The sequence below is a fragment of the Kitasatospora sp. NPDC048407 genome (assembly GCF_043200475.1).
Classification (GTDB): Bacteria; Actinomycetota; Actinomycetes; order Streptomycetales; family Streptomycetaceae; genus Kitasatospora.
The window spans coordinates 169,457-280,022 of sequence record NZ_JBICXW010000004.1; the positions used below are offsets into that span (position 1 = coordinate 169,457).

General features: G+C 72.9%; 108 protein-coding genes and 1 other RNA gene (2 of these 109 cut by a window edge). 47 read left to right on the top strand and 62 right to left on the bottom strand.

Features of this window, described 5'->3' with window-relative positions:
* Positions 1-251 carry the end of an APC family permease gene (locus ACGFWJ_RS10875; RefSeq protein ID WP_392947536.1) on the top strand. The gene continues 1,315 nt to the left of window position 1, outside the view, so 251 of the gene's 1,566 nt are visible here — the last part of the coding sequence; its start codon lies beyond the left edge, outside the window; its stop codon occupies positions 249-251.
* A 163-nt stretch (positions 252-414) separates the two neighbouring features.
* Here the strand turns inward: ACGFWJ_RS10875 and ACGFWJ_RS10880 are convergent, their stop codons facing one another.
* The 3 genes from ACGFWJ_RS10880 to ACGFWJ_RS10890 form a co-directional block, all read right to left on the bottom strand.
* Entirely contained in the window at positions 415-1,065 is a 651-nt protein-coding gene (locus ACGFWJ_RS10880) for an NAD(P)-dependent oxidoreductase (protein WP_392947539.1), read from the bottom strand.
* Between the two features lie 121 nt (positions 1,066-1,186).
* Positions 1,187-1,450 carry a DUF4190 domain-containing protein gene (locus ACGFWJ_RS10885; RefSeq protein WP_392947542.1) on the bottom strand — a complete coding sequence of 88 codons (264 nt, stop codon included), beginning with the start codon at positions 1,448-1,450 and terminating at the stop codon, positions 1,187-1,189.
* A gap of 16 nt (positions 1,451-1,466) precedes the next feature.
* On the bottom strand, positions 1,467-1,619 hold the full coding sequence (locus tag ACGFWJ_RS10890; RefSeq protein WP_387643258.1) for a hypothetical protein: 153 nt from the start codon (positions 1,617-1,619) through the stop codon (positions 1,467-1,469).
* Positions 1,620-1,782: 163 nt separating this feature from the next.
* Between ACGFWJ_RS10890 and ACGFWJ_RS10895 the strand changes: the two genes are divergently transcribed.
* Together ACGFWJ_RS10895 and ACGFWJ_RS10900 are read left to right on the top strand one after the other, a co-directional pair.
* Positions 1,783-2,409 (top strand): TetR family transcriptional regulator, encoded by a 627-nt coding sequence (locus ACGFWJ_RS10895; RefSeq protein ID WP_392947545.1) that lies wholly within the window; start codon positions 1,783-1,785, stop codon positions 2,407-2,409.
* 131 nt (positions 2,410-2,540) lie between these two features.
* Positions 2,541-3,356, top strand: coding sequence for a serine protease (locus ACGFWJ_RS10900; protein WP_392947548.1), 816 nt, complete (start codon positions 2,541-2,543; stop codon positions 3,354-3,356).
* 66 nt (positions 3,357-3,422) lie between these two features.
* Here the strand turns inward: ACGFWJ_RS10900 and ACGFWJ_RS10905 are convergent, their stop codons facing one another.
* Positions 3,423-4,841: an aldehyde dehydrogenase family protein gene (locus tag ACGFWJ_RS10905; protein WP_392947550.1), complete on the bottom strand. Its 1,419-nt coding sequence runs from the start codon at positions 4,839-4,841 to the stop codon at positions 3,423-3,425.
* Between the two features lie 66 nt (positions 4,842-4,907).
* Between ACGFWJ_RS10905 and ACGFWJ_RS10910 the strand changes: the two genes are divergently transcribed.
* On the top strand, positions 4,908-5,534 hold the full coding sequence (locus ACGFWJ_RS10910) for a TetR/AcrR family transcriptional regulator (protein WP_392947553.1): 627 nt from the start codon (positions 4,908-4,910) through the stop codon (positions 5,532-5,534).
* Between the two features lie 85 nt (positions 5,535-5,619).
* On the opposite strand, the gene ACGFWJ_RS10915 is transcribed toward ACGFWJ_RS10910, so the two are convergent.
* On the bottom strand, positions 5,620-6,561 hold the full coding sequence (locus ACGFWJ_RS10915) for a TIGR01777 family oxidoreductase (RefSeq protein ID WP_392947555.1): 942 nt from the start codon (positions 6,559-6,561) through the stop codon (positions 5,620-5,622).
* A gap of 118 nt (positions 6,562-6,679) precedes the next feature.
* On the opposite strand from ACGFWJ_RS10915, the gene ACGFWJ_RS10920 reads away from it, so the two are divergent.
* The 3 genes from ACGFWJ_RS10920 (at position 6,680) to ACGFWJ_RS10930 (ending at position 9,490) form a co-directional block, all read left to right on the top strand.
* The gene (locus ACGFWJ_RS10920) at positions 6,680-7,276 is read left to right on the top strand and encodes a TetR/AcrR family transcriptional regulator (protein ID WP_392947558.1); all 597 of its coding nucleotides are present in this window, start codon (positions 6,680-6,682) and stop codon (positions 7,274-7,276) included.
* Positions 7,276-8,916, top strand: coding sequence for an isovaleryl-CoA dehydrogenase (locus ACGFWJ_RS10925; protein WP_392947561.1), 1,641 nt, complete (start codon positions 7,276-7,278; stop codon positions 8,914-8,916). The genes ACGFWJ_RS10920 and ACGFWJ_RS10925 overlap by 1 nt, the downstream gene beginning before the upstream one ends.
* An 88-nt stretch (positions 8,917-9,004) precedes the next feature.
* Positions 9,005-9,490 carry a hypothetical protein gene (locus tag ACGFWJ_RS10930; protein ID WP_387643269.1) on the top strand — a complete coding sequence of 162 codons (486 nt, stop codon included), beginning with the start codon at positions 9,005-9,007 and terminating at the stop codon, positions 9,488-9,490.
* Here the strand turns inward: ACGFWJ_RS10930 and ACGFWJ_RS10935 are convergent.
* The 3 genes from ACGFWJ_RS10935 to ACGFWJ_RS10945 all read right to left on the bottom strand — a co-directional run bounded on the left by ACGFWJ_RS10935 (position 9,459) and on the right by ACGFWJ_RS10945 (position 10,671).
* Positions 9,459-9,695, bottom strand: a complete 237-nt coding sequence (locus ACGFWJ_RS10935; RefSeq protein WP_392947564.1) for a DUF2277 domain-containing protein — start codon at positions 9,693-9,695, stop codon at positions 9,459-9,461. The genes ACGFWJ_RS10930 and ACGFWJ_RS10935 overlap by 32 nt on opposite strands.
* A gap of 29 nt (positions 9,696-9,724) precedes the next feature.
* Positions 9,725-9,904 carry a hypothetical protein gene (locus tag ACGFWJ_RS10940; RefSeq protein WP_392947566.1) on the bottom strand — a complete coding sequence of 60 codons (180 nt, stop codon included), beginning with the start codon at positions 9,902-9,904 and terminating at the stop codon, positions 9,725-9,727.
* 107 nt (positions 9,905-10,011) lie between these two features.
* Positions 10,012-10,671, bottom strand: coding sequence for a 4'-phosphopantetheinyl transferase family protein (locus ACGFWJ_RS10945; protein ID WP_392947569.1), 660 nt, complete (start codon positions 10,669-10,671; stop codon positions 10,012-10,014).
* A 168-nt stretch (positions 10,672-10,839) separates the two neighbouring features.
* Here ACGFWJ_RS10945 and ACGFWJ_RS10950 point away from each other — a divergent pair, with 168 nt between their 5' ends.
* The gene (locus ACGFWJ_RS10950) at positions 10,840-12,189 is read left to right on the top strand and encodes a choice-of-anchor A family protein (RefSeq protein WP_392947572.1); all 1,350 of its coding nucleotides are present in this window, start codon (positions 10,840-10,842) and stop codon (positions 12,187-12,189) included.
* Positions 12,190-12,269: 80 nt separating this feature from the next.
* Here ACGFWJ_RS10950 and kynU read toward each other — a convergent pair whose 3' ends face one another.
* Both kynU and ACGFWJ_RS10960 read right to left on the bottom strand, forming a co-directional pair.
* On the bottom strand, positions 12,270-13,499 hold the full coding sequence (gene kynU, locus ACGFWJ_RS10955) for a kynureninase (RefSeq protein WP_387861393.1): 1,230 nt from the start codon (positions 13,497-13,499) through the stop codon (positions 12,270-12,272).
* 11 nt (positions 13,500-13,510) lie between these two features.
* Positions 13,511-14,338: a tryptophan 2,3-dioxygenase gene (locus ACGFWJ_RS10960; RefSeq protein WP_392947574.1), complete on the bottom strand. Its 828-nt coding sequence runs from the start codon at positions 14,336-14,338 to the stop codon at positions 13,511-13,513.
* Positions 14,339-14,503: 165 nt separating this feature from the next.
* On the opposite strand from ACGFWJ_RS10960, the gene ACGFWJ_RS10965 reads away from it, so the two are divergent.
* On the top strand, positions 14,504-14,938 hold the full coding sequence (locus tag ACGFWJ_RS10965; RefSeq protein WP_387643282.1) for an Lrp/AsnC family transcriptional regulator: 435 nt from the start codon (positions 14,504-14,506) through the stop codon (positions 14,936-14,938).
* Between the two features lie 9 nt (positions 14,939-14,947).
* Here ACGFWJ_RS10965 and ACGFWJ_RS10970 read toward each other — a convergent pair whose 3' ends face one another.
* Positions 14,948-15,586, bottom strand: a complete 639-nt coding sequence (locus ACGFWJ_RS10970) for a MarC family protein (protein WP_392947577.1) — start codon at positions 15,584-15,586, stop codon at positions 14,948-14,950.
* A gap of 17 nt (positions 15,587-15,603) precedes the next feature.
* A complete protein-coding gene (locus ACGFWJ_RS10975) occupies positions 15,604-15,921 on the bottom strand; it encodes a barstar family protein (RefSeq protein WP_392947580.1) in 318 nt (105 codons plus the stop codon).
* A gap of 118 nt (positions 15,922-16,039) precedes the next feature.
* Between ACGFWJ_RS10975 and ACGFWJ_RS10980 the strand changes: the two genes are divergently transcribed.
* The 3 genes from ACGFWJ_RS10980 (at position 16,040) to ACGFWJ_RS10990 (ending at position 19,235) form a co-directional block, all read left to right on the top strand.
* Positions 16,040-16,603: a DoxX family protein gene (locus tag ACGFWJ_RS10980; RefSeq protein WP_392947583.1), complete on the top strand. Its 564-nt coding sequence runs from the start codon at positions 16,040-16,042 to the stop codon at positions 16,601-16,603.
* A gap of 29 nt (positions 16,604-16,632) precedes the next feature.
* Positions 16,633-17,172: an FxLYD domain-containing protein gene (locus tag ACGFWJ_RS10985; protein ID WP_392947586.1), complete on the top strand. Its 540-nt coding sequence runs from the start codon at positions 16,633-16,635 to the stop codon at positions 17,170-17,172.
* A 269-nt stretch (positions 17,173-17,441) separates the two neighbouring features.
* Positions 17,442-19,235, top strand: a complete 1,794-nt coding sequence (locus tag ACGFWJ_RS10990; protein WP_392947590.1) for a glycosyl hydrolase family 18 protein — start codon at positions 17,442-17,444, stop codon at positions 19,233-19,235.
* 99 nt (positions 19,236-19,334) lie between these two features.
* Here ACGFWJ_RS10990 and ACGFWJ_RS10995 read toward each other — a convergent pair whose 3' ends face one another.
* Positions 19,335-19,898, bottom strand: coding sequence for a MarR family winged helix-turn-helix transcriptional regulator (locus ACGFWJ_RS10995; RefSeq protein ID WP_392947593.1), 564 nt, complete (start codon positions 19,896-19,898; stop codon positions 19,335-19,337).
* 140 nt (positions 19,899-20,038) lie between these two features.
* On the opposite strand from ACGFWJ_RS10995, the gene ACGFWJ_RS11000 reads away from it, so the two are divergent.
* Positions 20,039-21,310: an MFS transporter gene (locus ACGFWJ_RS11000; protein ID WP_392947596.1), complete on the top strand. Its 1,272-nt coding sequence runs from the start codon at positions 20,039-20,041 to the stop codon at positions 21,308-21,310.
* 64 nt (positions 21,311-21,374) lie between these two features.
* Here ACGFWJ_RS11000 and ACGFWJ_RS11005 read toward each other — a convergent pair whose 3' ends face one another.
* A complete protein-coding gene (locus ACGFWJ_RS11005; protein ID WP_392947599.1) occupies positions 21,375-22,430 on the bottom strand; it encodes a MerR family transcriptional regulator in 1,056 nt (351 codons plus the stop codon).
* 213 nt (positions 22,431-22,643) lie between these two features.
* Between ACGFWJ_RS11005 and ACGFWJ_RS11010 the strand changes: the two genes are divergently transcribed.
* The 3 genes from ACGFWJ_RS11010 (at position 22,644) to ACGFWJ_RS11020 (ending at position 25,833) form a co-directional block, all read left to right on the top strand.
* On the top strand, positions 22,644-24,227 hold the full coding sequence (locus ACGFWJ_RS11010) for a dolichyl-phosphate-mannose--protein mannosyltransferase (protein ID WP_392947602.1): 1,584 nt from the start codon (positions 22,644-22,646) through the stop codon (positions 24,225-24,227).
* 1 nt (position 24,228) lies between these two features.
* Entirely contained in the window at positions 24,229-25,026 is a 798-nt protein-coding gene (locus ACGFWJ_RS11015; protein WP_392947605.1) for an ABC transporter permease, read from the top strand.
* Between the two features lie 219 nt (positions 25,027-25,245).
* Positions 25,246-25,833 carry a TMEM165/GDT1 family protein gene (locus ACGFWJ_RS11020; protein WP_387643300.1) on the top strand — a complete coding sequence of 196 codons (588 nt, stop codon included), beginning with the start codon at positions 25,246-25,248 and terminating at the stop codon, positions 25,831-25,833.
* Positions 25,834-25,854: 21 nt separating this feature from the next.
* Here the strand turns inward: ACGFWJ_RS11020 and ACGFWJ_RS11025 are convergent, their stop codons facing one another.
* Positions 25,855-27,237 carry a hypothetical protein gene (locus ACGFWJ_RS11025; RefSeq protein WP_392947608.1) on the bottom strand — a complete coding sequence of 461 codons (1,383 nt, stop codon included), beginning with the start codon at positions 27,235-27,237 and terminating at the stop codon, positions 25,855-25,857.
* 119 nt (positions 27,238-27,356) lie between these two features.
* Positions 27,357-28,304: an AraC family transcriptional regulator gene (locus ACGFWJ_RS11030; protein ID WP_392947611.1), complete on the bottom strand. Its 948-nt coding sequence runs from the start codon at positions 28,302-28,304 to the stop codon at positions 27,357-27,359.
* A 132-nt stretch (positions 28,305-28,436) separates the two neighbouring features.
* Between ACGFWJ_RS11030 and ACGFWJ_RS11035 the strand changes: the two genes are divergently transcribed.
* Positions 28,437-28,934, top strand: a complete 498-nt coding sequence (locus tag ACGFWJ_RS11035) for a DUF1772 domain-containing protein (protein WP_392947614.1) — start codon at positions 28,437-28,439, stop codon at positions 28,932-28,934.
* A gap of 7 nt (positions 28,935-28,941) precedes the next feature.
* Here the strand turns inward: ACGFWJ_RS11035 and ACGFWJ_RS11040 are convergent, their stop codons facing one another.
* The 4 genes from ACGFWJ_RS11040 to ACGFWJ_RS11055 form a co-directional block, all read right to left on the bottom strand.
* On the bottom strand, positions 28,942-30,090 hold the full coding sequence (locus tag ACGFWJ_RS11040; RefSeq protein WP_392947617.1) for a methyltransferase domain-containing protein: 1,149 nt from the start codon (positions 30,088-30,090) through the stop codon (positions 28,942-28,944).
* Positions 30,091-30,094: 4 nt separating this feature from the next.
* Entirely contained in the window at positions 30,095-30,250 is a 156-nt protein-coding gene (locus tag ACGFWJ_RS11045) for a hypothetical protein (RefSeq protein ID WP_392947620.1), read from the bottom strand.
* 142 nt (positions 30,251-30,392) lie between these two features.
* Complete coding sequence (locus tag ACGFWJ_RS11050; RefSeq protein ID WP_392947622.1) at positions 30,393-31,235, bottom strand: helix-turn-helix domain-containing protein; 843 nt, start codon at positions 31,233-31,235, stop codon at positions 30,393-30,395.
* Positions 31,232-31,984, bottom strand: coding sequence for a DUF6879 family protein (locus ACGFWJ_RS11055; RefSeq protein WP_392947624.1), 753 nt, complete (start codon positions 31,982-31,984; stop codon positions 31,232-31,234). The genes ACGFWJ_RS11050 and ACGFWJ_RS11055 overlap by 4 nt, the downstream gene beginning before the upstream one ends.
* Positions 31,985-32,143: 159 nt before the next feature.
* Between ACGFWJ_RS11055 and ACGFWJ_RS11060 the strand changes: the two genes are divergently transcribed.
* The 4 genes from ACGFWJ_RS11060 to ACGFWJ_RS11075 all read left to right on the top strand — a co-directional run bounded on the left by ACGFWJ_RS11060 (position 32,144) and on the right by ACGFWJ_RS11075 (position 34,898).
* Positions 32,144-32,776: an RNA polymerase sigma factor gene (locus ACGFWJ_RS11060; protein ID WP_392947627.1), complete on the top strand. Its 633-nt coding sequence runs from the start codon at positions 32,144-32,146 to the stop codon at positions 32,774-32,776.
* Positions 32,773-33,822 carry a CU044_5270 family protein gene (locus tag ACGFWJ_RS11065; RefSeq protein ID WP_392947630.1) on the top strand — a complete coding sequence of 350 codons (1,050 nt, stop codon included), beginning with the start codon at positions 32,773-32,775 and terminating at the stop codon, positions 33,820-33,822. Before ACGFWJ_RS11060 ends, ACGFWJ_RS11065 begins: the two co-directional genes overlap by 4 nt.
* 295 nt (positions 33,823-34,117) lie before the next feature.
* Positions 34,118-34,633 carry a GNAT family N-acetyltransferase gene (locus ACGFWJ_RS11070; RefSeq protein WP_392947633.1) on the top strand — a complete coding sequence of 172 codons (516 nt, stop codon included), beginning with the start codon at positions 34,118-34,120 and terminating at the stop codon, positions 34,631-34,633.
* Between the two features lie 19 nt (positions 34,634-34,652).
* Positions 34,653-34,898 (top strand): hypothetical protein, encoded by a 246-nt coding sequence (locus ACGFWJ_RS11075; RefSeq protein ID WP_392947636.1) that lies wholly within the window; start codon positions 34,653-34,655, stop codon positions 34,896-34,898.
* A gap of 147 nt (positions 34,899-35,045) precedes the next feature.
* Here the strand turns inward: ACGFWJ_RS11075 and ACGFWJ_RS11080 are convergent, their stop codons facing one another.
* Together ACGFWJ_RS11080 and ACGFWJ_RS11085 are read right to left on the bottom strand one after the other, a co-directional pair.
* Entirely contained in the window at positions 35,046-35,255 is a 210-nt protein-coding gene (locus ACGFWJ_RS11080) for a DUF397 domain-containing protein (protein WP_392947639.1), read from the bottom strand.
* The gene (locus tag ACGFWJ_RS11085; protein WP_387643325.1) at positions 35,248-36,078 is read right to left on the bottom strand and encodes a Scr1 family TA system antitoxin-like transcriptional regulator; all 831 of its coding nucleotides are present in this window, start codon (positions 36,076-36,078) and stop codon (positions 35,248-35,250) included. Before ACGFWJ_RS11085 ends, ACGFWJ_RS11080 begins: the two co-directional genes overlap by 8 nt.
* A gap of 1,067 nt (positions 36,079-37,145) precedes the next feature.
* Here ACGFWJ_RS11085 and ACGFWJ_RS11090 point away from each other — a divergent pair.
* Positions 37,146-37,463 (top strand): antibiotic biosynthesis monooxygenase family protein, encoded by a 318-nt coding sequence (locus ACGFWJ_RS11090; protein WP_392947642.1) that lies wholly within the window; start codon positions 37,146-37,148, stop codon positions 37,461-37,463.
* A 37-nt stretch (positions 37,464-37,500) separates the two neighbouring features.
* Here the strand turns inward: ACGFWJ_RS11090 and ACGFWJ_RS11095 are convergent, their stop codons facing one another.
* Positions 37,501-38,316: a MerR family transcriptional regulator gene (locus tag ACGFWJ_RS11095; RefSeq protein WP_392947645.1), complete on the bottom strand. Its 816-nt coding sequence runs from the start codon at positions 38,314-38,316 to the stop codon at positions 37,501-37,503.
* 193 nt (positions 38,317-38,509) lie between these two features.
* On the opposite strand from ACGFWJ_RS11095, the gene ACGFWJ_RS11100 reads away from it, so the two are divergent.
* Complete coding sequence (locus tag ACGFWJ_RS11100; RefSeq protein ID WP_392947648.1) at positions 38,510-39,967, top strand: alpha/beta hydrolase; 1,458 nt, start codon at positions 38,510-38,512, stop codon at positions 39,965-39,967.
* On the opposite strand, the gene ACGFWJ_RS11105 is transcribed toward ACGFWJ_RS11100, so the two are convergent.
* The 6 genes from ACGFWJ_RS11105 to ACGFWJ_RS11130 all read right to left on the bottom strand — a co-directional run bounded on the left by ACGFWJ_RS11105 (position 39,961) and on the right by ACGFWJ_RS11130 (position 46,791).
* Complete coding sequence (locus tag ACGFWJ_RS11105; RefSeq protein ID WP_392947651.1) at positions 39,961-40,776, bottom strand: ECF transporter S component; 816 nt, start codon at positions 40,774-40,776, stop codon at positions 39,961-39,963. The two genes, ACGFWJ_RS11100 and ACGFWJ_RS11105, sit on opposite strands and share 7 nt — an antisense overlap.
* On the bottom strand, positions 40,773-42,377 hold the full coding sequence (locus tag ACGFWJ_RS11110; RefSeq protein WP_392947654.1) for an ABC transporter ATP-binding protein: 1,605 nt from the start codon (positions 42,375-42,377) through the stop codon (positions 40,773-40,775). Before ACGFWJ_RS11110 ends, ACGFWJ_RS11105 begins: the two co-directional genes overlap by 4 nt.
* On the bottom strand, positions 42,374-43,522 hold the full coding sequence (locus ACGFWJ_RS11115; protein ID WP_392947656.1) for an energy-coupling factor transporter transmembrane component T: 1,149 nt from the start codon (positions 43,520-43,522) through the stop codon (positions 42,374-42,376). The genes ACGFWJ_RS11110 and ACGFWJ_RS11115 overlap by 4 nt, the downstream gene beginning before the upstream one ends.
* 2 nt (positions 43,523-43,524) lie before the next feature.
* Positions 43,525-44,382 carry an SCO2322 family protein gene (locus ACGFWJ_RS11120; protein WP_392947659.1) on the bottom strand — a complete coding sequence of 286 codons (858 nt, stop codon included), beginning with the start codon at positions 44,380-44,382 and terminating at the stop codon, positions 43,525-43,527.
* Positions 44,379-45,890, bottom strand: a complete 1,512-nt coding sequence (locus ACGFWJ_RS11125; protein WP_392947662.1) for a prenyltransferase/squalene oxidase repeat-containing protein — start codon at positions 45,888-45,890, stop codon at positions 44,379-44,381. Before ACGFWJ_RS11125 ends, ACGFWJ_RS11120 begins: the two co-directional genes overlap by 4 nt.
* Before the next feature lie 235 nt (positions 45,891-46,125).
* Positions 46,126-46,791, bottom strand: coding sequence for a TetR family transcriptional regulator (locus ACGFWJ_RS11130; protein ID WP_387861351.1), 666 nt, complete (start codon positions 46,789-46,791; stop codon positions 46,126-46,128).
* A gap of 233 nt (positions 46,792-47,024) precedes the next feature.
* Here ACGFWJ_RS11130 and ACGFWJ_RS11135 point away from each other — a divergent pair, with 233 nt between their 5' ends.
* The 3 genes from ACGFWJ_RS11135 to ACGFWJ_RS11145 all read left to right on the top strand — a co-directional run bounded on the left by ACGFWJ_RS11135 (position 47,025) and on the right by ACGFWJ_RS11145 (position 50,225).
* Entirely contained in the window at positions 47,025-48,344 is a 1,320-nt protein-coding gene (locus tag ACGFWJ_RS11135) for a glycosyltransferase family 4 protein (RefSeq protein ID WP_392947665.1), read from the top strand.
* A 64-nt stretch (positions 48,345-48,408) separates the two neighbouring features.
* On the top strand, positions 48,409-49,149 hold the full coding sequence (locus tag ACGFWJ_RS11140) for a class I SAM-dependent methyltransferase (RefSeq protein ID WP_387643345.1): 741 nt from the start codon (positions 48,409-48,411) through the stop codon (positions 49,147-49,149).
* Positions 49,146-50,225 carry a prenyltransferase gene (locus ACGFWJ_RS11145; RefSeq protein ID WP_387643347.1) on the top strand — a complete coding sequence of 360 codons (1,080 nt, stop codon included), beginning with the start codon at positions 49,146-49,148 and terminating at the stop codon, positions 50,223-50,225. Before ACGFWJ_RS11140 ends, ACGFWJ_RS11145 begins: the two co-directional genes overlap by 4 nt.
* A gap of 112 nt (positions 50,226-50,337) precedes the next feature.
* Here the strand turns inward: ACGFWJ_RS11145 and ACGFWJ_RS11150 are convergent, their stop codons facing one another.
* From ACGFWJ_RS11150 to ACGFWJ_RS11170, 5 genes are all read right to left on the bottom strand, one after another.
* Positions 50,338-51,342 (bottom strand): hypothetical protein, encoded by a 1,005-nt coding sequence (locus tag ACGFWJ_RS11150; RefSeq protein ID WP_392947669.1) that lies wholly within the window; start codon positions 51,340-51,342, stop codon positions 50,338-50,340.
* 205 nt (positions 51,343-51,547) lie between these two features.
* Positions 51,548-52,546, bottom strand: coding sequence for an N-acetylmuramoyl-L-alanine amidase (locus ACGFWJ_RS11155; RefSeq protein WP_392947672.1), 999 nt, complete (start codon positions 52,544-52,546; stop codon positions 51,548-51,550).
* A gap of 7 nt (positions 52,547-52,553) precedes the next feature.
* On the bottom strand, positions 52,554-53,996 hold the full coding sequence (locus ACGFWJ_RS11160) for a hypothetical protein (protein WP_392947675.1): 1,443 nt from the start codon (positions 53,994-53,996) through the stop codon (positions 52,554-52,556).
* Between the two features lie 229 nt (positions 53,997-54,225).
* Positions 54,226-54,885, bottom strand: a complete 660-nt coding sequence (locus ACGFWJ_RS11165; protein ID WP_392947678.1) for a class I SAM-dependent methyltransferase — start codon at positions 54,883-54,885, stop codon at positions 54,226-54,228.
* Between the two features lie 79 nt (positions 54,886-54,964).
* Positions 54,965-56,314, bottom strand: a complete 1,350-nt coding sequence (locus ACGFWJ_RS11170) for a M48 family metalloprotease (RefSeq protein WP_392947681.1) — start codon at positions 56,312-56,314, stop codon at positions 54,965-54,967.
* A 198-nt stretch (positions 56,315-56,512) separates the two neighbouring features.
* Between ACGFWJ_RS11170 and ACGFWJ_RS11175 the strand changes: the two genes are divergently transcribed.
* On the top strand, positions 56,513-57,592 hold the full coding sequence (locus ACGFWJ_RS11175; RefSeq protein ID WP_392947684.1) for an alcohol dehydrogenase catalytic domain-containing protein: 1,080 nt from the start codon (positions 56,513-56,515) through the stop codon (positions 57,590-57,592).
* Between the two features lie 118 nt (positions 57,593-57,710).
* On the opposite strand, the gene ACGFWJ_RS11180 is transcribed toward ACGFWJ_RS11175, so the two are convergent.
* From ACGFWJ_RS11180 to lanL, 5 genes are all read right to left on the bottom strand, one after another.
* On the bottom strand, positions 57,711-57,863 hold the full coding sequence (locus tag ACGFWJ_RS11180; RefSeq protein ID WP_387643360.1) for a hypothetical protein: 153 nt from the start codon (positions 57,861-57,863) through the stop codon (positions 57,711-57,713).
* Positions 57,864-58,073: 210 nt separating this feature from the next.
* A complete protein-coding gene (locus ACGFWJ_RS11185) occupies positions 58,074-58,604 on the bottom strand; it encodes a hypothetical protein (protein WP_392947687.1) in 531 nt (176 codons plus the stop codon).
* A gap of 196 nt (positions 58,605-58,800) precedes the next feature.
* On the bottom strand, positions 58,801-58,944 hold the full coding sequence (locus ACGFWJ_RS11190; protein ID WP_387643362.1) for a VenA family class IV lanthipeptide: 144 nt from the start codon (positions 58,942-58,944) through the stop codon (positions 58,801-58,803).
* 162 nt (positions 58,945-59,106) lie between these two features.
* Entirely contained in the window at positions 59,107-60,960 is a 1,854-nt protein-coding gene (locus ACGFWJ_RS11195) for an alpha/beta hydrolase family protein (protein WP_392947690.1), read from the bottom strand.
* A gap of 103 nt (positions 60,961-61,063) precedes the next feature.
* Complete coding sequence (gene lanL, locus ACGFWJ_RS11200; protein ID WP_392947693.1) at positions 61,064-63,913, bottom strand: class IV lanthionine synthetase LanL; 2,850 nt, start codon at positions 63,911-63,913, stop codon at positions 61,064-61,066.
* A gap of 429 nt (positions 63,914-64,342) precedes the next feature.
* On the opposite strand from lanL, the gene ACGFWJ_RS11205 reads away from it, so the two are divergent.
* Genes ACGFWJ_RS11205 through ACGFWJ_RS11215 form a run of 3 tightly spaced genes read left to right on the top strand, consistent with a single transcriptional unit; the run spans position 64,343 to position 67,108 of the window.
* The gene (locus ACGFWJ_RS11205; RefSeq protein WP_392947695.1) at positions 64,343-65,179 is read left to right on the top strand and encodes a Nif3-like dinuclear metal center hexameric protein; all 837 of its coding nucleotides are present in this window, start codon (positions 64,343-64,345) and stop codon (positions 65,177-65,179) included.
* A gap of 34 nt (positions 65,180-65,213) precedes the next feature.
* Complete coding sequence (locus ACGFWJ_RS11210) at positions 65,214-65,957, top strand: zinc ribbon domain-containing protein (protein WP_392947699.1); 744 nt, start codon at positions 65,214-65,216, stop codon at positions 65,955-65,957.
* A 5-nt stretch (positions 65,958-65,962) separates the two neighbouring features.
* Positions 65,963-67,108, top strand: coding sequence for a bifunctional RNase H/acid phosphatase (locus ACGFWJ_RS11215; protein ID WP_392947702.1), 1,146 nt, complete (start codon positions 65,963-65,965; stop codon positions 67,106-67,108).
* A 21-nt stretch (positions 67,109-67,129) separates the two neighbouring features.
* Here ACGFWJ_RS11215 and yaaA read toward each other — a convergent pair whose 3' ends face one another.
* Both yaaA and ACGFWJ_RS11225 read right to left on the bottom strand, forming a co-directional pair.
* Positions 67,130-67,930 carry a peroxide stress protein YaaA gene (yaaA, locus tag ACGFWJ_RS11220; protein ID WP_392947705.1) on the bottom strand — a complete coding sequence of 267 codons (801 nt, stop codon included), beginning with the start codon at positions 67,928-67,930 and terminating at the stop codon, positions 67,130-67,132.
* Positions 67,931-68,051: 121 nt separating this feature from the next.
* Positions 68,052-68,471, bottom strand: a complete 420-nt coding sequence (locus ACGFWJ_RS11225; RefSeq protein ID WP_392947708.1) for a DUF3995 domain-containing protein — start codon at positions 68,469-68,471, stop codon at positions 68,052-68,054.
* 194 nt (positions 68,472-68,665) lie between these two features.
* Between ACGFWJ_RS11225 and ACGFWJ_RS11230 the strand changes: the two genes are divergently transcribed.
* From ACGFWJ_RS11230 to rnpB, 3 genes are all read left to right on the top strand, one after another.
* Positions 68,666-70,165: an RNB domain-containing ribonuclease gene (locus ACGFWJ_RS11230; protein ID WP_392947711.1), complete on the top strand. Its 1,500-nt coding sequence runs from the start codon at positions 68,666-68,668 to the stop codon at positions 70,163-70,165.
* Complete coding sequence (locus ACGFWJ_RS11235) at positions 70,162-71,628, top strand: MFS transporter (RefSeq protein ID WP_392947714.1); 1,467 nt, start codon at positions 70,162-70,164, stop codon at positions 71,626-71,628. The genes ACGFWJ_RS11230 and ACGFWJ_RS11235 overlap by 4 nt, the downstream gene beginning before the upstream one ends.
* A gap of 13 nt (positions 71,629-71,641) precedes the next feature.
* Positions 71,642-72,044, top strand: an RNA gene (gene rnpB, locus ACGFWJ_RS11240) — RNase P RNA component class A.
* A 258-nt stretch (positions 72,045-72,302) separates the two neighbouring features.
* Here the strand turns inward: rnpB and ACGFWJ_RS11245 are convergent.
* The 6 genes from ACGFWJ_RS11245 to ACGFWJ_RS11270 form a co-directional block, all read right to left on the bottom strand.
* On the bottom strand, positions 72,303-73,274 hold the full coding sequence (locus ACGFWJ_RS11245; protein WP_392947716.1) for a hypothetical protein: 972 nt from the start codon (positions 73,272-73,274) through the stop codon (positions 72,303-72,305).
* Between the two features lie 202 nt (positions 73,275-73,476).
* On the bottom strand, positions 73,477-74,862 hold the full coding sequence (locus ACGFWJ_RS11250; protein WP_392947719.1) for an ABC transporter substrate-binding protein: 1,386 nt from the start codon (positions 74,860-74,862) through the stop codon (positions 73,477-73,479).
* A gap of 68 nt (positions 74,863-74,930) precedes the next feature.
* Positions 74,931-75,815: a carbohydrate ABC transporter permease gene (locus ACGFWJ_RS11255; protein WP_387643384.1), complete on the bottom strand. Its 885-nt coding sequence runs from the start codon at positions 75,813-75,815 to the stop codon at positions 74,931-74,933.
* A complete protein-coding gene (locus ACGFWJ_RS11260; protein WP_392947722.1) occupies positions 75,812-76,723 on the bottom strand; it encodes a carbohydrate ABC transporter permease in 912 nt (303 codons plus the stop codon). Before ACGFWJ_RS11260 ends, ACGFWJ_RS11255 begins: the two co-directional genes overlap by 4 nt.
* 298 nt (positions 76,724-77,021) lie before the next feature.
* On the bottom strand, positions 77,022-77,657 hold the full coding sequence (locus tag ACGFWJ_RS11265; protein ID WP_392947725.1) for a response regulator: 636 nt from the start codon (positions 77,655-77,657) through the stop codon (positions 77,022-77,024).
* A gap of 45 nt (positions 77,658-77,702) precedes the next feature.
* Complete coding sequence (locus ACGFWJ_RS11270; RefSeq protein WP_392947727.1) at positions 77,703-79,007, bottom strand: sensor histidine kinase; 1,305 nt, start codon at positions 79,005-79,007, stop codon at positions 77,703-77,705.
* A 235-nt stretch (positions 79,008-79,242) separates the two neighbouring features.
* Here ACGFWJ_RS11270 and ACGFWJ_RS11275 point away from each other — a divergent pair, with 235 nt between their 5' ends.
* The gene (locus ACGFWJ_RS11275) at positions 79,243-79,800 is read left to right on the top strand and encodes a heme-binding protein (RefSeq protein WP_387643391.1); all 558 of its coding nucleotides are present in this window, start codon (positions 79,243-79,245) and stop codon (positions 79,798-79,800) included.
* A 76-nt stretch (positions 79,801-79,876) separates the two neighbouring features.
* On the opposite strand, the gene ACGFWJ_RS11280 is transcribed toward ACGFWJ_RS11275, so the two are convergent.
* Positions 79,877-80,278 carry a hypothetical protein gene (locus ACGFWJ_RS11280; RefSeq protein WP_392947730.1) on the bottom strand — a complete coding sequence of 134 codons (402 nt, stop codon included), beginning with the start codon at positions 80,276-80,278 and terminating at the stop codon, positions 79,877-79,879.
* A gap of 289 nt (positions 80,279-80,567) precedes the next feature.
* On the opposite strand from ACGFWJ_RS11280, the gene ACGFWJ_RS11285 reads away from it, so the two are divergent.
* The gene (locus ACGFWJ_RS11285; RefSeq protein WP_392947733.1) at positions 80,568-82,316 is read left to right on the top strand and encodes a SpoIIE family protein phosphatase; all 1,749 of its coding nucleotides are present in this window, start codon (positions 80,568-80,570) and stop codon (positions 82,314-82,316) included.
* Positions 82,317-82,323: 7 nt separating this feature from the next.
* Here ACGFWJ_RS11285 and ACGFWJ_RS11290 read toward each other — a convergent pair whose 3' ends face one another.
* The 4 genes from ACGFWJ_RS11290 to ACGFWJ_RS11305 form a co-directional block, all read right to left on the bottom strand.
* Positions 82,324-83,343 (bottom strand): serine hydrolase domain-containing protein, encoded by a 1,020-nt coding sequence (locus ACGFWJ_RS11290; protein ID WP_392947736.1) that lies wholly within the window; start codon positions 83,341-83,343, stop codon positions 82,324-82,326.
* 71 nt (positions 83,344-83,414) lie between these two features.
* Positions 83,415-83,813, bottom strand: a complete 399-nt coding sequence (locus ACGFWJ_RS11295; protein WP_387643399.1) for an ACT domain-containing protein — start codon at positions 83,811-83,813, stop codon at positions 83,415-83,417.
* A gap of 58 nt (positions 83,814-83,871) precedes the next feature.
* Complete coding sequence (locus ACGFWJ_RS11300) at positions 83,872-84,393, bottom strand: hypothetical protein (protein WP_392947740.1); 522 nt, start codon at positions 84,391-84,393, stop codon at positions 83,872-83,874.
* A gap of 114 nt (positions 84,394-84,507) precedes the next feature.
* Positions 84,508-85,092, bottom strand: coding sequence for an SMI1/KNR4 family protein (locus ACGFWJ_RS11305; protein WP_392947742.1), 585 nt, complete (start codon positions 85,090-85,092; stop codon positions 84,508-84,510).
* Positions 85,093-85,415: 323 nt separating this feature from the next.
* On the opposite strand from ACGFWJ_RS11305, the gene ACGFWJ_RS11310 reads away from it, so the two are divergent.
* Entirely contained in the window at positions 85,416-86,072 is a 657-nt protein-coding gene (locus ACGFWJ_RS11310) for a PadR family transcriptional regulator (RefSeq protein WP_387643403.1), read from the top strand.
* A 16-nt stretch (positions 86,073-86,088) separates the two neighbouring features.
* Here ACGFWJ_RS11310 and ACGFWJ_RS11315 read toward each other — a convergent pair whose 3' ends face one another.
* Complete coding sequence (locus ACGFWJ_RS11315; RefSeq protein WP_380481373.1) at positions 86,089-86,310, bottom strand: hypothetical protein; 222 nt, start codon at positions 86,308-86,310, stop codon at positions 86,089-86,091.
* Between the two features lie 405 nt (positions 86,311-86,715).
* Between ACGFWJ_RS11315 and ACGFWJ_RS11320 the strand changes: the two genes are divergently transcribed.
* Positions 86,716-87,411, top strand: a complete 696-nt coding sequence (locus ACGFWJ_RS11320) for a bifunctional DNA primase/polymerase (RefSeq protein WP_392947746.1) — start codon at positions 86,716-86,718, stop codon at positions 87,409-87,411.
* 90 nt (positions 87,412-87,501) lie between these two features.
* Here ACGFWJ_RS11320 and map read toward each other — a convergent pair whose 3' ends face one another.
* The gene (gene map / locus ACGFWJ_RS11325) at positions 87,502-88,347 is read right to left on the bottom strand and encodes a type I methionyl aminopeptidase (RefSeq protein ID WP_387643407.1); all 846 of its coding nucleotides are present in this window, start codon (positions 88,345-88,347) and stop codon (positions 87,502-87,504) included.
* Positions 88,348-88,472: 125 nt separating this feature from the next.
* Here map and ACGFWJ_RS11330 point away from each other — a divergent pair, with 125 nt between their 5' ends.
* Positions 88,473-88,700, top strand: coding sequence for a hypothetical protein (locus ACGFWJ_RS11330; protein WP_392947980.1), 228 nt, complete (start codon positions 88,473-88,475; stop codon positions 88,698-88,700).
* Positions 88,701-88,707: 7 nt separating this feature from the next.
* Here ACGFWJ_RS11330 and ACGFWJ_RS11335 read toward each other — a convergent pair whose 3' ends face one another.
* Both ACGFWJ_RS11335 and ACGFWJ_RS11340 read right to left on the bottom strand, forming a co-directional pair.
* On the bottom strand, positions 88,708-90,033 hold the full coding sequence (locus ACGFWJ_RS11335; RefSeq protein ID WP_392947749.1) for an MFS transporter: 1,326 nt from the start codon (positions 90,031-90,033) through the stop codon (positions 88,708-88,710).
* A gap of 57 nt (positions 90,034-90,090) precedes the next feature.
* Positions 90,091-90,669: a hypothetical protein gene (locus ACGFWJ_RS11340; protein WP_392947752.1), complete on the bottom strand. Its 579-nt coding sequence runs from the start codon at positions 90,667-90,669 to the stop codon at positions 90,091-90,093.
* A 47-nt stretch (positions 90,670-90,716) separates the two neighbouring features.
* On the opposite strand from ACGFWJ_RS11340, the gene npdG reads away from it, so the two are divergent.
* Positions 90,717-91,418, top strand: a complete 702-nt coding sequence (gene npdG, locus ACGFWJ_RS11345; protein WP_392947754.1) for an NADPH-dependent F420 reductase — start codon at positions 90,717-90,719, stop codon at positions 91,416-91,418.
* 129 nt (positions 91,419-91,547) lie between these two features.
* Complete coding sequence (locus ACGFWJ_RS11350; RefSeq protein ID WP_387861285.1) at positions 91,548-91,736, top strand: hypothetical protein; 189 nt, start codon at positions 91,548-91,550, stop codon at positions 91,734-91,736.
* 1 nt (position 91,737) lies between these two features.
* On the opposite strand, the gene ACGFWJ_RS11355 is transcribed toward ACGFWJ_RS11350, so the two are convergent.
* Positions 91,738-92,547 (bottom strand): site-2 protease family protein, encoded by an 810-nt coding sequence (locus ACGFWJ_RS11355; protein WP_392947756.1) that lies wholly within the window; start codon positions 92,545-92,547, stop codon positions 91,738-91,740.
* A 158-nt stretch (positions 92,548-92,705) separates the two neighbouring features.
* Here ACGFWJ_RS11355 and ACGFWJ_RS11360 point away from each other — a divergent pair, with 158 nt between their 5' ends.
* The gene (locus ACGFWJ_RS11360) at positions 92,706-96,008 is read left to right on the top strand and encodes an ATP-binding protein (RefSeq protein WP_392947759.1); all 3,303 of its coding nucleotides are present in this window, start codon (positions 92,706-92,708) and stop codon (positions 96,006-96,008) included.
* Between the two features lie 23 nt (positions 96,009-96,031).
* Here ACGFWJ_RS11360 and ACGFWJ_RS11365 read toward each other — a convergent pair whose 3' ends face one another.
* The 3 genes from ACGFWJ_RS11365 to panB form a co-directional block, all read right to left on the bottom strand.
* Positions 96,032-96,862: an ABC transporter permease gene (locus tag ACGFWJ_RS11365; RefSeq protein WP_392947762.1), complete on the bottom strand. Its 831-nt coding sequence runs from the start codon at positions 96,860-96,862 to the stop codon at positions 96,032-96,034.
* Entirely contained in the window at positions 96,859-97,839 is a 981-nt protein-coding gene (locus tag ACGFWJ_RS11370) for an ATP-binding cassette domain-containing protein (protein WP_392947764.1), read from the bottom strand. The genes ACGFWJ_RS11365 and ACGFWJ_RS11370 overlap by 4 nt, the downstream gene beginning before the upstream one ends.
* A gap of 233 nt (positions 97,840-98,072) precedes the next feature.
* The gene (gene panB / locus ACGFWJ_RS11375; protein WP_387643424.1) at positions 98,073-98,942 is read right to left on the bottom strand and encodes a 3-methyl-2-oxobutanoate hydroxymethyltransferase; all 870 of its coding nucleotides are present in this window, start codon (positions 98,940-98,942) and stop codon (positions 98,073-98,075) included.
* A 213-nt stretch (positions 98,943-99,155) separates the two neighbouring features.
* On the opposite strand from panB, the gene ACGFWJ_RS11380 reads away from it, so the two are divergent.
* The 3 genes from ACGFWJ_RS11380 (at position 99,156) to ACGFWJ_RS11390 (ending at position 102,563) form a co-directional block, all read left to right on the top strand.
* Entirely contained in the window at positions 99,156-100,769 is a 1,614-nt protein-coding gene (locus tag ACGFWJ_RS11380) for an MFS transporter (RefSeq protein ID WP_392947767.1), read from the top strand.
* 23 nt (positions 100,770-100,792) lie between these two features.
* Positions 100,793-101,434, top strand: coding sequence for a TetR/AcrR family transcriptional regulator (locus tag ACGFWJ_RS11385; RefSeq protein WP_387643428.1), 642 nt, complete (start codon positions 100,793-100,795; stop codon positions 101,432-101,434).
* 130 nt (positions 101,435-101,564) lie between these two features.
* Positions 101,565-102,563, top strand: a complete 999-nt coding sequence (locus ACGFWJ_RS11390; RefSeq protein ID WP_392947769.1) for an endonuclease/exonuclease/phosphatase family protein — start codon at positions 101,565-101,567, stop codon at positions 102,561-102,563.
* Here the strand turns inward: ACGFWJ_RS11390 and ACGFWJ_RS11395 are convergent.
* Together ACGFWJ_RS11395 and ACGFWJ_RS11400 are read right to left on the bottom strand one after the other, a co-directional pair.
* Complete coding sequence (locus ACGFWJ_RS11395) at positions 102,560-103,363, bottom strand: putative protein N(5)-glutamine methyltransferase (protein WP_392947771.1); 804 nt, start codon at positions 103,361-103,363, stop codon at positions 102,560-102,562. The two genes, ACGFWJ_RS11390 and ACGFWJ_RS11395, sit on opposite strands and share 4 nt — an antisense overlap.
* Before the next feature lie 183 nt (positions 103,364-103,546).
* On the bottom strand, positions 103,547-105,292 hold the full coding sequence (locus ACGFWJ_RS11400) for an NAD+ synthase (RefSeq protein WP_392947774.1): 1,746 nt from the start codon (positions 105,290-105,292) through the stop codon (positions 103,547-103,549).
* Between the two features lie 214 nt (positions 105,293-105,506).
* Here ACGFWJ_RS11400 and glnA point away from each other — a divergent pair, with 214 nt between their 5' ends.
* The 3 genes from glnA to ACGFWJ_RS11415 all read left to right on the top strand — a co-directional run.
* On the top strand, positions 105,507-106,868 hold the full coding sequence (gene glnA / locus ACGFWJ_RS11405) for a type I glutamate--ammonia ligase (protein ID WP_392947777.1): 1,362 nt from the start codon (positions 105,507-105,509) through the stop codon (positions 106,866-106,868).
* Between the two features lie 108 nt (positions 106,869-106,976).
* On the top strand, positions 106,977-107,186 hold the full coding sequence (locus ACGFWJ_RS11410; protein WP_392947780.1) for a dehydrogenase: 210 nt from the start codon (positions 106,977-106,979) through the stop codon (positions 107,184-107,186).
* A 204-nt stretch (positions 107,187-107,390) separates the two neighbouring features.
* A protein-coding gene (locus tag ACGFWJ_RS11415; RefSeq protein ID WP_392947783.1) for a tetratricopeptide repeat protein crosses the window boundary here: on the top strand, positions 107,391-110,566 show its 5' portion. It continues 499 nt past the right edge of the window; only the first 3,176 of its 3,675 coding nucleotides appear in the window; its start codon is at positions 107,391-107,393; the stop codon falls past the right edge of the window.

A 110,566-nucleotide genomic window follows, 5' to 3' on the forward strand; every position in this document is an offset into this window, starting at 1 on the left:
TCAAGGTGGTCTTCCCGCTGATCGGTGGCCTCACCCTGGCCGCGATCTTCAGCAAGTCGCTGGTCGACATGATCGACCCGTCCTACGGCAGCGGCAGCTCGGTGTTCGGCATCGGCAGCGTCTTCGTGGTCGGCGCGGGCCTGCTGGCGCTCGGCCTGGTCGTGATGGCCGTGATGACGCGGCGCAGCCCCGCGTTCTTCCGCGGCGAGGTGCTTACGCGTGACACTCCGGCGCTGGTGATCCCGGAGTGAGCTGAGGGAGAGCTGCGCGACAAGCGCCGGCCCGTCCGCAAGGTCGCGATCAAGTGCAGGTCATTGTCCTGCGTCGCGATCTTGCGGTCGGGCCCTTCCGTTTCGCGCAGCTCCGCCCCCTCGCTTCGCTGGGGGTACCCCCAGCGCCCCCGGTTTGCCACCCTCAGTACGCGACGGTGAAGCGCTCGCCGATGTGCTTCGGCCGCTCGATCTCGTCCACCAGGGCCACCGCGTAGTCCTCGGTGGAGATGCGGCTCTCGCCGTCGGTGCCGATCAGCAGGTCCTCCAGGCCCTCGCGGTAGGTGCCGGTGCGCTCGCCGGGGGCGATGGTGGCGGCGGGGGAGAGGCTGGTCCAGCGCAGGTCGGTGACGGTGCGGAGGAAGTCCAGCGCGTCGCCGTGGGCGTGCATGATCTGGAGCAGGAACTCGGGCAGGCCCTCGGTGTCCCAGACCTGCTTGCCGTCGGGGGTGCGGAGCGAGCCGGCGCCGCCCACCGCGATCAGTCGCGGGGTGTCGGTGCCCAGCGTGCGCAGGCCCGCCACCAGGGATTCGGCGGACGGGGCGATCAGGGCCTGGTGGCCCGGCCCGTCGCCGCCGCCGACCGCGCTGACCACCACGGCCGACCCCTTGGCGTGCTCGGCGACCGAGGCCGGGTCCAGCACGTCTCCGGTCGCCACCGTCAGCGCCGGGTGGGTGACCGTCAGCTTTGCCGGGTCGCGGACCACGGCGGTGACGGTGTGGCCGCGGCGCAGCGCCTCGGCCAGTACGCGGGAGCCGATGGTGCCGGTGGCGCCGTACAGGGTGATGGTGCTCATGGGGGGTGTCTCCTCGTTGCCGTTTTCGGTCTGCTTCTCGACCGTACGGCGGGCCGTCGCCGGTCGGCGAGGTACCGGGCCGACAGGCCGTGGTGAAAAACGGACACCCCCGCTGCGCTGCTCAGCCCAGGCGGAACAGGGTGCCGTGGCCGGTGGCCAGGGTGGCGGCGAGGACGGCCAGGTCGGCGAGGCCGAGGACCAGGCCGAGGCGGGCCCGGTGGGGGCGGGCGGTGCCGCGGTGGAGGGCGAGGGCGGCGAGGGTGACGGCGATCGGGCCGAGGACCAGGTTGAACAGCAGCAGTCCGAGCAGGCCGAGCACGAACGAGGCGACGGCCAGCTGGTCGGCTTCCGGGGCGGCGGGGCGGGTGATGTGCTGGGCGGACATGGCGGGCGCTCCGGGGTCAGTGGCGGCGGGTGCGGGTGAGCTGCTCGCGGGCGCCGAACAGCAGCAGCCAGGTGGCGACGGCGCCGGCCGCGGCGAGGGCGACCGGCCCGGGCAGGTGGGCGGCGGCCCCGGCGAGCAGGCCGAGGGCGAGCAGGGCGAGGAGCAGCATGGCGGCCTCTCCGGTTCGGGTGCTTCGGTGCATCGACACTGCGACGATGCGACGACGCGACGACGGGACGGGGCGGCGTTTCGGCTAACAACTGTTCGCTGAAACCCTGTCAGCACTGTAGCGGGGCTGGAGATTTTCGGCAAACAGTTGTTTACTGAGCGCCGTGACCACGACCCCCGCCCCCGGCGTCCGCCAGGCCCAGAAGCAGGCCAGCCGCCGCGCCCTGCTGGATGCGGCCCTCGCCCTGCTGGAGGGGCAGAACCTGAGCGGCCTCGGCGTGCGCGAGGTGACGCGGGCGGCCGGGCTCTCCCCGGCGGGCTTCTACCGGCACTTCGCCGACCTGGCCGAACTGGGCGTGGTGCTGGTGCGGGAGTCGCTGGCCAACCTGCACGAGATGGTCCGCGCGGTGTTCGTGGGCAGTGGCGATCCGGAGCAGTTGATCGACCGTTCGGTCGAGGTGATCGACGCGCACGTGGCCGAGCATGCCACGTACATCCGTTTCCTGGCCCGCGAGCGGCACGGCGGGGTGAAGCCGGTGCGGGACGCGGTCGGTGCCGAACTGCGGCACTTCGCGGAGGAGTTGGCCGAGCTGCTGGCGCCGCGGCCGGAGCTCGCGGACTGGTCGCCGAGTGAGCGCCGGATGCTGGCCGAGCTGTACGTGGACCGGATGGTCAGCACGGCGCTGGCGCTGGTCGAGGCCGATCCCGCCGAGCGGGTCGCGATCGCGGACACGGTGCGCACCCAGCTGCGGCTGATCACGCTGGGAAGCCGTCATTGGAAGGCGAGTTGAAGGTGAGTTGACGGCGGGTTGGCGCCGTCTTGAGGGAAATCCGGGGGTGCGGTCACTCTTGACATAGTGTCATGGGCGCGCCAATTTAAGGGAACCCCAGTGGGACCCCGCATCCCTGAGAGGCAACCCCCATGAAGAAGCCGCTCATCGGCGCGCTCGGCACCGTTCTGCTCGCCGGGACCGCCCTGGTCACCGCCACCCCCGCGTCCGCCGTCACCGTCAACCTGGCCGGGACGGTCGCGCTCAGCAACTGTTCCGGCTCGCTGATCCGGATGCCCAACTCCGTGGACACCGACCCCGGACTGATCCTGACCAACGGCCACTGCCTGGAATCCGGCATGCCGGCCCCCGGCCAGGTGATCACCAACAAGGCGTCCACCCGCAGCTTCACCTTGCTCAGCGGCAGCGGCAGCAGCCTCGGCACGGTGCGCGCCAACCGGGTCGTCTACTCGACGATGACCGACACCGACGTCACCATCTACCGGCTGACCACCAGTTACGCGAGCATCAAGAACACCTACGGGATCTCGCCGCTGACCATGTCCAACACCCATCCGGTGGCAGGCAGTGCGATCAAGGTGCCCTCCGGCTACTGGAAGACCATCTACTCCTGCAACGTGGACGGCTTCGCCTACCGCCTCAAGGAGAGCAGCTGGACCTTCCAGGACTCGCTGCGCTACACCTCCGGCTGCAACATCATCGGCGGCACCTCCGGTTCCCCGGTGGTCGACGTCAACACCGGCCAGGTCGTCGGAGTGAACAACACCAGCAACGAGGACGGCCAGACCTGCACGCTCAACAACCCGTGCGAGGTGGACCAGAACGGCGCGGTGACCATACACCCCGGCATCGGCTACGCCCAGGAGACCTACACCATCCCGAACTGCTTCGCCCCGGGCAATCTGCTCGACCTGACCCGGGCAGGCTGCGTGCTGCCCCGCCCGTAGCCGGGCCCGAACGCGCGCAGCCACCCGGCTCCCCTCCGCGGGTGGCTGCGCGCGTTCCGCGGCGTTCTACAGGAAGCGGCGCAGCAGCCGGGACTTCGCGGCGGTGAACGGCGGGTAGGCGAGCCGCAGGGTGTCCAGCGCCAGCGGCTTGGACAGCACCGCCTTGGTGTGGCTGAACGTCTCGATCGAGTACCGGCCGTGGTACCCGCCCTGGCCGCTCTCGCCGACGCCGCCGAACGGCAGCCCGGGGACGGACAGATGGGCGTTCGGGACGCCGAAGGCCAGCGCCCCCGAGGACGTTTCGGCGGTCAGCCGGCGCCGGGTGTGCGCGGAGGCGGTGAAGGCGTACAGCGCCAGCGGCTTGTCCCGGGCGGTGATGAACGCGATCGCGGCGTCCAGGTCGGGCACCCGGACGATCGGCAGGACGGGGCCGAAGATCTCCTCGCGCATCACCGGCGCGTCCGGGTCGACGTCGGCCAGCACGGTCGGGGCGAGGTAGCGGGTGGCGCGGTCGTGCTCGCCGCCGGTGACGGTCCGGCCGTCGGCCAGCAGCGCCGTCAGCCGCTCGAAGTGGCGCTCGTTGACGATCCGTCCGTAGTCCGCGCTGCCGGCCGGGTCCTCGCCGTACATCTCCGTCACGGCGGCGGCCAGTTCGGTCTCCAGCGCGGGCGCGGCGTCGCCGATCGCGAGGACGTAGTCGGGGGCGACGCAGGTCTGGCCGGCGTTCATGAACTTGCCCCAGGCGATCCGGCGGGCCGCCGCGGCCAGATCGGCGCCGGGCTCGACGACCGCCGGGCTCTTGCCGCCCAACTCCAGCGTGACCGGGGTGAGATGGCGGGCGGCGGCGGCCATCACGATCCGTCCGACCGCGCCGTTGCCGGTGTAGAAGATGTGGTCGAAGCGCTGCTCCAGCAGAGCGGTCGTCTCCGGTACGCCGCCCTCGACCACGGCCACGGCCTGCGGGTCGAGGACCTGCGGCAGCCAGTGCGCGAGCGCCGCGGAGGTCGCCGGGGCGAGCTCGGAGGGCTTGACCACCACGCAGTTGCCCGCCGCGATCGCGCCGACCAGCGGGGCCAGCGCCAGCTGCAGCGGGTAGTTCCACGGGCTGATCACCAGCACCGTACCCAGCGGCTCGCGCACCGTCCGGGCCCGGGCGGGCGCCAGCGCGAGCGGCACCGCGACCCGGCGCGGGCGCAGCCAGCGGCCGAGATGGCGCAGCGTGTGGTCGATCTCCTTGACGGTGAACCCGATCTCGGTGACGTACGCCTCGGTCGGGCTCTTGCCGAGATCGGCCTTGAGAGCGGCCGCGAACGTCTCCTCCTGCTCGACCAACAGGTCGCGCAGCGCCCGGAGTTGGGCCTTGCGCCAGGCGAGCGGCCTGGTCCGGCCGGTGGCGAAAGTGGCGTTCAGGCGGGAGACGGTCGCTGCCGCGTCGGCCTGCTGGGCGGTGTCGGTGGGCGTGGAAACGCCGGTGGGAGCGTTCATGCTGCCGAGCATAAACGAAACGAAGTGTTTTCGTTTCGTTTTGGGTTCACCCGTAGGCTGGGGCGCATGACCCGCATCGCACCCCCCGCCACCCAGGACGGCCCGCGCCGGGGCCGCCCCCGCGACGCCGCACGCGACCGGGCCATCCTGGACGCCACCTTGGCCGTCCTCGCCGAGAACGGCTACGGCGCGCTGACCACCGCCGCGGTGGCCGCCCGCGCGGGGGTCTCCACTGCCACGCTCTACCGGCGCTGGTCCTCCAAGGACGAGTTGGTGATCGCCGCCGCCGCGACCCACGTCGAGGACATCCACGCCCAGCCCGACACCGGCACCCTGGAGGGTGACCTGCGGGTCCTGCTGCGCGACAAGGCCGCCGCGCTCACCGGCGAGGCCGGGCGCCTGATGCAGGCGCTGGTGGGCGAGGCGGCGCAGAACGTCGCGTTGGCGGACGCGCTCACCACCGCGTTCCTGGAGCCGGTGCACCGGCGGGTTGCCGAGGCGGTTCGGCGGGCGGCGGAGCGAGGTGAGATCGCGGCTGTCGCGGAAGTGGACCTGCTCGGGGCGGTGGTGGTGGGGCCGCTGATGAGCCGCTTTCTGCTGATGCCGCGGCCGGATCAGGTGGATGCGGCGACGGCGCAGGCGGCGGCTGACCGTTTCCTGCCGTTCGCGTTGCGGGCCGTCGGGGGGCGGTGAAAGGCGGGGACCGGAAACGGCGGAACGCTCAGCGCCCTGTTGGCCATCCGCAGGCACGGCCCCGCCGTTCCCCGGGCCCCTGATTTCACGCTCTGCGGATGCATCGGACCAGGTCGGCGGCGGCTTCGGGCCAGTGGGTGTGGTCGAAGTCGAAGCCGGCCTCCAGGAGGCGGCCGGGGACGACTCGGCGACTTTTGAGGAGCAGCTCGGTGTCCGAGCGGGCGGCGAAGGCGCCGATCTCGGCCATCCAGCGGGTGGCCGGGAGGCCGATCGGGATGCCCCGGGCGGTGCGGACGGCGTGCATGAAGTCGCGGTGGGGGACGGGGTTGGGGGCGGCGAGGTTCACCGGGCCGGTGAGGTCTTCGCGGATGGTCAGGAAGTCGAGGGCGCGGACGAGGTCGTGGCCGTGGATCCAGGACATGTACTGCTTGCCGCCCGCTACGGGGCCGCCGAGTCCGAGTCGGGCCAGGCGGAGGAGGAGGTCGAAGGCGCCGCCCCGGCCGGGGCTCATCACCATGGCGGTGCGCAGTGCGACCTTGCGGGTGTGCGGGGTGTTCGACTCTTCCTGGGCGCGTTCCCAGGCTTTGGCGATCTCGACGCTGTAGGCCCAGTACGGCGGGACGTCCGGTTCGTTGCCGCCGAGCAGGCCGGTGGTTTCGTCGTTGGCGGCGTCGAAGCGGTGGGCGTAGATGGTGGCGGTGCTCATCTGGAGCCAGACGCGGGGTGGGCGGGTGGCTGCCGCGATGGCCTTGCCGACCGCGCGGGTGGAGTCCACGCGTGAGTCCATCATCGAGCGGATGTTGGCGGGTGTGTAGCGGCAGTTGACGGTCCGCCCGGCGAGGTTGACCACCAGGTCGCTGCCGTCGATCGCCTCGGTCCAGGGGCCGGGGGTGCGGCCGTCCCAGTGGATCTCCCGGTCGCGGGTCGGCTGTCTGGTGAGGATCACCACCTGGTGGCCGGCGGCGGTCCATTCGCGTTCCAGGAGTCTGCCCACGTTCCCGGTGCCTCCGGGCAGCACGATCTTCATCAAAGCCCTCCCCATTGCTGCTGATGGGGCGAGCGTAGCGAAAAGTGAACGCGTTCAAAATGCCGGGGCCCCGCCCGAGTCCTTCCTGAAGCACTGAATCGGTGCTTCAATTCTTTGCGTGGCCTACCGACGCACCGCCGCCGTCCAGGCCCGGCTCGACGGTCAGCGCGAGGCCGTCCTGCGGGCCGCCGTCGCTCTGCTCGCCGAACGCGGGTACACCGGGTGTTCGATGGCGGCCGTCGCCGATCGGGCCGGCATCGCGACCGGCAGCATGTACCAGCACTTCGACGGCAAGGCCGACCTCGCCGTCACCCTGTTCCGCACCGTCTGCGGCCGGGAGATCGCCGCCGTCACCGAGGCCGCCGAACGGGCCGACGACCCGCTGGACGGTGTCGCCGCGGTGGTCGCCACCTTCGCCGCCCGTGCTCTGAAGTCGCCCCGGCTGGCGTACGCGCTGCTCGCCGAACCCGCGGACCGGGTGGTCGAGGCCGAACGCCTGGTGTTCCGGCGGGCGTTCCGGGACCTGATCGCCGGACGCATCGATCAGGCCGTGGCGAACGGTCAACTCCCCGCCCAGCGCGCCGAACTGACCGCCGCCGCGATCGTCGGCGCGGTCGGCGAGGCACTGGTCGGCCCGCTCACCGACGGACAGCCGCCGGAGACCGTACTGCCCGAGCTCGTCACCTTCACCCTGCGCGCCCTGGGAGGGCACTGATGGCAAGCACTCACGAGGTCACCAACCAGGTCCCCGACCCGTTCGGCCACGACGTCGCCGAGGACCCCACCCTGCTGGCCGCCCTGCACCGGGCCGGCGCCGGCTGGGCCACCGGCGAACTGCATGCCCTCGGCCGCCTGGCCGGCACCGAGCAGGCCGCCGACTGGGCCCGGCTCGCCAACGACAACCCGCCGGTGCTGCGCACCCACGACCGCCACGGCCACCGCATCGACGAGGTCGAATTCCACCCGTACTGGCACGAGTTGATGCGCACCGCGGTCGAGCACGGCCTGCACGCCGCGCCCTGGCAGGACGAGCGGCCCGGCGCGCACACCGCCCGCGCCGCCAAGTTCTACGTCTGGGGCCAGGTCGAGGCCGGACACACCTGCCCGATCTCGATGACGTACGCCTCCGTCCCCGCCCTGCGCACCAGCCCCGAACTCGCCGCCGCCTACGAGCCGTTGCTGGCCGCCCGCGAGTACGACTTCGGGCTGCGCGAGCCGCACGGCAAGCGCGGGCTGATCGCCGGCATGTCGATGACCGAGAAGCAGGGCGGCTCCGACGTCCGCACCAACACCACCCGTGCCGTCCCCGTCGGCGACGGCACGTACCGGCTGGTCGGCCACAAGTGGTTCACCTCCGCCCCGATGTCCGACCTGTTCCTGACGCTCGCCCAGGCCCCCGGCGGACTCTCCTGCTTCGTGCTGCCGCGCGTCCTGCCCGACGGCAGCCGCAACGCGCTGCGCCTGCAGCGGCTCAAGGACAAGCTCGGCAACAAGTCCAACGCCTCCTCCGAGATCGAGTACGAGGACGCGGTGGGCTGGCTGGTCGGCGAGGAGGGCCGCGGCGTGCGGACCATCATCGAGATGGTCAACATGACCCGGCTGGACTGCACCATCGGCGCCGCCTCCGCGATGCGCTACGGCGCGCTGCGCGCCCTGCACCACGCGAGCCACCGGCACGCGTTCGGCAAGCCGCTGGTCGAGCAGCCGCTGATGCGCAACGTCCTCGCCGACCTGGTCGTCGAGTCGGAGGCCGCCACCGCGATCGCCATGCGCCTCGCCGAGGCCACCGACCGCGCCCTGGCCGGCGACCAGCAGGAGGCCCGGTTCCGCCGCCTCGGCCTGGCCGTCGCCAAGTACTGGGTGTGCAAGCGCGGCCCCGGGCACGCCGCCGAGGCCCTCGAATGCCTGGGCGGCAACGGCTACGTCGAGGAGTCCGGCATGCCCCGGCTCTACCGCGAGGCCCCGCTGGTGTCGATCTGGGAGGGCTCCGGCAACGTCGCCGCCCTCGACGCGCTGCGCGCGATGGCCCGCCAGCCCGAATCGGTGGCCGCCGTGTTCGACGAGCTCGACGCCGCGAGCGGACTCGACCCGCACTTCGACACCGCCGTCGCCGACCTCCGCAAGGACCTCGCCGACCCCGAGCACCTCGAGTACCGCACCCGCCACCTGGTCGAACGCCTCGCCCTCACCCTCCAGGCCTCCGCGCTGCTCCGCCACGGCGACCCCGCGGTGGCCGAGGCCTTCACCACCACCCGCCTCGCCGGCCACTCCGGCCTGGCCTACGGCACCCTGCCCACCGGCGTCGACACGGCGGCGATCCTCGCCCGGATCCCGTCGCTCCCCACCGGCTCGTGATTCCGGTCCGGGGCCCGGAAGGGCCCCGGATAAGCGCTGCTAGCGTGGCGGACGATCTCGTTCCGTGGGTTGAAGGGTTGCGCCGGCGATGGCCAAGTTCCTGCTGAGTCTGCATCTGATAGTCGCCGTGCTGGCCGTCGGTCCGGTCGCGGTGGCGGTGAGCATGTTCCCGCGGAAGGCGAAGGCGGCGCTGGCGGCGGGCCCGGAGCAGGTGAACGCGCAGGCCTCGGTGCGGCTGCTGCACCGGATCAGCAACGTGTACGCGCTGATCGGAATCGCGGTGCCCCTGCTGGGCGTCGGTACGGCGCAGGCCATGGGCGTGCTGGGCAACGCCTGGCTGATCGCCTCGATCGTGCTGACGGCCGTCGCCGCGGGTGTGCTGCTGCTGTTCGTGCTGCCCGGTCAGCAGGCCACCGTGGACGCGCTGGACGCGACCGAGAACCAGGAGGCGGAGACCACCCGGGCCACCGGCATGCTGAAGATGCTCCCGATGACCGCGGGCCTGTTCAACCTGCTGTGGATGGTCGTCCTGGTGCTGATGGTCATCCGGCCGGGGTCGACGAACGGGGCGTGACGCCGCGCACCTCGAGACCGGCCAGCAGTTCGGCGGTGGCGGCCGTGACGGCGGCCACCGCCGCGTCGAACACCTCCCGGTTGTGCGCGGCGGGAGCACGGAACCCGGAGATCTTCCGGACGTACTGGAGCGCCGCCGCGTGCACGTCCTCGGGAGTGGCGTCGGGCGTCATCGGCGGGCGGAGCGTCTTGATGCTTCGGCACATGCCTCCAGTCTGCTCCGACCCACCGACACTCAGCCGGGGAGCCGGCGCAGGCGCACCCCGGCCCGTTCGACGGCCCGCGCCACGATCGCCGCCCCGGCGCGGCGCACCCCGAGCGGGCCCAGCACCTCGGTGTGGAAGCGGTACAGCGCCGCGTGCTCCGGGCAGAACACCGCGCACATCGGATTCGTCGGCCCGCCGGTGGCCAGCACTCCGCGTGCACCTGCGGGTGCCGGGCCAGTGCCTCGCCCGCCGCAGCGAGCCGCCCGGGCGTGCACGCCGGACTCCTGGACGTGCTGCGGCAGGTGTGACCGCTGGGTCAGAGCGTGCCCAGGGCCGGCTGGAGGGTGGCGGCGGCGGTGAACACCACCTGGTCGGTGGTGACTTCGAGGTAGTGCAGGTCGCCGTGCCGGTGCTGGAGGGGCGGGTCGAGGGGAAGGGCGGACAGGTCGAGGTCGGGCAGGCTGTCGAGGGTGGCCAGGCCGAGCTTGATCAGCGCCTCCTTGCGCACCCACTGGCGGAGGAAGGCCCGGGTCGGGTCGGGGTGCTTGGCGACGAGTTCGGCCTCGGCGGGGCTGAGGACGTGGCTCAGGGAGGCCGGGTCGTTGGTGCGCGGGCCGAGGTGTTCGACGTCCACGCCGATCGGGACGGGGCCGGCCGCGGCGGCGATGATCCCGCCGGTGTGGGACAGGCTCAGGTGGGTGCCGGGGCGGTCGGTGAGCAGTGGCCGGCCGTGGCCGGTGCGGTCGCAGCCGGGGCAGTGCTGGCCGAAGGCGACGTCGGCGGGGTCGATGCCGAGGTGCGTGGCGGCGCAGAACCGGACCAGCAGGTGGGCGGCGAGGAAGTCGTCGCGGTCGGCCTGGCGGCGGAAGCGGTCGGCGCGTTCGCGTTCGACGTCGTTGAGCAGCCGTTCGTCGGCGTCCGGCCGGGCGAGGACGTCGGCCGTGGTGGCGAGCAGGGCGAGCGGGTGGTTCGACACAGGTCTCCTTGTCCGGGCGGGCGCTGTCATCGGTGCACCAGCAACTTAGTCCGTTCGAGCGATCTTTCGGGGTGTCGGTTGTCGGGTGGCCGATTTTCGTTCGGCGCCACCACTTGGCTGGCGGCGGTCTGCTGCCTGCTGACCCCACCGTCAACGAAAGGGGTGTCCGTGCGACACGGCGCTCGTCCCAAGAACCGGCTGATCCGGTATGCGGCGGTGACGGCGCTCGCCGCCGCCCCGCTGGTCACTCTGGCGTCGGTCGGCCAGGCGGACCAACTCGCCCCGCCGCTCGGCCCGTGCGTCGGAGACTGTCCGAACCCGTTCCCGCCGGTCCACAACGGTCCCGCCGCCGGCACCGACGACACGATCAACATCTTCGTCGGCGGCAACTACCGGGTGGAGGGCCGCTCCGCCGAGGCCGAGGGGAAGGTCGTCACGGTCAAGGACCTCACGGTCGACAAGAACGGCGGCGGCCTGTTCAACATGGGCGTGGTCGGCGTCGGCTCGCAGGTCGCGCCGCCGCCCGGCACCGACCACGTGACGGTCGGCGGCGCGGTGGACGTCGTCACCGGCAACCGGGTGCAGCTCGGCGGCGGCAACCCGGCCCGCTGGGGCAACCTGGCCTACGGCACCACCGAGAGCGGCACCCTGGAGTTCTCCGGCCCCGGCGCGGCCCGCCGGGACCCGGCGGCGATCGACCCGTTCCGCGGCCTCACCACCGTCGTCGAGGACCACTCGGCGTGCATGGCCGAGCAGACCGCGACCGGCGAACTGACCGTCAACGGCAACCTGTACACCTTCACCGGTGACGGCCACAGCACGCGCCAGGTCTTCAACGTGAACCGGAACATCGGCAGTGCCACGGCCGCCGCCGACATGGTGTTCGCCGGCATCCCGGCCGGTGCCACGGTGATCGTCAACATGGTCGGCCCGGACCCGGTGCTGATCCGCACCAACACCGGCAGCGGCATCCCCGGCGACCAGCTCACCGACATGCAGCCGCTGCTGATGTGGAACTTCCCCGTCTCCACCGACGCGACCATCACCGGCGGCGCCCAGTTCCAGGGCTCGGTGATGGCCGGCAATCCGGCGGGCACCGTCACGCTGTCCAGCCCGGGCACCAACGGCCGCGTCTACCTGGCCGGAAACCTGGTGCAGGGCGGCACCGCCGGGACGGAGCTGCACGCCTATCCGTTCAACGGCGACCTGCCGGCCTGCGGCCAGAGCCCCAGCCCGTCGCCCTCGCCGAGCGAGTCCGAGAGCCCCTCGCCGTCGCCCTCGGAGAGCGAGTCCAAGAGCCCGCACCCGTCGCCGTCCAGGAGCGAGAAGCCCTCGGAGAGCGTCGAGCCCACCCACGGCGAGCGACCGGTGCCCGAGCACAGCCGCAAGCCCGAAGGCCCGCTGGCGGACACCGGCAGCGGCCCGGCCGGCCCGATCGCCGGCGCGGCGGCCGTGCTGCTGGGCCTCGGCACGGCGGTGACGATGCTGGCACGCCGGAGCCGCGGCCGTCGCCACTGACGCCCCGCGCCCGACCCGAAGAACGGCCGGAGCCCCCGTCGGGGCCCGGCCGTTCGGCCTGTCCGGGGCCAGAGCCCGGGTCAGGTGACGTCGCCGCGCCGGGCGAACCGCTCCTCGCGCCACTCCCCGGAGGCCAGCACCTCGCGCAGCGCCGCCGCCGCGTCGTACACGTCCGCCCGGGACAGGTACAGCGGGGTGAAGCCGAAACGCATCAGGTCGGGCGCCCGGAAGTCGCCGATCACCCCGCGGGCGATCAGCGCCTGGACGATCCGGTAGCCCTCCGGGTGCCGCAGCGCCACCTGGCTGCCGCGCAGCTCGTGCCTGCGCGGCGTCACCGACTCGACGTCCAGGTCCGCCGTCAGCTCCAGGAACAGGTCGGAGAGCTCCAGGCTCTTGGCGCGCACCGCCGCCGGATCGGCCAGCTCCCACACGTCGAGCGAGGCCTCCAGCGCGGCCAGGCCCAGCACCGGCGGCGTCCCGGTGAGGAACTGGGTGATCCCCTCGGCGGGCCGGAAGCCGGGCTCGAAGTCGAACTGCCGGGCGTGGCCGAACCAGCCGGTCAGCGGCTGCCGGGCGGCCGCGTGGTGGCGCTCCGCCGCGTACAGGAACGCGGGCGCGCCCGGACCGCCGTTCAGGTACTTGTAGCCGCAGCCGACCGCGAAGTCCACGCCGGCCGCGTCCAGCCGGATCGGCAGCGCCCCGGCGGTGTGGCACAGGTCCCAGACGGCGAGTGCCCCGGCCGCGTGGATCCGCTCGGTGACGGCCGCCATGTCCAGCAGCTCACCGGTGCGGTAGTCGACGTGCGACAGCAGCACCACCGCGGTGTCCGCGTCGAGCACCGCGTCCAGCTGCGCCGCCGAGTCCACCAGCACCGGCCGGGTGCCCGGGTACAGCCCGGTCAGCCCGTCCGCGATGTACAGGTCGGTGGGGAAGGCGTGCCGTTCGGCGACCAGCGCGCCGCGCCCGGGGCGCAGCCGCAGTGCCGCGCCGAGCACCTTGAACAGGTTGACGGAGGTCGAGTCGCAGACCACCACCTGCCCGGCCGCCGCACCCAGCAGGTGCGCGCCGAGCCGGTCGCCGAGGCGCCCGGGCTGGTGGAACCATCCGGCGTCGTTCCAGGACCGGATCAGGCCGGTGCCCCACTCCTCGGCGACCACCTTCGCCAGGTGGCCGGGGGTGCGGCGGGGCAGCGCGCCGAGCGAGTTGCCGTCCAGGTAGAGCACGCCCTCGGGCAGCTCGAAGTGCTCGCGCATCGGGTGCAGCGGGTCGGCGGCGTCGCGGACGACGCACTCGTCGCGGGTGGGAGACATCGTGCGAGTTGTCACAGTTCGTTCCTGACGGACCACAGTTCGGGGAAGACGTCCTGGTCGGCGGCGTGCTTGAGCCAGCTCAGACCACTGGAGCCGGCCGTGCCGGGCTTGCCGCCCATGGTGCGCTTGACGGTGGAGTAGTGGCGCTGGCGCCAGCGGGTGACCCGCTCGGCGGTGTCGAGCAGCGCCTCACCGAGCCGGGCCAGGTCGGCCAGCGCCGGGTCGGTGTAGACGGTCCGCCAGGCGGCCTCGACGGTGTCGTCGTGGCCGTGGTGGGCGGTGCTCGGGGCCGGGGGTATCTCCAGGCCGCGCCTGGCCAGCACGGCCAGCGCCTCGTCGTACAGGCTGGGGGTGCGCAGTTCGGCGAACAACGCGTCGTACTCGCCGGGGGAGTCCTGGTACATGGTCAGCAGGCGCTCGCTCTTGTTGCCGAGCAGGAACTCCAGCAGCAGGTACGCCGAGGACTGGAAGCCGGACGCCTCGCCGAGCAGCGGCCGGAACGCGTTGAACTCGGCCGGCGTCATGGTGGCCAGCAGGTCCCAGGAGGAGACCAGCACGTCCTGCACGTGGTGGCCGCGGCGCAGCGCGTCGCCCGCGGCACCCAGGTCGTCCTCGCGCAGCGCGGCGCGGGCGGCGGTCCACTCGCGGTGCAGCTGCCCGAACAGCAGCTCCATCACCTGGGTGGTGACGATGAACGTGTACTCCGACGGCTCGGTGCTGCGGGGCTGCTGGAGCGAGTGCAGCTCGGTCAGGCGGACGTACCGGGAGTACGGGGTGGACGTGCCGGGTTCCTGGTCGTTGCCGTACCGCAGGTGGGGGCGGTGGGTCTGGCCGGTCATGGCCGGTACCTCCTGGTTCCGCCCGCTCCGGGGTACGGCGGGCGCCACCATTGTGCGGCGCGGCGGCCTGCTCTTGAATGGGCGTCGTAGCCCGGTTGGCGGCAATGGCCTGCCGTTCGCAAGGTGCTGCGCCCCGATCGCCTGACGAACGCAAAGGAGCCGACGATGGACGCGGTGGACCGGCTGCTGCTGGCCGAACTCCAGGCCGACGCGCGGCTCTCGTACAACGAGCTGTCCCGCCGGGTGAACCTGTCCCCGCCGGCCGTCGCCGAGCGGGTGCGCCGGCTCGAGGCGGACGGGGTGATCACCGGCTACCACGCACACCTGGACCCGGCGAAGGCCGGTGCGGCGGTGATGGCCCTGGTGACGGTGCGCTGCTACGGCCCGCGCTGCGTGCTGCGCGACCCGGAGGTGGCGCACTGGCCGGAGGTGTTCCAGCTGCACCGGGTGACCGGCGGCGCGTGCTGCGTCCTGCTGGTCGGCGTCCCCGACATGCCGGCCTTCGAGCGGCTGACCGACAGGCTGGGCAGCTACGGGCAGCCGACCAGCTCGATGATCCTGTCCAGCCCCGTGCCGTGGCGGCCGATCCAGGCGTCCTGAGAGGGCCTGTCAGTACTCGTTCTTCGCGGGAGCCAGGTGCACCCCGAGGCTCTCCAGCCCGTACAGGAACATCTCCACGCCGACGGCCGCCAGCAGCAGCCCGAGCAGCCGGGACAGCACCTCCAGCGAGGTGCGCCGGCTGGCGCGCAGCAGCGGGGCGAGCAGCAGGACGGACACGCAGTCCACGGCGATCACCGCGACGTACATGGCGGCGACGGTGGAGTGCCAGCCGATGGTGTCCCGGGTGAGCGACTCGACCAGCAGCGCGGTGATCGCCAGCGGGCTGGCCACGTACGGCAGCAGCAGCTGGCGGATGCCGTCGGCGAGGGGGTTGTCGAGGTGGCCCTCGTTGCTGCCGCCGCCGAGGTGGATGCCGAGCACGAGCGCGACGGCGTAGATGAAGAAGATCACCCCGCCGGCGATCTGCAGCGACTGGTCGGAGATGTGGAACAGCGCCGCCATGACGTTCGCGCTGTACGCCAGCACCAGGCCGACCACGGCGGCGACCGCCGAGGACACCAGGGTGAGTTTGCGCAGTTCGGCCGGGGTGCGGGTCTGGCTGAGCTGGGCGAAGGCCAGCAGGACCTTGGGCGGGCCGACCACGGCGAAGAAGGTGACGAAGACGGTGCTCAGGTTGATCGCCGACATGCGCCCATGATGGGCGGTCAGCGCAGGCGGACGGTGACGCCACCCTGGCGCAGTACGTCGAGGACGGCGTCGAAGTAGGAGCGTTCCTCCTCGTCGGGGCCGGTGACCCGGCGGGTGAGGGCCTGGGCGGAGACCAGGGCGTCGCGCCAGATCAGCACGAACGGCGGCTCGGGGGTGAAGCCGCCGCGCAGGACGTCGGCGAGGGCGTCGAGGTTGCTGCCGTAGTAGCCGTTGTGGGCGTGCACGGCGTGGCCGAGTTCGGCCCAGAAGGTCTTTTCGTCGGTGACCCGGTCGCCGTGCAGGACGTACTCGGGTGGCTGCGGTGCGGTGGGCATCGGGAGTCTCCCTGCGGGGTGGGGCGGGTCGCCCGGATGGGTTCGCCGGGTCGAGCGGGGGCGGTGCGCACGCTGGGATGGGCCCTACGGACTTCTCTTCCACACCAGGGGCAACACCATGACCAGTCTGCACCGCAAGGATCTCGGTCTGTTGGCACTTCGCGCGGTCGTCGGCGGTGTCCTGTTCGCGCACGGCGCGCAGAAGCTGTTCGGTTGGTTCGGCGGCGGTGGGCTGGAGGGCACCGCCGCCGCCATGGAGCAGATGGGCTTCGAGCCGGGCGAGCGCAACGCGCTGGCGGCGGGCCTGGGCGAGGCGGGTGGCGGTGCGCTGCTCGCGGTGGGCCTGGCCACCCCGGTGGCGGGGCCGGTGGTCGCCGGGACGATGGCGGGCGCGATCGCGGTGCACGCCCCGGCGGGGTTCTTCGCGCACGGCGGCGGCTACGAGTACCCGGCGCTGCTGGGTGCCTGCGGGCTGGCGCTGGCGATCACCGGCCCGGGCTGCTACTCGCTGGACGCCGCCTCCGGGCACGCGCTGGGCCGCCCGTGGCTGGGCGTGCTGGCGTTCGGGGCGAGCGCGCTGGGCGCCGTCGCGGTGGTGAAGCGCCGCCAGGACGTGGTGGGCAGGCGGGAGGCCAGGGCCGCGGACGAGGCGGCCCGCGAGAACGGCACCGGGCTCTCCTGAGCGCCGCGACGAGACAGGGAGAATCACTGATGAAGCGACAGATCCGGGTGGCCGCGGGCTTGGCGGCGGTCCTACTGGGTTCGGCGGCGCTGGCGGGCTGCACGTCGAGCGGCAAGACGTCCGGGGCGGCGACCTCGGCGGCAGCCTCGGCTGCGGCCTCGGCGGCGCAGTCGGTGCTGGGATCGGCCAGCGCCGCGCTCGGCTCGGCGGCGGCCTCGCTGGGCGCCTCCGCGCAGGCCGCCGCGTCTTCCGCGCAGGCCGTCGCGTCCTCCGCGCTGGCGAGCGTCAAGGGCGGGCTGAACGCGAAGGGCGACGTGGCGCTCGGGGCGGCGACCACCGAGTCGGACGGGAAGCTGTCGGTGCCGGTGACGGTCACCAACCACGGTTCCCAGGCGGGCAACTACACGATTCAGGTCAACTTCGACGACGCGTCGGGAAACCTGCTCGACGCGACCGTGGTGAACGTCCCGGACGTGGCGCCCGGGGCGACTGCGCAGGCCACGGCACACAGCAACCGTTCGCTGAACGCTCCCGTGACGCCTGTGGTGGCGAATGCGCTGCGGCACTGATCGGACACCGAACCTTAAGCGTGGCGTAAGCGTCAGATCTCGCTCTTGACGGTCGAGTTGGTCTAGTCCATTTTACTTGGCAGGTGCAGGGAGCCCCTGGGCCGGCGCCGGTGGTTCAGACCACCGGCGCCGGTTCGGCTTATCCCGGCCCTGGCGTTTGTGCAGGCCAACGCTCGATTCCCCCTGTCATGCCCCTGGCTGTGCGGCCCCACCTCGCACGGTTCGCATCCGGGTTTGTCAGGACCCCCACAACCAGGAGTCTCGCAGCCATGCTTCGTTCCGTTTCCCCCCAGTCGCCCACGCGGCGGCGCCCCAAGAGCTGGGCCGCGCTCGCGGCCGGCACGGCGGCCTCCCTGCTGCTCGGCGGCACCCTGGCCCTGACCGGCGGCACCGCCCAGGCGGCCCCCACCAACTCGACCGGTGCGCCGGCCACCAGCGGTGGCATCAAGGTGGCCTACTTCGACCAGTGGTCGATCTACACCAACGGCTACTACCTGAAGACCATGAACGACACCGGCGCCGCCGGGAAGCTCGACTACCTGATCTACGACTTCGGGAACATCGACCCCACCAACCTCACCTGTTTCGAGGCCAACAAGGCCGCCTCGCAGGACGAGAACAACCCGAACGCGGGTGACGGTGCGGGCGACTCCTTCGCCGACTACCAGAAGACCTTCGACACCACGACCTCGGTCGACGGTGTGGCCGACACCTGGAACCAGCCGATCGTCGGCAACTTCAACCAGCTGAAGAAGCTGAAGGCGAAGAACCCGAACCTCAAGGTCCTGCTCTCCATCGGCGGCTGGACCTACTCGAAGTACTTCTCCGACGCCGCGGCCACCGACGCGTCCCGCAAGAAGTTCGTGTCCTCCTGCATGGACCTGTACATCAAGGGCAACCTGCCCGTGCAGGGCGGCTACGGCGGTCCGGGCACCGGCGCCGGCATCTTCGACGGCATCGACATCGACTGGGAGTACCCGGGCGGCAACGGCCACACCGGCAACCACTCCTCCCCGGCCGACAAGCAGAACTTCACCTCGCTGCTCGCCGAGTTCCGCAGCCAGCTGGACGCCCAGGGCAAGACGGACGGCAAGACCTACAGCCTCGCGGCGGCGGTCGGCGCCGGTCAGGACAAGATCAAGTACGTCGAGACCGACAAGATCGGTCAGTACCTGACCTTCCTCGACATCATGACGTACGACATGCACGGCGGTTGGGAGGCCCAGGGCCCGACCAACCACCAGGCCCCGATCTACACCAACCCGAACGACCCGATGAACCCGGTCCCGGGCGGCGACGGGAAGTACTCGCTGGACAACGCCATCAAGGCGTACACCGTGGGTGACTCGCAGTACGGCATCCCCGGCGGCTTCCCGGCGAAGAAGATCAACGTCGGCGTCCCGTTCTACTACCGCGGCTGGACCGGCGTCACCGCCGGCAACAGCCACGGCCTGTTCCAGCCGGCGACCGGCCCGGCGGCCGGCGGCAGCTACTCGGGCAACGTCAACGGCATCAAGATGTACAAGGAGCTCAACGGCTTCGTCGACAACCCGGCCTACACCTACTGGGACGACGCCGCGAAGGCCGCGTACTTCTACGACGGCACCACCTTCTGGTCGGGCGAGAACGCCCAGTCGATCCAGGCCAAGCTGGACTACGCGCACTGCAACGGCCTCGGTGGCTCGTTCGCCTTCTCGATGTACGACCTGGGCACCCAGACCGCGCTGTTCGACAAGATGGTGAGCGCGACCAACGGCTCCGCCGCGAACTGCCCGGCCGCCCCGTCGCCGTCGACCTCGCAGTCGGCCAGCCCGTCGCCGTCCACCTCGGCCTCGGCGTCGCCGTCGACCTCGCCGTCCACCTCCGCCTCGGCCTCGCCGTCGCAGTCGCCGACCACCGGTGCCTGCTCCGCCGCCCCGAGCTGGAGCGCGGCCACCGTGTACGCCACGGCCACCAAGGTCTCCTGGAAGGGTCACTACTACACCAACAAGTGGTGGACCACCAACGAGGACCCGAGCCTGAGCGGCCAGTGGGGCACCTGGACCGACAACGGCCCGTGCTGACCGACCGCTGACCGGTAAGTAGCCCGCACAACGCAACGAGGGGCGCAGGGAGATCACTCTCCCTGCGCCCCTCGTTGCGTTGTGCGGGGCACCCTGCTGTCAGCAGTTCAGGTCCTCGGTGCGGCCGAGGGCGTCCGGCTGGGACTCCTCGATCCGGCGCAGCATCCTGGTCAGCGTGGCGGCCAGTTCGGGGCGGGCCTCGACGGGGACGTCCTGGAGCGCGTCGGCCTCGAAGACGGCGGCCATCCGCATCAGTTCGATCCACCTGTCGCGGCCGAGCGGGGTGAGCTCGATGATCACCCGGACCCGGTTGGCTTCGTCGCGCTCGCGGGTGACCAGGCCGTCGTTGACCATCCGGTCGATCCGGTGGGTCATCGCGGCCGGGGTCAGGCCGAGCCGCTTGGCGAGCTCGCCCGGGCCGAGCCGGTACGGACTGCCGCTGAACACCAGAGCCTTGAGCACCTCCCACTCGGCGTTGGTGATGCCGAGGGTGGCCAGCTGGCGGCTGTAGGCCACGTTCATCCGGCGGTTGAGCCGGGAGAGGGTGGAGACGATGGTCTCCACCTGGGGGTCCACGGTCGGGAACTCCCGCTGGTAGAGGGCCACCTGTTCGGCGATGCCGAGTTCGGTGGCGGAGTCGGGCTCCGCTCTGCGTGCGCTCATGGGGTCATTGTTCCACGCATCGTGCAGCTGTTAAGCCTTTGACGCGTTAAGGTTTCTATGCGTAGACTTTAGCTCTGAAATCTTACGGGTTGAAGTGACGGCCACAGGGGCCGGCTTTCGGAGTCTTCGAGGGGTGCCAAGTGAAGGAGTGGGGCGGCCGCCTGCGTCGCGTCCAGATCGGCAACGCGCTCAGCGCGTTCGGCAGCGGCTTCACGCTTCCGTACATGTTCGTGTACGTGAGCGAGGTGCGCGGCCTCGGCTCCGCGGCGGCCGGCGCGGTGTTCACCGTGTTCGCGCTCGCCGCGCTGGCCGTGCTGCCGTTCAGCGGTCGCGGCATCGACCGGTACGGCCCGCGGCCGGTGCTGCTGGCCGGTACGGCGATGGCCGCCGCCGGTGCGTTCGCCTTCGGTCAGGCCGCGAGCACGCCCACGCTGCTGATCTCCTCCTTCCTGTTCGGCGCCGGCGTCACCACCTGCCAGCCCGCGCTCGCCACGATGATCGTCCGCTGCACCGGCAAGGCCGAGCGCTCCCGCGCCTTCGCGCTCCAGTTCACGCTGGTCAACCTCGGCATGGGCATCGGCGCGCTGGTCGGCGGCCAGGTCGTCGACACCGCCGACCCGGCCAGCCTGACCAGGCTGTTCACCATCGAGGCGCTGACGTTCCTCGGCCTGGCCGCCGTCACCGGCACCGCGAAGATGCCTGCTGAGGAGGTCGCGCCGGCCGGTGCGGTTGTCGGCAAGGGCGGCGGACTGCGGACGCTGGTCGCCGACAAGGCGATGCTGCGGCTGTGCCTGCTCGCCGGTCTGATCTTCTTCACCTGCTACGGCCAGTTCGAGTCCGGCGTCGCCGCGTTCGCCACCGACACCGTCGGCACCCCGCCCTCCACCCTGGGCCTGGCGATCGGCGCCAACGCGCTGACCATCGTGCTGCTCCAGATGTTCGTGGTCCGGATCACCGAGCGCCGCCGCCGCACCACCGCGATGGCCGCCGCCGGCGTGGTCTGGCTCGCCGCCTGGGGCATGGCCCTGGTGGCCGGCCTGATCCGCGAGGACGCGATGGCCGCGACCGTCGCCATCGTCGCGATCTACGCCCTGTTCGGCGTGGGCGAGTCCCTGCTCGCCCCCACCATGGGCCCGATCGTCGCGGACCTCGCCCCCGCGCGGCTGCTCGGCACCTACAACTCCGGCTACGCCCTGGTGAAGCAGACCGCCGTCGCGGTCGGCCCCGCCGTCGGCGTCCTGCTGGTCGGCTCGGGCACCTGGCCGCTCTACCTGGCCTCGATGGCCATCTGCACCTTGCTGATCGTCGCCCTGGCGGTCCGCCTGCGCGGCTTCCTGACGCCCGCGCAGGACAACGTCCGGGTGCTGAACGTGCCGCAGCGCGAGCTGCGGGAGCTGGAGGCGGTGGCCTGACGTGCCGCCGGCCGCCCACTCGGGGATCTCCCCGGGTGGGCGGCCTTTTTCGCGTTCGGCGCGGTCAGCGGCGGGTGGGCATCAGGAGGGAGAAGGTGTCCTCGCGGGACGGGAAGCGGATGGCCAACGGGGCGATGGGGCCGGTCAGTTCGAGGACCAGCTGGTCGGCGCCGCCGACCGCCTCCAGCAGGAAGTCGCGGTTGACGTGGACCAGGAGCTCGGCGGGGGAGGTGCCCGGGAGGGCGTCGGCGGCGGTGGCGGTGACGGCGGTGACGGGGAAGTCGATGCCGTCCTGGGTGCGGGTCGCGGTGGACGGCTCGGCGGTGGCGAGCATGCTGCGCAACTGGTCGGCGGTCAGGGTCAGGCGGTGGGTGGGCTCCAGGCGGACCAGGCGGCGGTAGTCCGGGAAGTCGTGGTCGGCGCGCTCGCCGGAGAGCTCGCGGCCGGCCGCGCGGATGCTGAACTGCGCGCCGTCGAGGACGAGTTCGGCTTCGTCGGCGTCCGTGAGAATCGAACGGGCGGCGTCCGCGAGAGCGGTCGGCAGGAGAGCGGAGGCGGCCGGGCCGTCCAGCGTGGCCGGGCAGTCGGCGACCGCCAGCCGGTAGCGGTCGGTGGCGACCAGGCGCAGGACGCCGTCCTCCGCGTCCAGGAAGATCCCCGCCACGGCGGGCAGGGCGGTGTCGGACGGGGCGGCGAAACGGACCGCGTCCAGCGCGGCGGCGAGGCGGGCGGCGGGGACGGTCAGTCGGGTCTGCGGCATGGGGAACTCCCTCGAGTCGAGCAGTGCACGGACAGTGGAGAGCTCGCGGCGGGCATCGGACAGGCCGTCCTCCAGCCGGCGCAAGTGCGCGTCCAGCTCGGCACGGGCCTCGGCCGGGGTGCCGGTCAGCACCCGGGTGAGACCTGCCAGCGGCATTCCGACACGGCGCAACCTTGCCAGGAGGCGGGCGTCCGGAAGCTGCTCGTCCGCGTACCAGCGGTACCCCGAGTGCGGGTCCACGGCGGCCGGGACGAAGATTCCCGCGCCGTCGTAGAACCGCAGGGCGCTGACACTCAGGCCGCTGGCGCGGGCCAGTTCGCCGATGCTGCGCATTCTGTTCTCCACGCGGTAGACACTCATGCCTCGACCTGGTTGAGGGTCAAACGGTAGCCGGGAGGCTTGTGGCGGAAGTGCTGCTGGGTCGCCCGCACGTGCAGGTCATTGTCGGGATTCGCGATCTTTCCGACGGGTGCGTTCCCCTTCGCGCAGTTTCCCGCGCCCCTGTTTTCGCGCCCTCGCAGGCTAGGATTTGCGACATTGCGGACATGTCGTCAACTTGCGGACGGGGCGGGTATGGCGCTGGCGGTCGAGTCGCGGCGGGCGGTCGTGGGGGTCGCGGTGGGGCCGGACCGGTTCCGGTGGTGGGGGCCTGTTGGGGTGGCGGTGTTCGCGGGGGTGCTGCGGTTGTGGGGGCTGCGGTATCCGAATGCGTTCGTGTTCGACGAGACGTACTACCCGAAGGACGCGTGGTCGCTGCTGCAGCAGGGCTACGAGGCGGTCTGGCCGGACAACGCGAATCAGCTGATTCTCGGGGTGCCGCAGGTGATCCCGCTGAGCCAGGCGCCGGCGTTCGTCGCGCATCCGCCGCTCGGCAAGTGGGTGATCGCGGTGGGGGAGCACTTCTGGGGTCTGCATCCCTTCGGCTGGCGGATCATGGTGGCCGTGCTGGGCTCGGTGAGTGTGCTGATGCTGGCCAGGATCGGGCGGCGGCTGTTCCGCTCGACGCTGTTGGGGTGCGTCGCGGCGCTGTTGATGGGTGTGGACGGGCTGCAGTTCGTGATGAGCCGGGTCGGTCTGCTGGACGGCATCTCCGCGTTCTTCGTACTCGCCGCGTTCGGTTGCCTGCTGATCGACCGTGACCGCGTCCGCGGGCTGTTGCGGGCGGCGTGGGCGGAGGGCGGGCGGGCCGGGGACGAGGTGCGGCTGGGGGTGCGGCCGTGGCGGGTGGGTGCCGGGGTACTGCTGGGGGCGGCGTCCGCGGTGAAGTGGAACGGCTTGCAGATCCTGGCGGTGTTCACCGTCCTCGTTCTGCTGTGGGACCAGGCGGGGAGGCGGGCGGCCGGTGCGCACCGGGCGTGGCGGGCGATGCTGCGGCGCGATCTGTGGCCGGCCGCGCTGTCCATGGTGGGCAGTGCGCTGGTGGTCTACGTCGGGGCGTGGAGCGGCTGGCTGGCGACCACGGGCGGTTACGGCCGGCAGTGGGCGGACGGCCGGGCCGGGCTGTCCCCGGCGCGGACGCCGCTGGTGGACATCCCGTTGCCGCAGGTGTCGATGAGCTGGGTGCCGGCGCCGCTGCGCAGCCTGTGGCACTACCACGCGCAGATGTACGACTTCAATACCGGCCTGTCGTCCCCGCACACCTACCAGTCGAACCCCTGGAGCTGGCTGGTGCAGGGCCGACCGGTGTCCATGTACTGGCAGCAGGTGCCGGACGGGCAGCACGGCTGCCACTCCGCCGAGGGCTGCGCGAGCCAGATCCTGGCGCTCGGCACCCCGTTCCTGTGGTGGACGGCGTGCTTCGCGCTGGCGTACGCGCTGTACCGGTGGTTCTTCCGGCGGGACTGGCGCTCCGGCGCGATCCTGGCCGGCGTCGCCGCGATCTACCTGCCGTGGTTCCAGTACCAGCGGCGGACGACCTTCTCCTTCTACATGGTGCTGCTGGTGCCGTTCCTCTGCCTGGCCGTGGCGCAGTTGCTCGGAGCGATGCTCGGGCCGGAGGGCAGTCCGCCACGCCGGCGACGGTGGGGCGCGGCCGGGGCCGGGCTGATCGTGTTGGCGATCGTCGGCTGTTTCGCGTACTTCTATCCGCTGTACACGGCGGAGGTGATCCCGATGTCCGAGTGGCGTGCGCGGATGTGGTTCACCAGTTGGATCTGAGGTGAAGTTGCTTTCCGCAGGCGGGGGTTCGCAGTTGCTGCCGGTCACCTGGCCGCTCGGTGTGGCGTGCGCGGTGCTGCTCGCGGTGGCCGCGCTGGTCGCCGGACGGGGCGGGCTCGGGCACGGGCGGGCGGTGCTGCGCGCCGGGGTGCGGGCGGCCGTGCAGCTGGCGGCCGTCGCGCTGGTGATCGCCTGGGTGGTGCGCTCGCTGTGGGCGTCCGCGCTGTTCGTGCTGCTGATGTTCGCCGTCGCCGTGCGCACCGCGGGCCGACGGATGGGCGAGGGCCGGGACGGGCGCGGCGGGCGGTGGGAGTGGGCGTGGGCGGCGGTGCCGATCGCCGCCGGGGTGCTGCCGGTGCTGCTCCTGCTGGCCGTCACCGGGCTGCTGCCGCCGAAGGGCCTGAGCGTGATCCCGGTGGCGGGCATCCTGATCGGCGGGGCGCTCACCGCGACGTCGCTGGCCGGGCGGCGGGCGCTGGACGAACTGCGGCTCCGGCACGGCGAGGTGGAGGCCGCGCTGGCCCTCGGCTTCGAGGAGCGCGATGCCCGGCTGGAGATCTGCCGGACCGCCGCCGCGACCTCGCTGGTGCCCGCCCTCGACCAGACCCGCACCGTCGGACTGGTCACCCTGCCCGGCGCGTTCGTCGGCATGCTGCTCGGCGGCGCGACGCCCGTCCAGGCCGGTGCGGTGCAACTGTTCGTGCTGGTCGCGCTGTTGGCGGTGGAGGCGGTCGCGGTCACCGCCGTGCTGGAACTGGTCGGCCGGGGACTGGTCGGCGGCCCGGGCGGCAGCCGGTAAACTCGCCGGGTTGTTGAAGGGGAGTAGCCCTCCACCGGACCGTCGACATACCGGCCCGTCCCCCCGCGGACGAGCCCGGCGCCCGGGGCACCTCACGGGGTGTCGGCGAGACCTTCGGCCGCAGCGCTGTGACCATGAACCAGTGCTGCCGGGCCGAGGCGTCCCCTTCCACGGGTGCCCGGGGCCGGCGGCAACGAGACCGAAAGACCCCCGCATCCGATGAACAGCCTGACCATCGCCGCGCTCACGTTCGGCATCATCTTCCTCTCCGAACTGCCGGACAAGACCGCCCTGGCCAGCCTGGTCCTCGGCACCAAGTACCGGGCGAGCTACGTGTTCGCGGGCATCGCCGCCGCGTTCGCCCTGCAGGTCGCGCTCGCCCTGGTCGCCGGCAGCCTGCTGGCCCTGCTGCCGCAGCGCTGGGTGGAAGGCGTGTCCGGCGTCCTGTTCCTGGTCGGCGCGGGCATGCTGCTCTGGCACAAGGAGGACGAGGACGAGGAGGGCGAGGCCAAGGAACCCGCGAACAACTCGTTCTGGAAGGTCGCCGGTACCAGCTTCGTGATCGTCGCCGTCGCCGAGTTCGGCGACCTCACCCAGATCATGACCGCCAACCTGGCCGCCAAGTACGCCGATCCGCTGGCCGTCGGCCTGGGCTCCTGGCTGGCGCTGTGCGCGGTCGGCGGCATCGCCATCGTCGGCGGGCAGAAGCTGCTGCGGCACGTGCCGATGAAGGTCATCGTGCGGATCGCCGCGCTGGCGATGATCGCACTGGCCGGGTTCAGCCTGTTCAAGGCGATCACCGGCTGACGGCCTGCCCCGTACGCGGCTTCAGCAGCTCGGGTTCTGCGCCGCGGCCTCCAGGACGGCCTGGGTCTGCGGGTCGTAGACGCCCGGGGTGACGCCCTTCAGCTGGTTGCGGTTCTGCTTCTGGAAGTAGGTCAGCGTGTTCTGCGTGAGGGGGCCGAACCCCAGCTGACCGGTCTTGGTCCGGTCCTGGTCGAGCCAGCCGGCGGGGAGGCAACTGGCCTTGGTCAGGAGGCGCTGGAGCTGCACCACGTCCGGACCGGTGTCGTCCCGCCGCAGCGTCCGGCTAGGGGTGGGCGAGGGCGGCTGGGTGGTCGGGGGCGCGGACGTCGGCTCGGCCGGGGCGGTCGTCGGGGCGGCCGCCGGCTTGGTGGTGACGGCTTGGGTCGGCCGGGCGGACGTACGGGTCGGCGACGGGCTCGCGGACGCGTCCGGGGAGGCCTCGCCACTCGGCGACTCGCTCGGGGCGCTCGCGGCGGACGAGGCCACCGCCGGGCCGGTCGGCGCCGGCAGCGCGTGGTCGACGCTGTCCGGCGAGGAGGACAGCAGCATCGCCATGCTCACGGCCAGCGCCGTCACGCCCACCGCGCCGCCCGCGATCACCAGCCGCTTGCGGTCGGCGCTGCGCCGCCGCTGCGAACGGCGTTCCGTCCGGCTGACCGGCGCGGCGGACTCGTCGTCGTGGAAGCCGAACAGGCCCAGGTCGGCGGCCGGCGGAGGCTTCGGGCCGTCCGGGACCGGAGGGAGCAGCGTGGTGGCCGGGTCGGGGCCGGCGGGTATCGGGGGGATCAGCGTGGTGGCCGCCGTCCCCGGGTCGGTGGGTATCGGCGGGATCAGCGCGGTCGGCGGCTCGGGCTGGGGCGGCGGCGGGACCACCCGGCCGAGCTGGAACGGGGCGGGCGAGCCCTGTGTTTGGACGGGCGGCAGCAGCTGTGTAGCGGCGGCGTCCGACTGAGCTGCCGGCGGCGCGAACGGGCCGGCGGCCTGCGGCACGTGCGGCGCCCGGCCGGGCGGCGGTGGCGGGACGGCTCCGGGAGCGGACGGCTGCGGCGGGACGAACGGCACCGTCTGCGTGGTGATCGGCTGCACGGGCGGTGGGCCGGCCTGGGTGGTGATCGGCTGCACGGGCGGTGGGCCGGCCTGGGTGGTGATCGGCTGTACCGGCGGTGGGCCGGCCTGGGTGGTGATCGGTTGCACGGGCGGTGGGCCGACCTGGGTACCGAACGGGTCGGCGGCCGGGTGGCCGGGGTCCATCAGGACTGGGGTGTCGGCGACGTACGGGCGCACCAGGTGCGGGCCGTCCAGCGGCGGGAGGACCGCGGTCTGCTCGGCCGGGGAGAAGGCGTGACACGCGCAGCTGCCGGCCGGCCCTACGGTGCCGCAGCTGGGGCAGCGGTCTGCCGGCATCGGCCGGTCCTCCTCGGGTCGGAAACGAACGCAGTGATTATGCAGGACCATCCCACGGGGCAACAGGGACGGCCGGGCCGGGGTGCGCCCCGGTCGAGGCGACGGGCCGCCGGTGCCGGTCAGCCGGCGGCGGCGCCCGCCTGCTCGCGGAACTGCTGCGGGCTGAGCCCGCGGACCCGCTTGAACGCGGCGCTGAGCGCGAAGCCGCTGCCGTAGCCGACCCGGCGGGCGACCGACGTGAGGGTGGCGTCCGGTTCGGCCAGCAGGTCGGCGGCCTGGGCGAGCCGCCAGTTGGTGAGGTACGCCATTGGGGGCTCGCCCACCAGGTCGGTGAAGCGCCTGGCCAGCGCGGCCCGCGAGATGCCCGTCTCGGCGGCCAGCTCGTGCACCGTCCAGGCGCGCGCCGGGTCGGTGTGCAGCAGGACCAGCGCGCGGCCCACCACCGCGTCGGTGTGGGCCCGGTACCAGGCCGGGGCGTGGGTGGCGTCGCGGGAGAACCAGCAGCGCAGGGCGGAGATCAGCAGCAGGTCGAGCAGTCGGTCCAGCACCACCTCCTGGCCCGGCTCGTCCCGTCCGATCTCCGCCTCCAGCAGGGCCACCAGCGGTGAGCTCCACTCCTCGGCGGACAGCCGCAGCACCGGCGGCAGTGCGCGCAGCAGCCGTCCGCTGACCTCGCCGTGCAGCTGGTAGGTGCCGCTGAGCAGTACCGTCGCCGCGTCCCTGGCAGTGCCCCAGGTCCGGACGCCCTGGTCGAGTTCCTCGCACATCCGCTCGCCGTCGACGGTGGTCGACACCTGCCCCGGATGGATCACCACCTGCGGCGCGGTCTCCGGCCGGTCGGCGACGGTGTACGGCTCCGGCCCGCGGACGATCGCCAGGTCCCCGGTCCGCAGCGGCACCGGCGGGCCGTCGTCCGGGACGATCCAGCCGTCGCCGCGCACCGTGGTCAGCACCGTCAGCGGCGCCCGGTCCTCGATCCGGATCGCCCACGGCGGGTCGAACACCGACCGCAGCAGGAACGCCCCTTGGGCCCGGGGGCCGGTCAGCAGTGCGGTGAGCGCGTCCATGGCCGCCAGCGTAGACGCCAGGTGCGCGGCCGGGTGGACGCTCACGTATGTCAACGAGCTTCTGGGCCATGGATCTTGAGTCTCCCCGCCGGTTGACTTGAGGGCATGACCACACGAACGGGGGCCCACGGCATGGCAGTTCTTCGCACGGTGACGCTGATCGGCGCGACCATCACCGCAGGGCTCAGCGCGGGCCTGTTCTACTCCTACGCCTGCTCGGTGATGCCCGGCCTGGCCAAGGTCGAGGACCGCGCCTTCGTCGACACCATGCAGCGCATCAACGTCGCCATCCTGAACGGCTGGTTCATGATCGGCTTCCTCGGCGCGCTGGTGCTCATCGTCGCCGCGGGCATCCTCCAGTGGCGCGGCGGCAACCGCACCGTCCTGCTGTGGATCGGCGCCGCCGCCGTCCTCTACCTCGCCATGTTCGTCATCACCAGCGCCGTCAACGTCCCCCTCAACGACAAGCTGGCCGCCGCCGGCGCCCCCGACAAGCTCACCGACCCGGCCGCCGTCCGCGCCGCCTTCGAAGACGTCTGGGTCCGGTGGAACGTCGTCCGCGCCATCACCTCCACCGCCGCCTTCGCCTGCCTGACCTGGGCGCTGGCCCTGTCGGGGCGCAACTCCTGACCTCCCGTCATCGCTTCAGCCGGACGGCGTGTGCGCCGTCCGGGGCGACGGTCAGCGCGAACCGTTCGACCCCCGGGCGGCCCCGGGCATCCCACCACCGCCACCCGGCCTCCACCTCGTCCCACAGCCGGCGCGGGCCGGACTGCACCACCTCGAACTCCGCCCGTCCCGGCTCCCAATCGGCCGTCGCCCACGAGGTGACGGCCGTGTCGTGCAACCAGAGCGTGTATGTCCCGTCCGGGTACCGCTCCGTCAGCGGAAACACCCCCGGCACCCGGACGCCGATCGCGAACATCGCGGCCCAGTCGCCGAGTTCGTCGGGCGAGAGGGTGGTGGCGGACCGGACGCCGTCGGCGGGCCACGGCGCGGACAGGTAGGCGAGGCTGCCCGGGCGGACGGTGCGCTGGGCGCGCAGCCGCATGAACGCCGACGAGTGGACGAAGCTGCCGCGGGCGCTGCCGTCCGGTTGTGTCGTCAGTTTCACGACTGCCTCGCCGCCGTACTCCGGCCCCCAGGGTGCGACGATCACGGCGCCCGGGCGGCACTGTTCGATCCAGGCGCGGGGCACGTCCCGCACTGAGCAGGTGGCGATCACCCGGTCGAACGGCGCAGTCGGCGGATGCCCGGCCGCGCCGTCGCCCACCACGGCGACGGGGGCGTACCCCGAGCGGGCGAGGCGGCGTTGGGCGTCGGTGGCCGTGGTTCTGTCGACCTCGACGGTGGTGACGTTCGCCGAGCCGAGGCGGTGCGAGAGCAGCGCGGCGTTCCAGCCGGTTCCGGTGCCGATCTCCAGCACGCGGTGGCCGTCGGCGACGTCCAGCGCCGCGAGCATCGAGAACACCATGGTGGGCATCGAACTCGACGAACTCGGTGCGGTGCCTTTTGAGTTGCCGAGGTGCGTCCCGTCGTCCCACTGCGTGGTCAACGGCACGTCCGCGTACACCGCCCGCCACCACGCGGCAGCATCCTGACTCCGGCTCACCGCGTGGCCCTGCCGCACCCCGTCCGCCATTCCCGGCCACACCGTGTCCGGCACGAACAGGTGCCGGGGAACAGCGTGGTAGGCCGCGAACCAGTCGGGCTGAAGCGAGCCGTTGGCGATGAGCGCGGAGGCCAGCCGATCGCGACCGGCCTCCGCTGCTTGACGTGCCGTCACCACGTCAGCGCCCCGCCGCCGGGCCCTGGCCGTCGGAGGTGTTGCCGCCCTCGTCGCTGCCACCGCCGCCGTGCTTGTTGCCGCTGCTGCTGTCGTCCTGCTGGCCGCCACCGGATCCGTCGCCGCTGCCGCCGCCGTGCTTTCCGTCGAACGTGGGCATGGTGCCTCCTCTGTTCTCGCGTGGTGGGATGGGCGCTCGTCCCGATGCTCACGCTAGGTGGCAGGAGTGTGGCGGAGGGTGCCTGATTCTCGGGAATTCCCCTGCGGGAGGGAGGGATTCGCGGATTGGCGCAGGTTCCGGCTCAGTTGCTGTTCAGCGCTTGCCGGCACCGGGCGATCACTCGCTGGGCGTCCGCGCCGTGGACGGCCGCACGGTTCAGCGACTCCCACACGCGCAGGTAGAGGGCCACGCTGTCGGGGGCGTCCAGCCAGAGTTCGGCGTGCCAGTCCTCGGCGATGACCAGGCGTTCGTCGTGGATCCAGAAGCCGTTGGCGGGCGGCAGTTCGACCGGGGCGTCGAACGGCACGATGCCGAGAGTGACGTTGTCGAGGCCGATCACGCCGCTGAGGCGGTCGAGTTGGGCAGCCATCACGCCCGGCGGGCAGATCCGCGCCCGGAGCGCGGCCTCCCACATGACGATGTGGAAGCGCTTGCCGCGCCGGTACAGCAACTCCTGGCGGCGGATTCGGGCTTGCACTGCCTCGTCGATGTCGCGGGGGGAGCGGTGGAGGGCGGTGTAGGCCTCGAAGATGTGCCGTGCGTAGTCCGGGGTCTGGAGCAGGCCGACGACCATCGCGTTCTGCCAGGCTCTTGTGGTGGACGAACGCTCGTACTCGACCGTCAGCCGGTCCTGAACCGGTCGATGACCGGCGGCCAACTGCCGTCGCCAGGAACGGGATTGCGTCTCGAAGGCGCGAAGCCTGGCCGACAGCTCGGCCGCTGCCTCGGGCTGCCCGACGCCGTCCGCCCAGGCCCGGAGGTCCTCGTGGGTGGCCGTCTGGCGGCCGGTCTCCAGCTTGCTGACCTTGGACTGCGTCCATCCGAGCTGTTCGGCCAGTTGGCGACCTGTGAGACCGCCCTCGGTCCGCAGCTCACGAAGCCGCAGACCGAGGGCGTAACGGGCCTGTTGGAAATCGGTGGTCACTCGCCGGACGGTACCCCAGCCCGGAACTCGCGGTGCGGCACGGCGAAGTGCCAGGCGGCGTCCCGCTCCTGGCAGGCGCGGTTGACCCGGACCGGGTCGGTGATCACCTCGATCTCGGTCAGCACGTCGTTGGCGTCGAAGTGCAGCAGCGCGATCACCCGGGAGTCGAACACCCAGGCGTCCTCCAGAGGAAGGCCCAGCCGGTCGGCATCCTCCCGCCACAGGTAGCGGACGTCCTCGCCCACCGTGCCGATCTGTTCGGCGTTGTCGAGCAGGTAACGCTGGCCGAGGGTCGGCGGGTTGTCCATGATCCGCACCCGTTCGAACCGCTTGCCCTGCTCGGACTGCGCACGGCGGTTGCGGGCCCAGACATCGTCCATGTCCCAGCCGGGGTCCTCGCCGGCCACGAACCGGCGGTAGGTCTCGGTCTGCTCGTCGGACCGGTACTGGCGGCGGGTCTCCAACCGGAAGGCCGTGTGCTGGAAGGTCTGGAACATCGACTCGAACTCGTCGTAGCTGATCATTACGGGCTCGCGCTCGGCGGCACGCGGCGCGAAGTCTGCGAGCAGGACGCGGGGCACGGTCACAAATCCCTCGCCGGGCTTGATGTTGCGGAACTGGGCCACTTCCGCCGGGTCCGTGACGAGGTCGCCCTGCACGATCACCTGCCCGGTCTCCTCGTCCTCGTACAGCGTCGGGCATCCGCTGTGCCCCGAGTTACTCCCGATGTAGCGCAGGCGACGGGTCATGTCTGTGCTTCCCTCCTGTGGGCGGTCGGCCTCAGAATGCCCGGGCATCCGGCGGGCCAGGACGCTGATTCGCGAATATTCGTCCGGAGGGGCGGGCGAGACGGGCGTCACGGGAACCCGTGGGCGGGTGCCGGACAGACCATGGGAGTGATCACAGATATGCGAACCCGGGTGCGGGCCGGGGACCCGGACGTCTTCGGGGAGCTGTTCGACCGGTATGCCCGGAGTGTCTACAACCATGCGTTCCGGCTGACCGCGGACTGGTCGGTCGCCGAGGACGTCATGTCGGCGACGTTCATGGAGGCGTGGCGGTTACGGGACAGGGTGGCCGAGGAGGGCGGGTCGCTGCGGCCGTGGCTGCTGGGCATCGCGACGAACCTCGCGCGTAACCACTGTCGCAGCAACCGGCGTTACCGCGCTGCGGCCGCCGCGCTCGCCGCGACCGGGCCCTCGGTGGTGGAGATGCCCGACCACGCCGAGGAAGTGGTCGGGCAGGTGGACGACCGGCGGCGGATCGCCGCCACCGTCACCGCGATCGGGGCGTTGCGGCGGGCCGAGCGGGAGGTGCTGATCCTGTGCCTGTGGGAAGGCCTCGAGTACGCCGAGGCCGCCGAGGCGCTCGGCGTGCCCGTCGGGACCGTCCGCTCCCGCCTCTCCCGCGCCCGCACCAAACTGCGCAAGCTCGCCCACGCGGAACTGGCGACAGAAAGACGGGAACTCGCCCGCCGCACCCGACAGACAGAGAGGGACCGCGCAATCGCGGTCCGGCCCGTACCGGAAGGACACCGATGAACGCCAGCCCCTCCCAGCCGCACCCGGCTGACCGGCCGGAGACCGACGGCCTCCGGCCGACCGCGGAGCGGAATCTGCCGGCGGGCCGCCACCAGTTCCACAAGGAGCAACTGATGGCCCAGATCCACGAAGACCTCAACAACGCCGTTCCCGCCCCCGTACGACGGAACCCCTTCCTGCGCCGCGCGATCCTGCTGCCCGCGGCGGGGTTCGCCCTCGCGGGCGCCGTGGCGGCCGGAGCGGTCCTGATCCCGCAGGACCACGCGGACCGGCCCGCCGCCGGCCCGGCCCTGACCGGCGACATCGGCAACGGCGACCAGAAGGGAGCCGTCCAGCTGCTCAACCGGATCTCGCTGGCCGCCGCGGAGGCCCCGAGCCCGACGGTGCGTCCGGGTCAGTACGTCTACCTCGAGTCGCAGGTCGCCGGCGTCAACGTGAAGGACGTCGAGGGGAAGCCCACCCCGTTCGACACCCCCCTTCACACCCGTCGGATGTGGACGTCGGACAACCACCGGGGTTGGCTGTCCGAGCCCCAGCAGCACGTGGACGCCGAGCTGGAGCTGCTGCGAATCGGACGTCTCGAATGGCCGGCCTACGAGTACCTGGCCTCCCTCCCCACCGACCCCGACGCGCTGCTGAAGGAGATCCGCGAGGAGATCGCGTACGAAGGCCAGGGTGGCCCGGACGCGGAGGCGTTCATCGCCATCGGCACGCTCCTCCGCGACACCTACCTCCCGGCCCCGGTCATGTCCGCGCTCTACAAGGCCGCCGCCAAGATCCCCGGCGTGGTCGTGGTGGACGACGCGGTCGACGCCATCGGTCGCCACGGGGTTGCGGTGGCCCGGACGAAGGAGTCCAACGGCCAGCGCTCCGAGTGGATCTTCGACAAGTCGACGTTCGCCTTCCTCGGCGAGCGCACCGTCCAGGTCGGCAAGCCGGGCCCGGACCAGATCCAATTCAAGCCCGGCACGGTCCTCGTCACCGCCGCCGTCACGAAGCGCGCCGTCGTCAACGAGATCAAGCAGGTTCCGTCCGACCAGGCCTGACCCGGCCCGCCCCTGACGGAGGCCCCGGCGCCATGCGACAAGGCGCCGGGGCCACACCGGCGTGTCGATCGCTGGAGCACGAAACGGCCGGGGGCGTGGGCTGCACCACCACTACGGGAACGAGGCCCTGCCGCACTGGGCGTTTGACGAGCAGGAACGGGCCGAACCTGTGCAGCGGCTGGTGAGTGCGGAGTCCGTGAGGAGGGCGATGACGTCGCCGTGCTGTTGGAGCCCCCATTGTTCGGGGGCGGGCGGTCAGTCGGATACTCGTCGGACATCCCAACCCGGAGGCAGCGTGAGCCAGTTCGAGCCCGAAGAGATCCGCACCGACCGACTGGACCTGCTGCCCCTGCGGGTCGAGCATGCCGAGGAGATGGCCGCCGTGCTGGCCGATCCCGGTCTGCACGCGTTCATCGGTGGTGCGCCGGACAGCGCGGAGGCTCTGCGAGCGCGCTACGAGCGGTGGGTGGCCGGTTCGCCCGACCCTGCGGAGTCCTGGTGCAACTGGGTGATCCGGCTCCGGGATGAGGATTGTCTGGTGGGGACGGTCCAGGCGACGGTCACCACCGACGAGCGCGGGGCGGTTGCGGAGATCGCCTGGGTGGTGGGAACGGCCTGGCAGCGGCGCGGCATTGCGGGTGAAGCGGCCCGGGCGCTGGTGGGCCGGCTGCGGCAGTTCGGGGTGCACACGGTCGTTGCGCACATCCACCCCGAGCACGCGGCGTCGGCCGCCGTCGCGATTGCGGCCGGACTCGTGCCCACCGACAAGTGGGAGGACGGGGAGGTCAGGTGGGAGCTGGTCGTCGGCTGATCGAGCGCATCCGCAGGGGGTGACGAACCCGGGAACCTCAATCAAGGACGACCTTCCCGGCCGCGGGTCGGGCGCGTCCGACGGCGTTCCGTCCCAGGCCGTCCAGGCCGGGGCCCCGGGCGCCGCGAAGGCGTGGATCGGCCACGAGGAGCATCGTGCGTCGGCGGCCGGTGGAGACGTTTTCGCGGCTGCCGGGGAGAAGCGTCTGACCGGCACCGTGACCACGGCCGGCTGGCTCGACAAGCCGGGCGAGGGCGTTCTGTAGGTCGGCGCGTCTGCGGTTCGCCTCGCTGGTTTCCCTGCTGCCGGCGGGGCGTTCTCGTTGCAGTTGTTTCGGCGTGTCAAGCCACCCGTATAGGAAATCAGCTCCGGAGGTTGTTCGGTCCGGAGCTGTGTCGAGCCCGTGCAGCTGTCAGGGGGTGGGGAACTGTCCGGCCTTGACCTTGGCGACGAACGCTTGCCACACCTCAGCAGGGAACGTCAGGCGGGGGCCGTCAGGGTCTTTGGAGTCCCGGACCATTCCCGGGTTGGCATCGTCCACTTCGATGCACTCCCCACCGTCGCCATCGCTGTAGGACGATTTGCGCCACTTGGAGGCGCTGAGGTCAGGCCCTTCACTCATGTGCGTACTCCTCCGCCGCCGATTTGATCAGGGCCAGGGACGCCTCCGGCGACAGCGCGACGGCCCTGGCTAGATCGTATGACCTCTCGCAAAGGGCGACCACGGCCGGATCGTCGAGCAACTGCCCCGAGTGCAGGCTCTCGACGTACGCCACGGGCGGAGCCTCGGCGAACGTCATGAGGAAGACCGAGCTTGCCACCATGGCGTGTGCCCCCGCGCTGAACGGCAGTACCTGAACCAGGAGTTTGCCCATCCCGGCCAGCGTCAAGAGATGGCGCAGTTGTTCGGCCATCACATGTTCACCACCGACAGGCGTTCGGATCACTGATTCGTGGAGGATCACCCACAACAGAGGTGCTGTTGGATCGGTCAGGACACGGGCCCGCTCAAGCCTGGCCGCCACCGCGTCATCCACCGCGACGGCTGAGGCGAACGGCTTGGCTGCTCGGACAACGGCGCGCGCATAGGCAGCCGTCTGCAACAGCCCGGTCACCAGCGTCGGGGCGTAATGGGAGATCGTCTTGGCCTGCGACTCAAGCTCGGCAACCGGAGCGAAGTGGGCGGCATGCCGTGTGCGGGTCACCATGGGGAAGAGGCGCGCGAAGTGGCCTCCGGTGCCCAGGGCCGCATCGAGCCGTTCCGAGAGATCTTCCTGCGGCCTTCTGACCGCACTTTCGATCTGGCCGATGTACGCACCGGAGCAGTAGACCAGTTCCCCCAGCCCGCTCTGGGACAGCCCCTTTGCCTCGCGGAGGCGTCGAACCTCCGCTCCGTAGAACGCGCTCGGGGAGGCGGACGGGTCGAGATCCTTCGGACTGGCCATACGTCATATCCCTGTTTCAGCAGCGCAGTTGCTGTGCCGTCAACTCTGTCCAGGTTACCGAGCAATGCCGACGCTGGTCACGGAAAGTCGAGCACTACGTGACTTGGAGCAACGATGGCAGCGGTGGAGAGTGACACGGCGCGGAGATGTGCCTATCGCGCGGAGGCGGAGGAAGCAGCGGACGCCGTGGAGACGGCGTGGCGACTCGCGGGACTGCCGACAGAGCCCAACGTGATGCCGGTAACGAGTGGGCGTGGCCTGAGCGCCGGCGCTCATGTCTCCCTTGGGGGGTGCAGCGCCGCCACAGCTCGCGCGCTCGCCGACGTGTTGACGGAGTACGCCAGGCTGACGGGCCGACTCATCGACGGCCGATCCCAGCGATTCGTGGCCCGTGTACTTGCCGACCACGGGGTGAGGCCGGCGTTGCCGAGCGACGGGGTGTACGTCGTCGCAGGGGAGTGGAGCGTGTGACCACTGACCAGTGGGAGCCCCGGGAGGGGCAATCGGCCCACGACCGGCGCTCGGGCGGAGACGTGCGCGTGATGGCCGTCCATGAGTGCGGGGTGTTCGTCCGCCACCTGTGGGACGGGCGGGAGGGTGTTACCTCCCTTGAGGATCTGGCCCCGCCGGAGCGTACGGCCTTGGCGCGGTGACGGGTGCTCTCGATCGTGCCTGGGACGCGGCTGCTCAGTTCGTAGCTCTGACGGGCGAGCAGGTGCGGGTTTCGCAGGTGGCCGGCGGCGTACAGCTCAGGTTCCGAGTAGCGCCCATGGATGGTGACTTGCACCTTGAAGTGCTTCGCGTCCTGGGTGAGTCCGAGCGCTTCGGGCATGACCGGCTGTCCGACGGTAGCGGAGAGTTGTGGGCCACCTACCGCGAGAGCCCCCCGTGACCGGCCCACCAGGCCCCGGGAGTACGTAGGCGCCTCAGTATTCGTACGCTGGGTCTCGGGCGATGCCTTGGAGTCGTCCTCACGTTGCTTGCGCTGTCGTTCGTACGAGGGCTGCTCGCGCGTGATCAAGGTGAGGTCGCCGTTCCGGCTGACCGTGCAACTCAAGGGGTGTCGTGTGGGCAGCGTTGTGAAGATCAATGTGCTGACTGTTCCTGCTGAGCAGCGGGAGGTGTTGGAGCAGCGGTTCGGGTCGCGGGCCGGGGCCGTGGAGGGTGCGGACGGGTTCGAGTGGTTCGAGCTGCTGCGGCCGGTGGAGGGGACGGACCAGTACCTGGTGTACACGCGGTGGCGGGACGAGGAGTCGTTCCAGGCGTGGATGGAGGGTCCGATGAAGGCTGCGCACCAGGGCGGCGGCGACCGGCCGAAGCCGGCGGCGACGGGGTCCACGGTGTGGTCGTTCGAGGTGGTGCAGTCGGCCGGGCCGAAGGCGTAGGTAGGGAAGCGGGGCCGGTCATCGGGGGGAGGCCGGCCTACGTGAACGGGATGGCGATGTCGGCCACGTGGTCGTCCGGGGCGGCGGTGGGCCAGTTCGGGTAGTAGATCTCGCGGTTGGCGGCGCTGCGGGTGTGGCCGTGTTCGGTGAGCCAGGTGCCGAGGGCGTCGTGGGCGGCGGCCATGGCGGCGAAGCCTGCCTGGTTCTTGGTGCGGGTGAGGTAGGCCTCGCGGTGGGCGGGTTCGATGCGGATGCCGATCTGCGGGGTGGGTTCGACGGCGTTCTGGGTGGGGGCGCAGAGTTCGACGGGGCCGTCGGAGTCCTCGCTGACCAGGCCGTCGTAGACCGCGAAGATCGGTCCGGACAGGCATGCTCCGGTCTCGCGGAGGTGGGTGAGGAGCAGTTCGGTCGATGAGGCGAGGAAGTCGGGGAGGTCTGCGGCGGTGACGTGGCGCCGGGTAAACAGGACTTTCTGCTCTGCGACTTCGCGTTCGGCGATCTCGTCCATGGTCGGGTTCCTTCCGGTGAGGACTTCTCGGGCGTAGCCCACCGCGTCCCGGCGGGCCAGGTGGGCGGATTCCTGTTCGCGCCAGTACGCGGCGAGCAGTGCGGCGGGCTCCGCGTCGCGGGAGTCGAGGACGGTCGCGATGAGGGCCAGTGGCATGCCGGTGGCGCGCAACAGGGCGATGCGGCGGGCGCGTTCGACCTGGGCGAGGCCGTAGCGGCGGAAGCCGGTCCGCGGATCGACCTCGGCGGGTGGCAGGAGGCCGCGGTCGCCGTAGAGCCGTAGGGCCTTGAGGCTGAGCCTGGTTCTGGCCGCGAGCTCCCCGATGCTGATCAGTTCCTCTTGCACGGGGCCACTGTGCACTCTGCCCTTGGGGGAGAGGCAAGCGGATGACCGGGGGTGGGAGTGTGGCGTGACGTCAGTGCCGGGTTGTACGCCGCAGGTTGGAGGCCGGGTCCATCCTGCGGCCGTACGTGGGGCGGGGGTGGCGGATCGGAGACTGGAGGCAATTCGAGGTACTGATTCGGCACAGAGGGCTGGCATGGTTCTGCGAAACGGGCGAACGATTCTGCTGCTGACGGCCGTGCTGGCGGCGCTCACTCCGGCGACGGCGTTCGCGGCGGGGGATCCGCTTCAGCGGTACGCGCAGCAGGAACTCCGCTGGGAGCGTTGCGAGATGGGCGGGTTGCCGTCGTTCGAGTGCGCGAAGGTGAAGGTGCCGCTGGACTACGGGAAGCCGGCGGGCCGGACGATCGAGATCGCGATATCGCGGGTCAAGGCGGCCAGTGCGAAGGAGCGGCACGGGGTGCTGCTGATGAACCCCGGGGGGCCGGGCAGTCAGGGGCTGACGATGCCGGTGGAGTTCGAGCCGATGCTGCCGGCGGAGGTGCGGGCGCGGTTCGACCTGGTCGGGTTCGATCCGCGCGGGGTCGGGCGGAGTTCGCCGATCGGCTGCGATCTGACGGAGGACGAGCGGAACATCCAACACCCGTACAGCGCGGCCACGTTCGGGAAGGACGTGGAGCGGGCCCGGTCGGTGGCCGACAAGTGCTGGGCGAAGGCGGGGGACGTGCTGCCGCACATCACCACCCGCAACACGGCGCGGGACATGGACATCGTCCGGGCGGTGCTGGGCGAGCGGCGGATCTCCTACTTCGGGTACTCGTACGGGACGTACCTGGGCGCCGTCTACACACAGATGTTCCCGCAGCGGTCGGACCGGATCGTGCTCGACAGCGCGCTCGATCCGAAGCTCGCCTGGCGGGATTCGTTCCGGGGCTGGTCGGCGGCGGCCGAACTCGCGTTCACCCGGTGGACGGAGTGGGCCGCCGAGCGTGACGCCACGTACGGGCTGGGGGCCTCGGCCGCGGAGGTGCGGAAGACGTACTGGGAGCTGGTGGAGGGTGCCGACCGGACGCCCGTTCCGACCGACGACGGGAAGGGGCTGGACGGCGCCGCGATCCGTTCGGGGTACCGCGCGTTCGTGCAGGTCGAGGCCGTCACCCCGTGGATCGTCGCGCTGAAGGCCGCGGCCGCGGGCGGGCCGGCCGTGCCGGGCGTCCCGCCGGTCGTCGTGGACGACAACATGACGGCCGTCACCTGGGCGGTGTTCTGCGGCGACACCCGGAGTTGGCCGCGCGACCCCGAGCAGTACCGCCGCGACGCGATCGCCGACCGGGCCAGGTACCCGCTGGCGGGTGATTTCGGGGCGAACGTCCAGCCGTGCGCGTTCTGGAAGTCGGCGGCCGTCGAGCCGGCGACCGTGGTCAACAACGAGGTCGACGCGCTGATCGTGCAGAACCAGTGGGACCCGCAGGCGACGCTCGCCATGGCCCAGGGCATGCGGCGGGCCCTGCACGGCTCCCGGATGGTCACGGTCGCCGGTGGCGAGGGCCACGGCGTGGTGGTGGCCGGCCCGTCCTGCGCGGACGGCGCCTTCACCCGCTACCTGACCACGGGCCGGCTGCCCGCCAAGGACGTGACCTGCACGAATCAGTGAAAGGCCGCGCGGCGGGTGGCGCGGCGGAGGGTGCGCAGGAGGGGGCCGCCGACGGTGAGGCAGAGGACGGCGGTGAGGGCGGCGCGGGGGAGGTCCCAGCCGAGGGAGGTGGTGAGGCAGTAGAGGGCGAAGCGGGTGAGGTTGGCGGGGAGGGGGTCGCCGGGGACGAAGGAGATCGAGGTGGCCAGGCCGCCGATGTAGGGCCAGCCCTGGAGGTTCATCACCACGCCGTAGCCGATGGCGGAGAGGACGCCGTAGAGAGCGAGGAGCAGGAGTTCGGGCCGGCCGCGCAGGCGGGCGGCGCCGGGGAGGAGTCCGGCGCCGAGGCAGACCCAGCCCATGGCGAGCATCTGGAACGGCAGCCAGGGTCCGACGCCGCCGGTGAGCAGGCCGGAGGCGAACATGGAGAGCGCGCCGAGGACGAAGCCGAAGCCGGGGCCGAGGGCGCGTCCGGAGAGCACCATCAGGAAGAACATCGGCTCCAGTCCGGCGGTGCCGGCCCCGAGCGGGCGCAGGGCCGCGCCGGCGGCGGCGAGGACGCCGAGCATGGCGACGGCCTTGGCGTCCAGGCCGGGTGCGCCGGTGGCGTTGCGGCCCTCGGAGAGCTGGGCGACCAGCACGGCGAGCAGCAGCGGCAGCAGCAGGGCGAACAGCCACGGCGCGTCGGTGGAGTGGCCGACCAGGTCGGAGTCGCGGGCGGCGAGCAGCGGCCAGCCGAACGCGGCGACGCCGACGGCGGAGACCAGGGCGAGCGCGACGATCGAGCGCCGCCCGAGCGGGACGGGGCGGGCGAGTTCCCGGGAGATCACGGCAACTCCCTGAGCGCGGCGGCGACTTCGGGGACGGTGAGGTACGGGGGGAGGATCTTCGCGGTCTGCGGGGCGAAGGTCGGGGAGGCGAGGACGACTTCGGGGGTGGGGCCGTCGGCGACGATCTCGCCCTCGGCGAGGACCGCGGTGCGGTGGGCGAGTTCGGCGGCGAGCTCGACGTCGTGGGTGGCGAGCAGGACGGTGTGGCCCTCGGTGGCGAGCGTGCGCAGGATGTCGACCAGGCGGGCCTTGGCGGCGTAGTCGAGGCCGCGGGTGGGTTCGTCGAGCAGGAGCACCGGGGGGCGGGCGGCGAGCACGACGGCGAGGGCGAGGGTGAGGCGCTGGCCCTCGGAGAGGTCGCGGGGGTGGCAGCGGTCGTCGATACCGGGGAGCAGGGCGGCCAGAATGGTCCGGCAGGTGCCGGGTTCGGCGCCGGCGTCCTGGTCGGCGGAGGCGCACTCGGCCGCGACGGTCTCGGCGTACAGCAGGTCGCGCGGGTCCTGCGGGACGAGTCCGACGGAGCGGATCAGGTCCTTTGGGCGGGCTTTGTGCGGCGTGCGGCCGTTGACACGGACGGTGCCGGAGTCGGGGGCGTGCAGGCCGACCAGGCTGCCCAGCAGGGTGGACTTGCCGGCGCCGTTGCGTCCCATCAGCGCGGTGATCTGGCCCGGGAACAGGGCGAGTTCGACGCCGCGCAGGGCGGGGACGGGGCCGCGGGAGACCACCAGCCGGGAGACCGTGGCGATCGCGGGGGCCGACGGAGTCACCGAAGGGGCAGCGGCGGGCGCGGGCAGGCGTTCGCGCAGGGTCGCCGCGCGCCGCCGGGCGTCGCGGACGGTGAGCGGCAGCGGGCTCCAGCCGGCCAGCCGGCCGAGGTCGACCACCGGGGGCCGGACGGGGGAGCGGGCCATCAGGGTGGCGGGGTCGCCGAGCACGGGCGGCTCGCCGGGGCCGGGGAGCAGCAGGACCTGGTCGGCGTACTGGACGACGCGTTCCAGGCGGTGTTCGGAGAGCAGGACGGTGGTGCCGAGGTCGTGCACCAGCCGCTGCAGGACGGCCAGCACCTCCTCGGCGGCGCCCGGGTCGAGCGCCGAGGTGGGCTCGTCCAGGACCAGCACCTCGGGGTGGACGGTCAGCACCGAGCCGATCGCCACCCGCTGGCGCTGGCCGCCGGAGAGCGCGGAGAGCGCGCGGCCGCGCAGGTCGGCGAGGCCGAGCAGGTCGAGGGTCTCCTCGACCCGGCGGCGCATCACGGCCGGGGGAAGGCCCAACGACTCCATGCCATAAGCGAGTTCCTCCTCGACGGTGTCGGTGACGAAGTGCCCGGCCGGGTCCTGGCCGACGGTGCCGACCACGTCGGCGAGGTCGCGCGGCCGGTGGGTGCGGGTGTCGCGGCCGGCGACGGTGACCCGGCCCTCCAGGACGCCGCCGGTGAAGTGCGGCACCAGCCCGGAGACGGTGCCCAGCAGGGTGGACTTGCCGGCGCCGGACGGGCCGACCAGCAGGCACAGTTCGCCCTCGGGAATGGTCAGGTCGACGCCGCGAAGGGCGGGTCCGGCGGCGTCGGCATACCGCACGCCGACCTGCTCGAAAGTGATCACCGGGTGCTCCGGGGCGGCTCGGGGGTGACGAAGGCGGGCAGCAGGCCGATCAGCACGGCCGTGGCGGGCAGCAGCGGCAGCCGCGGCGCGGTCGGCGGGACCACCGACGGCGTCAGGGCCTCCGGCCAGCGGCCCGCGTACCAGATCAGGGCGGCCGCGACCAGCGCGCCCGACAGAGCGGTCAGCCACTCCGGGAGCGCCCACGGATCGGGCCGGTAACGGGTTCTGACGGAACGCCGACTGCCCAGGGCCAGCCCGGCGGCGGACGCGGCGACGCCGGCCAGCAGCACGGGCAGCGCCCAGGCGTGGCTGCCCGCGGTGAGCAGACCGTAGGTGGCGCTGCACACGCCGAGCAGCCCGGCAAGCGTCAACACCCCACCGGTGCGCACTAGTTGGCGCGGCACCCGGGCGGTGCGGCCGAAGCCGCGGGTGTCCATCGCCGCCGCCAGCGCCACCGAACGCTCCAACGCGCCCTCCAGCACCGGCAGTCCGACCGACAGCACCGCCCGCACGCCCCGGTCGGTCCGGCCGCGCAGCCGGCGCGCCGCCCGCAGCCGCCGGACGTCCGCCACCAGGTTCGGCGCGAACGTCATCGCGACCACGGCCGCCACGCCCGCCTCGTACAGCGCGCCCGGCAGCGAACGCAGCAGCCGCGACGGGGAGGCCAGCGCGTTCGCCGCGCCCACACAGGCCAGCAGCACCGCCAGCCGCAGACCCTCGTACAGCGCGAACAGCACGCCCTCCAGGCTCACCGAACCGCCCAGCCGGACACCCTGCGCCCAGGCGGGGAGCGGAAGTTGGGGAAGCGTGAACAGGACATGGGTGCCGCCGACGGGGGAGCCCAGCAGAACCGCGAACACCACCCGGGCGGCCAGCACCAGCAGGCCGAGGCGCAGGAACGCCGCGTACGAGCGGGCCCACGGCGCGTCGCCGCGCCGGGCCGCCACGACGAAGCCCGCCACCGCCAGGATCAGCAGCAGGAGCAGCGGATTGGTGGTCCGGCTGGCCGCCGCCGCGAGGCCCAGCGACCACAGCCACCAGGCGCCCGGGTGCAGCTGCCGGGGCAGCGAACGGCTGTGCACCGCCCCCGGGTTCGCGGACCCGGGGGCGGTCGGAGCGGTGCGGCGCAGACGGTCGACGGACATGGTCAGCGGGTGCGGCGGCGACGGGCCTGCCAGACCGCGCCGGCGCCCAGCAGGACCACCGCGCCGACCCCGGCGATCACACCCACGGCCGGGCCGCCGTCGCCCTTGTCGGACGAGGCCGAACCGCCCGAACCGGCACCGGAGCCCGCCGCGACCTGCTCGCCGCAGCCCGCGCGCGGGTAGCCGGCGATCGCGCACAGCAGCCCGGCGGAGTCGTAGCGCAGCGGCGCGGCCACCGCGGCCAGCACCTCCGCCGAGTTCGCGGCGCTCGGCACCGAGGCGCACACCGAACGTGCCTCGGCGGGCTGTTCACCGTTCGGGGCGTCCTTCGCGGTGCCGAAGTCGAGCACCACGGCGACCCGCTTGTGGCCGCCGCTGGGCGCGGTGTTCGCGCAGATCGCGGCGAAGTCGGCGGGCGGCGACGGCCGGGGCGCGTCCTGACCGCCGTCCGGGCTGAGCACGAACCGCCAGCCGTCCACCGCGCCGTCCGCGGGCACGTTCCCGGTCGGCCCGACCTGCTGGAACGCCCAGCCGTCCGCGCCGCCCTTCCAGAACGACCAGTACCGGTAGTCCGCCGCGTGCGCGGACCCGGCGCCCGGGCCGAGCAGGGCGCCGAGGGCGCCCAGCAGAGCGAACACGGCGCCGACGGCGGCGGCAGTTCGTGGTGCACGGCAGAGGGGCCGCGGGGCAGGGGCGCCGGTTACGGGGGCGGCAGGCGTGCGGCGGGCGGCGGGCCGGTGGACGGCGGCGTCGCGGCAGGCCGAGGCGCTCGGTGCCTGGTCGCCGGCGGCGGCAGTTCGCGGGGCGAGGCCAGGGCGCTGCCCGGCGGCGGTGCCGGTTGCGGGGGTGCGGCCGGTCACCGGCCCTGCTCCGGCCCGTCGCTCGACGGCTTGTCGCCCGACGGCTTCTCGTTCGACGGCTTCTCGCCCGACGGGGTGTCGCCGGCCGGGGAGCCGGTGGCCGGGGAGCCCGCGGCGGCGGCGTTGCGGCGGCGGTTGAGGCTGAGCAGGATGCCCGCGCCGATGCCGACCAGCAGGCCGACGCCGATCAGCCAGCCGGCCGAGAAGCCGCTGTTCTCGTCGGGCTCGGTGATCGCCGAGCCGGGGGCGCGGGTGGCCTGCGGGTCGCCGGCGCTCGGGCCGACCTTCGGCTTGGGGCCGGAGTCGACCAGCAGCTGCACCAGGTTGGCGCCGCCGAAGTTGTACGGGTCGAGCTTGGCGGCGCTGGCGGTGAGCACCAGGGTGGCGGTGGCCGCCGGGTCGGTGCCGCTCTTGCCCTGCGCGGCCCAGGCGTAGCCGTTGCCGGCCAGCCAGTCGGCGGCGCTCCTGGCCTCGGTGGAGTGGCCGGAGGCGATCAGGCCGAGCACCGACCAGGCCGTGGAGTTGTAGTCGGCGGTGGCGGCCGCGCCGGGGGTGTCCAGCAGCAGGCGCTGCCCGCCGGCGGCGAGCTTGCCGGTCAGCCAGGCGGCGTCCGCCTCGGCGGAGTCGGCGTGCGTGACCGGGCCGTCGCCCGGGGTGTCCGGGCAGGTCAGGGTCTTCGGCGCGGCGTCCTTGCGGTCGGCGGTGGTGACCGGCAGGTGCCCGCCCGCGGAGGCCAGCAGGGCCTGCGCGGAGGCGATCGTGTTGGGGGCGGCCGGGGCGCCGGAGACCGGCTGGTAGACGAACGCGCCGCGCTGCTCGGCGGCGGTCCAGCAGCCCAGCTGGAAGGAGGCCAGCCCGTTGTAGGCGGACTGCCCGCCCGGGAGGGACGTCGTGGCCGGGTCGATGCCGGCGGCCAGCAGTGCGTTCACCGCCAGGGCGGTGGAGTTGGCGTCGCCGGGGGTGCCCGGGTTGTACGCCCAGGTGCCGTCGACGGTCTGCTTGGCGCGCAGCCAGTCGGTGCCGCGGGTGACCTGCTGCTGGTGGTCGCCGAGCACGGTGAGCGCCTGGATGGCCATCGAGGTGGCGTTGGAGTCCTCGACGGCCGGGACGCAGGCCGCGCCCTCGGCCCGGTAGGACGGCCAGCCGCCGTCCTCGCACTGCTGGTCGAGCAGCCACTTCACGGCCGCGTCGGCGGGTTCGACCCGCTCCTGGTGCAGGGCGATCAGCGCCAGCGACTGCCGCCACACGCCGTCGTACTGCGGGTCGCCCTTGCCGTACAGCCCGGCGGGCACCCCGGACGACACCGAGGGCGAACCGGACGCCGAGCCGGACGCAGAGCCCGTGGCCGAGCCGGACGGGGAGCCGGAGGCGGACGCGTCGGAAGAAGCGGAGGCGGACGGAGCGCCCGAGGTCGGGTCGGTGGGGTCGGCGAGCGCGGGCACGGCGGCGGCGCCGGCGAGCAGGGCGCCGGCCAGTGCGGCGGCGCCCAGGCGGGCAGCGGTCAGCATTTGGGGAGAAAGCCTTTCGGGAGCGGTCGCAGCGAACCCGTGGGGGCCGCCCGTAGACCCACGACGGAGGAGGGCCGCTCGTCTCCGGCCGGGCAGTCCGACTGCGTCGCGCCGGGGAACGGCGCGGCTCACGGTTGCGGGTCAGTCCCGGAATCGCACCGGCTTCCCCCGGCCTCGGAGGCGGATGTGAAGTTGTCCGGCGGTCCGGTGGGGGCCGTCCCGCGCCTCCAAGACTCTAGCCGCCGACCGGCGCGGCACCCCTGGCAGGTGGTGGAACCGGTTGCAGTTCGTCCCCGTCCGGGAACGGTGTGGCGAGGGTGAGCAGCCGGGCGGCGGTGTGCAGGTCGGCCCGGACCTCGGCCAGCGAGGCGCGGCCCGACAGCCAGGCCAGCAGGGTGGCGTGCCAGGTGTGGGCGACCACCCGCAGCGCCGCCTGCTGGCCGGCGGTCGGCGGGCCGGGGAGGCAGGCGGCCTCCAGCACGATCGCCGAGGTGACCTGGGCGACCTCGTCCACCTCGTTGCCCACCGAGCGGTCCGCGAAGGACAGCGCCCGCACCATCGCCTCGGCCAGCCGGGGTTCGCGCTGGAGGGCGTGGAAGGCGTGGGTGAGTGCCTCGGCGACCCGGGCCGCCGGGTCGGCGCCGGTCGGCGGACGCCTCCGTACCTGGTCGTGCAGCCGTTCCAGCTGCTCGCGCATCACCGCCACCAGCAGGTGCACCTTGGACGGGAAATAGCGGTACAGGGTGCCCAGGGCGACCTGCGCGCTCTCCGCGACCTCGCGCATCTGCACCGCCTCGAAGCCGCCGCGGGCGGCCAGCGCGGTGGCGGCCCGCAGGATGCCCCGGCGGCGTTCGGCCTGGCGCGGCGTCAGCGTCCCGTCGGCGGTGGCGTTCGCGGTCACGTTCACTCCCGGGCGGGGGATCGAAGGACGGGGTGGCGTCAGGTGGTCGCGCGGCGTGGCGTGAATCACCTGCCGGGGCTCCTGACGGCAAGCTACGGCCCGGTAATCTTCGAGGTCTCTCGTTGTCCGCTTTCCCCGACGGCGAGCCTGCACCACTGTGAAACGTGATCTACTTTACCGGTCGGCGGCCGCGTCCGTCGCCGGTCCCGGTGAGTAGGGAAGAGGGGCCCCGGATGACCGCGTTGCCGCCGCCGTCGCTGCGGATCGCCCTGCTGTCGTACCGCGGCGACCCGTTCTGCGGCGGCCAGGGCGTGTACGTGCGCCACCTGTCCCGGGAGCTCGCCCGGCTCGGCCACCACGTCGACGTGATCGGCGCCCAGCCGTACCCGGTGCTCGACGAGGTCGAGGGCCCCGGCTCGGTGCGGCTGGTCGAACTGCCCAGCCTCGACCTGTACCGCGCCGACGACCCGTTCCGCACCCCCGCCGCCGGCGAGTTCCGCGGCCCGGTGGACCTGCTGGAGTTCGCGGTGATGCGCACCGGCGGCTTCCCCGAGCCGCTGACCTTCTCGCTGCGCGCCCGCCAGTACCTGGCCCGGCACAAGGGCCGCTACGACGTGGTGCACGACAACCAGACCCTCGGCTACGGCCTGCTCGGCCTGGCCCGGCACGGCTTCCCGCTGGTCACCACGGTCCATCACCCGGTCACCGTGGACCGGCAGTTGGAGATCGACGCGGCCACCGGCCGGCTGGAGCGGCTCGGCAAGCGCCGCTGGTACGCCTTCACCCGGATGCAGCAGCGGGTGGCGCGCCGGCTGGAGCAGGTCATCACCGTCTCCGAGAGCTCCCGCGGCGAGATCGCCGAACACCTCGGCGCCGCCCCGCACGCCATCTCCGTCGTCCCGATCGGCGCCGACACCCGCCTGTGGTCGCCGTCCGACGCGATAGCCCGGGTGCCCGGGCGGATCGTCACCACCTCCAGCGCCGACGTCCCGCTCAAGGGCCTGGTGCACCTGGTCGAGGCGCTCGCCAAGGTCCGCACCGAACGCGACGCCCACCTGGTGGTGGTCGGCAAGCCGCAGAAGGACGACGGCCCGGTCGCCGACGCGGTGCGCCGGTTCGGCCTGGAGGACCACATCGAGTTCCGTACCGGCCTGACCGACGCCGAACTCGTCGGCCTGTACCGCTCCGCCGAGGCCGCCTGCGTCCCCTCGCTGTACGAGGGCTTCTCGCTGCCCGCCGCCGAGGCGATGGCCACCGCCACCCCGCTGGTCGCCACCACCGGCGGCGCCATCCCCGAGGTCGCCGGACCCGACGGCGAGACCTGCCTGGCCGTCCCGCCCGGCGACGCCGGGGCGCTCGCCGCCGCGCTCGGCCGGCTGCTCGACGACCCCGCGCTGCGCGCCCGGCTCGGCGAGGCCGGACGGGCCCGCGTGCTGGAGCGGTTCACCTGGGCCCGGGCCGCCGAACTCACCGCCGACCGCTACCGGGCCGCCATCGCCACCGGAGCGGGCGCCGCCGCCCGCTCCGGCCCAGGCTGGCGCTACGTCGGCTGACCGGGCCGCTCGGCACAACAGACCGTCAACACCCGTACCACCCCTCGTGAATGGGAGCCCCGCAGTGCTGACCGTCGACTTCTCCCGCTTCCCGCTCGCCCCAGGAGACCGGGTGCTCGACCTGGGCTGCGGCGGAGGCCGGCACGCGTTCGAGTGCTACCGGCGCGGCGCCAACGTGGTCGCCCTGGACCAGAACGGCGAGGAGATCGCCGAGGTCCGCAAGTGGTTCGCCGCCATGGAACAGGCCGGCGAGGCCCCCGCCGGGGCCAGCGCCACCGCCATGGAGGGCGACGCGCTGAACCTGCCGTTCGACGACGACACCTTCGACCGGATCATCATCTCCGAGGTGATGGAGCACATCCCCGACGACAAGGGCGTGCTCGCCGAGATGGTCCGCGTCCTCAAGCCCGGCGGCCTGCTCGCCGTCACCGTGCCCCGCTACCTGCCGGAGAAGATCTGCTGGGCGCTGTCCGACGAGTACCACGAGGTCGAGGGCGGGCACATCCGCATCTACAAGGGCGACGAACTGATCGAGAAGGTCCGCGGGGCCGGCCTGGAGCCCTACGGCAACCACCACGCGCACGCCCTGCACTCCCCGTACTGGTGGATCAAGTGCGCGATGGGCGTCAACAACGACAAGGCCCTGCCGGTGCGCGCCTACCACCAGTTGCTGGTCTGGGACATCGTCGGCACCCCCGTCATCTCCACCCTCACCAAGGCCGCCGAGAAGGCCCTCAACCCGGTGCTCGGCAAATCCTTCGTCGTCTACGCCAGCAAGCCGCACCAGCCCAGGACCGGCGCGTGACCGCCGCCGTCCCCGCGGCCCTGCTGCTGGACGGCGTCCTCGACGCCGCCCAGGCCGCCGACACGGTGCGCTCGATCCTCGCCCACCAGCAGCCCGACGGCGCGATCCCCTGGTTCCACGGCGGACACCTCGACCCCTGGGACCACACCGAGGCCGCGATGGCCCTCGACACCGCTGGCGAACACGCCGCCGCCGAAGCCGCCTACCAGTGGCTCGCCGACCGGCAGAACCCCGACGGATCCTGGTACGCCGCCTACGCCTACGGGCAGGACGGCATCGCCGACGGCACCGCCACCGACCGCGCCCGCGAGACCAACTTCTGCGCGTACATCGCCGTCGGCGCCTGGCACCACCACCTGTCCACCGGCGACGACCGCTTCCTGGAACGCATCTGGCCCGCCCTCAGCCGCGCCCTCGACCACACCGTCCGGCTCAGCCTCCCCGGCGGGGCGATCGCCTGGCGCCAGGACGAGGACGGCACCGCCGCGACGGACGCGCTGCTCACCGGCTCCTGCTCGATCCTGCACGCGCTGCGCTGCGGACTCGCCGTCGCCGACCACCTCGACCGGCCCCAGCCGGACTGGGAACTCGCCGCCGGCCGCCTCCAGCACGCCATCGCCCGCCACCCCGAGCGGTTCCTCGACAAGGACCGCTACTCGATGGACTGGTACTACCCCGTCCTCGGCACCGCGCTGCGCGGCGAGGAGGCGACGGCCCGGCTGGCCGCCGAATGGGACCGGTTCGTCGTCCCCGACCTCGGCGTCCGCTGCGTCAGCGACCGCCCCTGGGTCACCGGCGGCGAGAGCGCCGAACTCGCGCTCGCGCTGTGGGCCGCCGGACAGTCCGACCGCGCCGTCGAGATCCTCCGCTGGATCCAGCACCTGCGCCACCAGGACGGCTCCTACTGGACCGGCTACGTCTTCGAGGACGACGCGATCTGGCCCGAGGAACGCACCACCTGGACCGCCGGCGCGCTGCTGCTCGCCGTCGCGGCCCTCGGCGGCGACCACGCGACGGTCAGCGTGTTCGGCGGGGAGCACCTGCCGGCCGGGCTGGCGGTCGGCGACTGCTGCTGAGTCGTCGGTACAGCGAAAGGTCCGCCCGGGGAGGGGAGTTCCCTCCTCGGGCGGACCTTTTGGCGTGTTCGGGGTTGCGCGGGAAGTCTTGCGCGCCCCCGTTGGGCGGGCGTCAGCCGCGCTGGATGCCCGTGGTGTCGTTCAGGACGCCGTGGGTGCCGTCGGGCAGCTGGGCGACGAGTGCCGCACCGCGCTGGTCGACCGCCAGGTACCAGGTACCGGGGACCAGCTCACCGACCGGCGGGGCCGCCGGGTTGTCCTTGTTGCCCAGCTGACGGACCGCCGGGACGGCGAACCAGAACGGGGCGAACGGCGCGGCGGCAGCCTGCGGCGGAACCTGGTCCTGGATGGCCGGCTGGACGGCGGTGGGCTGCTGCGAGGCCGGCTGCGGGGCCGGAGCGGCCGCCTGCGCGGGCGCCGGGTAGCCGTAGCCGCCGGCCGGCTGGCCGCCGAACTGCTGGGCGGGCACGGGCTGGTCGGCCTGCGGCTGCGGCTGGCCGGGGAACGGCTGCGGCTGCTGCTGCGCGCCCGGGTAGCCGTACGCGCCGGGCTGACCGGGCTGACCGGGCTGACCGGGCTGGCCGACCTGGCCGGGGGCGCCGGGCTGGCCGCCGTACGGGGGGAACGGCTGCGGGGTGGTCGGCGCCGACGGGGTGGCGGGCATCAGCGGGCCCTGCAGGGCCGGGACGAGCGGACCGGCGACCACCGCGCCCGCGAGCACCAGGGTGGAGAGCAGGGACAGGTAGGCGCCCGCACCGTTGGTGTAGAGGTCCGGGCAGCCGATCAGCGTCCACAGGCAGCCCCAGAACGAGAGCACGGCCAGCGCCGTACCCCACTGGTCCAGCCGCAGACCGGCGACCTGCTTGGTGCCCCAGTTCTCCTTCTGCAACCGGAACAGCAGGATCAGCACCGCGCCGACCAGGCCGGCCAGCACCACCGACGGCAGCAGCGGGAACAGGCCCGAGGCCCAGGCGTTCGATGACAAGTCGGCCGTCTTGGCCGTACAGCCCAGGCCGGAGCAGTCGAACTTCCGGAAGGGCAGGAAGGACGAAATCAGGAGCAGTACCGCCGCACCGGCGACGGCGGCGTCTCCCCTGGTGAGAGCGCGCAGATTCACTGACGTTCCCCTCATTGGTGTAGTCGTGGTCGGCGGGCGGTGACCGAGCCCCCGGAGTACCGGAGCGGTACAACGGGGCAAAAGCCTAGGGCCAACGCGACGCCGTGTGCACAGCGCCCTCCGGATCCGGCACGAACCGGACAGGTCGGACGGGCGTCCCGCACGGGGACAGGACAGGGACGGAACGGACGGTCTGGTTGGCGGCTCACCCCGTGAGATAGCTGGTCAAAGCGTCGGCGACGGCCTGGGCGGCGCGCTGGCGCCACTCCGGGTCGGACATCCGCTTCGCGTCGCCGGTGTTGCGCATGTTGCCACACTCGATGAACACCTTCGGGACCTTCGACAGGTTGAGTCCGCCCAGGTCGCTGCGGGTGTCCAGGCCCTGCTGGCCGATATAACCGGCCGTCGGCTCGCCGGTACCGGTCTTGAACGTGTCGCGCAGCAGCACGCCGAGCCGGTGCGACGGGTCGACGACCGCGGCGGTGTCGGCCGGGCCGGCCACCACCCTGCCGGGCATGATCACGTGGAAGCCGCTGCCCGACGCCGGCGCGCCGTCCGCGTGGATCGAGACCGCGGCGTCCGCCTTGGCCTCGTTGCCGATCCGGGCCCGCTCGTCGATGCACGGACCCCACGGACGGTCACCGTCCTGGGTGAGCACCACGGCCGCGCCCCGGTCCTGGAGGATCTGCCGGGCCCGGTGCACCACGTCCAGGGTGAACTCGGCCTCCGAGTAGCCCGCGTTGGTGGAGGTGCCGGTGGTGTCGCACTCCTTGCGGCCGTTGCCGATGTCCACCTGGCGGTTGATCTCGGTGGTGTGCGTGCCGTTGCCGGTGTTGTGGCCCGGGTCGAGCAGCACCGTCTTCCCCGCCAGCGGGCGGTTCCCGGCGTCCGGGGCCTGGGCCGACGGCGAGGCCGGCGCGGCCGGGCCGGTGGACGCACTGCCGTCCGGGGCGGGGGAGTCCGTCGGGTCGGCGCCGTCCACCCGGTCGCCCTCCGCGTAGCGCGGTGAGGCCGCCGGGTGCGAGGTGGCGTCCCGCGAGCTGTTCGCGACCGCCTGCCAGCCCAGCCAGCCGATCAGACACACCGGCAGCACCACGCTCGCCAGCTTCACGGCCGGACGCCAGCGCGCGGTGCGCCGCTCGGGGTCGCCGTCGTCGGGGCAGGAATCGGGCTCGACGGGGGGTGGGGTGGTACGGCCGGTCAATGGTTCCTCAGATCCTGTCCCAGGTACGCGCCGTCAGACCGTAGGTGTCGGCGATCGGCTTCCACTTCGCCACGAAGTCCTTCTTGGACTGGGTGGCCTGCGGGTTGAGGTCGTTGGCACGGGTCAGATCGGCGGTGCTGGGCGCCGTGTTGTTGGCGCAGCCCTGGCTGGAGACGGTGCGCGCCCACGCCGCGTACGCCCGGTCGATGTCCCCGGACGCCTGCCAGGCGTCCTTCAGCTTCGCCGCCGCGTCGGCCCCGCCGGGCAGATTGTCGGTGTGCAACTGGGCCAGCTCGGCGATCAGTTGGTCACGCTGCTGGGCGCCGGTGTCGAACACCTTCGCGGCGTTGTCGATCTCCGTCTTCGGCGGGCAGCTGCGCACCTTCGCCACCGCGTTGCCGATCGGCGCCTTCGCGTTCTCGCCCTTCGTCAGCAGCGCGTCCAGCGCCTTCGCCTGGGTCGCCGCGTCCGGACCGGCCGAGGCCGAGGCCGAGCTCGACGGGGACGGGCCGGCGGTGTTCGGCGCGGAGGCCGACGGCGAGGCGCCGCCCGTGCCGCCCTGCGACGGATCGTGCGCCGGGGCCGAGTTGCCGCCCTTCGACTCGGACGAGGTGCCGCTGTCGCTGTTCTTCACCGCCCACACCACGCCGACGCCGATCACCAGCAGCAGTGCCACCGCCGCGCCGATCAGCACCGGGGTGCGCCGCCGCCGCGGGTCCTCCTCGTAGTCGAAGTCGGGCTCCTGGCCGCCGTACCCGCCGTTCGCGAACTGCGGCTGGCCACCGAAGCCGGGCTGACCGCCGAAGGTCTGCTGCCCGCCGTACGAGGGCTGCGAGGTGCCGAACTGCTGCTGGGCGAACGGCGGTTGCTCGAACTGCTGCTGACCGCCGAAGGACTGGCCCTGGGGCGGGAACTGCTGGCCGCCGAAGGTCTGCTGCCCACCGAAGGTCTGCGGCGGGGGCTGCGGTCCGGGCGGGGGCGGCGGGGTGCCGAACTGCTGCTGGGCGAACGGCGGTTGCTCGAACTGCTGCTGACCACCGAACGTCTGGCCCTGCTGCGGCTGCGGCTGCGGCTGCGGCTGCGGGAACTGCTGCCCGCCGAAGGTCTGCTGCGGGACGGGCGGCGCGGCGGGCTGCTGCTGGGCGGCCGGCGGCGCGGGGGCGGCCGGCTGCTGGGTGCGGGGCGGCGGTGTCGCCGGGCCGGGGGCCGCGGCGGTGCGCGGCGCCTCGGGCTGCGGCGGCTGGGGGACGACGGGGGCAACGGGGGTGACCGGAGGGACCGGGGCGGCGGGTGCGACGGGTCCGGGCGCGATCTTCGGGAGCGGGATCGCCGTGGTGGGCGGACCGGCGGCCGCCGGGTCCTCCGCCATCGGCCGGCGGACCCAGCCGCCCGCGCCGTTGTTCGCGGTCGGATCCCACACCGCTCGCGCGGCCTTGCCCTGCTCCGTCATGCCGTGTCCTCGCCCCCGCCTACTGACCCGCCGATGGCTCTGCCGCCGTACGACCCGCGCCCCGCACCGGCCGTCCGTGCTCCGCCGCCCCGACACCGTACCGGCCGTCGGCGGTGCGGGTCACGGCGGTCCCGCAACAACGCGCCGTGGTGTGGACGACGCCGCTGAGGCCGTGATCGTTCCCGGTCACGGCCGGAAAATCGGCGAATCGCGGGTCGGTCGCGGTGCGTCAGGACGTGGCGCGGCGCAGCACCCGCAGCGAGCCCGTCACCGAGATCTCCTCGAAGCCCTCGTCCAGCGCCCGCAGGTACACCCGGTACGGGGCCTGGCCGCCGTCCGCCGGGTCGGGGAAGACGTCGTGCACCACCAGCAGGCCGTCCTCGGCCAGGTGCGGGGCCCAGCCCAGGTAGTCGCCGGTCGCGTGCTCGTCGGTGTGCCCGCCGTCGATGAACACCAGCGACAGCCGGCCCTGCCAGACCGTCGCGATCTGCGGGGAGCGGCCGACCAGCGCGACCACGTGCGGTTCGAGGCCTGCGGCGTGCAGGGTGCGGCGGAAGCGCGGCAGGGTGTCCATCAGGCCGACCTCCGGGTCGACCAGCGTCGGGTCGTGGTACTCCCAGCCGGGCTGCTGCTCCTCGGACCCGCGGTGGTGGTCGACGGTGAGGGCGACCGTGCCGGTGCGGCGGGCGGCGTCGGCCAGCAGGATCGCCGAGCGTCCGCAGTAGGTGCCGATCTCCAGCACCGGCAGCCCGGTGCGTCCGGCGGCGTCGAGTGCGGCGGCGTACAGCGCCAGGCCCTCGTCCTCGGGCATGAAGCCGGTGGCGGCGCGGAACGCGGCGAGCACCTGCGGGTCGGGCGTGGCCGGGGCCGCGGGGTCGAGGTCGGTCATCGGGCGCTCCTGCCGGGCTGGTGGGGGACTGACCAGGACCCTACTGGATGGTAGGAACGCCCGTTCGCGGGCCGACCGGTCAGAGCAGGTCGACGGCGATCCGCTCCCGGCGGGCGGCGAGCTCGGCCTCGATCAGGGCGGCCCGGCCGGAGTCCAGCACCACGGGGTGCCGGTGCTGCTCGGGCTCGGCGGCCGTGAGCATCCGCAGCCGCAGGTAGGTCGGCGGGTGCGTGCTGTCCACGGCCTCGCCCTGCCGGGCGGCCGCGCGCAGGCGGCGCTCGGTCTCCAGCGGCGGGACGGTGCGGACGGCCTCGGCCAGCGACTGCCACAGGTCGGGGGTGGCGTCCCGGCCGCTGCCGGTCCGCCGCGGGGGCACGGTGCGCTGACGGTTCAGCACCGTCTCGAAGGTCTGCCGGTGCAGCAACGCGGTCAGCGCGCCCCGGGTGTCGGCGACCGAGGTCAGCCGGACGGCCAGCAGGTCGGCCCGGTACTCGGCGGCCTGTCCGGCGCGCATCCACAGCCGGTTCATCAGCAGCGTCAGCCCGTGCACCGCCCGGTTGAGCACCCACAGGACCCGGTTCGCGACCAGTTCGGCGAGCACCACCAGCACGCCGATCAGGCCTCGCTGGGTCCGGGTCGGGCTCGGCACGGTCATCCGGTACCACTCGACCAGGGCGCCCAGCGCCGAGCCGTTCCACAGGCTGCGCCGACGGTCGCCGTTGACGCAGCGTCCGATCTCGTGGGCGAGCACCGCGACCCGCTGCTGCGGGGCGAGCGCCGTCCACAGCGGCAGGCCGATCGTCAACTGCCGGTGGCGGCGCAGCCCGAGCACGGCGAACGAGGCGTTCCACTCGCCGTCGACCGCGATCGAGTCGACCTTCGGCGCGCCCAGTTCCTCGGAGATCCGGTCGACCAGCGCGTACAGGGCGGGCGCGGCGGTGCGGTCCAGCACCCCGTCGCGGGCCGGGCGGCCCAGCCGGGGGCGCAGTTGGAAGGCGACGGCCAGCGCGATCACCCCGAGCAGCCGGCCCGGCCAGCCCGGCAGCAGCAGCCCGGTGACCAGGCCGAGCCCGATCAGCAGCACCGTCAGCGAGATCAGGTGCACCACCCCGGCCAGCGCGAACGCCGCCGTCGTCGAGCCGTCCCGCAGGTCGGAGCCGCCCGCGGACACCAGATTGAACACCTGCTCGGAGCGCTCCCTGACGTCCCGCCGGGCGGCTTCCTCGCGGCGCTCGGCCCGCTCCGCCGCGCGCTGCTGACGTGGCGACCGGTTGGTGGGGGCCGGCTCGGGCGGCAGCAGGTTCCACTCGCAGCTCGGGCACCAGGTCGGGAAGCGCTCGTTGACGGCGAGCGCGGACCGGCAGTCGGGGCAGCGCTCGGCGGATCCGGCGGCGGCGGGTCTGTCGGCGGGGGCGTCGGTGGTGGACATGGCGGCGGATCATGCCATGGGCGGGAGGCGGCGGGAAAGCGGTTTCCGGCCTGGTGGCCGTTGGTGGGCTGCCGCGCGGGGAGGCCGATGCGCTATACAGAGGGCGGCCCGCAGTGGAACGTGTTCCACTCCCTCGTCCGCCCTTCGCCGCCGCCGGGTCGTCACCCGTGCGCGGTGGCCCTCACCCCGGAGTAGCCCGTGCGCGCAGCGATCCTGCACAAGACCGGACAGGACACCCTGGACGTCCGTGACGACGTCGAAGCGGTCGGCTTCGGACCGGGCATGGTCCGGGTCCGGCTGCACGCCGCCAGCCTCTGCCACTCCGACCTGTCCGCGATGTCCGGCGTGCTGCCGCAGCCCGCGCCGTTCGTGCCGGGCCACGAGGGCGCCGGCGAGGTGGTCGAGGTCGGCGAGGGCGTGACGCGGCTCGCGCCCGGCGACCGGGTGGTGCTGTGCTGGATGCCGCCCTGCGGCGACTGCCCCGCCTGCCGGGGCGGCCGGAGCCACCTGTGCGTGGCCTCGCTCCGCCGGCTCTCCACCCCGACGTTCCGGATCGGCGGCGACACCGACGCGTACGGCTTCTACAGCACCGGCACCTTCGCCGAGGAACTGGTGGTCGCCGCCGGCACCCTGCTGCCGGTGCCCGCCGACCTGCCGTACGACCTGGCCGCGCTGATCGGCTGCGGCGTCACCACCGGACTCGGCGCCGCCGTCAACACCGCGCGGGTGGAGCCCGGTTCGGCCGTCGCCGTGATCGGCGCTGGCGGGGTCGGCATCGCCGCCGTCCAGGGCGCCCGGATCTGCGGCGCCGCCCGGATCACCGTGGTCGACCCGGTGGCCTCCCGCCGCGAGCGGGCACTCGGCTTCGGCGCCACCGAGGCGATCGCCCCCGAGGACCTCAAGTCCGCCGCCCGCGGCGTCCCCGGCGGCGGCTTCGACTACGTCTTCGAGGCCGTCGGCCGCTCCGAGACCGTCCGGGCCGGCTACGACGCCGCCCGGCGCGGTGGCGCGGTGGTGGTGATCGGCGCGGGCGCGGCGGACGACCGGGTCTCCTTCAGCCTGGGCGAACTGTTCTTCAACGAGAAGCGCCTGCTGCCGTCCATGTACGGCGGCGGCGACGTCCGCCGCACCGCGGACCGGGCGATCGACCTGTGGCGGGCCGGCCGGCTCGACCTGGCCGGAATGATCACCCACCGGCTGCCGCTCACCGAGGTCAACGAGGCGATCCGGCAGATGCGCAGCGGCGAGGCACTGCGGACGGTGCTCACGGTCGACTGACGGCCTTCGGCTTTCGAACGGCCGACGCCCCCGGCGCGTCAGGACGGTGACGGGCCGGGGGCGTCGGCGGTGCGAGGTGGTCGTGCGGCGGGCCGTCCGGCCCGCGACGGCCCGAACGTCAGCGCCGGTGGCGGCCGTGCGGGTCCGCGTCCGCGCTGTCGTCGTTGGCGGTGGTGCCCCGGTGCCGGCCGTGAGCCACGCCGTCGGCGCTCTCGTCGGCGCCGGGCGCGCGGTGGTCGTGCTCGGTGGTGTCGTCGATGGACTCGGACATCTGGTCAGTCTTCTCCGTGCGAATGGGCGGTCTCTGCGAAAAGGTGCACCGGTATGCCTCGGCGCACCGGTGTGCCAGGGACCCGGACAGCAGGAAGCAGGCCGCCATCGTGGTCGGCCCGCGCGGGGCCACGATAACGGCCGGATCGAATCGGAGCCTACCCAAACCATGCGCGTCGCGCCCCGAAACCCGCACCCGGCGGTGCCGTCGTCAAGTGGCCGACGGCCACGATCCGTTCGGCGTTCGACCTGAATGTCCGGGATGCCCGTTCGCCACCATCGGACACGCCCCCGTCCACCGCCGGCCTGCCCGGTCGGCCAGGCCCAGGCCCAGTGCCACCCAGCCCGTCGCCGCGGCGACCGCACCGACGGGCAGTCCATCGGCCGCCACCAGCCGGCCGGTCGTGCCCAGTACCGTCAGTTCCACCGTCGTGAGGAGCGGCGCCGTCCGGCCATGGCGTCCGAAGACGTGCTCGGCGGTGCGCGCGAACAGGCGCAGCAGCACCACCCCGGGCAGGACCTCGGCGAAGAACGCCGCCGCCGGCCACGGCGACAGCAGACCCAGCACCGCGCCCGCCGAGGCGGCCGGTGCCGTTGCCTTACGCAGCAAGGAAGTTCGTGGATCCGCCGGACCGGCCGCCCGGGCCAGTGTCGACGCGGCCGCCCCGAGCATCAGCAGGGCCGCCAGTCCGGCGATCGCCCGACCCGTGGGGCGCCCCGCCACCACGGTGTCCAGGACCACACCTGCCGACCCGGGCAGAGCCGGTGCCGTCGCCGCCTCCAGCGGTACCGACACCGTCAGCGCGACCGACCACCAGCCTCGCACGAGTCAACTCCGGGCAGATGTGAGGGAACCAGGACGGGTGGGCGGGGCGGCCGAGGGCCGTGCCCGCCCCCGCGAACGGGAGCGGACACGACCCGGGCCGGGCGCCTTGGCGTCAGGCGATGGTGAAGAGCAGGCAGGTCACGGCCAGGCAGGTGAGCTGGCACCCGTCGCCGTGGCCGCCCAGCTCGACCGACTCCACCTCCGGCAGCTCCTGCAGGGCGGCGAGGTCGGTCTCGAACGCGGTCATGTTCTCCATGGTGTTTCCTCCCCTATCTGTTTCGTCGGGCACGGACGTGTCCGACGACCGCGACGGGATGTCCCGTCGCAGGTCCGGCCCCGCCGATCGCGCTCCGGGCCGCAGCCGGGCAGGCCGGCGGGCTCCCGCGCGCGGCGGGAAATCTTCTGCTGAACAGGCGGGTCAGGCGGGTCTGCCGGTGCGCAGGAACCTCGCGAGCAGTTCGTGCAGCACGGCCGCGCCCTCCTCGGCGAGCACCTCGTGCCCCGCGCCCGCCGCCTCCACGTAGCGGAAGTCGGCGCCCTCGGCCCGGCCGAGCCGCAGCAACTCGTGCCGCAGCAGCCGGGACTGACCGACCGGCACCACCTCGTCGCGGTCCCCGTGCACCACCAGCAGCGGGGTGCGCAGCCGGTGCGCGAGGAGCAGGACGTCGCGCGGGCCCCGGGCGTCGTCGACCGGCAGGTCGCCGCCGAGCCGGGTGGTGAGCGCCCGGACGGGGGGCGAGGCCTCCGCGAGCAGGCGGGCGCCGGACAGGAACGGTGCCACCACCGCGCACCGCGACACCGTCCCCGCCGGGGCGTGCGCCGCCGCGAGCAGCGCCAGGAACGCGCCGTAGCTGACGCCGAACAGGGCCGGCGGCTCCAGACCCAGCGCGGCCCGTTGCCCGGCCACGCCCTCCAGCAGCGCCAGTACGTCGTCCAGGTCGGGGCCGCCCCACGCGCCGCGGATCGCCATCGCGAACTCCGTGCCGTAGCCCGTCGAACCGCGCTGGTTCGGGGCGAGCACGGCCAGGCCTTGCGCCGTCATCCGCTGGAGCGCGGGGTCGAACTCCAGCCGCCAGGCGTCCGCCGGGCCGCCGTGCAGCGCCAGCACCAGGTGCGGGGCGGACAGCCAGTGCTCGCCGCCGTACACCACCGCCTCGACCGGCCCCGCCGGGCCGGCCAGTTCCACGCACCGCGCCGACTGCCACCGGCTGCCGTCCCCGGGCCCGGCCGAACCGTCCAGCCGCCAGCCGTCCGGCCGTGCCGTGCCCGGCAGCAGCGCGTCCACGTCCAGGGTGGCGAGCGCGGCCGGGCGGTCCGGCGCCGAGTACGGCATCCGCAGGCCCGCCGGCGACCAGTGCCCGACCGCGCCGAGCCGCCCCGGCGGCACCGCCAGCGGGTCGAGCCGCCCGCTGCCCGGCTGCCACAGCACCAGCGAGGACGCCGCGCCGTGATCGACCTGGAGCACCACCCGGGGCTCCGCGCCCGGCGCGGGCGGGGCGAGCGCGATCGGCCGCAGCAGTCGGCCCGGCTGGTGCAGGCAGTCGGGGAAGCGCACCGGCTCGGCGCCGCCGATCAGCGCCCAGCCCAGCCGGTCGGCGCCCGGCGCGTCGCTGCGCAGCATTCCGAAACCCGTCGCCGGGTCGAACAGCACCAGCCGGTCGTTGCTGGTCCCGCCGAGTTCCAACAGTGGTGTGGTGGAGCCGAGTTGGAGATCCAGTACGACGGTCTTGACCATCCCGTCGGCCACCCGGTCGAGCGCCAGCAGCCGGCCGGTCGCGTCCAGCCACACCCCGCCGCCGTGCAGCCCCGGCAGCTCGGCCACCTCGCGGGGCGCCGAACCGTCCGCCGCCAGCAGCCACACCGTGGTCACCGGGCGGGTGTCGGTGCCGAGCAGCACCGCGACCGGCGTGTCCGCCGCCCCGGCCGGGCCGGGCATCGCCAGCATCCGCAGACCCGGCAACCGCATGGCGGCCAGCGGGAGTTCGGGCTCCCCGGGCGACAGCAGCACCAGCGCGTGCCGGTCGCCGTCGTGCCGGCACACCAGCACCCGCCCGTCCGGCAGCGCGGCCAGCTGCGACCGCAGGCTCTCCGCCCGCCCCGCCGACAGCACCACCGGCGCCGCCTCGCCGTACTCCGGCAGCCGCCAACTCTCCACCTGCCAGGCGCCGTCGGCCCCGGCCGCCAGGCAGGCCGCGTGCGAGCCGTCCCCGGCGAAGGTGAAACTCAGCCGCCGCAACGCCTGCGGCGCGGTGCGCACAGTCGCCGTGCTCATCGGGGACCTCCTGCCGAACGGTGGTGCAACGGTCGGGTGCTGGGCGGGAGTTGACGGCCCGGACAGCGTCGGGGCAGGGCGAGCCGCGGCTCGGCGCACTTCTTCACTGCCGCCCTCCCGTCGCGGTCCCGCTCAACTCCGGTGCATCGAGTTGAGGTGGCGTCAAAGTGCCTGCTCGGTACGGCTCCGGGTCGGACCACAGGCGCGGTCCCGGGTGGCGCAGGCGGAGCAGGAAGGCGAGCGGGCCGGTGGTGCCGGTGCCGTACGCGGGGGTGCAGCCGGTGCCGGTCTCGTCGGGGAGGACCAGCAGGCCGTCGCGGAGCGCGGCGCGGGCGGCGATCAGCCGGGCGAGCTCGTGGGCGCCGTGCCGGAAGCGGCTCTCGCCGGTGGCCCGGGCCAGGTCGAGCAGGTACTCGCCGTTGCCGGCCAGGCCGTGGCAGGCGGAGACACCGCTGTGCCAGCGGCCGTCCAGGACGGCCCGGCCGGCGGCCCGCGCCAGCCGGCGGGCCCGGTCGTCGCCGGTGGCCTGCCAGAACCGGATCAGGAAGGTGCCGACGCCGGAGGAGCCGCTGCACCAGTGCGCCAGCCGGACGTGCGCCGGGTCGCCGTGGCTCTGCGGCCACCACGCGGCCTCGCCGTCCCACCGCGCGGTGGCTTCCAGGGTCTGTACGGCCAGCTCCGCGCCGGCCATCAACTCCCGTGCGGAATCCGACAGTTCGGGGTCGGCGCTCAGCCGTTCGGCGCAGGCCAGCAGGAAGGCGCCCACGCCGGCCACCCCGTGGGCGTGGCCGAGGTGCACCGCCCCGGCGAGCGCCGAGTCGAAGTCGGCGGGCACCGGCCAGACCGTCCCGTACGGTTCGGCGCGGGCGGCGGCCAGCAGGGTGCGGGCGCAGTGCGCGGCGCGGTCGAGGAACTGGCGTGCCCCGGTGGCGCGGTGGGCGCGCAGCTGGAGGAACCCGGCCCCGGCGGCGCCGTGGCAGATGTCCGGGTTGGGCCAGACCAGCGGGACCTTCATCGCCATCGCGGCGGCCCGTTCGGCGAGGCCGGGGTGGTCGAGGGCGTCGGCGGCGTCGAACAGCGCCCAGGCGGCGCCGGAGCGGCCGAAGTGCAGACCGGGCAGCACCACGGGTTCGGCGGCGCAGCGCCGTTCGATCCAGTCGGCGGCCGCCCGGGCGGTGGCCCGGGCCTGTTCGCGGACGGGTTCCGGCAGCGGCGCGAGGCTCGCCCGGGCCAGCACGGCGAGCACACCGGCGGCGCCGTGCTGCACGTTGCACGGGTCGGTGAGCTGCCCGGAGGCGACGGCCGGCCACAGCCGGTCGCGCCGCTCCGGGGTGGCGGTGGCCGCCAGGTGACGCACACCGTCGTGCAGCAGCCGGTCCAGCGGTGGCGGGGTGGCCGGGCCGACCGGGCCCGGGACGTGGGCCTGTCCGGTGGGCGCGGTGAGCTCCTTCCGGACCCGGGCCAGGCTCCACCGCCGCTCGGGCTCCTCGGCGCGCAGCCCGAGCACCAGCGGTGCCAGCCGGCGTGCGGTGAGGCCCTCGCGGGCGGCCGGTGCCAGCCAGCGGCCGAGGCGTTCGGCGACGGGGCGGGCGAGCGGCCGGTCGTCCGGCAGCAGCGGGTCGTGGCCGGTGGCGAGCAGGAAGTAGAGGCCGCCGAGCGCGTACAGGTCGCCGCGGGGGTCGGCGAGATCGGTGCGGTGCGGGCCGGCGTGCTCGGGGGCTCGGTACCCGGGGGTGCCGGCGGTGCCGGCCAGTGTCCCCGGGGGGACGGCGAGTTCGAGGTCCACCAGGCGGACGGTGCCGTCCGGCCGGACCAGCACGTTGCCGGGGGAGAGGTCGCGCAGCACCAGCCCCTGCTCGTGGACGCGCTCCACCAGGTCGAGCAGCGCCAGCGCCAGCGGTCCGGCCTCGGCCCACGGGACGTCGGGGGCGCCGTCGCGCCGCAGCCGGGCCGCCGCCCAGCTGCCGAGTGCCTGGCCGGGGACGCGCTCCTGGACGAGGAACAGCGAGTCCTGCTGCTCGACCAGGGCGTGCATCCGCGGCGTCAACCCGGTGTCGGCCAGTCGGCCGAGCAGTTCGGCCTCGTTCCGCAGTGCCGTGCGGGCGTCGGTTCCGGCCCGGTCGACCTCGATGTGGGCGCGGGCCTGCTTGACCACCACCTCGGCGCCGGTGGCCGGGTCGGTGCCCAGGAACACGCCGCCCTTGGCGCTGTGCCGCAGCGCGGCGGTGAGCGCCCAGCGGCCGTCCAGCAGCACGCCGGCCCGGCGCCCGCCCGTCCTCGCCCCCGTGCCGGTGGTCGATCCCGCCCCCTCGACGGGGTCGACCACCCACGGCGGGCAGCGGTAGGACGCGGTGCGGACGTCCTCGACCGACTCGCCGTCCGGGCCGCGCAGCATCGAGCGGTACGCGCCGTCGTTGCCGAGCAGCGCGCGGCCGGCGAAGCCGCCGTAGCGGTAGTGCACCAGGCTGCCGGGGCGGTACGGGCGGTCGGAGAGAATCGCCGGTCCGGGCATTCCCTCGGTGGCCCGGTGGAGTTCCTCGGCGAGCCGGCGGAATTGTTCGTCGCCGTCCGGATAGACGGTGATGAATTTCCCGGCCGAAGCCCGGTCGCTGTTGCGGGAATTGATTTCGTGCAGGCGTTCCCGGTCGGCGGTGAACTTGAAGGCGCAAGGGTCTTCGGCGATCACCGCGGCGACCGCGGCCAGCACCTCGGCCCCGACCGGGGAGGCGGCGGCGACGTGCAGCTTCCAGCCCTGTTCGGGCAGTTCGCGGCCGGGCGGCCGGACCGTGCACCAGAAGCCCTCGACCGCGATCGTCCAGTCGCCGTCTCCGCCCCGGGCCCGGTTGCCGGCCACGGCCGCCCGCGCCACCTCCACCAACGTGCCGTCCGCCCCCGGCTCGTCGTCGACCGGTACCGGCCCCCCTGTCCTGCGCAGCGGTGTGCCCGCCCCCATCTGCTTCACACCCCTTCGCGGTGGACTCGACCGATCGCGGTCTGCGGAAGTTCACGAGAGGCTCGCCCGCGCCGGTCGAATTCCGCCGGGAATTTCGGCCGGTCGCCTTTTTCGACCCCCCGGTCGAGGCAACTCTCGTTCGCAGGACTGAAGTTACTTTCGGGGAGGGGGTGACTCAACACCGGACGAGTCACTTCACTCTTAAGGGTGATCGGGATTCGTTTTCGAATACGTTCGCCCTGACGGGTCTGGGCAGGGCGTTCCACGCGCCCACCGGCCCGCCGGCGCTGCCGACCGCCCGGAAGTGCCCGTTCGGACGCCCGCCTACCGCTTGCCATCGTGTTGACGCTCAGGTGTGCGAGTCGTCCGCAGGGTGGGTGGTGGACGGGCCCGGCCGGGCGGCGCCGTGGCACGCGGTAGTCTCGACAGGTGCCGAAACTGTCCGACGTCATCGCCGTGCTCGAAGAGATCTACCCCCCGCAGTGGGCGGAGTCCTGGGACGCGGTGGGCCTGGTCTGCGGCGATCCCGAGGCCGAGGTGGGCCGGGTGCTGTTCGCCGTCGACCCCGTGCAGGCCGTGGTGGACGAGGCCGTCGAGTGGGGCGCCGACCTGCTGATCACCCACCACCCGCTCTACCTGCGCGGCACCACCACGGTCGCCGCGACCGGCTTCAAGGGCCGGGTGGTGCACACCCTGATCAAGCACGACATCGCGCTGCACGTCGCGCACACCAACGCCGACCACGCCGACCCGGGCGTCTCCGACGCCCTCGCCGAGGCCGTCGGACTGAAGGTCACCGGCCCGCTGGTGGCCGACCCGACCGACCCGGCGGGACGCCGCGGCAGCGGCCGGATCGGCGAACTCCCGCAGCCGATGACGCTGAGCGCGTTCGCCGCCCAGGTCGCCGCCGGACTGCCCGCCACCGCGGCGGGCGTCCGGGCCGCCGGCGACCCGGAGCGGCAGGTGCGCCGGGTCGCGGTCTGCGGCGGCTCCGGCGACTCCTTCCTCGCCGAGGCCCGCAAGGCCGGCGTGGACGCCTACCTCACCGCCGACCTGCGCCACCACCCCGCGTCCGAGGCCACCGAGGCGGCACCCGTCGCCTTGGTCGACGCCGCGCACTGGGCCACCGAGTGGCCCTGGCTCACCCTCGCCGCCCGCGAGCTCACCAGCCGTGCCACCGACCGCGGTTGGCCACTGGAGACCCGCATCTCCACCCGGGTCACCGACCCGTGGACGGCGCACGCGCCGATGCCGTACGCCCCCTGACACCCGTCGAACCCACACACAGGAGCCATCCCGCGTGAACGCCGCGCCCGCCGACCAGATCCGCCTGCTCGACCTGCAGGCCATCGACTCCCGTCTCGACCAGCTGGCCCACCGGCGCCGCACCCTGCCCGAGCACGCCGAGATCGACAAGGCCACCGCCGACCACACCGCCCTCAAGGACCTGGTGGTCGCCGCCCAGGCCCAGCTCGGCGACACCACCCGCGAGCAGACCAAGGCCGAGGCGGACGTCGAGCAGGTCCGTGCCCGGTCCGCCCGCAACCAGCAGCGGATGGACTCCGGCGCGGTCACCTCGCCGAAGGACCTGGAGAACCTCCAGCACGAGAACGCCTCGCTGGCCAAGCGCCAGGGCGACCTGGAGGACATCGTGCTGGAGGTGATGGAGCGCCTGGAGTCCGCGCAGACCCGGGTCACCGAGCTCACCGCCCGCCTGGAGCACTCCGCCGTCGTGGTCGCCGAGGCCGAGGGCCGCCGCGACGCCAAGTTCGCCGAGATCGACGGCGAGGTCGAGAAGGTCCGCCGCGACCGCGAGGCCGTCGCCAACGTCATCCCCGCCGACCTGATGAAGGCCTACCTGCGCCTGCGCGAGCAGCAGGGCGGCGTCGGCGCGGCCCGCCTGTACCAGCGCCGCTGCGAGGGCTGCCGCACCGAGTTCTCCATCACCGAGTTCAACGCGATCAAGGCCGAGCCGGCCGACAAGGTGTTGCGCTGCGAGAACTGCGGCCGGATCCTGGTCCGCACCGGCGAGTCGGGCGTCTGACCCCGGTGGCCGGAGCCCGGTTCATCGTTCAGGCCGACGGCGGCTCCCGGGGCAACCCGGGGCCGGCCGGCTACGGCGCGGTGGTCCTCGACGCCCGCACCGGCGAGATCCTGGCCGAGGCCGCCGAGTTCATCGGACGGGCGACCAACAACGTCGCCGAGTACAAGGGCCTGATCGCCGGGCTGAAGGCCGCCCGCGCACTCGACCCGGACGCCCGGATCCTGGTCGAGATGGACTCCAAGCTGGTCGTCGAGCAGATGTCCGGCCGCTGGAAGATCAAGCACCCCGACATGCAGCCGCTCGCCGCCGAGGCCCGCGGCATCGCCGGGCGCGGCAACGTCGAGTACACCTGGATCCCGCGGGAGAAGAACAAGGAGGCCGACCGGCTCGCCAACGAGGCGATGGACGCCGGGAAGCACGGCCGCCAGTGGGAGCCCAAGGCCCGGGCCGCCGCCGCCCCCGTGGTGGACGAGCCGCTGCCCGCCGCACCCGCACCCCGGGTCGGCTGGGCCGGGCCCGCCGACCTCGGCACCCCCACCACGCTGGTGTTCCTCCGGCACGGCGAGACCCCGCTCACCCCGCTCCGGCAGTTCTCCGGCAGCACCGGCAGCGACCCCGGCCTCTCCGAGAAGGGCGTCTGGCAGGCCGAACGCACCGCCGAGGCACTCGCCGCCCGCGGCACCGTGCAGGCCGTGGTCTGCTCGCCGATGCTGCGCACCCGGCAGACCGCCGAGGCCGTCGCCCGGCGCCTCGGCCTGGACGTGCGGATCGAAGAGGGCCTGCGGGAGCTCGACTTCGGCGACTGGGAGGGCCTCACCTTCGCCGAGGTGATGGAACGCCACCCCGACGACCTGACCGCCTTCTTCGGATCCGCGAAGGCCAAGCCCACCGGCAGCGCCGAATCGCTCACCACGCTCGCCCACCGGGCCGGGCAGGCCCGCGACAAGATCCTCGCCCGCTACCCCGGCAAGACCGTCCTGGTGGTCTCGCACGTCAGCCCGATCAAGACCCTGGTCCGGCTCGCCCTCGGCGCCCCGCCGGACGCCGTGCACCGGATGGAACTCTCCGCGGCCTCGCTGTGCGCCGTCCAGTACTACAGCGACGGCAACGCCTCGCTGCGGCTGCTCAACGACACCTCGCACCTGCGCTGACGTCGTCGTGGTGGCGGACGGTCAGTGCACGTCCGTCACCACGACGTCCAGCTGCCACGGCTTGCGGGCCGTGCCGCGCGCCGCGACCTCCACCCGGTAACCCAGCTGCGCCAGCGCGTCCACCAACTCGCCCGGCGAGGACGGCTCCAGGCCCGCGGCCAGCAGGTCGCGCACCAGACGGCCCTTGGTCGCCTTGTTGAAGTGGCTGACCACGGAACGCTTCAGCACCCCGTCCACCTCGCGCTCCTGCAGCACCCGCACCGTCACCGTCCGGCCCGCCACCTCACCCGCCGGCTTCCACGCCGCCGCGTACGCCGAACTGCGCAGATCCAGCACCAGCCCGTCCGCGGCCTCCTCCGGCAGGACGCTGTCCATCGCCGTCCGCCAGTACGGGCCGAGCGCGCCCAGCGGCGGCAGCTTCACGCCCATCGCGCAGCGGTACGGCGGGATCCGGTCGCCGATCCGCACCGCGCCCCACAGGCCGGAGAACACCAGCAGCGAACGCTCCGCCAGCGCGTACGCCCGCTCGTCCAGCTTCGCCAGGCCCAGGTTGTCGAACAGCACCCCGGTGTACACCTCGCCGGCCGGCCGCGCCCCCGCCGTCAGCAGCCCCGCGTTCTTGGCCACCTCCCCGCGCAGACCCTTGCTCAGCCCCAACACCTCGGCCGCCCGCTCCTCGTCCCCCGCACACAGCTCCACCAGCGCCGCCAGCACCTTCTCCCGCGCCCCGGTCAGCCCCGCCAACGAGAGCCCCGCCACCTCCACCGGCACACCCGCCTCCGGCGCGGCCTTCCCCTCCGACGGCGGCAGCAGAACCAGCACGGCAACACCCTTCAACGACCCACAACAGACCCGGTCAACCCTAACGACCAGCGGGGCCGCACCCCGAATCCGCGACCGTCCGCACTGCGGTGCGGTGTGGTTGCCGCCGTGCTCCGGCGAACTACCGCCCGCGGGCGGCGACCAGCGCCGCGCCCGTGCCGAGGGCCAGGCAGAGCGGGGCGTAGACGCGGCGGTCCAGGCGGACGAAGTCCGGGGTGCGGCGGGCGAAGGCGAGCGGGCCGGCCAGGGCGCGGGTCAGCAGGGCGCCGGCGACGCCCGCCGCACCGGCGGTGCGCAGGCGGCGCGGGCCGACCGGGGGCAGCACCCCGCCGCGGGCGGCGACCAGGTAGGCGCCGGTGCCGAGCAGCCCGGCCACGGCCAGGCAGGCTCCGGCGGAGGGGAGTCGGTCGGGGGCCACGCCGACCACCAGGTCGGCGAACTGCTCGCGGTCCCGGCACGGCCACGGCGAACGGGACCACACCGCGTGCAGCGCGCCGACGGCGGCCAGCGTGCCCGCGACGGCGGTCGCCGTGGCCCGCACCCCGCGCCCGCCTCCGGCCGCGTCCGTCCCGTCCCCGCAGCACCGGCACTCCGAACCCGGCGCCACCCACTGCCGATTGTCCGTCCGAGCTGTCACGGCCCCGCCCCTTCCCACGGCCAATCCCCGTGCACCGCCGCCGGTTTCACGGCCGGTCCGGGTGCACCAACCACGCTACTGCGCCTTACGCTGCGACCATGCCGCGCCGAAAGCTCAGCGTCCGGGCCGCCCAGACCGCCAGGATCAACACCGAACTCGCCGACCTCAGAAGCCTTTTGGAGATCCGCACCGACTGGCCGCCGGAAGTCCTCGCGGAGGCCGAGCGGGCTGCCTCGCTGCCCCGCCTGCCCGAGTTCGACGCCACCGACCTCGACCTGTTCACCCTCGACCCGCCGGGCTCCCGCGACCTCGACCAGGCCATCCACCTGGCCCGCCGCGGCGGCGGCTACCGGGTGCACTACGCGATCGCGGATGTCGCGTCCTACGTCTCGCCGGGCGGCGCGATCGACACCGAGGCCGGCCGGCGCGTCCAGACGCTGTACTTCCCGGACGGCAACGTGCCGCTGCACCCGGCCCGGCTCTCCGAGGGCGCGGCCAGCCTGCTGCCGGGCGAACTGCGGCCCGCCCTGCTCTGGCAGCTCGACCTGGACGCCGACGGCGCGCTGCTGCTGGCCGACGTGCGCCGGGCCCGGGTCCGCTCACGACGGCGGCTGGACTACGCCACCGTCCAGGGCCGGATCGACGCCGGCGGCGCGGACGAGCAGCTCACCCTGCTCGCCGAGATCGGCCGGCTCCGCGAGGCGCAGGAACAGGCCCGCGGCGGGGTCAGCCTGCCGATCCCCGAGCAGGAGGTGGAGGCCGCGGGCGGCGGCTACCGGCTCCGCTACCGGGCGCCCCGGCCCGCCGACGGCTGGAACGCCCAGCTCTCGCTGCTCACCGGCATGGCCGCCGCCGAGCTGATGCTGGACGCCGGGATCGGCCTGCTGCGCACCCTGCCCACCGCCCCTGAGTCCGCCTTCGAGCGGCTGCGCCGGGTCGCCGCCGCACTCGAGGTGCCCTGGCCGGACGGGCTGCCCTACCCGCAGCTGATCCGCTCCCTCGATCCGACCCGCACCGCCGACGCCGCGTTCCTGAACGAGTGCACCGGCCTGCTGCGCGGCGCGGGCTACCACGCGTTCGACACCGCCCGCGGCACCGTCCCGCCCGCCGACCCCGGGCACGCCGCGCTGGCCGCCCCCTACGCCCACTGCACCGCGCCGCTGCGCCGCCTCGGCGACCGGTACGCGCTGGAGGTCTGCCTCGCGGTGGCCGGCGGCACCGATGTCCCGGGCTGGGTGCGGGACGCCCTGCCGCTGGTGCCCGCGCGGATGAGCAGCGGCGACCGCCGCGCGCACGCGGTGGAGCGCGCCTGCGTGGACCTGGTGGAGGCGGAGCTGCTGCGCGGCCGGGTGGGCGAGGACTTCCGGGCGGTGGTGATCGACGTGGACGAGCGCCGGCCGGGCACCGGCACGGTGCAGCTGCGCCGTCCCGCGGTGGTCGCCAAGTGCGACGCGGCCGACCGGCTGCCGCTGGGCCGCCGGGTGACCGTCCGGCTCACCCTGGCCGACCCGGTCGCCCGGGCTGTCCGGTTCGCGCTGGTGCCCGACGCACAAGGGCCTTCGGGGGCTGCCGAGGCCGGTGCGATGATCGGGGAATGAGCCGACCGAGCACTGCTCCCGACCGCCGCCGCCGGCTGATCGTCCTGGCCATCTGCTGTCTGAGCCTGTTCATCGTCGGCCTGGACAACACCGTGGTGAACATCGCGCTGCCCGCCATCCAGCGCGACCTGGGCGCGCCCGCGTCCGGCCTGCAGTGGGTGATCGACGCCTACACGCTGGTGCTGGCCTCGCTGCTGATGCTGTCCGGGTCGATCGCGGACCGGATCGGCCGCCGCCGGGTGTTCCGGACGGGGCTGCTGCTGTTCGTGCTCGGCTCGCTGCTGTGCAGCCTGGCGCCGGGCCTGGGCTGGCTGATCGCGTTCCGGGCGGTGCAGGCGGTCGGCGGGTCGATGCTCAACCCGGTGGCGATGTCGATCATCACCAACACCTTCACCGACCGGAAGGAGCGGGCGCAGGCGATCGGCGTGTGGGGCGGCGTGGTCGGCATCAGCATGGCGCTCGGTCCGCTGATCGGCGGGTTCCTGGTGGACAGCGCGGGCTGGCCGTCGATCTTCCTGATCAACATCCCGGTCGGGCTGGCGGCCTTCGTGCTGACGCACCGCTACGTCCCGGAGTCCCGGGCGCCGCGGGCCCGCCGGCTGGACCCGGTCGGCCAGCTGCTGATGGTGCTGATGCTGGGCTGCGGCACCGCCGCGATCATCGAGGGGCCGGGCCACGGCTGGACCTCGCCGGGCATCCTGGCGCTGGCCGGGGTGGCGCTCGCCGCGCTGCTGGTGTTCCCGTTCTGGGAGCGACGGGTGCCTGAGCCGCTGATCGACCCGCGGTTCTTCCGCAGCGCCCCCTTCACCGGGGCCACCGTCACGGCGGTGTGCGCGTTCGCGGCGCTCGCGGGCTTCCTGTTCCTGAACACCCTGTACCTGCAGAACGTGCGGCACTACGCCCCGGTGGTGGCCGGCCTGTGGACGCTGCCGATGGCCGGGCTGACGCTGCTGACCGCCCCGCTGTCCGGCCGGATCGTCGGCAGCCGCGGCCCGCGCCTGCCGCTGCTGGTGGCGGGTGCGGCGATCGCCGCCAGCGGGGTGCTGCTGACCGGGCTGACGGCCGACTCCCCGGCCCTCCTGCTGCTGCCCGCGTACGCGCTGTTCGGGCTGGGCTTCGGCATGGTGAACGCGCCGATCACCAACTCGGCGGTCTCCGGCATGCCGCTGGCCCAGGCCGGGGTGGCCGCCGCCGTGGCCTCCACCAGCCGGCAGGTCGGCCAGTCGCTGGGCGTCGCGGTGATCGGCTCGGTGGTGGCCGGCGCGGTCGCCTCGGCCGGGAGCTTCACGCCCGCCACCCACGCCGGCTGGTGGATCGTGGCCGGCCTGGGCCTGACCGTCTTCGTCCTCGGCCTGGTCACCACCACCCCGTGGGCGGCCGGCACGGCGGCCCGGGTGGCGGCCCGCTTCGACCGCCAGGTCCCGGGCGGGGTACGGGAAGCCTCCGTGGAGCGGCTACCATGACCCTTACGGCGGACGAGCCGGCCGGGCGGTCGCGTCGGGTCCCTTCTGGGGGCCCGCCGAGGAACGTCCGGGCTCCACAGAGCAGGGTGGTGGGTAACGCCCACCCGGGGTGACCCGCGGGACAGTGCCACAGAAAGTAGACCGCCCACCGCTTCGGCGGTGGGTAAGGGTGAAACGGTGGTGTAAGAGACCACCAGCGACCGAGGTGACTCGGCCGGCTCGGTAAACCCCACTCGGAGCAAGGTCAAGATCGACACCCTCGGGTGTCGTGCGCGGGTGTTCGAGGGCTGCTCGCCCGAGCTCGCGGGTAGACCGCACGAGGCTGTCGGCAACGGCAGCCCTAGATGGATGGCCGCCTCCCCGGGCCGCGCAAGCACCCCGGGAGACAGAACCCGGCGTACAGGCCGACTCGTCCGCCGCCTTCGGGTTCTCCGCCGCACGCCGAATGCGTGCCCGCGTGATCGTGTGCCAACTCTCCGTGTTTTCGCCATCGGCTTTCCGGAATGGGCAAAGCGCTGTCCGAATGTCGATTCGTCGGCGTACCGCCAATTCGCTGTCGAGTTGTTTCGGCGCGGACATTTCAACTTCGGACACGGCGAAGGGGCGGTCACCTTTCGGTGACCGCCCCTCACTTGCTACCGGACCGCCTCAGGCCCAGCGGGCCCGCGGGTAGGTCAGGCCTTGCCCCAGGTGTTGGTGGACCACAGCGCGCTACCGTTGGTCGGGGTGCTGCCCGCGCGGTAGGTGACCATGTTGCCGTCCGACTGGATCCGGGTCCACGCGCCCGGGTTGTCCCAGGTGCCGTTGGTCCAGTACGCGGCCTTGTCGTCGGCCACGCCGAAGACGCCGGTGGGGTCCTGGACCGTGAGCACGCCCGGGTGCCCCTGGGTGTTGGCCGCCCAGATGACGCCGCCGTCCTTCTTGCGGTAGAGCACCAGGTTGCCGTCAGCCTGCTGGATCAGGATGGTGGTGCTGGACTCCAGCCAGTTGTTCGCGAAGATGGCCTGGCCGTACTGACCGGTGCCCTTCAGGTTGTCGGCCGGCGAGTCGACGTACTGGCCGTTCACGAAGTCCGGGAAGAAGCCGGCGTCGTTCCGCCAGTACGGGGTGCCGCCGTTCGAGTTGCCGACCAGCAGCTCGCCGCCGTCCAGGACGAACACGGCGTTCGTCTTGTTCCAGGTGCCGGTGGACCAGACGGCGCTCACGCCGTCCTGCTTGTAGATGACGAAGTTGCCGTCGGCCTGCATGACGGCGGAGGCGCCGTTGTTGCCCCAGGTCTTGCTGGACCACAGGACCTGGATCTGCTTGCCGTTGTCAGCGGTCAAGTACTGGACCAGGTTGCCGTCGGTCTGCATCGTCAGGGTGCTGTAGCCGACCTTCACGCTGTCGCCCGGCTTCAGGCTGTCGCCCGGGTTCAGCAGGGCGTAGGTCGGGGTGACGATGACGCCCTGCGGGGCGGCCTTGGCGGTCTTGGCCTGCGCGGCGACCTTCGGCATGGTGCGCGCGGTCGACGCGGTCTTCACGGCCTTGGTGCTGATCTTGCCCTTGGGCGCCGGAGCGGCGGAGGCCGCCGGAACCGCGACGGCCGTCATGGCGCCGGCTGCGATCAGCAGCGCGGCGGCACGAGTGAACGTGCTCTTACGCATGGGTCCCCCCTCGAAGAGAAATGGCTGGAGCCCGTGATGAATCCAGCGGAGAATTCATACACCCAGCCGCGGACAGTGTTGCAGGCGGGGTGGGTAACTCGCGAGGGATATTCGTACGAATCGTCAGCAGACCTTCGTCGCAACGCCGAAGAGCCCGGCCGCGCGAGTGCGGACGGGCTCTTCGGGCAATGCCGGCGGAGGGTCAGCCCACCGAGGAGTTGTAGCTCTCGATGGCGGGCTGGAGCTCCTTGGCGGCGTCCGCAAGCGCCTGCTGGGCGGTCTTGGTGCCCGCGATGGTCTGCTCGATCGCGGTCTCCACGCCCTTGCGGGCCTGCGGCATGACGCCGAGCAGGCAGCCGGCCGTGGCCGTGGTCGGCTTGGTGGCCTTCAGCTGCTCGATCGCGGTCTGGAACTGCGGGAACTTGCCCACCCACTCCTTGTCGGCGGGCAGGTCCAGCGCCTTGGAGTTGACCGGGAAGTAGCCGGTGCCGGTGTGCCAGGCGGCCTGCTGCTCGGGGGCGGTGAGGAACTTCTCGAACTCCCAGGAGGCGCGCTTCTGGGCGTCGGAGTGGCCGGGGCCGGAGATCCACAGCGAGGCGCCGCCGATGATCGGGCCGCCCTGGTCGCCGGCCGCGGTCTTCGGGAACTGGGCGGTGCCGACGGTGAACTTGGCGGCCTCGGTGTAGCCGCGCAGCACGCCGGTGGACTCCAGGTGCATGGCGACCGTGCCGGCCTTGAACGCGGCCTGCGCGTCCGGGGTCTGACGGCCCGTGTTGGCCGCGTAGCCGCCCTTGACCAGGTCGGCCCACCACTGGACGATCTCGGCGCCCTTGGCGGAGTCGAAGGCCACCTTGCCGGCCTTGCCGCTGCGGCCGTTGTCGGCGTCGCAGTACAGCGCGCCGTTCTCGGCCAGCAGCTGCTCGACGAACCAGCCGTAGATGGCCGCGCCGAAGCCGTACCGGACGGTCTTGCCGCTGTCGTCCTTCTTGGTCAACTGCTTGGCCATGTCGCCGAGTTCGGCGAGCGTCGTGGGCGGCTTGGCCGGGTCGAGGCCGGCCTCCTTGAACGCGTCGTCGTTCAGGTACAGCAGCGGCATCGAGGAGTTGAACGGCATCGACTGCAGCTTGCCGCCGACCGAGTAGTAGTTCCGGATGTTGGCCTGCAGGTCGTCCAGCGAGTAGCCGTCCTTGTCGGCGAACGCCTGCGCCGGGACGGTCTGCTTGGAGTCGATCATGAAGCGGGTGCCGATGTCGTAGACCTGCACCACCGCGGGCGTGGCCTTCTGCTGCACCGAGGCCTTGTACTTGGCGATCAGGTCGTCGTAGGTGCCCTGGAACAGCGGCTTGACCTCGATCTTGCCCTGGTGCGCGGCGTTGAACTGGTTGACCAGGGCGGTCAGCTGCTCGGCGTTCTTGCCGGTCATCGAGTGCCAGAACTCGATGCTGGTCACACCGGACGCCTGGTCCAGCGCGGAGGCGGCCGGGGCGCCGGACTCGTCGGAGGAGCCGCCGGAGCCGCTCGAGCTGCAGGCGGTCAGGGCCAGGCCGGACACCAGCAGCGCGGCGAGCGCGCGGGCACTTCTCTTCACGGGTTCTCTCTCTTCTGCGAGGGTTGGTACCGGGAGCGGTGGTACGGGCGGAGCGAAGTGGCGGTGCGTCAGCGGACGGCGCCCGCGGTCAGGCCGCGGACGATGAACCGCTGGCCGAACAGCACCAGCGCCAGCGTGGGCAGCAGCGACAGCACCACGCCGGCCATGATCAGGCCGGGGTCGGTCATCTCGGAGTCCCGCAGCGAGGTCAGGCCGATCTGCAGGGTCTGCATGTTGGCGGTGCGGGTGATGATCAGCGGCCAGAAGTACTGGTTCCAGGACGACAGGAAGACGTAGATGGCCAGCGCGGCCAGGGCCGGCTTGTTCAGCGGCACCAGGATCCGCCACAGGAACCGCCAGTGGCCGGCCCCGTCGATCCGGGCGGCGTCCCGCAGCTCGCCCGGGAACTGGCGGAACGACTGCCGCAGCATGAACGTCCCGAAGCCGGACGCCAGGAACGGCAGCACCAGGCCGAAGTAGGTGTTGCCCATGCCCCAGTCCGACAGCGTCAGGTAGTTGGGGATGATGATGGCTTCCCACGGCACCATCAGGGTGGCCAGGAACAGGCCGAACACGATGCTCCGGCCGCGCATCGGCAGGAACACGAAGGCGTACGCGGCGAGCACCGCGGTGAACAGCTGCGCCACCGTGATCAGGCCCGCCACCAGCATCGAGTTGCCGTACTGGCGGAACAGCGGGATGGCGTGCACGGCGCCGGAGAAGTTCTCCCCGGTGAGCGAGTGCGGCATCATCGCGGGCGGGTAGCTGGCGATCTCGTCCGGGCGCATGAAGGCGCCGGCGAAGACGTAGTAGACCGGGAAGGCGACCGTCAGCACGGCCACGGCGAGCACTGCCCAGACCCCGACCCGGCCCAGCGTGTCGCGGACGCGCAGCGGCGGGCGGGCGGTGCGGGCGGGCTCGGCGACGGCGGGCGTCTTGGTGAGGGTGGTCATGCGTAGTGCACCTTCCGCTCCAGGACTCCGAACTGCACGGCGGTGCAGCACAGCACGACCACCATCAGCACCACGGCCTGCGCGCTGGCGGTGCCGAAGTCGCTGGAGCCGTAGGCGAACGCCTTCTCGTACACGGAGTAGACCAGGGTGCGGGTGGAGCCGTCCGGGCCGCCCTTGGTGAGGATGTGGATCTGGCCGAAGCTCTGCAGCGCGTTCACGGTGGAGATCACCACCAGGAAGAACAGGCTGGGGCCGAGCATCGGAACGGTGATCGAGCGGGCCAGCCGGAAGCCGGACGCGCCGTCCAGCCGGGCGGCCTCGGTGATCTCGCCCGGGATCGAGCCGATGCCGGCCGAGAGCACCAGCACGTTGTAGCCGAGGTTCATCCAGATCGTGGAGATCGCGACGGAGATCAGCGCCCACTGGGAGTCGGTCAACCAGCCCACCGGGCCCAGGCCGAGGTGCGACAGCAGCCCGTTGAGCACACCGCTGGCGGGGTTGTAGAACACCGAGAAGACCACCGAGGCGCTCGCCACCGAGAACGCGAACGGCAGCGCGAAGGCGGATCGCAGCAGCCGCACGCCGCGGATCCGACCCTCCATCAGCAGGACCAGCAGCAGCGCCCCGAGCACTCCGGGGACCACCGTGAACAGCACGAACAGCGCGGTGGTGACCAGCGTGGTGCGGAAGTCCGCCGAGGAGAGCAGGTCGGTGTAGTGCTTCATGCCGACGTACTTGGAGGGCGCACCGAACAGGTCGTTGGCGTGTGCGCTCAGGTAGAAGGTGCGCCCCAGCGGATAGACGATGAAGAGCGCGAAGACCACTACCGAGGGCAGCAGGAAGGCCCAGGCGAGCCCGTGCTCGCCGAGACGGCGCCGCGGCTCGGGTGGGCTTGATGCGGTCGGCATGGTGCGCGTCCGCCTTTCGTGACGTTGGTTCCGGCCAAACCGTGTCGTCCTCGAACGACGGGTCGGCGAGGAGAGGGTGAGCGGAGGGTTTCGCGCAGTTTACGCGTTCGCGTCACATCCGAGGGGAGAGCTGTCGCCACCCCGTCACTGTCTGTTCCGCGCCCTCGCGCAGCCGTTGTTCCGTCAGGTCTACCGGCCGGTAGGAATACTGACTTCCGATCACTGTGCGTGGCAAGGCTTCGGACGCGTCCGATTGATCTTCAGTTGTCCGGGGAGCCGGGCTTCTGCCCGGTTTCGGTCAGCGCAGCAGGCGCCGCTCCTTGGCGATCGCGACCGCGCCGGAGCGGGTGTCCGCGCCGAGCTTGGCGTAGATCCGGCCGAGGTGGGTCTTGACGGTGGCCTCGCTGATGAACAGTGCCCGGGCGATCTCCCGGTTGCCCAGGCCCTGGCCGAGCTGGTCGAGGATGTCCTGTTCACGGTCGGTGAGTTGGGGCAGGGGGGAGCGCATCCGGGCCATCACCCGGGACGCGACCGGCGGGGACAGCGCCGGCCGGCCCGCCGCGGCCGAGCGGATCGCCGCGAACAGCTCGGCCGGGCGCTCCGCCTTCAACAGATACCCCGTCGCGCCCGCGTTGATGGCCCGGGTGATGTCGGCGTCGGTGTCGAAGGTGGTCAGCACCAGAACATGGCTGTCGCCCGGGCCGGCCAGGATCCGCCGGGCGGCCTCCACCCCGTCGATGCCGCTGCCGAGTTGAAGGTCCATCAGCACCACGTCCGGCTGGAGGCGGGCGGCGAGCGTCACCGCCTCCTCGCCGGTGCTGGCCTCGCCGACCACCTCGATCGCCCCGTCGCTGGCCAGCAGCGCCAGCAGTCCGGCCCGGACCATCGCGTGGTCGTCGCAGATCAGCAGCCTGACCTTGTCGTTGTCGTTCATGGACCCTCCGTGCGGTGCGGGTGGTGCGGGCGGTGCGGTGTGCTGTCAGCGGGCCTCCGGTGGGCTCTTGAAGCGTGGGCTCTCGACGGGTGGGCTCTCGAAGGGTGGGCTCTCGGGCGGTGAACCCTCGGGTGACGGACTCCCGGCCGGTGGGCTCTCCAGCGGGACGGCGGCCGAGACCACGGTGCCCTCGCCCGGGGCCGACTCGACGGTGAGCGTGCCGCCCAACTGCCGTAGCCGGGCCCGCATCGCGGGCAGCCCGTGGCCGCGCCCGTGGCCGCGCCCGCGGCCCGCGCCGGCCGGCCCGCCCGCGCCGCGGCCGCCGGGTGGCGGGGTGAAGCCGCGGCCGTCGTCCGCGACGTCCAGCACCGCCTGGTCGCCCAGGTAGGACAGCGTGATCGAGGCCCGGCCGGCCCGGGCGTGCTCCCTGACGTTGGCCAGCGCGCCCTGGGCGATCCGCAGCAGCGCGGACTGCGCGGCGGCCGGCATCGGCGCCGGGCTGCCGTCCAGCTGGAAGCGGACCGGCAGGCCGCTCTCCGCGGCCTCCCGCTCGGCGAGGGCGGCCAACGCGGCCTCCAGCGTGCCCTGTTCGGCGAGATCGGCCGGGGCGAGGTCGTGCACGAAACGGCGGGCCTCGGCGAGGTTCCGGGCGGTGATCGCGGCGGCCGTCCGGACATGGCCGCGGGCGGCCGCCGCATCCTGCTCCCAGGCCAACTCGGCGGCCTGCAGCAGCATTTGCTGGCTGGACAGGCCCTGGGCGAGGGTGTCGTGGATCTCGACGGACAGCCGCTCGCGCTCGGACAGCGCGCCCTGCCGGCGCTCCACGGCGGCCAGCTCCCGACGGGCCCGGATCAGGTCGATGATCAGCTTGTGCTGCCGGGCGCCCTGCCGCTGCATGTACAGGAACACCGCGGTGGCCAGCGCGGCCACCGCCGGGGGCAGCAGCACCAGCGTCGGATCGGCGCCCGGCAGCCGCAGTTGGGACACCATCACCAGCGCGGTGAGCGCCGACACCAGCGGGATCGCCGTCCGCGGCGGGAACGCCCGCAGCACCGTGTACACCAGCGGGACGGCGCACCAGGCGAAGCTGGGCGCCATCAGCACCAGCACCGCCCAACTGCCCAGCACCGCCGCCAGCCAGGCCTGCCGGCGCTCGGAGAGACCGGACAGGTGCCCGGCGGCTAGGGCGATGCTCAGCGCGATCACCCACGGTGTCAGCGGGCTGGCCAGGTGGTGCGTCAGGTAGCGCGCCAGCGAGGTGCCGAGCAGCAGTACGAAGGCCAGCCGCATGACCATCGCGAGCCAGCCCGCGTCCGGGTCGGCCGCCCGGGAGAGCGGGAGACGCATCATGGCCGACCTCCTTTCGCACGCTGTCGGCACCGGCAGGCACACTGCCGGCACTTGGATGGTGCCCGCGGATCACGGTTCGCACATCAACCGATCGGTTGACACGGTTGTCGTCCATCATGCTCCGCCGGTCCAGCCGGTTCGCCGATCCGCGGTGGGGGTCCGGCCGCGAACCATGGAGAGCGAGGCCGGCGCACCCCAGCAGTCCGGCACCGAACCACCGATCCAGGAGCCGAAGATGAAGAAGCTGAGCACTCGTACCCGCGTTGTCACCGGTGCCGTCGCGGTGGCCGCGGTCGGCGCGAGCGTGGTCGGCGCCGTCTCCGCCAGCGCCGAGACGCCGAACGCGGCCCCCGCCACCGCCGTCTCGTCCGACGTCCAGAACAAGAACACCTTCGACACCTCGCACCTGACGGTCGAGGCCGCCACCAAGGCCGCCCAGGCCAGCCTGGACGCCGCGGCCAAGGCCGGCCAGAAGATCTCCGTCGCGGTCGTCGACCGGAACGGCAATGTGATCGTCGAGCTGCGCGGAGACGGCGCCGGCCCGCAGTCCTTCGAGTCCGCCCAGCGCAAGGCCTACACCGCGGTGTCCTGGAACGCCCCGACCTCCGAGCTGGTCAAGCGCCTGGCCCAGGCGCCGAACCTGAAGGACATCCCCGGCACGCTGTTCCTCGGCGGCGGCGCCCCGGTCCAGCTGAAGGGCGCCCCGATCGCGGCCGTCGGCGTGGCCGGCGCCCCCAGCGCCGACCAGGACGAGCAGTTCGCCCAGGCGGGGGTCGCCGCGCTGAACAAGTGAGGCCCGGCGCCGCAGAGCCGGTGGCCCGCTCCCGGCGGAGCGGGCCACCGGCCCGGTCGGTGCGCTGCGCGGAGGCTCAGACCTCGCGAGGCACCTGCTCGGGTCCGCGAGGCAGCCGTTCGGGTTCGCGGTAGGCGCACAGCGCCCAGATCACGAAGACGTCCAGCGCGATCAGCACCAGCGACCACAGCGGGTAGTAGGGGATGTCGAGGAAGTTGTCCAGCAGACTCAGCGCGGCGAAGAACACACCGGCGATCCGGGCCCAGAGCATGCCGGTGAGCACGCACAGGCCGGTCAGCGCGACCAGCGCGCCGATCACCACGTGGATCCAGCCCCACGAGGTGAGGCTGAAGCGGAAGACGTACTGGGGGGTGGTCACGAAGATGTCGTCCTTGGCGATCGCCATGATCCCGCGGAACACCTCCAGCAGACCGCTCACCAGCATCAGCACACCGGCGAACAGCACAGTCCCGGACACCCAGGGCTTGTTCCCGGGGGCCGGTGAAGCGGGCGGCCCTGGCGCTGCCGGGGCCGGACCGACGGACGAGCTCATGGGAGACCTCCTTGGCCGAAGTTGACCTGTGACGACCCTCGGCCCGTCCACCCGCCGGGGCACCCCGACGACTCCGTTCGGGTGACTCCCCGCCGCCCGCACCCCCGCCCCGGCCCGCCCGCCGCGGCCCCGCCGCGTACCGGATCGCCCCGGCCGCGCGCGCTGTGTTTACTGGTCACAGTGCCCGGGCGCCCGGCGAGGAGGTGCCGAAGCCATGGCCGACACCAGCTGGAACGACCTGCCGCAGCCGCTGCGCCGGGTACTGGACGGTACGCCCGCCGGCGTCGCCGTCCTCGACACCCACCTGCGCTTCCGCTACGTCAACCCGGCGCTGGCCGCGATGAACGGCATCCCCGCCGAGCGCCACCTCGGCCACACCGTCGCCGAACTGTTCCCCGGCCTCGACGCCCGCGACGACCTGCTGCGCGAGGTGCTCGCCGACGGCCGCCCCCGCGAGATCACCTCCAGCGGCCACACCCGGGCCGGCTCCCCGCAGCACCGCCGCTACTGGTACGGCGCCTACCACCGGCTGGAGACCGCCGGACAGCCCGCCGGCCTGGTCGGCATCCTGCTGGAGGTCACCGCCAGCCACCGGCAGCAGCGCGAACTCGAACAGGCCCGGGCCCGGCTCGCCCTGCTCGACACCGCCGCCACCCGGATCGGCACCACCCTCGACGTGGAGACCACCTGCGGCGAACTCGCCACCTTCCTGATCGAGCACCTCGCCGACGCCGCCACCGTCGAACTGCTCCCGCACTCCGACAGCCAGCACGCCCGCCCCCTCCCCGACGGCGGCCGCCGCCTGCTGCGCACCGCGATCACCGCCAGGCCCGACCTGCTGGAGCGGATCCGGGTGCTCGGCGAACGCGGCGAGTACGTCGACTACGGGCCCGACTCCGCCGTGCCGCGCTGCCTGGCCGAGGGCCGCCCGGTGATCGAGAACCAACTGACCGAGGCCGACGCGCGCCGCACGGCCCCCAACCCGGACCGGATCGCCGACTTCGGCGCGCTCGGCGTCCACGCCGCGATGGTGGTGCCGCTCACCGCCCGCGGCCACCGGATCGGCACCGCCACCCTGCTGCGCACCGGCCCCTCCCCGGGCTTCGGCGAGGACGACGCCGTCGCCGCCCAGGACCTCGCCGTGCGCGCCGCCATCAACCTCGACAACGCCCGCCGCTACAGCCGCGAACACGCCGTCGCCGTCGACCTGCAGCGCGCCATGCTCGCCGAACCCGGCACCCCGCACCCCGACATCACCGTCGCCTTCCGCTACCGCCCGGCCGGCACCAGCGCCCTGATCGGCGGCGACTGGTACGAGACGGTGGCGCTGCCCGACGGCCGCACCGTGCTGGCCATCGGCGACGTGATGGGCCACGGCATCGAGGCCGCCGCCGACATGAGCCACTACCAGGCGATGCTCCGCGCGATGGCCCTGCTGGAGCCGAGCGCAGACCGGCTGCTGACCCGGATGGACGGCCTGGCCGGCGAGGTGCACGACTACCGCCCGTCCACCTGCCTGGCGGTGTACGCCGAACCCGCCCGCGGCCGCTACTGCTTCGCCAGCGCCGGCCACCTGCCGCCCGCCGTGGTCCGGCCCAACGGCGAGGTGGCGCTGCTGCCGGTGGCGCCCGGCCCGCCGCTCGCCACCGGCCACAACGGCTACGTCCCGAGCTACGCGGTGGTCCCGCCCGACCACACCCTGCTGCTGTTCACCGACGGCCTGGTGGAGCGCCGCGGCGAGGACATCGACCGCTCGCTGGAGCGGCTCACCGCCCGGCGGCTGCCCGCCGGGGCCGGCCCGGAACGGCTGCTGGACGAGGTGCTGGCCGGCGCCCCCGACCCCGCCGAGGACGACATCGCGCTGCTCGCCGCCGCCCCCGCCCGGCCGCGCCCCGGGCAGGCGGGCAGCGGGGAGGTGCTGACGGCGCTGACCGGCGGGCGGTGGCAGCCGCTGCGCCGGTGACGGGCCGTCACGAGGCGAGCGAGCGGAGCGCGAGTGCGCGCAGGTCGGCCAGCCGGTTCCGGTCGAAGCCGTGGTAGACGGCGTTGGTGCAGAGCACCACGTAGCGGCCGGTGTGCGGGGCGAGGAACAGGCTGGTGCCGGTGAAACCGTGGTGGTAGGCCACCGAGTCGTCGGCGGTGACCAGCCAGGCGAGGCCGCGGCGCAGGCCGGGTTCGACGGCGGCACAGGGGCGGCGGCTCTCGGTGAACCAGTCGGCCAGCGGGCTCGCCCCGGCCAGCAGGTGCTCGGCGTAGGCGGCGAGGTCGGCGGCGGTGGAGAACACCCCCGCGTGGCCGGCCACCCCGCCGAGCAGCGCGGCGCTCGGGTCGTGCGGCGCGCCCCAGGTGCGGGGTGCGTCGCGCAGGCGCTGTTCGGTCGGGGCGAGCTGCGGGTCGCGCGGCAGCGGTCCGTAGACGGTGGCGGTCAGGCCGAGGTCGCGCCAGAGTTCGTCGGCGAGCAGGTGCAGGGGGTTGCCCAGCAGGGCGGGCAGCAGCAGGCCGAGCAGGATGAAGCCGCGGTCGATGTAGCGGTACCGGCTGCCGGGCGGGCTGACCAGCGGCTCGGCGCACAGGTGCTCGATCAGCGGTCGGCCGGTGTGTTCGTAGCCGGCCAGGCCGGTCCACGGGAGCAGGCCGGAGGTGTGGCAGAGAAGCTGCCGGGCGGTCAAGTTGCCGCCGGGGGAGGGTAGTTCGGGCAGGTGTTCGCGCAGCGGGGCGTCCAGGTCGAGCCGGCCGGCGCGGACGGCGGCGCCGACCAGTGGCCAGGTGGCGAGCACCTTGGTGAGCGAGGCGAGGTCGTAGCGGGTGCCCGGGCCGGGCCGGGCGTCGCCGCACTCGGGGGCGACCAGGCCGTGCCCGACGGTGACCCGGCCGGCGCCCACCTCCCCGACGGTCAGCACCCCGCCGGGGAACAGCCCGGCGTCCACGGACCCGGCGAGGCCGGCGCCGAGGACGGCGGCGGTGTCGGCGCTCCACGTGGAGTTCTGCACGGCATCCCTCTCGTCCGGACGGGCCCTGGTCCGCATTCTCGCCCGCGCCGGACGGCGAAGACCAGGGGCCGTCAGGTGGGCTGCGGGGCCAGGGCGTCGAGGGCGGCCAGTGCGCGGTCGGCGTCGTCGGCGGGGACGAACAGGTGGTCGTGGTGGAAGCCGGCCACCACGTTGCAGCTGATGCCGTGCTCGGCGAGCGCGGCGGAGACCGCGGCGGTGAGGCCGACGGCGTCCAGCGCGGAGTGCACCCGCAGGGTGATCCAGGCGGCGGTGAACGCGTGCGGCAGGCCGAGCGAGTCGGCCTCCTCCTCGAGGACGACGAAGGTCACGCCCTCGGGTTCGGCCACCGTGACGACCGGCCGCAGCCCGGCGGGAACCCGGCCGGGCAGTGTGCAGTACACGTAGCGGCCGGGGTTGAGGACGGGGCTCAAGCCGGAGAGCAGCTGTCGAAGATCGCGTTCGCCTGACATGGCCGTCACCGTAGTGGCTGCGGGCGGCGGGGCGGGAGCGCTGCGGGGCGTGTCGGTGTCACTCGTAGACGCGGGCCGCGTCGAGCTGCCAGGCGACCGACGTCCAGGTCACCGGTTCGATCGGCGGGGCGTCGGAAAATCTCGGCTGCAGGCCGAGGGAGGAGTCGAGCCAGGACTCCCAGGACGTCAGGAACCCGGCCAGCGAGCCGCTCGCCCAGCCGCCGCCGTCGCCGGCCCACAGACCGCGGGCCACCCGGTCCGCCGTCCAGGCGCGGTCCCGCGCGTAGTCGGCGGCCAGCGCGCGCAGCAGGATCCGCAGTTCGCCGGAGGTGGCCACGTCCAGCTCCTCGAGTGGGGCGGGTTCGGCGGGCCCGGCCGATGGTGCGGCGAGGGCGCCGAGCAGCTGGTCGGCCAGGCCGGACCAGCCCGGGTCCGGAGCCTGCTCGGGGAGGGCGGCGGCCCAGCGGAGCAGGACGTCGTCCACGTCCGGGCCTTGGCCCGCGAAGTGCGCGGACAGGTGCCGCAGCAGGGCGAGGAAGTCCTCGGCGGTCTCGACCGGGTCCGTCGTCGTGTTCGTCACGGCGCGAGGTTAGAGCCGGGCAGGCGCTCGGTTCGACCGGTTATTTCGGCTGTCCTCTGCCACTCAACCTTGACCGTTTGCCACTGAAGTCTGACCGCCCCAACCCCGGATCGTTCAGATCATTCGGGCGGGCCCGCGGCGCGCAGTGACGGCATCACCGGGCGACTTGGGAAGATCCTCGATCACCAGCGGGCCCGGATAGAACACGCCGCTACGCGGGCCGAGCATGTCCTCGCCCATGAGGTAGCGGTAAAGCCACTCACTGAAGCCCATCTCGTACTCCACGAACTGGCCGTCGAGAACCATGCCCGCCATGTGCCAGCCCTCACCGCCCGCCGGCCGGACGAGGAAGGCACCTTCCCTGCGGTCCGTGCTGGCGACGGGAATGAGACCGTCCGGCCCGCCGAAGGTCGGAGTCGCTCCGCGGAAGGTGACACCCGCCCCATCCCAGTCGGACTCCTTCAGCCCCTTGATCTGCTGTTCAAGCCGCTCGGCCAGATTGAAGAACTGGGTGCCCGGGCGGGTCAGGACCAGGTGATGGTTCAGGGTCACCGGAGCGTAGGTCTCCACGATCTCCTTGAAGTCCGCCGGGAGTTCGGCTCCCAACAAGCCTTCCACCTCGCCCCACTCAACGAACTCGGGGCGGTCCGCCGGGCTGGGGCCGATCATGTTGAGGACGGCGCCGAGGTAGTCGCGCATGTTGTTCATCCTCTTGCTCGGGGGGCATCGCCCATGGGGTTCATCAGCGTCCGGACCACTGTCCTGGGTGGATAGCTGGCTCCTCCACCCGCTCAATCGGCGCCCGGGGCTGGTATCCGGCCCTCTTGAAGGTCGAGCGGTCAACCTTCAGTGGCAGGAACCTATCGGTCGTCAAAGATCAGCGGCGAACGGTCAAGGTTGAGCGGCAGAAGACATCGGCGGCCGGGTATCGGAAGGGGTTATCGAACGACAGTTACCGATATATCGTCGAGTTATCGAGATGCTTCACCGATGGAGCGTCCGACAACCATGGGGAGTGGATCATGCGTTACGACAAGCGTTACGGCGGGGAGAGTCGGCGTCGCTGGGCCGAAGGGGCGCGGCGGGCCGGGGAGGGCGAGGAGTTCGAGGTGCGGGCGGCGTTCGGGCCGTTCGGGGCGCCGGGGCGGCCGATGCCGCCGTTCGGTCCGGGGTTCGGGCCGCGCGGGCGCGGCTTCGGCGGCCACGGGACGCGCGGGCACGGCGGCCGGCGCGGCGGGCGGGCCCGGCGGGGCGATGTGCGGGCCTCGCTGCTCGCGCTGCTGCGGGAGCGGCCGATGCACGGCTACGAGATGATCACCGAGATCGGCGAGCGCACCGGCGGAGTCTGGCGGCCCAGCCCGGGTTCGGTGTACCCGACGCTCCAGTTGCTGGAGGAGGAGGGGCTGATCAAGGCCAATGAGGAGTCCGGCAAGAAGCTGTTCGAACTGACCGAGCAGGGCCGGGCCGAGGCCGAGCAGGGCCCCGAGTCCCCGTGGGACGAGGCCGGCCGGCAGGGCGACTGGGAGGCCGTCCAGGAGGTCGGCGCCGCGCTCGCGGCGGTGGACCACGCGGTGCGCCAGGTCATGATGACCGGCACCGAGGAGCAGCGCGCCAAGGGCCTGGCCGTGCTGGCCGAGACGAAGAAGAAGCTGTACCTGATCCTGGCCGAAGAGGCCTGAGAGCGAGCGGCGGGCGTCAGCCGCTGGCGGCCTCGTCGTACTCGTAGCGCCAGCGGAACCGGCCCTTCGCGTTGTACTCCTTGGCACGCCGGTAGACCAGCGTGACCGCCGGGGTATCCCCGTGCGCGGGGACGGGTACCCGGTAGACCTTCGGGACGGACTGCAGCGGGCTCAGCAGGATCGGCAGCACCCTGCCGTCCAGCGGGCCGCCGAGGAATGCGGTGTCGGCGCTTCTCACCGCTCCAGGGTAGGGCGACGGGCGGGATGTCCGGTGCGGGCGGGTGTGTCCGCCGCGGCGGCGGAAGGTGTGACGGGGACGGCACTGCCAACGGTCATTCGGAGGGCTCCGGGACCCTTATCCTGCTACGTACGCCCCCGGGGGTTGCCCCGGGTCCGCGGGCCCGTACGGGCCGGGTGGGGCGCGCCGAGGTGCGCCCGCCCGCCGAGCGAGACTCTCGCACTCCGTACCCGCCCCCGGAACGTCGGCCGGCCGGAGAACCCGGCCCCGGTCGACGACAGACGCCCCCGCGCGTGGTGCACCGATGAGGGAAGCAGCGAGCGGCTCCGTGTGTTGGCGTCGTTTGTGGCGTAGGTGGCCGTGCCGTACCAGGCACGGCAGCTCAGCGGGTGCGGAAGGGGCCAGATGGAAGCCAGCAGCAGGTGGACGTCCTGGTGGCGGCGGGACCGGAAGGACGACCCGGGCGCCGGAGAGGACGCGGCTGCGAAGCTGGATCTGCTGCTGGGGGCGGTCCGGTCGGGGTTCCCGGTGGCGCCGGCGGCGCACCCGGAGGGGTACCGGTGTTCGTGCGACCGGGTCGGCTGTCCGGCCCCGGCCCAGCATCCGGTCTCCTTCGCCTGGCAGTCCCAGGCCACCACCGACGCCGAGCAGTTGGCGCACTGGCTGACCCGGGACCCGGAGGCGAACTTCGTCACCGCGACGGGCCGCGCGCACGACGTGCTGGACGTGCCGGCCGAGGCCGGGGTGCTGGCGCTGCGGCGGCTGGACGCGCTCGGCGTGGGCGGCCCGGTGGCGGCGGTCGGCAACGACCGGTACCTGTTCTTCACCGCGACCCGAGGCACCCCGCAGGACGAGGACGAGTGGTGGCCCAGCGCGCTGGACTCCACCCCCGAGACGGTCTCCGAGCACCCCGGGCTGCGCTGGCACTGCCGCGGCTCGTACACCCTGGTCCCGCCGGCCGCGCTGACCGACGGCTCCCGGGTGCGCTGGCTGCGCGGCCCCGACCAGCAACTGCCGGACCCGCTGCGGGTGCTGGACGTGCTGACCGACGCGTGCACCGAGGTCGGCGCCGTCGCCGAGGAGCAGTGGCTGATCGGCTGAGCCGAAGCAGGCCCAGGAGCAGGAGCAGGAACGACGGAGCGGCCCGTTCCCCCGGGTGGGGTGGCGGGCCGCTCCGTCGTACCGGGAAGGTCAGGGCAGGGTGAGGATCTCCGCGCCGTCGGCGGTGACCACCAGGGTGTGCTCGAACTGGGCGGTGCGCTTGCGGTCCTTGGTGACGACCGTCCAGCCGTCCGGCCAGATGTCGTAGTCGTAGCTGCCCAGGGTGAGCATCGGCTCGATGGTGAAGGTCATGCCCGGCTTGATCACCTGGGTGGCCCGCTCGCTGTCGTAGTGCGGGATGATCAGGCCGGAGTGGAACGAGGTGTTGATGCCGTGGCCGGTGAAGTCGCGGACCACGCCGTAGCCGAAGCGCTTGGCGTAGGACTCGATGACCCGCCCGATCACGTTGATCTGCCGGCCCGGCTTGACCGCCTTGATCGCCCGGTCGAGGGATTCCCGGGTGCGCTCCACCAGCAGCCGGGACTCCTCGTCCACGTCGCCGCACAGGTAGGTGGCGTTCAGGTCGCCGTGCACCCCGTGGATGTACGCGGTGGCGTCGATGTTGACGATGTCGCCGTCCTGCAGCACGGTCGAGTCCGGGATGCCGTGGCAGATCACCTCGTTGATCGAGGTGCAGACCGACTTCGGGAAGCCCCGGTAGCCGAGGTCGGACGGGTACGCGCCGTGGTCGCACATGTACTCGTGCGCGACGGCGTCGAGCGCGTCGGTGGTGACACCGGGGGCGATCAGCTTCGCGGCCTCCGCCATCGCCTGCGCCGCGATCCGGCCGGCGATCCGCATCTTCTCGACGGTCTCCGCGGTCTGCACCTCGGGGCCGGTGTACGGGGTCGGCGCGGGCTTGCCGACGTACTCCGGGCGCGCGATGTGCGCGGGGACCTTGCGGGTGGGGGACTGCGTGCCGGGTACCAGAGCCATGACCGCGAGTGTATCGGCCGCCATCCGCCCGCCCCGGGCCGTGTGCGCGGCCGGGCCACCGGGAATGATCATTGCTGACCGCCGCGGCCCTCGCCGCGGGGCCCACCAGGACGGGAGACGAGACGATGGTGTTCGGCCGCAGCAAGCCCACCGGGCAGCCGGGGGAGTGGTTCTACTGCATCAAGCACGCCAAGGTCGAGGAAGGCCCGGAGTGCCCCGCCAAGGACCGGCTCGGCCCCTACGCCACCCGCGAGGAGGCCGCGCGCGCCCTGGAGACCGCCGCCGAGCGCAACCAGGAGTGGAAGCAGGACCCGCGTTGGAACGACGAGGACGAGCCGGGCACCGAAGGCTGACGGAGGCTCAGGACACGCCCTCGGAGACGCCCGCCGCCTTCGCCGCTTCCGCCGCCTGCCGCTCGTGCTGGGCCCGCACCGCCAGTGCGTGCGGGTCGGTGCGGGAGTCCCAGGCCAGCAGCTTGGGGATGGACGCCGTCAGCGCCAGCACGCCCAGCACGCACATCACGCCGCCGGTCCAGATCGAGGCCCGCGTCCCGATCATCGCGGCCATGCCGCCGGCCCGGACCTGGCCCAGCTGCGGGCCGACCGAGTACGACAGCACCTCCACCCCGGCGAGGCGGCCGCGCAGCTCGTCGGGGATGGACTGGTTCCAGATCGTCGACCGGGCCACTCCGCTGATGTCGTCGGCGGCGCCCGCCAGCGCCAGGCACACCAGCACCAGCCAGATGTTCCCGGCGAGGCCGGCCAGCGCCATCGACGCGCCCCAGCCGAGCGCCGCGAACAGCAGCATCCGGCCGTGCCGGTGGACGCGCGACATCCAGCCGCTGGTCGCCGACACCACCAGCGCGCCGGCCGCCATCGCCGAGTACAGCAGGCCCAGCGCCCACTCCGCGTCCAACTCTGCGGCCAGGAACGGGAACACCGCGACGGGGAAGGCGAACAGCATCGCCACCGTGTCGATCGCGTAGGTGCCCAGCAGGTCCTTGCGGCTCCAGGCATAGCTCAGGCCCTGCCCGATGCTGCGCAGCGACGGGCGGTCGGCGCTCTCGGCGGGCGGCACCGGGCGCATCCGGACGATCAGCGTCAGCGAGACCAGGAAGGTCGTCAAGTCCAGCGCGTAGGCGACGCGCGCCCCGGCGAGCGTGACGATCACGCCCGCCAGCGGCGGGCCGGCCACCGAAGCGACGTTGCGGTACAGCGAGTTGAGGGCGAACGCGGCGGGCAGCTGATCGTGCCCGACCACCCGCGGGATCATCGAGTCCAGCGCCGGACGCTGCATGCCGTCCAGCGCTGCCGTCAGCGCCGCCACCAGGTAGATCGGCCACAGCAGCGGATGCGGCAGCAGTGCGTTGGCAAGCATCAGCGCGGCCAGCAGCGCCAGGCCCGCCTCGGTGAGCAGCACCAGGCGGCGGCGGTCCAGCGCGTCCGCCAGCGCGCCGCCCCAAAGGCCGAACACCACCAGCGGCACCAGCTCGAACGCGCCGACCAGGCCGACCGCGAGGGTCGAGTCGGTCAGCTGCTTGATCTGGATCGGCACCGCGACGTACGTGAGGAAGCTGCCGAAGCCGGTGATGCAGCCCGACGTCCAGAGCAGCCGGAAATCCCGGGAGGAGCGCCAGGGCGTCAGATCCGGGGCGAGCTTGCGGAAGAAACGGGCAGCAGACGTCACATGGTCAGATGCTGCGGTAAGCGGACGGAAGGGGGCAACCGGTTTTCTGTCGGGCCGTCACCAGCGCAGCACGGGCGAGGCGGTCAGCCGCTCCGCCAGCCGGGCCAGCCGCGAGCGCGGCGGCACCGTCGAGGTGGCCGAGCTGACCAGGTGCTGGACCAGTTCGAACGGTTCGGGCTCGGCGTCCGGCACCGTCAGCCGCTCGTGCGCCAGCGCCGTCAGCTCGGGATCGCCGCCGTCCAGGGCGAGCAGCACCGCGCCGGCCCGGCGGGCACCGTCGAGGCGCTCCAGCAGGGGCTCGTCGGCGGGCGCGGGGGCGATCAGCAGCACCGTTGCGCCGGTGCGTGCCTCCTCGAGCCGGGGCAGCCCGCACGCCAGATGGTTCGGCGCGCCCGCCGGCACGGTGTGCCGCAGCAGGGTCGGGACCAGCTCGGGAACCCCGCTGTACGCGGCCTCGTCACTCAGGTGCGCGGCCAGGTGCCACGGCTCGTAGTGGGGGGTGCCGACCAGCAGCAGGCCGGTGGCGCTGCGCCGGGTGACCGAGCCGCGCAGTGCGGAGGCGAAGGCGCCGGCCCGCTCGGGCCAGCCGGTGCCGGACAGTGACTGCCGGAGTGCGGAAACTCTCACCGCGTCCATGCGCGACAGCATGCTGCCCGGGCAGGCCGTTTGGCAGGATCTTCCGCATGACGCAACCCGATTCAGTGAACGCGACGGCCGGACCGGGCCGACAGCTGCCGGACGTCTCCGAGCTCGTGGTGGGAGTCCTCGGCGGCACCGGTGACCAGGGCCGCGGCCTCGCCTACCGGCTCGCCAAGGCCGGTCAGCAGGTGATCATCGGCTCCCGCAGTGCCGAGCGCGCCGAGGACTGCGCCTCGCAGCTCGGTCTGGGCATCCGCGGCGCCGACAACGGGCGGTGCGCCCGGGAGAGCGACGTGGTGATCGTCGCGGTGCCGTGGGACGGCCACGCCGAGACGCTCACCTCGCTGCGCGCCGAACTCGCCGGGAAGATCGTGGTGGACTGCGTCAACCCGCTGGGCTTCGACAAGCAGGGCGCCTACGCGCTCCAGGTCCCCGAGGGTTCCGCCGCCCAGCAGGCCGCCGCGCTGCTGCCGGACTCCACCGTCACCGCCGCCTTCCACCACCTGTCGGCGGTGCTGCTGCAGGACGAAACGGTGGAGTCGATCGACACCGACGTGATGGTGCTCGGCGAGGACCGCGCCGCCACCGACACCGTGCAGGCCCTGGCAGGCCGGATCCCCGGCATGCGCGGCATCTTCGCCGGGCGGCTGCGCAACGCCCACCAGGTGGAGGCGCTGGTGGCCAACCTGATCTCGGTCAACCGCCGCTACAAGGCGCACGCGGGCCTGCGGATCACCGACGTGTGAGCCGACGTGTGAGCCCCGCGCGCCGCGGTGTGACCCACACCGCGGCGCGCACCGGCCACCCCCGGCCGGTGCGGGCTGTTCGGTCGGCGAGAATGGCGGAGCCACACCGCCCGCCCGAGGAGTCCCGCCATGCCCCGCAACGCCCTGTACGCCACGATCGTCCTGGCCCTGGCCGTGACCGCCGCGGTGGTCTCGTTCGTCGAGGGCAACTGGCTCGGCGTGGTGTGGGTGCTGATGGCCGGCGTGGCCAGCAACATCGCCTGGTACTACCTGCGCAAGGACCGCGCCGAGCGCCGCGCCGCCGTCGAACAGGGCTGAGCTAGACCCAGAAGGTGAACATGTCGTAGCCCAGGCTCACGTACCCGTGCCGCACGCCGAACAGGTCGAAGACCCACGCCGTCCCCTGCTGCAGCCACACCCTGGCCTCGCTCTGCCACACCAGCAGGAACAGCAGCATCATGCCGTAGGGCGCGTAGGGGGCGATCGCCCGCCGGGTCTTGTATGACAGCCAGGGCTCGATGATGCCGTAGCCGTCCAGGCCGGGCACCGGCAGCAGGTTGAGGATCGCCGCAGTGACCTGGAGGTAGCCGAGGAAGGCCAGCGCGGCCGGCAGCGGTGAGACGCTGTACAGCGTGTCACCGATGGCGGCCGGCACGTCCGGGTTGTCGAACCAGCCCTGGCTGACCACTACCAGCGTCACCACGCCGAACACCACGTTCACCAGCGGGCCGGCCGCCGAGATCAGGCTGTGCTTGAGGCGGCCGGAGATCCGGTCCCGCTCGATGTAGACCGCGCCGCCTGGCAGACCGATGCCGCCCATGATCACGAAGATCACCGGCAGCACGAAACTCAGCACCACGTGCCCGTATTTCAGCGGGTTCAGCGTCAGGTAGCCCTTGGTGCCGACCGTGATGTCACCGCCCGCCAGCGCCGTGCGCGCGTGCGCGTACTCGTGCAGGCAGAGCGACACCATCCAGCCCGCCACCACGAACAGGAAGATTCCGAACCGGTCGTTGCCCCAGCCGGTGGCCAGCGCGAAGCCGGAGGCGACGAAGGTGCCGGCCAGCGCCAGGAAGATCGGGCTGACCCGGCTCTCCGCGCTGCGCTGGCCGGTGCTGGCGTAGGTCATGACGAGAAGGCTCCGGAACATGGGGGTCGGGCGGACGTCCGATGATGCCGGGCGCCGGGCGCACCCGACAAGCGGCCATGGATGAACGGACGGCGGCAGCCCAGCGTTCCGTACGGGTGTGCGCCCGGGGCGCCGGACGCGTCCCGCAGAATGGGCGGGTGCATTACGGCATCCTCGGCACCACCACCGCCCACCACGACGACGGCACGGCGATCGCGCTCGGCGGCGCCCGGCTGCGCGCCCTGCTCGCCGCGCTCGCGCTGCGCCAAGGCCGGCCCGTCCCGGCCGAGTTGCTCGCCGACGAGGTGTGGGCGGAGGAATCGCCGCAGGACGCCGCCGCCGCACTGCAGACGCTGGTCGGCCGGCTGCGCCGCACCGTCGGCCGGGACGAGATCGGCTCCGGGCCGGCCGGCTACTGGCTGACCGGCCCGCACACCGACGTCGCCGAATTCCAGCGGCTGGCCGCCGACGGCGTCCGCGCCCTCGCCGACGGCGACCCGGCGGCCGCCGCCGACCGGCTCACCGCCGCGCTCGCCCTGTGGCGCGGCCCCGCGCTCGCCGACCTGCCCGACCGCACCGCCCCCGCCGCCCGCCTGGAGGCCCAGCGCGAGGACGCCCGCCGACACCGGCTGACCGCCCAACTGGCCCTCGGCCGGGCCGCCGAGGTCACCGCCGAACTCGCCGAACTCTGCCGGGACCACCCGCTGGACGAGCAGCTCCAGGCCCTCCAGCTGCGCGCCCTGCGCGCGGCCGGCCGCACCGCCGAGGCGCTCTCCCGCTACGAGGAGATCCGCCACACCCTCGCCGACCGGCTCGGCACCGACCCCGGCCCCGAACTGCGCGCCCTGCACCGCGAGTTGCTCACCACCGCGCCCGAAGCCGCTCCCGCTGCGCCGACCACTGCCGTCGGCAACCTGCGCCCCGGCCGCACCAGCTTCGTCGGCCGCGAGGGCGAACTCGCCACCGTGGCAGGCGCGTTGACCGCCGGCCGGCTGACCACGCTGACCGGCCCCGGCGGCTCCGGCAAGACCCGGCTGTCCGTCGAGGCCGGCCGCCGCGAACAGGGCGCCGCCAACTGGCCCGGCGGCGTCTGGCAGGTCGAACTCGCCCCGCTGGACGACCCCGCCGCCGTCCCCGCCGCCGTCGCCGCCGCGCTCGGCCTGCGCGAGACCGTGCTGCACACCGGCGGCACCGTCGCCGAGGTGATCGAGGGCGGCCGCAAGGACCCGGTGAGCCGGGTCGTCGACCACCTCGGCCGCCGGCGCCTGCTGCTGCTGCTCGACAACTGCGAACACGTCGTCCAGGCCGCCGCCGACCTCGCCGACCGGCTGCTCGCCGACTGCCCGGGCATCACCGTCCTCGCCACCAGCCGCGAACCGCTCGGCGTCCCCGGCGAGACCGTGCTGCCCGTCGAACCGCTGCCCGACCCGTCCGCGCTGCGGCTGCTCGCCGACCGCGGCGCCGCCGCCCGCCCCGGCTTCCGCACCGACCAGGACCCGGAGGCCTGCGCCGAACTCTGCCGCCGCCTGGACGGCCTGCCGCTGGCCATCGAACTCGCCGCCGCCCGGCTGCGCGGACTCACCCCCCGGCAGCTCGCCGACCGGCTGGACTCCAGGTTCGCGCTGCTCACCGCCGGCTCCCGCACCTTGCTGCCCCGCCAGCAGACCCTGCGCGCCGTCGTCGACTGGTCCTGGGACCTGCTCGGCCCGCGCGAACGCGCCGTGCTGCGACGGCTGTCGGTGTTCGCCGGCGGCTGCACCCTGGAGGCCGCCGAGGCCGTGCTCGCGGACGCCGAAGTGCCCCGGGTGGAGGTCGCCGACCTGCTGCTGTCGCTGGTCGACAAGTCCCTGCTGGTGGCCGGGCTCGGCGAACAGCCGCGCTACTGGATGCTGGAGACCATCCACGAGTACGCGGCCGAACGCCTCGCCGAGGCCGCCGAACCCGAGGTCGCCCACCGCCACACCAGGCACTACCGGGAAGTCGCCCGGACCGCCGCCCTCCGCCTGCGCGGCCACGACCAGCTCGACGAACTCGCCCGGCTGGACCGCGAACAGGAGAACGTCCGGGCCGCGCTGCGCCGCGCCGTCGACGCCGAGCAGGAACAGGAGGCCCTGGTACTGGCGCTGTCGATGGCCGGCTACTGGTCGCTGCGCGACTACCGCACCGAGGCCCGCGGTTGGTACCAAGCAGCCGCCGCGCTCGGCCCCGAGCCGTTCGCCGACGACGCCCCGATGCCCGTCCCGCTCACCGCCGGCCCGCTCGACCAGCCGCCGCCACTGCCGCCCGAGGTCCTCCAGGAGGCCCGCCGCCACCTCGGGCTGCACCGGCTGATCAGCATGTTCTCCGGCGACCTCGGGATGCTCGACGACGCCGCCGCGCTGAAAACCGCCCACCGGGTGCTGGAGGTCTACACCCCCGACCTGCCGCAGTCCTACCAGGCCCCGGTGCTCAGCCGGGTGTTCGCGGTCTTCCTCACCGGCGAGATGGACCGCACCCGGGCGGTGCTGGACGACGCGGTGGCCGGCGCCCGCCGCCACGGCGCCCCCGGCGACCTGGCGTTCGCCCTGCAAATGCGCGCCCGGCTGCTCAACGACCTGGCCGGGGGACTGGAGCAGGCGATCGCCGACAGTGAGGAGGCGCTCGCCCTGTACACCGCGCAGGGCGACCTGTGGGGCAGCTCCGACGCGCTGGCCGCGAAGGCGGAGAACGCCACCAAGTCCGGCGACCGCGCGCTCGCCGAACGGGCCTTCCGCGAGGCGATCGAGCTGGCCGTCCGGCTCGGCGCCCGCCAGGAGGTGCCGCTGCTGCGCGCCCGGCTCGGCGAGGTGATCGCCGAATCGGACCCGGCGGCCGGCGAGCGGATGGTCCGCGAGGCCGTCGCCGAGGCCGCCGTGGACAGCCGGGACGCCGAGGGCGCGCGGCTCTACGGCCGCCTGGTGCTGTGCAACCTGTGCGTGCAGCGCGGCGAGTACGCCGGGGCGCTGGCGGTGCTCGACGAACTGTCCGACGAAGTACCCACCCGCGGCCCGCTCCCCTGGGTGTTCCTCGGCATCATCACCTGCATCCGGGGCTGGGTGACCGCCCGCTCCGGCGACCCGCGGACCGGACTGGCCCTGATGCGCGAGGGCCGCCGCGCGATGGCCGAGGTGGAGGGCCGGGCCACCGTCTTCGTCGAGCACATGGCGATGATGCTGATGATCCCGCTGGCCGCCGTCCTCGCCGAACTGGCCCAGCAGGAGGGAAACCCGGCCGCCGCCCGGCGCGGCGCCGAACTGGTCGGCGCGCACGAGGGCCTCAGCGGCGCCTCCGGCTCCTTCATGGAGCGCGCCGAACGTGCCCGCTGCGAGGCGGTCCTGCGCGAACTGCTCGGCGAATCGGCGTACTCGACGGCACACGAGCAGGGCGGGCGCCTCGACCTGCACGAGGCGTCCGCCCTGCTGAACGATCCCGGGGAGTTCTGAGACCGACCTCCCCGGCCCGGCGTTCAGGTGCGCTTGCGGAAGCGGGCCACCGCCAGCGGCGCCGTCAGCGCGGTGATCGCCGCCGACCAGATCAGCACCGTCACCACCGAGTTGCCGACCGCGCCGCCGTTGATCAGCGCCCGGCAGGCGTCCGCCAGCGCCGACAGCGGATTGTGCTTGGTGAACGCCTGCAACCAGCCCGGCATGGTGCTGGGATTGGCGAAGATCGAGCTGCCGAACTGCAGCGGCATCATCACCAGCATCGCCATGCCCTGCACCGCCTGGGCACTGCGCATCGCCATGCCCAGCAGCATCGACACCCACATCAGCGAGGCGCCGAACACCAGCGACAGACCGACTGCGGCCAGCAGCGCCAGCGGGCCGCCCTTGACCTCCAGACCGAGGATCAGCGCGAAACCGATCAGCACCACGAACGCGACGACCGCCCGCAGCGTCTCCGCGATCATCTTCGACAGCAGCACCGCCGAACGCCCGATCGGCAGGGTGCGGAAACGGTCCATCACACCGGTCTGGAAGTCGGTGTTCAGGCCGGTGCCCAGCGCCATCGCCAGGTTCAGGCCGGTGGTGCCGAGCAGGCCGGGCACCATGTACTGCATGTACTCGTGCTGGTTGGAGGCCATCGCGCCGCCGAACACGTAGACGAACAGCAGGATCATGATGACCGGTACCAGCAGGGCGTCCAGCATGGACTCCGGGTCGGCCTTGATCCGCATCAGGTTCCGGCGGGTCAGCGCACCCAGGTGGCGCAGGTTCGAGCGCAGGCCGATCCGAGTGTCGTCGGCGGACCGCACGGACGCGGCGGCCGGGGCGGGGCTCAGGGTGGCGGTGCTCATGCGACGGGCTCCTTGTCACGGGCCGGGGCGGGGACGGACGGCTTGCCGGTGATGGACAGGAAGACCTCGTCCAGGCTCGGCAGCTTGGTGTCGATACCGGCGATCCCGAACCCTCGGGTGCCCAACACGCCTATCACTGTGGTCAGTTGGCCCTCGTCGATGAGGTGCACCGCGAGCAGGCCGGAGTCTTCGGCGAAGGTCGCCGGGATCCCGGCATCCCGCAGAACACGGGCCATCTCCGGCAGCTCCGCCGGCCGCAGCGGGCGCACCTGCAGGCTCTGACCGCCGACCTGGGTCTTCAGCTCCTGGACGCCGCCACTGGCGATCACCCGGCCCTTGTCGATCACGGTCAGCGCGTCGGCGAGCTGCTCCGCCTCCTCCATGTACTGGGTGGTCAACAGCACCGTCGACCCCTCACCGACCATCCGCCGCACCTCGTCCCACACCTCGTTGCGGGTCCGCGGATCCAGGCCGGTGGTGGGCTCGTCCAGGTACAGCACCTTCGGGCGGCCGATCATCGACGCCGCGAGGTCGAGGCGGCGCCGCATCCCACCCGAATAGCCCTTCGCCGGGCGCTTGGCGGCCTCCGTGAGCGAGAACCGCTCCAGCAGCTCGGCCGCCCGGGCCTTGGCGTCCTTGGCTGACAGATCCAGCAGACGCCCGATCAGGTACAGGTTCTCGTAGCCCGACAGCAGCTCGTCCACCGACGCGTACTGGCCGGTCAGCCCGATCGTCCGCCGCAACTGCTTCGGCTGCCGCAACACGTCGAACCCACCCACGAACGCCGTGCCCGCATCCGGCTTGATCAACGTCGACAGCACCCGCACCAGCGTGGTCTTCCCGGCCCCGTTCGGCCCGAGCAGCCCCAGCACCGTCCCCTCGCGCACCGTCAGATCGACCCCGTCCAGGGCCTTCGTCTCCCCGTAGTGCTTCACAATGCCGTGGACCTCCACGGCGTTCCCCGTGTTTCGTATCATGGGAACACCGTGCCGGGGCCGGCTGTCACGGGGCTGTCAGCCCGCTGTCAGGCAGACGGTTGTGATGACAGGGGCGCGGGGAACTGCGCGACAAGCGCAAAGCCCGTCCGCAAGGTCGCGATCAAGTGCAGGTCATTGTCCTGCGTCGCGATCTTGCGGTGGAGGGCTTCCGCCTCGCGCAGTTCCCCGCGCCCCTGGTTGTGCTCTCCCTGGTTGTCTCTCCCCGGCTCGCCTTACTGGAAGCTGTGCTCCGGGCCCGGGAAGGTGCCCTCGCGGACGTCCGAGGCGAACTCGCTCGCCGCCTGCGCCAGCGTCGCGCGCAGGTTGGCGTACTGCTTGACGAACTTGGGGACGCGGCCGGCCGTCATGCCGGCGAAGTCGGTCCAGACGAGGACCTGGGCGTCGGTGCCGGGGCCGCCGCCGATGCCGACGGTCGGGATCGCGGAGTGGGTGGTGACCTCGGCGGCGAGTTCGGCGGGGACGGCTTCGAGGACGACGGAGAACGCGCCGGCCTGCTGGACGGCCTTCGCGTCGCGGAGCAGCTGGTGGGCGGCCTCGTCGCCGCGGCCCTGGACGGGGTAACCGCCGTAGGCGTGCACGGACTGCGGGGTGAGGCCGATGTGGGCCATCACGGGGATGCCGGCCTCGACGAGGAGTTCGATGGTGCGGGCGCTGCGTTCGCCGCCTTCGAGCTTGACGGCGTGGACGCCGGCCTCCTTCATCAGGCGGGCCGCGTTGTGCATGGCCTGGGCGGGGGACTCCTGGTAGGAGCCGAAGGGCAGGTCGGCGACGATCAGGGCGCGCTGGGTGCCGCGGACGACGGCGGCGGAGAGCATCACCATCTGGTCCATGGTCACCGGCACGGTGGTCTCGTAGCCGAGGTGGCAGTTGCCGGCGGAGTCGCCGACGAGCAGGACGGGGATGCCGGCTTCGTCGAAGACGCCGGCGGTGAGGGCGTCGTAGGCGGTGAGCATGGCCCACCGTTCGCCGTTGCGCTTGGCCTTGGCGAGGTCCCGGACGGTGACCCGCCGGTTGGTGACCCCGCCGTAGAGGGTGGCGGGCGCGTCCTGCGGCTGGGCAGGCTGAAGCGGAGAGGCGTTCATTGAACAGACTCCTGGTGTGTGTCGTCTCGTGGCGCCGTGCGGCGTCCCCGGATCTGGCTCCATGCTTGCATGCCACGGGCCGTCAGCAAAGGGGCGGGAGTCCTGCCGTCCCCGGCCGTTCGGAGGGGTTCTTGGGGAGGTCTTTGCCGTACGGTGTCCCGACCGTTACGATACGGGACCGTCTCGTATCGAATAGGCGGCTAGTCTGCTCGTATGACCTCGCCGACCGCGCCGCCGGCACCTCGGGTGCCGGAAGCCGTACACCGCCGACGCTGGTGGATCCTGGGCACCCTGGTGCTCGCCCTGCTCGTCGTCGTGCTCGACAATTCGATCCTCAACGTGGCGATGAAGACCATCGCCACCCCCGCCCCGGTGGGCCTCGGCGCGAGCCAGAGCGACCTGGAATGGGCGATCAACTCCTACACGCTGGTCTTCGCCGGCCTGCTGTTCACCGCCGGCCTGCTGGGCGACCGGTTCGGCCGGAAGTGGACCCTGCTGTCCGGCATGGTGGTCTTCGGCCTCGGCTCGCTGCTGTCCGCCTTCGCCGCCAGCCCGGGCGAACTCATCGGCTACCGCGCGGTGATGGGCCTCGGCGGCGCGTTCGTGATGCCGGCGACGCTGGCCATCATCATGAACGTCTTCGAGCGGCACGAGCAGCCCAAGGCGATCGGCATCTGGGCCGGCGCGGTGGGCCTGGCGATCGCCATCGGCCCGATCACCGGCGGCCTGCTGATCGAGCACTTCTGGTGGGGCTCGGTGTTCCTGGTGAACGTCCCCATTGTGATCCTCGCGCTCGGCCTGATGGGCTGGCTGGTCCCGGACTCCAAGGACCCCAACCCGGGCAAGCTCGACCCGGTCGGCGTGCTGCTCTCGGTGGTCGGCCTGGTGGCGCTGATCTACGGCATCATCAAGGGCGGCGAACTCGCCGACTTCACCGCCCCCGAGGCGTGGGTGCCGACCCTGATCGGTGTGGTCGCGCTGGCCGCGTTCGTGCTGTTCGAGAAGCACACCAGCCACCCCGCGCTGGACGTCACCTGGTTCCGCAACAAGGTGTTCTCCGCGTCGATCGGCGTGGTCGGCATCGTGTTCTTCGCGCTGATGGGCGTCTCGTTCTTCGGCGTGTTCTACATCCAGAGCGTGCGCGGCTACAGCGCCCTGCAGGCCGGTGAGCTGATGCTGCCGCTGGCCGTCGCCCAGCTGATCTTCGCGCCCCGGGCCCGGCTGGTGGTCGACCGGATCGGCGTCCGGCTGACCTGCGCCGGCGGCATGCTGCTGGTCACCGTCGGCTTCCTCGGCTACGCGTTCCTGACCGCGACCAGCCCGATCTGGCTGCTGATCGTGCTCGGCTTCGTGATGGGCACCGGCATGGCGCACGTGATGCCGCCGGTGACGGTCGCCATCATGGGCGCGCTGCCGCGCGAGAAGGCCGGCGCGGGCTCCGCGCTGAACAACACCTTCCGCCAGGTCGGCGGCTCGCTGGGCATCGCGGTGCTGGGCGCGCTGCTGTCCACCGTGTACCGCAACGGCATGGAGGACCACCTCGGCACCGTGCCGGAGCAGCTCCGCGACCGGGCCGGCGAGTCGATCGAGTCCACCCTCGGGACGGCCGAGAAGCTGCACCTGCCGGGCCTGGTCGACCCGGCGAAGGACGCGTTCATCCACGCCATGCACGTGGTCTCCGCGGTCTCGGCCGGCGTCACCGTGCTCGGCGCGGTGCTCGCGATGGCGCTGCTGCCCGGCAAGCTCCCCGCCGCCCCCGGCGGCCCGGCCGGCCGGGCCGACGCGCAGGGCAAGGCGGACTCCGGCGCGAGTCCAGCCAAGGTTTGATCGGCAGGGTGGAGAATAAGGCCATGACAAGCGCCGACACTCCGCTCAAGCCGTGCCACGGCCCCGCCGCGGAGCAGGACGCTCCGCGGCGGGGCCGCCCGCGCAGCGAGGCCGCCGAGCAGGCGATCTACGGCGCCGTCGAGAAGCTGATGGAGGACGGCGTCGGCCTGGCCGAGCTGTCCATGGAGCGGATCGCCGCCGAGGCGGGCGTCGGCAAGGCCACCATCTACCGGCGCTGGCCCAACAAGGAAGCCCTGCTGGTGGACGTGGTCGCCCGGCTGGAGGAGCCGATGCCCCCGCTGGCCGGCCCCACCTACCGCGACGACCTGATCAGCGCCGTCGACTACATGCGCCGGCGCGGCCTGATCAAGCGCTCCCGGTGGATCGTCAAGTCCGCGCTCGGGCAGATGAACAGCTGGCCCGAACTCAAGCAGACGTACCACGAACGGGTGGTCCATCCGCGCCGCGAACTGATCCGGCAGATCGTCCGCCGCGGCGTCGAGGCGGGCGAACTCCGCTCCGACGTGGACGTCGAGCTGCTCTGCGAGATGCTCATCGGACCGATCCTGCTGCGCACCGTCCTGTGGGACGACGCACCGCTGGAGGACCCCGACCTGCCCCGCCAGATGATCGACGCCGTCCTGGAGGGCATCGCCGCCCGTTAGATCGGCCTGGGCGTGGAACTCCTCGCACACATTGTCGCGTCCCTCCCGTCATAGGCTGAGCCGAGAATCGGATCGGAGCAGATCGGGCGGGTCGGCAGGGAGTCGACGGACACGGCGGCAAGGAGCGGGCATGGTGCGGGCGGACGGCCCGGCGGTTGTGGCGGACGAGCAGGCGCCGACCTGGCGCGGCCGGCTGCGGCGCTGGTTCGACTGGCGGCGCGCCTGGCTGCTCACCGCGCTCGGCGCACTGCTCACGGTGCTGCTGGTGACCCACGCCCAGCTGCCGAACCGGTTCGGCAACCTCGGCAGCCTGCTGGAGACCTTCCTGCCCTGGCTGGGCCTGGCGGTACCGGTGCTGCTGGTACTCGCCCTGTGGCGGCGTTCCGGCGTCGCCGTGGTGGCCGCGCTGCTGCCCGCCGCGGTGTGGCTGAACCTGTTCGGCGCGCTGCTGGTCGACAAGAGCAGCGGACCCGGCGACTTCACCGTGCTCACCCACAACGTGTCCGCCGCCAACGACGACACACAGGGCACCATCCGGATGCTCAACGGCTCCGGCGCGCAGATCGTCGCCCTGCAGGAGATCTCCGGCGCCGTCGCGCCCGTCTACGCCGCCGGGCTGGAGCAGGCGTACCCGTACCACGTGGTCAAGGGCACCGTCGGCCTGTGGTCCAGCTACCCGATCGACGACGTCACCGTGGTCGACCTCAAAATGGGCTGGACCCGGGCCTTCCGCGCCCAGGTCACCACCCCCAAGGGCCCGCTCGCCGTGTACGTCGCCCACCTGCCCTCGGTGCGGGTCAAGTTCGACAGCGGCTTCACCGCCGGCCGCCGCGACGTCAGCGCGCAGGCCCTCGGCGACGCCATCGAGCACGAGCCGCTGGGCAAGGTGCTGCTGCTCGGCGACCTCAACGGCACCATGAACGACCGCAGCCTCGCCCCCATCACCTCCCAGCTGCGCTCCGCCCAGGGCGCGGCCGGCGACGGCTTCGGCTTCTCCTGGCCGGCGTCCTTCCCGATGGCCCGGATCGACCAGATCCTCAGCAAGGGCGGGCTGGTCCCCACCGACTCCCGCACCCTGCCGGCGGACGCGAGCGACCACTTGGCGCTGACCGCCGCGTACAAGTACTAGGAGGGCCCGCCCGGACTGCTGCCGATCACCACGGTGGCGTCCCGCTCCTCGTCCTGCTCGATCCGGACCGTCAGGCCCTGGCGGGACATCAGTGCGGCCGTCGCCGGGGCCTGCCGTTCGCTGGTCTCGATCAGCAGGTGGCCGCCGGGAGCCAGCCAGCGCGGCGCGGCGGCCGCCACCCGGCGCTGCACTGCCAGGCCGTCGGCGCCGCCGTCCAGTGCCACCGGCGGCTCGTGGTCGCGGGCCTCCGGCGGGAGCAGCGGTATTTCGCCGGTCGGCACGTACGGGGCGTTGGCCACCAGCAGTCCGACCCGGGCGCGCAGGTCGGCGGGCAGCGGGGCGTCCAGGTCGCCCAGGTGCACCGCGCCGCCGTACGGGGCGAGGTTGCGGCGGGCGCACGCGACGGCGGCCGGGTCGACGTCGGCGGCGTGCAGCTCGACCCCGCCGAGCCGGGCGGCCAGCGCCGCGCCGATCGCGCCGGAGCCGCAGCACAGGTCCAGCACCACCGTGCCGGGCGCGCCCAGTGCGACGGCCCGTTCGACCAGGAACTCGCTGCGCCGGCGCGGCACGAACACACCCGGGGTCAGCGCGATGCGCAGCCCGGCGAACTCGGCGAAGCCCACCACCTGCTCCAACGGGTGCCCCGCGCACCGCAGTTCGAGCATCTCGGCGAGCCGGTCGGGGCGGTCGGCGGCGGACAGCAGCAGCCGGGCCTCGTCCTCGGCGAAGACACAGCCGGCCGCACGCAGCCGGTCGGTGACGTGGTCGGTCAGCTGGGCGGGGGAAAGGGGGAACGACACGGAGACCTCTCGGAAAGCCTTGCGGGCTCCCCGTCCGGTCAGGCCGCGGCCGGACGGCGGGGGAGCACCTCGACAACCTGCACGGTGATCTCTCCCACCTCCTTCGGCCGGCGCGCCGTCCATGATCGGGCGCGTATCGCGGCGCTCACCCTAACCCCTGCCGCCCGTCCTGTCAGCCCTTTGTCAGCCCTGTCGCCAGCGGTTGGTGATGGGCAGCCGGCGGTCGCGGCCGAAGTTCTTCGGCGAGACCTTCGGGCCCGGCGGGTACTGCCGGCGCTTGTACTCGGCCAGGTCGACCAGGCGCACCACCCGGTCCACCACCTCGGCCGGGAAGCCCTCGGCGACGATCGCGTCCCGCCCCTGGTCGCCCTCGACGTACCGGTCCAGGACGGCGTCCAGCAGGTCGTAGTCCGGCAGCGAGTCGGTGTCCACCTGGTCGGGGCGCAGCTCGGCGGACGGCGGCTTGCTGATGGTGTTCTCCGGGATCGGCGGCACCTCGCCGCGCGCCTCGGCCTGCGCGTTGCGCCAGCGGGCCAGCCGGAAGATCAGCGACTTGTAGACGTCCTTGATCGGGCCGTACGCGCCGACCGAGTCGCCGTACAACGTCGAGTAGCCGACCGCGAGTTCGCTCTTGTTGCCCGGGGCGAGGACGATCTGCCCCTCCTGGTTGGAGATCGCCATCAGCAGGGTGCCGCGCAGCCGGGACTGCAGGTTCTCCTCCGCCAGGCCGGTCAGCTCGGTGGCGCCCATGTAGGCGTCGAACATCGGGGCGATCGGGACGGTGCGGAAGTGCAGCCCGGTGCGGCGGGCCAGCTCGGCGGCGTCGTCGCGGGAGTGCTGCGAGGAGTAGCGCGAGGGCATCGAGACGCCGTACACGTGCTCCGCGCCGATCGCGTCCACCGCGATCGCCGCCACCAGCGCCGAGTCGATGCCGCCGGACAGGCCGATCAGCACCGAGCGCATGCCGTTCTTGCGGACGTACGCCCGGGTGCCCTCGACCAGCGCCGCGTACACCTCGGCCTCGTCGTCCAGCCGCTGGTTGATGTGGGGGGACTTGATCTCGGCGGGCGCGGGCTTCGGCTCGCCGCCCAGGTCGACCCGGGTCAGCCGCAGGCCGTCGGCGAGCACCGTGCCGTCGGGCAGGCCCGGCTCGGACGCGGCCGGCAGGTCGAGGTCCATGACCAGCAGCGCCTCCTCGAACTGCGGTCCGCGGGCCAGCAGTTCACCGTTCTCGTCGACCACCAGCGACTCGCCGTCGAAGACCAGCTCGTCCTGCGCGCCGACCATGTTCAGGTACACCAGCGGGCAACCGGCCTCGGCCGCACGGCGCTTGACCAGCTCCAGCCGGACGTCGTCCTTGTCCCGCTCGTACGGCGAACCGTTGATCGACAGCAGCAGCCCCGCGCCGGCCTGACCGGTCGCGGCGACCCGGCCGCCCTCCTGCCAGATGTCCTCGCAGATCGCCAGCGCGACGTCCACGCCGTGCAGCCGAAGGACCGTCAGCTGGTCGCCCGGCACGAAGTAGCGGTACTCGTCGAACACGCCGTAGTTCGGCAGGAAGTGCTTGGCGAACCTGGTCACCACCTCGCCGCCGCGCAGCACCGCCGCGCAGTTCTGCGGCTTGCCCGCGTACTTGCTGCCCGGCTCGCCCCGGCCCAGGTAGCCGACCAGCACCGGAGTGTCGCCCAGGCCCTCGGCCTGCAGCTTGGCCGCCAGGTCCACCAGGGCGGCGCGCGAGCCCTCCACGAAAGAGTTGCGGAACGCCAGGTCCTCGACCGGGTAGCCCGTGAGCACCATCTCCGGGAACGCGATCAGGTCCGCGCCGGACTCGGCGGCCCGCTTCGACCAGCGCAGCACCTCCTCGCTGTTGCGGGCGAGGTCACCGACCCAGGGGTCGATCTGGCACAGGGCGAGACGCAGATTCGGCATGCCCCTGAGTGTAATCGTCTAACTGACGTTATGTCGCGAGGGGTGGGTTGCCCGCACGGTCCGCGCGGTCGGCAAGCGGACCGGGATCCGCCATGATGGGTCACGGCGCGATGCGGTCCGACGCGGCGCGGTTCGGTGCGACGCATCCGGTTCGTCCGGTTCAGGGCGTGTCAGGCGTAACACGGGCGTAAAGAGCAGAGATGAGACTGTCCCCATGGGCAAGCAGCAGGAGTTCGTGCTTCGCGCACTCGAAGAGCGTGACATCCGGTTCGTCCGGCTGTGGTTCACCGACGTCCTCGGTTTCCTCAAGTCCGTGGCGGTCGCCCCCGCGGAACTGGAGCAGGCCTTCGAGGAGGGCATCGGCTTCGACGGCTCCGCGATCGAGGGCTTCGCCCGGGTGTACGAGTCCGACATGATCGCCAAGCCGGACCCGACCACGTTCCAGATACTGCCGTGGCGCTCCGAGAACCCCGGAACCGCCCGAATGTTCTGCGACATCCGGATGCCCGACGGTTCCCCGTCCTACGCCGACCCGCGCTACGTCCTCAAGCGCACCCTGAAGAAGGCCTCCGACCAGGGGTTCACCTTCTACACCCACCCCGAGATCGAATTCTTCCTCCTCAAGGACCTCCCCGGCGACGGCACCCCGCCCACCCCCGCCGACCAGTCCGGCTACTTCGACCACACCCCGCGCGGCATCGGCCACGACTTCCGCCGCCAGGCCATCACCATGCTCGAATCCATGGGCATCTCGGTCGAGTTCAGCCACCACGAGGGCGCCCCCGGCCAGCAGGAGATCGACCTCCGCTACGCCGACGCGCTCTCCACCGCCGACAACATCATGACCTTCCGCCTGGTCATGAAGGAGGTCGCGCTCGAACAGGGCGTCCACGCCAGCTTCATGCCCAAGCCGTTCTCCAACTTCCCCGGCTCCGGCATGCACACCCACGTCTCCCTCTTCGAGGGCGACCGCAACGCGTTCCACGAATCCGGCGCCGAGTACCAGCTCTCCAAGGTCGGCCGCTCCTTCATCGCCGGCCTGCTCAAGTACGCCGCCGAGACCGCCGCCGTCACCAACCAGTGGGTCAACTCCTACAAGCGCATCTGGGGCGGCTCCCAGCGCACCGCCGGCGCGGGCGGCGAAGCCCCCTCCTACATCTGCTGGGGCCACAACAACCGCTCCGCCCTCATCCGCGTCCCCATGTACAAGCCCGGCAAGCAGGGCTCCACCCGCATCGAGGTCCGCTCCCTCGACACCGGCTGCAACCCCTACCTCGCCTACGCCGTCACCCTCGCCGCCGGCCTCAAGGGCATCGAGGACAACCTCGAGCTCCCCCCCGGCGCCGACGACGACGTCTGGGCCCTGACGGATGGCGAACGCCGCGCCCTCGGCATCCAGCCCATGCCCCAGAACCTCGGCGAAGCGATCGACCTCATGCAGCGCAGCGAACTCGTCGCCGAGACGCTGGGCGAGCACGTCTTCGACTTCTTCTTGCGGAACAAGCGGCAGGAGTGGGAAGAGTACCGCTCCGAGGTCACGCCGTTCGAGCTGCGGAAGATCCTCCAGGTGCTGTAGCCGCGGGCATGGGGCCCCGGGCCGGTGGCGCGGTGCCGCCCGCCCGAGGCCCTTCGTACGGCCCGGGCGGGCCGATCGACGGTCCATCCGTGCGATACGGTGCGCGCCATGTCATCCGAGGAGAACCGGCCGAGCTGCCCCGAGTGCGATCGTCCGCTGTCGTTCGGCGCCATGGTGCTGTTCGAGCGCGAGGACGACGGGAAGCGGACCTGTCGCGGCGTGTGGGAGTGCGACCAGCGGCACGTCTGGTGGGGGTGGCTGGACCGGTCGGGTGAGCCGTTGGAGGCCTGCCCGTACCCCGACATCCTCCGTGACTGACCGCCGTCGACGGGGTAGTGGCGGGTTGTGTCGACAGTTGGTCGCGGGCGGTTCCAGTTGCTGGGCTGCCGCGCCGGGGAGCGATCTGGGGGCGGGCGTGGCCGGGGTGCGTGAATTGCGGGTGGTCGAGCAGGAGGCGATCGTGTTCCACGAATGCCGCGAGTCGCAGGCCGAGATGCAGCAGCGGGACGGCGGGTCGCCGAGGTGAGTGGCGGGCGGGGGCCTTCGCGGCAGGAGTTGATCCGGCGTCGGCGGCGGAGCGGCTTCGTCGGGCGGCGGAGTGAACTGGCTGCGTTCACCGAGGTGTTGGGGCAGGTGCCGGAGGACGCGGCGCAGTTCCTGTTCCATGTGCACGGGCCCGGCGGGGTGGGGAAGTCCACGCTGGTGCGGCAGATGGAGACGGCGGCGCGGGACGCACAGGCCGCGACCGGGTACGTGGACGAGGCGGTGGCCGATCCCGTCGAGGCGATGAAGGCGCTCGCCGGGCAGTTCGGGCAGCAGGGTGCGCCGATGAAGTCGCTGGAGCGGCTACTGAATACGTATCAGCAGCGGCGGCATGAGGCGGACGCCGGTCTGGTGGTGGCGGGGGAGAGCGCGTCCCCGTCTCCGGGAAGTGTGATCGCGTCGAGGGTCGGCCTGGTCGGGCTGGGGATGATCCCCGGGGTCGGAGCATTCACGGGGGCGTTGGACGCCAATCAAGTCGCTGCCGGCGCCGAGCAGTTGAAGGGCATGCTCAGCGCGCGGTTCCGTAGCCACGAGGACGTGCAGCTGGTGCTGTCGCCCGTCGAGGCGCTGGCGCCGGTATTCCTTCAGGAGCTGACGGAGATCGCGCAGCGGCGCAGCTGGGTGGTGTTGTTCTTCGACACCTACGAGCGCACCGGGCCGATGCTCGACACCTGGCTGCGGGACGTGCTGCTCAGCGACCGCTACGGCGAGTTGCCTGCGAACGTGCTGGTGGTGCTGGCCGGACAGGGGCGGCTGGACGCGCAGTGCTGGGGGGACTGGCTGGACCTGGTCGCGGATCTGCCGCTGGACGTGTTCACCGAGACCGAGGCGCGCCAGCTGCTGGCCGCCAAGGGCGTCACGGACGAGCACGTGATCGAGGTGGTGCTGCGGCTGTCCGGTCGGCTGCCGCTGCTGGTCTCCACTCTCGCCGAGTCGCAGCCGAGTGCGGCGGCCGAGGTCGGCGACCCGGTCGGCACAGCGGTCGAACGCTTCCTGAAGTGGGAGACCCAGCCTGAGCGGAGAGCGGCCGCGTTGGCCTGTGCGCTGCCGCAGGAGTTGGACGAGGACGTGTACCGGGCGGCCGTTGAGGACGAGGAGGCTCGGGAGCTGTTCGGGTGGCTGCGGTCGATGCCGTTCGTGATTGATCGGTCGGGGCGGTGTCACTACCACGAGGTGGTGCGGACGGCGATGCTGCGGCTTCAGCGGCAGCAGTCGCCGGTGCGGTGGCGGCGGCAGCACGAGCGGCTGGCGACGACGTTCGGCGAGTGGCGGGCTCAACTCGCCTGCGACGCAGAGGAGACGGGAGGCCGCTGGCGGGACGAACGCTGGTGCGGGTACCGCCTCCAGGAGACGTACCACCGGCTGTGCGCCGACCCCGACCGGGCGCTGCCGCTCGCGCTGCGGGAGTTGCTCGACGCCTGGAGCCACAGCACTGCGACGCTGCTCCGCTGGGTGCAGATGCTCGCCCGGGCAGGTCGGGACACGGGCACGGGGGAGCTCCAGGAGTGGGGTGATCGGCTGGTGGCGGCGATGGCCGAACCGGAGCCGGGGATCGCCGCGACGACGCTGCTGCTGTCGGGCAGGGTCCTCGACCGCCCGGGTCGGGCCGTGGCGTACCGGCGGCGCGGCATCGGACACCACGGGCAGGGCCGGCACGACCTCGCGCTGGCGGACTTCGACCGGTCGGTGACGCTCGACCCCGACCGGCCGGAGGCGCTGCACAGTCGCGGGCGCGCCCTGATCACGGCGGAGCGGTACGAGGAGGCGCTGGCCGATCTCGACCGGGCCGTCGAGCTGGATCCCGACTACGCCGTGGCCTTCGCCACCCGGGGGGAGGCCCGGCGTCTGACGGGACAGTACGAGGAGGCGCTGGCCGACTTCGACCGGGCCGTCGAGCTCGACCCCGGCCACGGCTGGGCCCTCGGGCGTCGCGGCGACACCCACCAGGAGTTGGGACGGCACGAGGAGGCGCTGGCGGACTACGACCGGGCCGTCGAGCTCGATCCGGACGACCGCCGGGCTCTCATCGGCCAGGGGCGGACCTACTGGAGGAGAGGGCGAACCGAGGAGGCGCTGGCCAGTTTCGGTCGAGCGATCGAGGTCGATCCCGAGGACCTCTTCTCCCTCACCGTCCGGGGCGAGATCCACCGGCAGTCGGGGCGGCCCGAGGTGGCGCTGGCCGACCTCGACCGGGCGATCGAGCTCGACCCGGAGTACGTCCTGGCCCTCAGCTTCAGGAGCCACGCCAACCGGGACCTGGGGCGTCACCAGGAGTCACTGAGGGATCTCGACCGGGCGGTCGAGCTCGATCCGGACAATGTGCTGGCCCTTGTCCACCGAGGTCTGACCTACCGGGAGCTGGGGCGGTTGGAGGAGGCGCTGGCCGACTTCGCCCGGGCGATCGAGATCGACGGCGAGTACGTGTGGGCCTTCCACGAACGGGGTGGGACCTACCAGGAGCTGGGCCGGTTCGAGGAGGCGTTGGCGGACTACGAGCGGGCCGTCGAGCTCGATCCCGGGGACGTGATGGCCCTCACCGCGCGCGGCGACACCTGCCGGGAGCTTGGGCGGCCCGAGGAGGCGTTGACCTCGTACGACCGGGCAGTGGAACTCGCCCCGCACTCCCAGTGGACGGTGCTGGCACGTACGTGGATGTACCGGGACCTGGGGCGTCATCAGGACGCGCTGGACGGTCTCGACCGGGCCATTCGGCTGATGCCCGAGGAGGCGGCGCTGTTCGTCGCCCGCGGCAGCCTCCACCAGGCGATGGGAGACCACCCGGAGGCGCTGGCCGACCTCGACCGGGCGCTCGCCCTCGAACCCGACGAGCCCAGGACTCTGGCGGCGCGTGGCCACCAGTACGTGGCGATGGGACAACACACGGAAGCGCTGGCCGACTTCGCCCGGGCCATGGAACTCGCCCCAGGAAGCGGCTGGGTGGTCGAGCAGCGGGGCAACGCCCACCTGGCGATGGGCAGGTACGACGAGGCGTTGGCGGACTACGACCGGGCGCTCGAACTCAATCCCGACCATGCGTTGCTCGCCGGTTCGCAGGGCTTCGCCCACCGGATGGCGGGCAGATTCGCCGAGGCCCTGACGGCGTACGACCGCGCGGTGCGACTCGATCCGGCCCACGGTGTGTTCCGGGGCGTCGT

Bases quoted from the DNA above. Each gene is read 5' to 3' on its own strand.
- ACGFWJ_RS10880 (WP_392947539.1), bottom strand. From the start codon at position 1,065: ATGAGCACCATCACCCTGTACGGCGCCACCGGCACCATCGGCTCCCGC.
- ACGFWJ_RS10885 (WP_392947542.1), bottom strand. From the start codon at position 1,450: ATGTCCGCCCAGCACATCACCCGCCCCGCCGCCCCGGAAGCCGACCAG.
- ACGFWJ_RS10890 (WP_387643258.1), bottom strand. From the start codon at position 1,619: ATGCTGCTCCTCGCCCTGCTCGCCCTCGGCCTGCTCGCCGGGGCCGCC.
- ACGFWJ_RS10900 (WP_392947548.1), top strand. From the start codon at position 2,541: ATGAAGAAGCCGCTCATCGGCGCGCTCGGCACCGTTCTGCTCGCCGGG.
- ACGFWJ_RS10905 (WP_392947550.1), bottom strand. From the start codon at position 4,841: ATGAACGCTCCCACCGGCGTTTCCACGCCCACCGACACCGCCCAGCAG.
- ACGFWJ_RS10910 (WP_392947553.1), top strand. From the start codon at position 4,908: ATGACCCGCATCGCACCCCCCGCCACCCAGGACGGCCCGCGCCGGGGC.
- ACGFWJ_RS10915 (WP_392947555.1), bottom strand. From the start codon at position 6,561: ATGAAGATCGTGCTGCCCGGAGGCACCGGGAACGTGGGCAGACTCCTG.
- ACGFWJ_RS10925 (WP_392947561.1), top strand. From the start codon at position 7,276: ATGGCAAGCACTCACGAGGTCACCAACCAGGTCCCCGACCCGTTCGGC.
- ACGFWJ_RS10930 (WP_387643269.1), top strand. From the start codon at position 9,005: ATGGCCAAGTTCCTGCTGAGTCTGCATCTGATAGTCGCCGTGCTGGCC.
- ACGFWJ_RS10935 (WP_392947564.1), bottom strand. From the start codon at position 9,695: ATGTGCCGAAGCATCAAGACGCTCCGCCCGCCGATGACGCCCGACGCC.
- kynU (WP_387861393.1), bottom strand. From the start codon at position 13,499: ATGTCTCCCACCCGCGACGAGTGCGTCGTCCGCGACGCCGCCGACCCG.
- ACGFWJ_RS10960 (WP_392947574.1), bottom strand. From the start codon at position 14,338: ATGACCGGCCAGACCCACCGCCCCCACCTGCGGTACGGCAACGACCAG.
- ACGFWJ_RS10965 (WP_387643282.1), top strand. From the start codon at position 14,504: ATGGACGCGGTGGACCGGCTGCTGCTGGCCGAACTCCAGGCCGACGCG.
- ACGFWJ_RS10970 (WP_392947577.1), bottom strand. From the start codon at position 15,586: ATGTCGGCGATCAACCTGAGCACCGTCTTCGTCACCTTCTTCGCCGTG.
- ACGFWJ_RS10975 (WP_392947580.1), bottom strand. From the start codon at position 15,921: ATGCCCACCGCACCGCAGCCACCCGAGTACGTCCTGCACGGCGACCGG.
- ACGFWJ_RS10980 (WP_392947583.1), top strand. From the start codon at position 16,040: ATGACCAGTCTGCACCGCAAGGATCTCGGTCTGTTGGCACTTCGCGCG.
- ACGFWJ_RS10985 (WP_392947586.1), top strand. From the start codon at position 16,633: ATGAAGCGACAGATCCGGGTGGCCGCGGGCTTGGCGGCGGTCCTACTG.
- ACGFWJ_RS10990 (WP_392947590.1), top strand. From the start codon at position 17,442: ATGCTTCGTTCCGTTTCCCCCCAGTCGCCCACGCGGCGGCGCCCCAAG.
- ACGFWJ_RS10995 (WP_392947593.1), bottom strand. From the start codon at position 19,898: ATGAGCGCACGCAGAGCGGAGCCCGACTCCGCCACCGAACTCGGCATC.
- ACGFWJ_RS11005 (WP_392947599.1), bottom strand. From the start codon at position 22,430: ATGAGTGTCTACCGCGTGGAGAACAGAATGCGCAGCATCGGCGAACTG.
- ACGFWJ_RS11010 (WP_392947602.1), top strand. From the start codon at position 22,644: ATGGCGCTGGCGGTCGAGTCGCGGCGGGCGGTCGTGGGGGTCGCGGTG.
- ACGFWJ_RS11020 (WP_387643300.1), top strand. From the start codon at position 25,246: ATGAACAGCCTGACCATCGCCGCGCTCACGTTCGGCATCATCTTCCTC.
- ACGFWJ_RS11025 (WP_392947608.1), bottom strand. From the start codon at position 27,237: ATGCCGGCAGACCGCTGCCCCAGCTGCGGCACCGTAGGGCCGGCCGGC.
- ACGFWJ_RS11030 (WP_392947611.1), bottom strand. From the start codon at position 28,304: ATGGACGCGCTCACCGCACTGCTGACCGGCCCCCGGGCCCAAGGGGCG.
- ACGFWJ_RS11035 (WP_392947614.1), top strand. From the start codon at position 28,437: ATGGCAGTTCTTCGCACGGTGACGCTGATCGGCGCGACCATCACCGCA.
- ACGFWJ_RS11045 (WP_392947620.1), bottom strand. From the start codon at position 30,250: ATGCCCACGTTCGACGGAAAGCACGGCGGCGGCAGCGGCGACGGATCC.
- ACGFWJ_RS11055 (WP_392947624.1), bottom strand. From the start codon at position 31,984: ATGACCCGTCGCCTGCGCTACATCGGGAGTAACTCGGGGCACAGCGGA.
- ACGFWJ_RS11060 (WP_392947627.1), top strand. From the start codon at position 32,144: ATGCGAACCCGGGTGCGGGCCGGGGACCCGGACGTCTTCGGGGAGCTG.
- ACGFWJ_RS11065 (WP_392947630.1), top strand. From the start codon at position 32,773: ATGAACGCCAGCCCCTCCCAGCCGCACCCGGCTGACCGGCCGGAGACC.
- ACGFWJ_RS11080 (WP_392947639.1), bottom strand. From the start codon at position 35,255: ATGAGTGAAGGGCCTGACCTCAGCGCCTCCAAGTGGCGCAAATCGTCC.
- ACGFWJ_RS11085 (WP_387643325.1), bottom strand. From the start codon at position 36,078: ATGGCCAGTCCGAAGGATCTCGACCCGTCCGCCTCCCCGAGCGCGTTC.
- ACGFWJ_RS11100 (WP_392947648.1), top strand. From the start codon at position 38,510: ATGGTTCTGCGAAACGGGCGAACGATTCTGCTGCTGACGGCCGTGCTG.
- ACGFWJ_RS11115 (WP_392947656.1), bottom strand. From the start codon at position 43,522: ATGTCCGTCGACCGTCTGCGCCGCACCGCTCCGACCGCCCCCGGGTCC.
- ACGFWJ_RS11125 (WP_392947662.1), bottom strand. From the start codon at position 45,890: ATGCTGACCGCTGCCCGCCTGGGCGCCGCCGCACTGGCCGGCGCCCTG.
- ACGFWJ_RS11135 (WP_392947665.1), top strand. From the start codon at position 47,025: ATGACCGCGTTGCCGCCGCCGTCGCTGCGGATCGCCCTGCTGTCGTAC.
- ACGFWJ_RS11160 (WP_392947675.1), bottom strand. From the start codon at position 53,996: ATGACGGAGCAGGGCAAGGCCGCGCGAGCGGTGTGGGATCCGACCGCG.
- ACGFWJ_RS11165 (WP_392947678.1), bottom strand. From the start codon at position 54,885: ATGACCGACCTCGACCCCGCGGCCCCGGCCACGCCCGACCCGCAGGTG.
- ACGFWJ_RS11170 (WP_392947681.1), bottom strand. From the start codon at position 56,314: ATGTCCACCACCGACGCCCCCGCCGACAGACCCGCCGCCGCCGGATCC.
- ACGFWJ_RS11180 (WP_387643360.1), bottom strand. From the start codon at position 57,863: ATGTCCGAGTCCATCGACGACACCACCGAGCACGACCACCGCGCGCCC.
- ACGFWJ_RS11190 (WP_387643362.1), bottom strand. From the start codon at position 58,944: ATGGAGAACATGACCGCGTTCGAGACCGACCTCGCCGCCCTGCAGGAG.
- ACGFWJ_RS11195 (WP_392947690.1), bottom strand. From the start codon at position 60,960: ATGAGCACGGCGACTGTGCGCACCGCGCCGCAGGCGTTGCGGCGGCTG.
- lanL (WP_392947693.1), bottom strand. From the start codon at position 63,913: ATGGGGGCGGGCACACCGCTGCGCAGGACAGGGGGGCCGGTACCGGTC.
- ACGFWJ_RS11230 (WP_392947711.1), top strand. From the start codon at position 68,666: ATGCCGCGCCGAAAGCTCAGCGTCCGGGCCGCCCAGACCGCCAGGATC.
- ACGFWJ_RS11235 (WP_392947714.1), top strand. From the start codon at position 70,162: ATGAGCCGACCGAGCACTGCTCCCGACCGCCGCCGCCGGCTGATCGTC.
- ACGFWJ_RS11245 (WP_392947716.1), bottom strand. From the start codon at position 73,274: ATGCGTAAGAGCACGTTCACTCGTGCCGCCGCGCTGCTGATCGCAGCC.
- ACGFWJ_RS11255 (WP_387643384.1), bottom strand. From the start codon at position 75,815: ATGACCACCCTCACCAAGACGCCCGCCGTCGCCGAGCCCGCCCGCACC.
- ACGFWJ_RS11260 (WP_392947722.1), bottom strand. From the start codon at position 76,723: ATGCCGACCGCATCAAGCCCACCCGAGCCGCGGCGCCGTCTCGGCGAG.
- ACGFWJ_RS11265 (WP_392947725.1), bottom strand. From the start codon at position 77,657: ATGAACGACAACGACAAGGTCAGGCTGCTGATCTGCGACGACCACGCG.
- ACGFWJ_RS11270 (WP_392947727.1), bottom strand. From the start codon at position 79,007: ATGATGCGTCTCCCGCTCTCCCGGGCGGCCGACCCGGACGCGGGCTGG.
- ACGFWJ_RS11275 (WP_387643391.1), top strand. From the start codon at position 79,243: ATGAAGAAGCTGAGCACTCGTACCCGCGTTGTCACCGGTGCCGTCGCG.
- ACGFWJ_RS11285 (WP_392947733.1), top strand. From the start codon at position 80,568: ATGGCCGACACCAGCTGGAACGACCTGCCGCAGCCGCTGCGCCGGGTA.
- ACGFWJ_RS11295 (WP_387643399.1), bottom strand. From the start codon at position 83,813: ATGTCAGGCGAACGCGATCTTCGACAGCTGCTCTCCGGCTTGAGCCCC.
- ACGFWJ_RS11305 (WP_392947742.1), bottom strand. From the start codon at position 85,092: ATGCGCGACTACCTCGGCGCCGTCCTCAACATGATCGGCCCCAGCCCG.
- ACGFWJ_RS11310 (WP_387643403.1), top strand. From the start codon at position 85,416: ATGCGTTACGACAAGCGTTACGGCGGGGAGAGTCGGCGTCGCTGGGCC.
- ACGFWJ_RS11320 (WP_392947746.1), top strand. From the start codon at position 86,716: ATGGAAGCCAGCAGCAGGTGGACGTCCTGGTGGCGGCGGGACCGGAAG.
- map (WP_387643407.1), bottom strand. From the start codon at position 88,347: ATGGCTCTGGTACCCGGCACGCAGTCCCCCACCCGCAAGGTCCCCGCG.
- ACGFWJ_RS11330 (WP_392947980.1), top strand. From the start codon at position 88,473: ATGGTGTTCGGCCGCAGCAAGCCCACCGGGCAGCCGGGGGAGTGGTTC.
- ACGFWJ_RS11340 (WP_392947752.1), bottom strand. From the start codon at position 90,669: ATGGACGCGGTGAGAGTTTCCGCACTCCGGCAGTCACTGTCCGGCACC.
- npdG (WP_392947754.1), top strand. From the start codon at position 90,717: ATGACGCAACCCGATTCAGTGAACGCGACGGCCGGACCGGGCCGACAG.
- ACGFWJ_RS11350 (WP_387861285.1), top strand. From the start codon at position 91,548: ATGCCCCGCAACGCCCTGTACGCCACGATCGTCCTGGCCCTGGCCGTG.
- ACGFWJ_RS11355 (WP_392947756.1), bottom strand. From the start codon at position 92,547: ATGACCTACGCCAGCACCGGCCAGCGCAGCGCGGAGAGCCGGGTCAGC.
- ACGFWJ_RS11365 (WP_392947762.1), bottom strand. From the start codon at position 96,862: ATGAGCACCGCCACCCTGAGCCCCGCCCCGGCCGCCGCGTCCGTGCGG.
- ACGFWJ_RS11370 (WP_392947764.1), bottom strand. From the start codon at position 97,839: ATGATACGAAACACGGGGAACGCCGTGGAGGTCCACGGCATTGTGAAG.
- panB (WP_387643424.1), bottom strand. From the start codon at position 98,942: ATGAACGCCTCTCCGCTTCAGCCTGCCCAGCCGCAGGACGCGCCCGCC.
- ACGFWJ_RS11380 (WP_392947767.1), top strand. From the start codon at position 99,156: ATGACCTCGCCGACCGCGCCGCCGGCACCTCGGGTGCCGGAAGCCGTA.
- ACGFWJ_RS11385 (WP_387643428.1), top strand. From the start codon at position 100,793: ATGACAAGCGCCGACACTCCGCTCAAGCCGTGCCACGGCCCCGCCGCG.
- ACGFWJ_RS11390 (WP_392947769.1), top strand. From the start codon at position 101,565: ATGGTGCGGGCGGACGGCCCGGCGGTTGTGGCGGACGAGCAGGCGCCG.
- ACGFWJ_RS11400 (WP_392947774.1), bottom strand. From the start codon at position 105,292: ATGCCGAATCTGCGTCTCGCCCTGTGCCAGATCGACCCCTGGGTCGGT.
- glnA (WP_392947777.1), top strand. From the start codon at position 105,507: ATGGGCAAGCAGCAGGAGTTCGTGCTTCGCGCACTCGAAGAGCGTGAC.
- ACGFWJ_RS11410 (WP_392947780.1), top strand. From the start codon at position 106,977: ATGTCATCCGAGGAGAACCGGCCGAGCTGCCCCGAGTGCGATCGTCCG.